At 72.1% G+C, this 114295-nt stretch carries 99 protein-coding genes, 1 pseudogene and 1 riboswitch (2 of these 101 running past the window's edge); of the genes and pseudogenes, 29 read left to right on the top strand and 71 right to left on the bottom strand.

The window, feature by feature from the left end; all coding sequences use genetic code 11:
• Both mycP and eccB read right to left on the bottom strand, forming a co-directional pair.
• Positions 1-81, bottom strand: partial view of a type VII secretion-associated serine protease mycosin gene (gene mycP / locus ACIP4Y_RS30615; RefSeq protein WP_401398905.1) — the start only. Its footprint begins 1197 nt before the window's first position; only the first 81 of its 1278 coding nucleotides appear in the window; the start codon lies at positions 79-81; its stop codon lies off the left edge, out of view.
• A 21-nt stretch (positions 82-102) separates the two neighbouring features.
• Positions 103-1626 (bottom strand): type VII secretion protein EccB, encoded by a 1524-nt coding sequence (gene eccB, locus ACIP4Y_RS30610; protein ID WP_401398904.1) that lies wholly within the window; start codon positions 1624-1626, stop codon positions 103-105.
• Between the two features lie 206 nt (positions 1627-1832).
• Here eccB and eccE point away from each other — a divergent pair, with 206 nt between their 5' ends.
• The 3 genes from eccE (at position 1833) to ACIP4Y_RS30595 (ending at position 7483) form a co-directional block, all read left to right on the top strand.
• The gene (eccE, locus tag ACIP4Y_RS30605) at positions 1833-3194 is read left to right on the top strand and encodes a type VII secretion protein EccE (RefSeq protein WP_401398903.1); all 1362 of its coding nucleotides are present in this window, start codon (positions 1833-1835) and stop codon (positions 3192-3194) included.
• Complete coding sequence (locus ACIP4Y_RS30600) at positions 3194-3943, top strand: hypothetical protein (RefSeq protein ID WP_401398902.1); 750 nt, start codon at positions 3194-3196, stop codon at positions 3941-3943. Before eccE ends, ACIP4Y_RS30600 begins: the two co-directional genes overlap by 1 nt.
• A gap of 300 nt (positions 3944-4243) precedes the next feature.
• On the top strand, positions 4244-7483 hold the full coding sequence (locus ACIP4Y_RS30595) for an SCO5717 family growth-regulating ATPase (protein ID WP_401398901.1): 3240 nt from the start codon (positions 4244-4246) through the stop codon (positions 7481-7483).
• Between the two features lie 72 nt (positions 7484-7555).
• On the opposite strand, the gene ACIP4Y_RS30590 is transcribed toward ACIP4Y_RS30595, so the two are convergent.
• The 9 genes from ACIP4Y_RS30590 to rimP all read right to left on the bottom strand — a co-directional run bounded on the left by ACIP4Y_RS30590 (position 7556) and on the right by rimP (position 19792).
• Positions 7556-8503 (bottom strand): bifunctional riboflavin kinase/FAD synthetase, encoded by a 948-nt coding sequence (locus ACIP4Y_RS30590; protein ID WP_358645039.1) that lies wholly within the window; start codon positions 8501-8503, stop codon positions 7556-7558.
• A 130-nt stretch (positions 8504-8633) separates the two neighbouring features.
• A complete protein-coding gene (locus ACIP4Y_RS30585; protein ID WP_401398900.1) occupies positions 8634-12473 on the bottom strand; it encodes a hypothetical protein in 3840 nt (1279 codons plus the stop codon).
• Positions 12474-12741: 268 nt separating this feature from the next.
• Entirely contained in the window at positions 12742-13647 is a 906-nt protein-coding gene (truB, locus tag ACIP4Y_RS30580) for a tRNA pseudouridine(55) synthase TruB (RefSeq protein WP_358645041.1), read from the bottom strand.
• Positions 13644-14099: a 30S ribosome-binding factor RbfA gene (rbfA, locus tag ACIP4Y_RS30575; RefSeq protein WP_358645043.1), complete on the bottom strand. Its 456-nt coding sequence runs from the start codon at positions 14097-14099 to the stop codon at positions 13644-13646. Before rbfA ends, truB begins: the two co-directional genes overlap by 4 nt.
• Before the next feature lie 41 nt (positions 14100-14140).
• On the bottom strand, positions 14141-14434 hold the full coding sequence (locus tag ACIP4Y_RS30570) for a DUF503 domain-containing protein (protein ID WP_361483138.1): 294 nt from the start codon (positions 14432-14434) through the stop codon (positions 14141-14143).
• A 212-nt stretch (positions 14435-14646) separates the two neighbouring features.
• Positions 14647-17733, bottom strand: a complete 3087-nt coding sequence (gene infB / locus ACIP4Y_RS30565; RefSeq protein WP_401398899.1) for a translation initiation factor IF-2 — start codon at positions 17731-17733, stop codon at positions 14647-14649.
• Positions 17734-17878: 145 nt separating this feature from the next.
• Positions 17879-18175, bottom strand: a complete 297-nt coding sequence (locus tag ACIP4Y_RS30560; protein ID WP_358645048.1) for a YlxR family protein — start codon at positions 18173-18175, stop codon at positions 17879-17881.
• 109 nt (positions 18176-18284) lie between these two features.
• Complete coding sequence (gene nusA, locus ACIP4Y_RS30555) at positions 18285-19271, bottom strand: transcription termination factor NusA (protein WP_358645050.1); 987 nt, start codon at positions 19269-19271, stop codon at positions 18285-18287.
• 2 nt (positions 19272-19273) lie between these two features.
• Positions 19274-19792: a ribosome maturation factor RimP gene (gene rimP, locus ACIP4Y_RS30550; protein ID WP_358645052.1), complete on the bottom strand. Its 519-nt coding sequence runs from the start codon at positions 19790-19792 to the stop codon at positions 19274-19276.
• Positions 19793-20045: 253 nt separating this feature from the next.
• On the opposite strand from rimP, the gene ACIP4Y_RS30545 reads away from it, so the two are divergent.
• From ACIP4Y_RS30545 to ACIP4Y_RS30535, 3 genes are all read left to right on the top strand, one after another.
• Complete coding sequence (locus ACIP4Y_RS30545) at positions 20046-20570, top strand: hypothetical protein (RefSeq protein ID WP_401398898.1); 525 nt, start codon at positions 20046-20048, stop codon at positions 20568-20570.
• Positions 20567-21049 (top strand): ferritin-like domain-containing protein, encoded by a 483-nt coding sequence (locus ACIP4Y_RS30540; protein ID WP_401398897.1) that lies wholly within the window; start codon positions 20567-20569, stop codon positions 21047-21049. Before ACIP4Y_RS30545 ends, ACIP4Y_RS30540 begins: the two co-directional genes overlap by 4 nt.
• 74 nt (positions 21050-21123) lie before the next feature.
• Complete coding sequence (locus ACIP4Y_RS30535; RefSeq protein WP_358645058.1) at positions 21124-22023, top strand: aminoglycoside phosphotransferase family protein; 900 nt, start codon at positions 21124-21126, stop codon at positions 22021-22023.
• 157 nt (positions 22024-22180) lie between these two features.
• On the opposite strand, the gene ACIP4Y_RS30530 is transcribed toward ACIP4Y_RS30535, so the two are convergent.
• From ACIP4Y_RS30530 to dxr, 6 genes are all read right to left on the bottom strand, one after another.
• A complete protein-coding gene (locus ACIP4Y_RS30530) occupies positions 22181-23884 on the bottom strand; it encodes a proline--tRNA ligase (protein ID WP_401398896.1) in 1704 nt (567 codons plus the stop codon).
• Between the two features lie 73 nt (positions 23885-23957).
• Positions 23958-24488: a GNAT family N-acetyltransferase gene (locus ACIP4Y_RS30525; protein WP_358645062.1), complete on the bottom strand. Its 531-nt coding sequence runs from the start codon at positions 24486-24488 to the stop codon at positions 23958-23960.
• Between the two features lie 21 nt (positions 24489-24509).
• The gene (locus ACIP4Y_RS30520) at positions 24510-25358 is read right to left on the bottom strand and encodes a GNAT family N-acetyltransferase (protein ID WP_358645124.1); all 849 of its coding nucleotides are present in this window, start codon (positions 25356-25358) and stop codon (positions 24510-24512) included.
• A gap of 303 nt (positions 25359-25661) precedes the next feature.
• Positions 25662-26819: a flavodoxin-dependent (E)-4-hydroxy-3-methylbut-2-enyl-diphosphate synthase gene (gene ispG, locus ACIP4Y_RS30515; protein WP_358645066.1), complete on the bottom strand. Its 1158-nt coding sequence runs from the start codon at positions 26817-26819 to the stop codon at positions 25662-25664.
• Positions 26820-26988: 169 nt separating this feature from the next.
• Positions 26989-28293 (bottom strand): M50 family metallopeptidase, encoded by a 1305-nt coding sequence (locus ACIP4Y_RS30510; RefSeq protein ID WP_401398895.1) that lies wholly within the window; start codon positions 28291-28293, stop codon positions 26989-26991.
• Positions 28290-29561, bottom strand: coding sequence for a 1-deoxy-D-xylulose-5-phosphate reductoisomerase (gene dxr, locus ACIP4Y_RS30505; RefSeq protein WP_401398894.1), 1272 nt, complete (start codon positions 29559-29561; stop codon positions 28290-28292). Before dxr ends, ACIP4Y_RS30510 begins: the two co-directional genes overlap by 4 nt.
• 148 nt (positions 29562-29709) lie before the next feature.
• On the opposite strand from dxr, the gene ACIP4Y_RS30500 reads away from it, so the two are divergent.
• Positions 29710-30168: a lamin tail domain-containing protein gene (locus ACIP4Y_RS30500; protein ID WP_401398893.1), complete on the top strand. Its 459-nt coding sequence runs from the start codon at positions 29710-29712 to the stop codon at positions 30166-30168.
• Here the strand turns inward: ACIP4Y_RS30500 and ACIP4Y_RS30495 are convergent.
• Complete coding sequence (locus ACIP4Y_RS30495; RefSeq protein ID WP_401398892.1) at positions 30165-32099, bottom strand: acyl-CoA dehydrogenase family protein; 1935 nt, start codon at positions 32097-32099, stop codon at positions 30165-30167. The genes ACIP4Y_RS30500 and ACIP4Y_RS30495 overlap by 4 nt on opposite strands.
• A 349-nt stretch (positions 32100-32448) precedes the next feature.
• Between ACIP4Y_RS30495 and ACIP4Y_RS30490 the strand changes: the two genes are divergently transcribed.
• Complete coding sequence (locus ACIP4Y_RS30490; protein ID WP_401398891.1) at positions 32449-33462, top strand: LacI family DNA-binding transcriptional regulator; 1014 nt, start codon at positions 32449-32451, stop codon at positions 33460-33462.
• A gap of 353 nt (positions 33463-33815) precedes the next feature.
• On the opposite strand, the gene ACIP4Y_RS30485 is transcribed toward ACIP4Y_RS30490, so the two are convergent.
• Genes ACIP4Y_RS30485 through ACIP4Y_RS30460 form a run of 6 tightly spaced genes read right to left on the bottom strand, consistent with a single transcriptional unit; the run spans position 33816 to position 42421 of the window.
• Positions 33816-34529, bottom strand: a complete 714-nt coding sequence (locus ACIP4Y_RS30485) for a hypothetical protein (protein ID WP_401398890.1) — start codon at positions 34527-34529, stop codon at positions 33816-33818.
• 35 nt (positions 34530-34564) lie between these two features.
• Positions 34565-36757 (bottom strand): glycosyl hydrolase family 95 catalytic domain-containing protein, encoded by a 2193-nt coding sequence (locus ACIP4Y_RS30480; protein ID WP_401398889.1) that lies wholly within the window; start codon positions 36755-36757, stop codon positions 34565-34567.
• Positions 36754-38733, bottom strand: coding sequence for a beta-galactosidase (locus tag ACIP4Y_RS30475; protein ID WP_401398888.1), 1980 nt, complete (start codon positions 38731-38733; stop codon positions 36754-36756). The genes ACIP4Y_RS30480 and ACIP4Y_RS30475 overlap by 4 nt, the downstream gene beginning before the upstream one ends.
• Positions 38730-39665 carry a carbohydrate ABC transporter permease gene (locus ACIP4Y_RS30470; protein ID WP_401398887.1) on the bottom strand — a complete coding sequence of 312 codons (936 nt, stop codon included), beginning with the start codon at positions 39663-39665 and terminating at the stop codon, positions 38730-38732. The genes ACIP4Y_RS30475 and ACIP4Y_RS30470 overlap by 4 nt, the downstream gene beginning before the upstream one ends.
• A complete protein-coding gene (locus tag ACIP4Y_RS30465; RefSeq protein WP_358645086.1) occupies positions 39662-40696 on the bottom strand; it encodes an ABC transporter permease subunit in 1035 nt (344 codons plus the stop codon). Before ACIP4Y_RS30465 ends, ACIP4Y_RS30470 begins: the two co-directional genes overlap by 4 nt.
• A 27-nt stretch (positions 40697-40723) precedes the next feature.
• The gene (locus tag ACIP4Y_RS30460; RefSeq protein ID WP_401398886.1) at positions 40724-42421 is read right to left on the bottom strand and encodes an extracellular solute-binding protein; all 1698 of its coding nucleotides are present in this window, start codon (positions 42419-42421) and stop codon (positions 40724-40726) included.
• A gap of 337 nt (positions 42422-42758) precedes the next feature.
• On the opposite strand from ACIP4Y_RS30460, the gene ACIP4Y_RS30455 reads away from it, so the two are divergent.
• The gene (locus tag ACIP4Y_RS30455; protein WP_401398885.1) at positions 42759-45593 is read left to right on the top strand and encodes a glycoside hydrolase family 3 C-terminal domain-containing protein; all 2835 of its coding nucleotides are present in this window, start codon (positions 42759-42761) and stop codon (positions 45591-45593) included.
• A gap of 133 nt (positions 45594-45726) precedes the next feature.
• Here ACIP4Y_RS30455 and ACIP4Y_RS30450 read toward each other — a convergent pair whose 3' ends face one another.
• From ACIP4Y_RS30450 to ACIP4Y_RS30440, 3 genes are all read right to left on the bottom strand, one after another.
• Positions 45727-47172: an aldehyde dehydrogenase family protein gene (locus ACIP4Y_RS30450; RefSeq protein ID WP_401398884.1), complete on the bottom strand. Its 1446-nt coding sequence runs from the start codon at positions 47170-47172 to the stop codon at positions 45727-45729.
• Positions 47173-47317: 145 nt separating this feature from the next.
• Entirely contained in the window at positions 47318-48895 is a 1578-nt protein-coding gene (locus tag ACIP4Y_RS30445) for a PucR family transcriptional regulator (RefSeq protein ID WP_401398883.1), read from the bottom strand.
• A 107-nt stretch (positions 48896-49002) separates the two neighbouring features.
• Positions 49003-51159, bottom strand: coding sequence for an ATP-binding protein (locus ACIP4Y_RS30440; RefSeq protein ID WP_401398882.1), 2157 nt, complete (start codon positions 51157-51159; stop codon positions 49003-49005).
• 290 nt (positions 51160-51449) lie between these two features.
• Here ACIP4Y_RS30440 and gabT point away from each other — a divergent pair, with 290 nt between their 5' ends.
• Positions 51450-52784, top strand: a complete 1335-nt coding sequence (gene gabT / locus ACIP4Y_RS30435; protein WP_358645098.1) for a 4-aminobutyrate--2-oxoglutarate transaminase — start codon at positions 51450-51452, stop codon at positions 52782-52784.
• A gap of 384 nt (positions 52785-53168) precedes the next feature.
• Positions 53169-53831: pseudogene (locus ACIP4Y_RS30430) on the top strand (phosphatase PAP2 family protein); the annotation flags it as partial.
• On the opposite strand, the gene ACIP4Y_RS30425 reads toward ACIP4Y_RS30430, so the two are convergent.
• The 9 genes from ACIP4Y_RS30425 to ACIP4Y_RS30385 all read right to left on the bottom strand — a co-directional run bounded on the left by ACIP4Y_RS30425 (position 53773) and on the right by ACIP4Y_RS30385 (position 64360).
• Positions 53773-55581, bottom strand: a complete 1809-nt coding sequence (locus ACIP4Y_RS30425) for a chitinase (RefSeq protein ID WP_401398881.1) — start codon at positions 55579-55581, stop codon at positions 53773-53775. The pseudogene ACIP4Y_RS30430 and the gene ACIP4Y_RS30425 sit on opposite strands and share 59 nt — an antisense overlap.
• An 85-nt stretch (positions 55582-55666) precedes the next feature.
• Entirely contained in the window at positions 55667-56125 is a 459-nt protein-coding gene (locus ACIP4Y_RS30420) for a hypothetical protein (RefSeq protein ID WP_401398880.1), read from the bottom strand.
• 104 nt (positions 56126-56229) lie between these two features.
• Positions 56230-57030: a hypothetical protein gene (locus ACIP4Y_RS30415; protein WP_401398879.1), complete on the bottom strand. Its 801-nt coding sequence runs from the start codon at positions 57028-57030 to the stop codon at positions 56230-56232.
• 138 nt (positions 57031-57168) lie between these two features.
• Entirely contained in the window at positions 57169-58599 is a 1431-nt protein-coding gene (locus ACIP4Y_RS30410) for an NAD(P)/FAD-dependent oxidoreductase (protein ID WP_401398878.1), read from the bottom strand.
• Between the two features lie 36 nt (positions 58600-58635).
• Entirely contained in the window at positions 58636-59436 is an 801-nt protein-coding gene (locus tag ACIP4Y_RS30405) for an ABC transporter permease (RefSeq protein ID WP_358645108.1), read from the bottom strand.
• Positions 59437-60366, bottom strand: coding sequence for an ABC transporter permease (locus ACIP4Y_RS30400; protein ID WP_401398877.1), 930 nt, complete (start codon positions 60364-60366; stop codon positions 59437-59439).
• Entirely contained in the window at positions 60366-61526 is a 1161-nt protein-coding gene (locus ACIP4Y_RS30395; protein WP_401398876.1) for an ABC transporter ATP-binding protein, read from the bottom strand. The genes ACIP4Y_RS30400 and ACIP4Y_RS30395 overlap by 1 nt, the downstream gene beginning before the upstream one ends.
• Positions 61523-62770 (bottom strand): spermidine/putrescine ABC transporter substrate-binding protein, encoded by a 1248-nt coding sequence (locus tag ACIP4Y_RS30390; RefSeq protein WP_358645114.1) that lies wholly within the window; start codon positions 62768-62770, stop codon positions 61523-61525. Before ACIP4Y_RS30390 ends, ACIP4Y_RS30395 begins: the two co-directional genes overlap by 4 nt.
• A gap of 54 nt (positions 62771-62824) precedes the next feature.
• Positions 62825-64360: a gamma-aminobutyraldehyde dehydrogenase gene (locus tag ACIP4Y_RS30385; protein ID WP_401398875.1), complete on the bottom strand. Its 1536-nt coding sequence runs from the start codon at positions 64358-64360 to the stop codon at positions 62825-62827.
• A 209-nt stretch (positions 64361-64569) separates the two neighbouring features.
• Here ACIP4Y_RS30385 and ACIP4Y_RS30380 point away from each other — a divergent pair, with 209 nt between their 5' ends.
• Positions 64570-65133, top strand: a complete 564-nt coding sequence (locus tag ACIP4Y_RS30380; RefSeq protein ID WP_401398874.1) for an NADAR family protein — start codon at positions 64570-64572, stop codon at positions 65131-65133.
• 359 nt (positions 65134-65492) lie between these two features.
• On the opposite strand, the gene ACIP4Y_RS30375 is transcribed toward ACIP4Y_RS30380, so the two are convergent.
• Complete coding sequence (locus tag ACIP4Y_RS30375; protein ID WP_401398873.1) at positions 65493-66578, bottom strand: DUF4190 domain-containing protein; 1086 nt, start codon at positions 66576-66578, stop codon at positions 65493-65495.
• A gap of 169 nt (positions 66579-66747) precedes the next feature.
• Here ACIP4Y_RS30375 and ACIP4Y_RS30370 point away from each other — a divergent pair, with 169 nt between their 5' ends.
• The gene (locus ACIP4Y_RS30370) at positions 66748-67815 is read left to right on the top strand and encodes an adenosine deaminase (protein WP_401398872.1); all 1068 of its coding nucleotides are present in this window, start codon (positions 66748-66750) and stop codon (positions 67813-67815) included.
• Between the two features lie 20 nt (positions 67816-67835).
• Positions 67836-68534 (top strand): glycerophosphodiester phosphodiesterase, encoded by a 699-nt coding sequence (locus ACIP4Y_RS30365; RefSeq protein WP_401398871.1) that lies wholly within the window; start codon positions 67836-67838, stop codon positions 68532-68534.
• Between the two features lie 13 nt (positions 68535-68547).
• Here the strand turns inward: ACIP4Y_RS30365 and ACIP4Y_RS30360 are convergent, their stop codons facing one another.
• Positions 68548-69180, bottom strand: a complete 633-nt coding sequence (locus ACIP4Y_RS30360; RefSeq protein WP_401398870.1) for an NADPH-dependent F420 reductase — start codon at positions 69178-69180, stop codon at positions 68548-68550.
• A 71-nt stretch (positions 69181-69251) separates the two neighbouring features.
• Between ACIP4Y_RS30360 and ACIP4Y_RS30355 the strand changes: the two genes are divergently transcribed.
• Both ACIP4Y_RS30355 and ACIP4Y_RS30350 read left to right on the top strand, forming a co-directional pair.
• Positions 69252-69611, top strand: coding sequence for a winged helix-turn-helix transcriptional regulator (locus ACIP4Y_RS30355; RefSeq protein WP_401398869.1), 360 nt, complete (start codon positions 69252-69254; stop codon positions 69609-69611).
• A gap of 193 nt (positions 69612-69804) precedes the next feature.
• A complete protein-coding gene (locus tag ACIP4Y_RS30350; RefSeq protein ID WP_401398868.1) occupies positions 69805-70941 on the top strand; it encodes a serine hydrolase domain-containing protein in 1137 nt (378 codons plus the stop codon).
• Here ACIP4Y_RS30350 and ACIP4Y_RS30345 read toward each other — a convergent pair.
• The gene (locus tag ACIP4Y_RS30345; RefSeq protein ID WP_358647133.1) at positions 70931-71443 is read right to left on the bottom strand and encodes a hypothetical protein; all 513 of its coding nucleotides are present in this window, start codon (positions 71441-71443) and stop codon (positions 70931-70933) included. The genes ACIP4Y_RS30350 and ACIP4Y_RS30345 overlap by 11 nt on opposite strands.
• Positions 71444-71574: 131 nt before the next feature.
• On the opposite strand from ACIP4Y_RS30345, the gene ACIP4Y_RS30340 reads away from it, so the two are divergent.
• Genes ACIP4Y_RS30340 through ACIP4Y_RS30320 form a run of 5 tightly spaced genes read left to right on the top strand, consistent with a single transcriptional unit; the run spans position 71575 to position 76916 of the window.
• The gene (locus ACIP4Y_RS30340) at positions 71575-72759 is read left to right on the top strand and encodes an exo-beta-N-acetylmuramidase NamZ domain-containing protein (protein ID WP_401398867.1); all 1185 of its coding nucleotides are present in this window, start codon (positions 71575-71577) and stop codon (positions 72757-72759) included.
• 23 nt (positions 72760-72782) lie between these two features.
• Positions 72783-73760 (top strand): GNAT family N-acetyltransferase, encoded by a 978-nt coding sequence (locus ACIP4Y_RS30335; RefSeq protein ID WP_401398866.1) that lies wholly within the window; start codon positions 72783-72785, stop codon positions 73758-73760.
• On the top strand, positions 73757-75094 hold the full coding sequence (locus tag ACIP4Y_RS30330; RefSeq protein WP_401398865.1) for an ABC transporter substrate-binding protein: 1338 nt from the start codon (positions 73757-73759) through the stop codon (positions 75092-75094). The genes ACIP4Y_RS30335 and ACIP4Y_RS30330 overlap by 4 nt, the downstream gene beginning before the upstream one ends.
• Entirely contained in the window at positions 75088-76050 is a 963-nt protein-coding gene (locus ACIP4Y_RS30325) for a carbohydrate ABC transporter permease (protein ID WP_401398864.1), read from the top strand. Before ACIP4Y_RS30330 ends, ACIP4Y_RS30325 begins: the two co-directional genes overlap by 7 nt.
• Complete coding sequence (locus ACIP4Y_RS30320) at positions 76047-76916, top strand: carbohydrate ABC transporter permease (RefSeq protein ID WP_401398863.1); 870 nt, start codon at positions 76047-76049, stop codon at positions 76914-76916. Before ACIP4Y_RS30325 ends, ACIP4Y_RS30320 begins: the two co-directional genes overlap by 4 nt.
• Before the next feature lie 4 nt (positions 76917-76920).
• On the opposite strand, the gene ACIP4Y_RS30315 is transcribed toward ACIP4Y_RS30320, so the two are convergent.
• Positions 76921-78114 carry a PotD/PotF family extracellular solute-binding protein gene (locus ACIP4Y_RS30315; protein ID WP_401398862.1) on the bottom strand — a complete coding sequence of 398 codons (1194 nt, stop codon included), beginning with the start codon at positions 78112-78114 and terminating at the stop codon, positions 76921-76923.
• Positions 78115-78280: 166 nt separating this feature from the next.
• Positions 78281-79720: a gamma-aminobutyraldehyde dehydrogenase gene (locus tag ACIP4Y_RS30310; RefSeq protein ID WP_358647119.1), complete on the bottom strand. Its 1440-nt coding sequence runs from the start codon at positions 79718-79720 to the stop codon at positions 78281-78283.
• Between the two features lie 170 nt (positions 79721-79890).
• Between ACIP4Y_RS30310 and ACIP4Y_RS30305 the strand changes: the two genes are divergently transcribed.
• The 6 genes from ACIP4Y_RS30305 (at position 79891) to ACIP4Y_RS30280 (ending at position 85553) form a co-directional block, all read left to right on the top strand.
• Positions 79891-80412: an Lrp/AsnC family transcriptional regulator gene (locus tag ACIP4Y_RS30305; RefSeq protein WP_358647117.1), complete on the top strand. Its 522-nt coding sequence runs from the start codon at positions 79891-79893 to the stop codon at positions 80410-80412.
• Between the two features lie 19 nt (positions 80413-80431).
• Positions 80432-81796, top strand: a complete 1365-nt coding sequence (locus ACIP4Y_RS30300; protein WP_358647115.1) for an aspartate aminotransferase family protein — start codon at positions 80432-80434, stop codon at positions 81794-81796.
• Between the two features lie 189 nt (positions 81797-81985).
• Positions 81986-82726 carry an ATP-binding cassette domain-containing protein gene (locus ACIP4Y_RS30295; protein WP_358647113.1) on the top strand — a complete coding sequence of 247 codons (741 nt, stop codon included), beginning with the start codon at positions 81986-81988 and terminating at the stop codon, positions 82724-82726.
• Positions 82708-84156, top strand: a complete 1449-nt coding sequence (locus ACIP4Y_RS30290; RefSeq protein ID WP_401398861.1) for a hypothetical protein — start codon at positions 82708-82710, stop codon at positions 84154-84156. Before ACIP4Y_RS30295 ends, ACIP4Y_RS30290 begins: the two co-directional genes overlap by 19 nt.
• 98 nt (positions 84157-84254) lie before the next feature.
• Complete coding sequence (locus ACIP4Y_RS30285; RefSeq protein ID WP_401398860.1) at positions 84255-84662, top strand: VOC family protein; 408 nt, start codon at positions 84255-84257, stop codon at positions 84660-84662.
• 198 nt (positions 84663-84860) lie between these two features.
• Positions 84861-85553 carry an LAETG motif-containing sortase-dependent surface protein gene (locus ACIP4Y_RS30280; protein ID WP_401398859.1) on the top strand — a complete coding sequence of 231 codons (693 nt, stop codon included), beginning with the start codon at positions 84861-84863 and terminating at the stop codon, positions 85551-85553.
• Between the two features lie 56 nt (positions 85554-85609).
• Here ACIP4Y_RS30280 and ACIP4Y_RS30275 read toward each other — a convergent pair whose 3' ends face one another.
• From ACIP4Y_RS30275 to rpsB, 12 genes are all read right to left on the bottom strand, one after another.
• Positions 85610-86407, bottom strand: coding sequence for a maleylpyruvate isomerase family mycothiol-dependent enzyme (locus tag ACIP4Y_RS30275; protein WP_401398858.1), 798 nt, complete (start codon positions 86405-86407; stop codon positions 85610-85612).
• A 23-nt stretch (positions 86408-86430) separates the two neighbouring features.
• Complete coding sequence (locus ACIP4Y_RS30270) at positions 86431-87450, bottom strand: ABC transporter ATP-binding protein (RefSeq protein WP_401398857.1); 1020 nt, start codon at positions 87448-87450, stop codon at positions 86431-86433.
• The gene (locus ACIP4Y_RS30265; protein WP_401398856.1) at positions 87451-89052 is read right to left on the bottom strand and encodes an ABC transporter permease; all 1602 of its coding nucleotides are present in this window, start codon (positions 89050-89052) and stop codon (positions 87451-87453) included.
• A gap of 44 nt (positions 89053-89096) precedes the next feature.
• The gene (locus ACIP4Y_RS30260; RefSeq protein WP_401398855.1) at positions 89097-90170 is read right to left on the bottom strand and encodes a thiamine ABC transporter substrate binding subunit; all 1074 of its coding nucleotides are present in this window, start codon (positions 90168-90170) and stop codon (positions 89097-89099) included.
• Positions 90171-90251: 81 nt separating this feature from the next.
• Positions 90252-90360: riboswitch (TPP riboswitch) on the bottom strand.
• 37 nt (positions 90361-90397) lie between these two features.
• Positions 90398-91504 (bottom strand): 23S rRNA (adenine(2503)-C(2))-methyltransferase RlmN, encoded by a 1107-nt coding sequence (gene rlmN, locus ACIP4Y_RS30255; protein WP_401398854.1) that lies wholly within the window; start codon positions 91502-91504, stop codon positions 90398-90400.
• A gap of 73 nt (positions 91505-91577) precedes the next feature.
• A complete protein-coding gene (locus tag ACIP4Y_RS30250) occupies positions 91578-91766 on the bottom strand; it encodes a hypothetical protein (protein WP_401398853.1) in 189 nt (62 codons plus the stop codon).
• Between the two features lie 40 nt (positions 91767-91806).
• The gene (locus ACIP4Y_RS30245) at positions 91807-93066 is read right to left on the bottom strand and encodes a cytochrome P450 (protein WP_401398852.1); all 1260 of its coding nucleotides are present in this window, start codon (positions 93064-93066) and stop codon (positions 91807-91809) included.
• Positions 93067-93255: 189 nt separating this feature from the next.
• Complete coding sequence (locus tag ACIP4Y_RS30240) at positions 93256-94398, bottom strand: phosphatidate cytidylyltransferase (protein ID WP_401398851.1); 1143 nt, start codon at positions 94396-94398, stop codon at positions 93256-93258.
• A complete protein-coding gene (gene frr, locus ACIP4Y_RS30235; protein ID WP_358636390.1) occupies positions 94398-94955 on the bottom strand; it encodes a ribosome recycling factor in 558 nt (185 codons plus the stop codon). Before frr ends, ACIP4Y_RS30240 begins: the two co-directional genes overlap by 1 nt.
• A gap of 175 nt (positions 94956-95130) precedes the next feature.
• Positions 95131-95889, bottom strand: a complete 759-nt coding sequence (pyrH, locus tag ACIP4Y_RS30230; protein WP_358636388.1) for a UMP kinase — start codon at positions 95887-95889, stop codon at positions 95131-95133.
• Between the two features lie 204 nt (positions 95890-96093).
• Positions 96094-96930 (bottom strand): translation elongation factor Ts, encoded by an 837-nt coding sequence (gene tsf / locus ACIP4Y_RS30225; RefSeq protein ID WP_361465639.1) that lies wholly within the window; start codon positions 96928-96930, stop codon positions 96094-96096.
• A gap of 185 nt (positions 96931-97115) precedes the next feature.
• Positions 97116-98018 (bottom strand): 30S ribosomal protein S2, encoded by a 903-nt coding sequence (rpsB, locus tag ACIP4Y_RS30220; protein ID WP_401398850.1) that lies wholly within the window; start codon positions 98016-98018, stop codon positions 97116-97118.
• Between the two features lie 275 nt (positions 98019-98293).
• Between rpsB and ACIP4Y_RS30215 the strand changes: the two genes are divergently transcribed.
• The gene (locus tag ACIP4Y_RS30215) at positions 98294-98842 is read left to right on the top strand and encodes a murein hydrolase activator EnvC family protein (protein ID WP_401398849.1); all 549 of its coding nucleotides are present in this window, start codon (positions 98294-98296) and stop codon (positions 98840-98842) included.
• Between the two features lie 424 nt (positions 98843-99266).
• Here the strand turns inward: ACIP4Y_RS30215 and ACIP4Y_RS30210 are convergent, their stop codons facing one another.
• The 17 genes from ACIP4Y_RS30210 to ACIP4Y_RS30130 form a co-directional block, all read right to left on the bottom strand.
• A complete protein-coding gene (locus ACIP4Y_RS30210; protein ID WP_358636443.1) occupies positions 99267-99824 on the bottom strand; it encodes a helix-turn-helix domain-containing protein in 558 nt (185 codons plus the stop codon).
• Positions 99825-99888: 64 nt separating this feature from the next.
• Positions 99889-100731, bottom strand: a complete 843-nt coding sequence (gene whiG, locus ACIP4Y_RS30205) for an RNA polymerase sigma factor WhiG (protein WP_358636379.1) — start codon at positions 100729-100731, stop codon at positions 99889-99891.
• 323 nt (positions 100732-101054) lie between these two features.
• The gene (dprA, locus tag ACIP4Y_RS30200) at positions 101055-102215 is read right to left on the bottom strand and encodes a DNA-processing protein DprA (RefSeq protein WP_401398848.1); all 1161 of its coding nucleotides are present in this window, start codon (positions 102213-102215) and stop codon (positions 101055-101057) included.
• The gene (locus ACIP4Y_RS30195; RefSeq protein ID WP_401398847.1) at positions 102212-103837 is read right to left on the bottom strand and encodes a YifB family Mg chelatase-like AAA ATPase; all 1626 of its coding nucleotides are present in this window, start codon (positions 103835-103837) and stop codon (positions 102212-102214) included. The genes dprA and ACIP4Y_RS30195 overlap by 4 nt, the downstream gene beginning before the upstream one ends.
• Positions 103838-104200 (bottom strand): YraN family protein, encoded by a 363-nt coding sequence (locus ACIP4Y_RS30190; protein ID WP_358636373.1) that lies wholly within the window; start codon positions 104198-104200, stop codon positions 103838-103840.
• 107 nt (positions 104201-104307) lie between these two features.
• Positions 104308-104616, bottom strand: coding sequence for a DUF2469 domain-containing protein (locus ACIP4Y_RS30185; RefSeq protein WP_014675276.1), 309 nt, complete (start codon positions 104614-104616; stop codon positions 104308-104310).
• 56 nt (positions 104617-104672) lie between these two features.
• Positions 104673-105203 (bottom strand): NUDIX hydrolase, encoded by a 531-nt coding sequence (locus ACIP4Y_RS30180; protein ID WP_401398846.1) that lies wholly within the window; start codon positions 105201-105203, stop codon positions 104673-104675.
• Complete coding sequence (gene lepB, locus ACIP4Y_RS30175) at positions 105193-105975, bottom strand: signal peptidase I (protein WP_401398845.1); 783 nt, start codon at positions 105973-105975, stop codon at positions 105193-105195. Before lepB (ACIP4Y_RS30175) ends, ACIP4Y_RS30180 begins: the two co-directional genes overlap by 11 nt.
• 65 nt (positions 105976-106040) lie before the next feature.
• Positions 106041-107024 carry a signal peptidase I gene (lepB, locus tag ACIP4Y_RS30170; protein WP_401398844.1) on the bottom strand — a complete coding sequence of 328 codons (984 nt, stop codon included), beginning with the start codon at positions 107022-107024 and terminating at the stop codon, positions 106041-106043.
• Positions 106912-108003: a signal peptidase I gene (lepB, locus tag ACIP4Y_RS30165; protein WP_401398843.1), complete on the bottom strand. Its 1092-nt coding sequence runs from the start codon at positions 108001-108003 to the stop codon at positions 106912-106914. Before lepB (ACIP4Y_RS30165) ends, lepB (ACIP4Y_RS30170) begins: the two co-directional genes overlap by 113 nt.
• Positions 107996-108697, bottom strand: coding sequence for a signal peptidase I (gene lepB / locus ACIP4Y_RS30160; protein WP_401398842.1), 702 nt, complete (start codon positions 108695-108697; stop codon positions 107996-107998). The genes lepB (ACIP4Y_RS30165) and lepB (ACIP4Y_RS30160) overlap by 8 nt, the downstream gene beginning before the upstream one ends.
• Positions 108698-108742: 45 nt before the next feature.
• Positions 108743-109093: a 50S ribosomal protein L19 gene (gene rplS, locus ACIP4Y_RS30155; protein WP_128380949.1), complete on the bottom strand. Its 351-nt coding sequence runs from the start codon at positions 109091-109093 to the stop codon at positions 108743-108745.
• Between the two features lie 136 nt (positions 109094-109229).
• On the bottom strand, positions 109230-110063 hold the full coding sequence (gene trmD, locus ACIP4Y_RS30150; protein WP_401398841.1) for a tRNA (guanosine(37)-N1)-methyltransferase TrmD: 834 nt from the start codon (positions 110061-110063) through the stop codon (positions 109230-109232).
• A complete protein-coding gene (gene rimM, locus ACIP4Y_RS30145; RefSeq protein WP_401398840.1) occupies positions 110060-110605 on the bottom strand; it encodes a ribosome maturation factor RimM in 546 nt (181 codons plus the stop codon). Before rimM ends, trmD begins: the two co-directional genes overlap by 4 nt.
• 103 nt (positions 110606-110708) lie before the next feature.
• Complete coding sequence (locus ACIP4Y_RS30140; RefSeq protein ID WP_003973401.1) at positions 110709-110948, bottom strand: RNA-binding protein; 240 nt, start codon at positions 110946-110948, stop codon at positions 110709-110711.
• Between the two features lie 5 nt (positions 110949-110953).
• Positions 110954-111373 carry a 30S ribosomal protein S16 gene (gene rpsP / locus ACIP4Y_RS30135; RefSeq protein WP_358636357.1) on the bottom strand — a complete coding sequence of 140 codons (420 nt, stop codon included), beginning with the start codon at positions 111371-111373 and terminating at the stop codon, positions 110954-110956.
• Positions 111374-111670: 297 nt separating this feature from the next.
• Positions 111671-112267, bottom strand: a complete 597-nt coding sequence (locus ACIP4Y_RS30130; protein WP_358636355.1) for a hypothetical protein — start codon at positions 112265-112267, stop codon at positions 111671-111673.
• A 541-nt stretch (positions 112268-112808) separates the two neighbouring features.
• Between ACIP4Y_RS30130 and ACIP4Y_RS30125 the strand changes: the two genes are divergently transcribed.
• Complete coding sequence (locus tag ACIP4Y_RS30125) at positions 112809-113681, top strand: class I SAM-dependent methyltransferase (RefSeq protein ID WP_401398839.1); 873 nt, start codon at positions 112809-112811, stop codon at positions 113679-113681.
• A gap of 7 nt (positions 113682-113688) precedes the next feature.
• Here ACIP4Y_RS30125 and ftsH read toward each other — a convergent pair whose 3' ends face one another.
• Positions 113689-114295, bottom strand: the 3' portion of a protein-coding gene (ftsH, locus tag ACIP4Y_RS30120; RefSeq protein ID WP_358636351.1) for an ATP-dependent zinc metalloprotease FtsH. The gene runs 1328 nt beyond the window's last position; 607 of the gene's 1935 nt are visible here — the last part of the coding sequence; the start codon falls outside the window, past its right edge; the stop codon is at positions 113689-113691.

Raw genomic sequence — 114295 nt, 5'->3', positions numbered from 1 at the left:
GGTGGTCGTCGCGGTCAGGGCCACCGCGGCGGCCACGACGGCCGTACGCGTCCCGGCCCCCGACGTCCTTGCCTTCAGCATGAGTTCGTTCTCCTCCGACCGCTACGAACCCTGCGGCTGTCGCGCCGCCGCCTCCGACAGGCGCGGGCCCGTCGGCAGGAAGGTCGACCATTCGAGGGGGATGGGCGTGGGCGTCAGCTTCTCGTAACCGAGGCGGGTCTGGGCGATCTTGGCCTCGGCCAGCTCCTGCTTGCGCTTCTTGGCGGAGGTGCCGATGCCCTTGTCCTCGGTGGCGCTGTCGCTGTTGGACTGCAGGGCGTAGCGCAGGCCCGTGTCGGTGACCAGGAAGACGCCGCCGGCCGTGGTCTCCGTGCCCCGGAACTGACGGTAGAGCTGGCCGGAGCCGGGGGTGACGTAGGCGCTGGAGGAACCGGTGGGGAGCTGGGCGGGGAAGTCCTTGCCGACCCAGGTGGACAGGGCGGTCCTCCCCTTGCCGCCGACGGACCGCAGGACGTTGCAGACCGTGTTGCGGCCGTTGGTGGCGCTGGAGCCGTCGTTCACCGTCCTCGGCTGGTACGCCGGCCAGTTCCTGTCCTCGTCGAAGCTCGTGCTGTCGGCAACGGCACCGGGGCTGACCTGCTGGGCCTCACCTGCCTGGCCCACGCCGACCAGTTGGCCGCTGTTCAGCAGGAGCGTGGCCGTGAACTCGGAGACACGGGCCACCTTCCCCTGCAGGACGACGTAGTACCGCAGCACCTGGCCGTCGTACGCCTTGATGACCTCGCCGACCTTGTCGTACTGGGCGGGCATGATCCCGGCGCCTGCCTTGGCACCGGGGGTGCCGTCGATCTTCGGGATGGCGATCGGGTCCCCCTTGTGCAGGGTGGCGAGCCACTGCTGGGAGACGCGCTGCGGGGCGCGGCCCCGGGTGTCGAGGGCCTTGAGGAGTTCCTTGTCACCCGGATCGGCGATCTGGTAGGCGGTGCCTCGCGCGTCGACGACGTACTGGGTCTTGCCGTCCGGTCCGACGACGTACATCAGGTCGCCGCGGGTGAGCTTGTCGGACCCCTCCGTCTTGGACCATTCCTTCTGCGCGAGGACGAACGCCGCCTTCTGGATGGCCCGGCCGCCGTCGCCGGGCCGCTCGCAGACCGCCCAGCGCTTGGCGGCCTCGGCCTCCTCCGGGGAGGGCAGGCGGTCGGGGGCGTACGGGATGCCGATGGTGGCGCCGTGCGGAGGCTTGCCGCTGTCGAGGATCTTCTCGTCCACGGTGATGACGCTGGCCTTGCTGGGGTCCAGGAGCAGCTTGGCCGAGGCCATGTTGAGGACCGGGTGGAGCTGCTTCTGCTTGCCCGTCTTCAGGACGACGTACCGGGTGGTCGACTTGCTGGCGACGATGACGTGTTCCTCGGGTGTGTCCCAGCCCTTGGGTGCCGTGGGGCTGAACATGCCGATCGCGCCGAACACCGCGAGGATCACGACACCGACGACGAGGCCGGGGACCAGTGCGCCCAGCGGCTTGGGGGCGCCTTCCTCCGAACCGGAGGGGGAGGGCTGCAGGAAGGACGCGAGCGTGCGGCGCTTCGCGAAGGTGTAGGCGTTGAGTTCGTCCCGCCGTGATGCCATCTGTGTCCGCTCTCTCCCCGTTGCGGAGCCGTGGGGGACCTGTGAAGATCCGTCCCCCGCCCTCGGTTGCCTCTGGTGCCTCGACTGTCAGACCCGGCCCCTACTATGCCTGTTGCGTGGACGTGCTGGTGGCACGGGTAGGGTGCTCAGGGCTTGAAGGGACCGGAGCGCAGGGGTTTTCGGGAGAGTTCGGGGGTTTTGAAGTGATGGCTTCCGCAACGCGGACCCGGTCGCGATCGCAATCGGGGTCGCGACCGGGTGGCGCGCGCCGGTCGGGTGCCCGCGGCTCTTCCTCCCGGCGGGGCGACGCCCAGCAGGCGCCCGCGCCCCACCAGGGCGCTTTCGCGCCGCGGCTGGAGTCCCGTTCGGGCCGCGGCGGTTCGTTCGCGGTGCAGCGGCTGGTGCTGCTGGAGCTAGCCGGCGCGCTCGTCCTGTGCGGGTGGCTGCTCGGCACGGTCGGGCTGATCGCCACCGCCCCCTTCGCCGTGGTGCTCCTGGTGCTCGCCGTCGTACGGCGCCGCGGGCGCTCCCTGCCGGAGTGGCTCGGCACCCTGCTGGCCATGCGGGCCCGCATACGGCGGGCCGCGAGCACACCCGTGCCGCCGGGGACCGACTCCGGTCTCGCGCCCGCGGTGGAGTGCGATCCGACCCTGCGCACCTTCAGCCACAACCGCGGCGACGACCGCGACCAGCGGCCGATCGGCATGGTGGGCGACGGCGGCTTCCTGACCGCGGTGCTCCAGGTCGAGTCGGACGTCGACGCTCTGCGCGCGGAGCGCGGCCGGCGACCGCTGCCCATCGCCCTCGTCCGGGACGTCCTCGAAGTCGACGGCATCCGGCTGGAGTCGGCGCAGATCGTGGTGCACACGCAGCCCGCGCCCGCGCTGCACCTGCCCCAGCAGTCGGTCGTGGTCAGCAACTACGCACCGCTGCAGGCCCAGACCGGCTCCCCCGCGGTCCGCATCACCTGGATCGCGCTGAAGCTCGACCCCGAGCTGTGCCCGGAGGCGGTGGCCGCGCGCGGCGGCGGGCTGCTCGGGGCGCAGAAGTGCCTGGCGCGCTCCGCCGAGCACCTGTCGAGCCGGCTGACCGGCGCCGGGTTCCGGGCGAGTGTGCTCACCGAGGAGGAGCTGACGGCCGCGATCGCCACGTCCGCGTGCGCCAACCCGATGGTGACGGCCCAGGCCGGGCGGGGCGAGGCGCCGCAGCGCCGGACCGAGGAGTCCAGCCGCAGCTGGCGCTGTGACAACCGCCGGCACACCACCTACTGGGTACGCCGCTGGCCCCAGCTCGGCGGATCCGGCGGCTCGCTGGCCCAGCTGGTGGCCCAGCTGACCGCGGTTCCCGCGCTGGCGACGACGTTCAGCCTGACCCTGGCCAAGGGCGCTCAGCAGGAAGTGACGATCACCGGTCATGTGCGGATCACCGGTCGCAGCAAGCAGGAACTGACCGACGCACGGCGCGATCTGGAGCGTGCGGCGCAGCAGGCACGGACCGGGCTGGCGCGCCTGGACCGGGAACAACTGCCCGGCGTTCTGGCCACCCTGCCGCTCGGAGGTGCCCGCTGATGACCACGACGACAACGCCCACCCCGTCGGCACCGGGCCTCGGTGAGCGGCTGCGCACCGGCTTCGGCCTGCTGGGTCCCCGCCATCCGCGGCACGCGCTGCCCGTGGAACAGGCGGACACGCTCACCCTGCCCATCGGCGACGACGGTGTGGTGGTCGGCGTCAACAGCGAGGGCCAGCCCGCGGTGCTCGGCGTCAACCGCCCCACGGCGTACGACATGGTGCTCATCGGCGGCCTGTGGACCGCGCAGGTCATGGCACTGCGCTCCGCAGCCACCGGCGCGCGGGTTGCCGTGGAGACCGGGCGGCCGCAGGCGTGGATGCAGATGGTGCATGCCATGGGTGGTGGGCAGAACGGGTTGTCCGTGTACGACGTGGGGCGGGTGCCGCCGCAGGGCGCTTCCGCGGGGACGCCGGTGCTGGTGGTGCGGGACTGCGGTATGCGGCCGCCGCGCGGGCGGGTGGTGTCCGGGCCCTGGCAGTCGGTGCTGACCCTGCTGCCGTATCTCAGCCCGGTCGCGCCCCGGCTGCTGCGGCAGGCGCGGCTCGCCGGTATCCAGCGGGTCTCACCCGACGAGGCGGCCGAACTGGGGCGCACCATGGGGCTGTCGCGGACCGAGGTGGAGTCGCTGCCGGCGCTGCCCGACGGTGTCACCCTGTGGTGCACCGACCGTGACCGGCAGTATGTGCTGACCCAACCCACCGACGCCGAGATCGGATTGTTGGGCACGCCCCGACGGATGGACTGAACTGCCCTTTCCTGTCCCTTTTGTTCACGCTGTCGTGGCGGCTGTGCGGGACGGGCGGGGCGTTTCCGGGCCCGCGGTGACCTGGTGGGCGGGCGCGGAGAGGCGGACGGGCCTGCCGAGGTGTGGCTCTTGGTGATTAGGCTGGGAGCGGGCGCGATGGCAGGACCCGTGAGCCGGGCGTCGGTGTCCCTGGGGGAGGGCCGGCGCATCGGACCGCCCGACGACTACGGACGACTCGGTACGACACGACATGGTCGCCCCGGCACGGCATGAGGGTGCTCGACCACACCAGGAGGAACTGTGAGCAGCGATCGGGACGGGATGCGCGGGGGCTGGGACACACCCGGCGATGACCAGCCCGACGCGGAGGCCGTCGAGACCACCGGCGAGTTCACCATCGACTACGCGCCCCCCGCCTGGTACACGCAGAACGCGTCCGGTACGGCCGGGGGCTCGGGCGGTGCCGTCGGTGCCGGCGGTTTCGCCGGGGCCCCGGGTGATTCGGGTGCTCCGGCCGCTCCGGCCGCTCCGGGGGTGCCCTTCCCCGCGGGCCCGCCCGTTGCGGGGGCGACGCCGCCGCCGGCCGCCCCGCCGGCGGGTACCCCGCCGCAGGGGACTCCGTACGGTCCGGCGCAGGGTGCGTCGTTCACTCCGCCGCACGGGGCCTCGTACGCTCCCCCGGCCGCGCAGCCCGCGCCGCCGGCCGGTGAGCCCGTTGCTGTGCCGCGGCTGCCCGAGGGCTTCGAGCCGCAGCAGCCCCAGCCTGCCTCGCAGGAGGCGCCGGCCGCGCCCTCCGGGGTCGAGCCGGAGACGGACAACGGGGACCTGGAGAGCGGGGCGACCATGCGGTTCTCCGCCGTCGCCCTGAAGCGCCAGATGGCCGAGATCGCCGAGCGCACGGCATCCGCCGGGGCGCCGGCCCCGTCCGAGGGCGACGGCTCCGGAGAGGGCGCGGCCACGGCGGGCGACGAGGGCACGGGGGATGCCTCGGGGGCCTCGTCCGTGGCGGAGGGCTCCGCCGGTGCGTCGGATGCGTCCGGTGCGGTGCGGTCCGTCGACGCGGGGAGTGCCGAGCAGCGCGTCGATGAGTCCGGCGGCGCGGCTGCCTCGCCGGAGGGCGCGGTGGCGGAGGCCGCCGGATCGGACGGTTCCGCGTCCGACGGGGACGAGGCGGCCGCCGAGGAGTCGGTCACGCCCGGTGCCACCGACGCCGACACCGAGAAGGGTGCCGCGGAAGAGGGTGTCGCCGACGCCGTGCGTCCCGAGGCGCCGGAGGGCACCGCCGAGGCCGTGCAGGTCTCCGGCGCACCGGAGCCGTCGGATGCCGTGGCCCGGAGCAGCGCGCCGCAGCCCGGCACGCAGGAGAGCAGCGTCCCGGCCGACAGCGCCTCCGACAACGCGGCCCAGCCCGCCGCCGCACAGCCCGGCGGCTACGGCTTCCCGCCGCCCGGCGCCCCCGAGTCCGGCGCGCCCCAGCCCGAGCCCGCCGCACCCCCCGCACCCCAGCCCGGCGGCTACGGCTTCCCGCCGCCCGGCGCCCCCGAGTCCGGCGCGCCCCAGCCCGGGCCCGCCGCACCCCCCGCTCCCCCGGCCCCCCAGCCCGGCTGGACCCCGCCGCCCGCGCCGCAGAACGGGCTGCCCCCGCTGCCGCCGTCGTACCAGCCCGCCGCCCCGGCTCCCGCGGCCCAGTGGCCCGTACAGCCCGGGCCGCAGCCGGCCGCCCCGCAGCAGCCCGGGCCGATGCCCGGCGAGCAGCCGCAGCCGGCGGCCGCCCAGGGCCCGGCCGGCGTGCCCGGCCAGCAGCCGCCGTTCCAGCCGCAGGCTCCGCAGCCCGCACCGGCCGCATGGCACCAGCCCGACCAGGCGCCCCACCAGCCCGGCGCGCCCGCACCGCAGCCGGCCCCCAACGCGCCCGCTCCGCCGAGCGGTTACGGCTTCCCCCAGCCCGGCGCCCCCAACCCTCCGGTGCAGCCCGGCGGCTACGGCTTCCCGCAGCCCCCGGCCCCGCAGCCGGCCCCCCACGCGCCCACCCCGCCGAGCGGTTACGGCTTCCCCCAGCCGGGGACGCCCAACGCGCCGGTGCAGCCCGGCGGTTACGGCTTCCCCCAGCCCCCGCAGACCCCCGGCTCCGCTGCCCCGGGCGCCCCGCAGGCCCCCCAGCCCCCCGTCGACCCCCGCTCCGGTGCCGCCTGGCCGCAGCCCGTGCAGCACGATCAGCGGCAGCCGACCAATCCCGGTGCCGCGCCGCTCGGTTACACCGCTGCCGTCGAGCTGTCCTCGGACCGGCTGCTCAACAACAAGAAGCAGAAGGCGAAGAGCGGTCGGCCCGCGGCGGCGGGCGGCCGGTTCAAGCTCGGCGGCAAGAAGGAGGAGGCCGAGCGGCAGCGCAAGCTGGAGCTGATCCGTACGCCGGTGCTGTCCTGCTACCGGATCGCGGTCATCAGCCTCAAGGGCGGTGTCGGGAAGACGACGACCACCACCGCGCTCGGCTCGACCCTCGCCACCGAGCGGCAGGACAAGATCCTCGCCATCGACGCCAACCCGGACGCCGGCACGCTCGGGCGGCGGGTGCGCCGGGAGACCGGGGCCACCATCCGTGACCTCGTCCAGGCCATCCCGTACCTCAACTCGTACATGGACATCCGGCGGTTCACCTCCCAGGCGCCCTCCGGTCTGGAGATCATCGCCAACGACGTGGACCCGGCCGTCTCGACCACGTTCAACGACGAGGACTACCGGCGCGCGATCGACGTGCTCGGCCGGCAGTACCCGGTCATCCTGACCGACTCCGGCACCGGTCTGCTGTACAGCGCCATGCGCGGGGTGCTGGACCTCGCCGACCAGCTCATCATCATCTCCACGCCGTCCGTGGACGGCGCGAGCAGCGCCAGTACGACGCTGGACTGGCTGTCCGCGCACGGGTACGCGGACCTGGTGTCGCGGTCGCTGACCGTGATCTCCGGGGTTCGCGAGACCGGCAAGATGATCAAGGTCGAGGACATCGTGGCGCACTTCGAGACCCGGACCCGCGGGGTCGTCGTCGTGCCCTTCGACGAGCATCTGGCCGCCGGTGCCGAGGTCGACCTCGACATGATGCGGCCGAAGACGCGCGAGGCGTACTTCAACCTCGCCGCGCTGATCGCCGAGGACTTCACCCGCCACCAGCAGGCGCACGGCCTGTGGACGAGTGACGGCAACCCGCCGCCGGTGGCCGCCCCGCCGATGCCGGGCCAGGCGACACCGGGTCAGGTGTACGGCTCCGGTCAGCCGCACCCGCAGGCGCCCGGTCAGCCGCACCCGCAGGCGCCCGGTCAGCCGTATCCTCAGGCGCCCGGTCAGCCGTACCCGCAGGCTCCGGGGCAGCCGTACCCGCAGGCCCCTGGTCAGCCGTACGCCCCGGCGCAGCAGCCGTACCCGCCGCAGCAGCCGTATCCGGGCGCGCAGCAGCCGGGCTACCCGCAGCCCGGACAGCCCCAGCCCCAGCCGCAGCCCCAGCCCCAGCCGGGCCAGCAGCCCCCGCAGGCGCCGCCCCAGCAGTAGGACGGCGGAACAACGCAGAAGGGCGGCCGGTGCTCACCGCACCGGCCGCCCTTTCCTTCCGCAGCGAAGGGCTTACTCCTCCGCCGCCACGATCTCCCGGCACCGCTTCACATCCGCGGCCATCTGCTCCAGCAGGTCCTCCAGCGTGTCGAACCTCGCCTGGCCGCGCACGTACGCGAGGAAGTCGACGGCGACGTGCAGGCCGTACAGGTCGAGGCCGACGCGGTCGATGGCGTAGGCCTCCACCGTGCGCTCCGTGCCGTCGAACTGCGGGTTCGTGCCGACGGAGATGGCGGCCGGCATGGCCTCGCCCTGGGCGTGCAGATAGCCGGCGTACACGCCGTCGGCGGGGATGGCGGTGTGCGGGAGCGTCTCGACGTTGGCGGTCGGGAAGCCCAGCTCGCGGCCGCGCTGGGCGCCGCGGACGACGACGCCCTCCACCCGGTGCGGGCGGCCCAGGATCTCGCGGGCGCCGGCGACATCGCCCTCGGCGACCAGGCGGCGGGTCAGCGTGGAGGAGAACGGCTCGCCGCCGCCCGCCTCACCGGTGACGTACAGGTCGACGACCTCGACCTCGAAGTCGTACACCTTGCCCTGCTCGGTGAGGAACTCGACGTTCCCGGCGGCCTTGTGGCCGAAGCGGAAGTTCGGGCCCTCCACGACCGCCTTGGCGTGCAGCTTGTCCACCAGGACCTTCACCACGAAGTCGGCGGGCGACAGCTTCGAGAACTCGGTGGTGAAGGGGAGGATGAGGACCGCGTCGACACCCAGCTCGGCCATCAGTTCGGCACGGCGGTGGTGCGCGGCGAGCAGCGGCGGGTGGCTGCCCGGGCGGACGACCTCGCTGGGGTGCGGGTCGAAGGTGACCACGACGGCCGGGACGCCCAGTTCGCGGGCGCGGTCGACGGCGTGCTTGATGATCAGCTGGTGGCCGCGGTGGACGCCGTCGTAGGAACCGATGGTGACGACGCTGCGCCCCCAGTCCTCGGGGATGTCCTCCAAGCCACGCCAGCGCTGCACTGTGACCGCTCCTCGAACCCTTGTCCGTGTCTGTCCTGACCTCGTTGTGCAGGTCTAAGGGTGCCATGCCGGGTGCCCCGCGCCAGCATCGGCATGGGGGCTGTGACGGGGCGCACGTTCCCGGTGCAGCTCAGGCCGGTACGCGTACGCCCGCCAGGTTCTCGATCATGCGGCGGGTGCTGGGTCCGACGACGGCGGCCCAGTCGTCCGGGGCGTCGGTCAGCCAGCGGGCCATGCGGGCGGCGAAGCCGGGCACGTGCCGGCCCAGTTCGACCAGGCCGCGGTCGAAGCGGGTGGCGCCCTCGGGTGTGCGGACGAGGAGCAGGCCGGTGCGGTGGACGAGACCCCGGATTTCGTCCTCGCAGCCGCACCCGGGTTCCACCGCCGCGTGCAGGACGGCGTCCAGGACGGCCGGGTCCTGCTCCCGCGCCAGCAGGAATTCCAGCAGCTCACGGCGGAGCGGGCGGGAGGCGGGCGTACCGGGGGCGGCGAGGACGGTGGCGAGGGCGGCGCGGAGCTGTTCCGGACCGTCGTCGAGCAGGCCGGTGACGAGGGGCAGCAGGACCGGGCGGGCGATGGGGCCCTGTTCGAGGCGGCGGTCGAGGTGACCGGCGACGTGCCCGGCGGTCTCCGGGCGCAGCCGCACCGCCCCCCGCAGGAGGGCGGCGATCCGGGGGGCGAGGGCCGGGGTGGTGACCTCGACGAGGCCGCGCAGCACCGCCCTGGTCTGCGGGCCGCCGGCGTCCGGGGCGCTCAGCCGGGCGCGGAAGGCCTCCAGGACCGGTTCCGGGTGCGTGGTCAGGGCCGGGGCCAGGGCGCCCGGCGGGAACTGCGGGTCGCCGTCGGCGAAGTGGCGCAGGGCGGCGGGCAGATACCGGTCGCGGGTGTCCGGGTCGCGGACCAGCAGGGCCAGGGCGCCGCCGTGCAGAGTGCAGTCGGCGGGGCGGGCGAGCAGGGCGAGGGCGGCGTAGCGCAGCAGCTCGCGGTCCGCGTCCGAGCGGACGTGCGGGGCGGCGCGCAGCCCGTACGCCACCGCCGCCACCCGGCGGGCGGGGCGCTCGTCGTGCGCCCAGCGGTCGACCGCCCGGCAGACGGCCGGCGGCTCGTCCTCGGCGAGGACGGCGAGCAGCTCGTCGGCGCGCCGGTGCGCGCAGGCCACCAGCACCTCGGTGAGATCGTCCAGGGCGCCGTGCCGGTGGGTGTGCAGCAGCGCCTGCGCGGCGGTGGCCACGGTGGCGTGCGGGGTGGCGGGCAGCGGCCGCTCGTCGGTGAACCAGCGGGTGAGCAGGGGCTGTACGACGGCGGGGGCGGCGGCGAGCAGCCCCGCCACGGCGTCCAGGTAGCGGTCCCCGGTCGTGGGCGGCGTCGGGTCGGCCAGCACGAGCCGGCGCAGCAGGTCCAGGCGCTCGGCGTCGGGGACGGGCAGGGCGGTCCAGAAGGCGGGGCGGAAGTCGGCCGGTACGGTCCGCCGGGCGCGGCGCCAGACGACGACACGGTCGGCGAGCAGGCGCAGCACCTCGGTGTACGGCGTGGGGTCCGGGACCTGCTGCAGGGTCCGGGCGAGCAGCCGGGCGGCCCACCAGGAGCCGGTGTCGCGGTCCAGCGCCTCGACCAACTCCCGCAGCCGCTCCGCCAGTTGCCGGGGGCCCTGCTGGCGGGCGAGGAGCAGCAGGGCCTGGACGACCGGGCCCACGCGGTGGTGCGGCACCGGGACCGGGCGGTGGCTGTCGGGCGGCTCGCCGGGGTGGTGCACCAGGGCCCGCAGGGCCTCGTCGAGGTCCAGGTGCATGCCCTGGATCCAGTCGGCCAGCTCCTCGTGGGCGAAGCGGTAGCCGCCGCCGGCCGGTACGAGGAGTCCCTCGGTGAGGACGGCGGAGGCCCAGCCGGTGCCGCCGCCGAGCCGGGCCGGGGCGGGTCCCCACGGGAACACCGCCTCGAACGACTCCCGGTCCAGCTCGCCCTGGCCCGCGCCGAGGCTGCGCCGGGCGGCCTCGTGCACCTGCCCGGCCACCCGCGCCGCCAGCCGGCGCACGGCCGTACCGCGCTGGCCGGCGGCTGCGGCGAGGCGGACCGCGACGCGCAGGCACATCAGGTCGAGGTAGGCCGCGAACACGTCGTCCCGGTCGACGGGTCCGGCCACGGGGGCGTCGGGTACGGCCGCCCGGACCTCGGCCAGCAGCCGCAGCGCCAGCGGATGCCGCTCGTCCCGCTCGACCAGCACCCCGTCCGGAATCCCGTACCGCGCTCGCGCCCGCCGCCCCTCGTCGACGGTGAAGTCACCGAGCCGCACGCAGGGGGGAAGCGGGTCCGCGGGGGTGCGGGGCGCGTCTCCAGGGACCCCGGGCAAGTGGTGGGGTGCTGTGGAGGGGCCGGTGGGCGGTTCGCCGTCGGCCGGGGCAGTACGGCCGCCCGGCCGGCGCACCTCTGCCGGGGAGCCGGGGCCGCCCGACACGTGAGGCGACTCGGCGCCCTCGCCCAGAGCCCCGGGCCCGGCCGCCTCGCGCCCGGCACCGTCGGCCGGGTCCCCGTGGCCGAACGGCGTCCGCACCGGCTCGCCACCGTCCGCCGAAGCCCCGTCGGCGGCGCTGGTCGCCGGGGGCCCCGGGGTGTGGAGGAGGTCCGCGGCGAACGCGTTGCCGGTGTGTTCCCAGTGTTCCTCGCGGCAGGCCACCACCAGGCGTGCCCCGGTCTCGCGCAGCCAGTCGGCCGTGCCCCGGGTCCAGGCGGGCAGGCGGTGGGCGAGGACGGGGGGCATCTCCTCGGGGCCGTCGAGGAGGAGCAGGAGCGGGCGGCCGGCCCGGGCGGCGCGGTGGGCCAGGTGTTCGGGGCTGATGTCGCCGAGGTCCTCGGGCTGCACGCGGCGCGACGCGGCGACGATGCGGGCGGCGCGCTCCAGGGTGCGCCGGGCGGCGTCGGCCACCGAGTCGTCGGTGTCCCTCAGGTCGGCGCCGCGCAGCCACAGCGTGGGTGCGGGCCGCTCGCCCCGGGCGCGGCGGGCGGCGAGCGCCGCGAGTTCCGTCGTACGGCCGCTGCCGGGGGTGCCGACGAGTCCGAGCACGGGCCGGTCGCCGGCGGTGAAGGCGGCCAGCTCGCGGGCGGTGTCGGCGCGTTCGAGCGGTTCGACGGCGCACGGGTGGCCGGTGAGGGTGTCCGGGGGGCCGTCCTGGGCGACGGAGGTGGTGGTCAGCTGGAGGATGCCGGCGAGGTTGAGGTCGGCGCCGTAGGCGGGCACGGTGGCCGCGTTGCGGGCGAGCACGTCGGCGAGGGCGCCGTCGGCGGGCCGCAGCGGCACCGCGAAGCCGGCGTCGCGCGCGGCGGTGTGCAGGGCGGTGCCGAGGACGCCGACGACCGCGCCGGTACCGGCGTCCAGCACCGGTCCCCCGGCCGCGCCGCCGCCGAGCCGGAGCGCGTCCCGGCCGGCCGTGCCGATGGCCAGCTCGAGCACGTCGTCCAGCAGGCGGAAGCCGTCGGTGGCGGTGTACGTCACCTCGGTGGCGGCCAGCACCCGCGCCTCCCGCCAGCAGCCGGCGGCGACCTTGACGTAGGTGCCGGCGGCGATCCGCTCCCGCACGGTCAGCGGCAGCGGGTCCACGCCGAGGCCCTCGGTGCGCACCAGGGCGAGGTCCAGGGCGGGCAGCGGGGTGACCGCGTCGGCAGAGACCACACAGGTGCGGTCCCCGGGGGCGTGGAGCACCAGCCGGGGCAGGCCGTCGACGGTCTCGTGGCTGGTGATCAGGGTGCCCTGGTGGTCGGCGAGGAAGCCGTACCCGCGCGGGCGCCCGGCCAGGTCCCGGATCCGTACGAGGGCGGCATCGGCCTCGGCACCGCCGGCCCGGGCTCCGTCGTCCACGCCCAGTCCGCCGGCGGCACCGTCGCCGTACCCGTGCGTGCACTGCCCGTACGGCTGCTCCCCGTACGCCCGTTCCTGCTCCCGGCGCCCGCCTCCGGTGCGCGGGCCCCGTCCCGCCATCGCCGTACCTCCCCGCCCGCTTTCCCCGTGCCCTGACCTCGACGGTAGGCGCGCGATGATCGGCGGGACAGATCGCGCGGTGAACGCGCCCCCTTCCGCTCCCCCGGTTCACTCCGAGCGCCTGCCCGGTCGGGTGAATAGGCGGGGGCTGCTGGATAACCCTAGGGGTGGGGGAACCGAGGGGGGACCGTGGAGCGGCGGCAGGGGCACGACCCCGTGGCCGGCCGCCGCTCCACGGCAGACGGCCCGGGCAGGGCCCGGCCGGGGCTCAGCCGAAGACGGCCAGGCTCTTGGCCTTGCCCCGGTGCTCCTCGACGAGCGCGAGGAAACGGCCCTCGGGGTCGAACACGGCCACGGGACCCGCGCCCGCGTACTCGTCGGGGATCTCCAGCCGGACGCCGTTCAGCAGCAGCCGGGACCGCTTGCCGTCGACCTCCCAGCGCGGGAACGCGGCGGCCGCGGCCTCGGCGATCGGCATCACGGTCAGCTCCTGCTGAAGCTGGTCCAGCGTCTTGGCCGCGTCCAGCTTGTACGGCCCGACGCGGGTCCGGCGCAGCGCGGTGAGGTGGCCGCCGACGCCGAGGCCGGCGCCCAGATCCCGGGCGAGGGCGCGGATGTAGGTGCCGGAGGAGCAGACCACCGAGACGATCAGGTCGAGCACGGGCGTGCCGTCCTCGGCGACCGCGTCCCGGACGTCGTACACCGTGAAGGAGGAGATGGTCACCGGGCGGGCGGGGATCTCGAAGTCCTCGCCGTCGCGGGCCCGCTTGTACGACCGTACGCCGTCGATCTTGATGGCGCTGACCTTGGACGGCACCTGCATGATGTCGCCGGTGAGCTTGGCGATGCCGGCGTCGATGGCGTCCCGGGTCACCTTGGAGGCGTCGGTGGACGAGGTGATCTCGCCCTCGGCGTCGTCGGTGAGGGTGTTCTGGCCCAGGCGGACGGTGCCCAGGTACTCCTTCTCGGTGAGCGCGAGGTGCCCGAGGAGCTTGGTGGCGCGTTCGACCCCGAGGACCAGGACCCCGGTCGCCATGGGGTCGAGTGTGCCGGCGTGGCCGACGCGGCGGGTCCTCGCGATCCCGCGCATCTTGGCGACCACGTCGTGCGAAGTGAAGCCCGACGGCTTGTCGACGATGACGAGGCCGTCGGGCGGGGTGGGCTTGCTGGTCATTCGGCGGCGTCGTCCGTCTCGTCGTCTTCCTCGCCCGGCTTGCGGTACGGGTCCGCGTCACCGGCGTACCTGGCGCCCGCGGACACCTCACGCACCTTCTCGTCGGACTGGCGCGCCTTGTCGAGGAGGTCCTCGATGGTCCGGGCGGTGTCCGGCAGGGCGTCCGCCACGAAGGTGAGGGTCGGCGTGAACTTCACACCGGCGGCCGCTCCCACGGCCGAGCGGAGGACGCCCTTGGCGCTCTCCAGGCCCGCGGCGGCGGCCTGCCGCTCCTCCTCGTCGCCGTAGACCGTGTAGAAGACGGTCGCCTCCCGCAGGTCACCCGTGACCCGGGTGTCCGTGATGGTGACGTGTGAGCCGAGCCGCGGGTCCTTGATCCCGCGCTGCAGCTTCTGGGCCACCACCTCCCGGATGAGGTCCGCCAGCCTTTTAGCCCGCGCGTTGTCGGCCACTGGTCCGTCTCCCGTTCTTTCTTCTTGCTTGCGTTTCGTGGTCAGTCGTCGTCGCCGTGGAAGCGCCGTCGCACGGACAGCAGTTCCACCTCGGGACGGCCGGCGACCAGCCGTTCGCACCGGTCCAGTACGTCGGTGAGGTGCGCCGCGTCGCCGGAGACCACGGCGAGGCCGATGATCGCTCGCCGGTGGAGGTCCGCGTGGTCCACCTCGGCCGCGCTCACGGCGTACTTCCGCTGGAGTTCGGCGACGATCGGGCGGACGACGGAGCGCTTCTCCTTCAGCGAGTGGACGTCGCCGAGGAGGAGGTCGAAGGACAGAGTCCCCACGTACATGTGTGTGACCGGTTCACCCGCCGGTACGGGATCGATGGCCCCGGGTCCGTGTGGCCGGGGACATCAAGAACGGTACCGCGTACCTGCCGGTGGCTCGACAGGGTTTCGGCACCGTGGGCTGCCGTTCCCCGGGGGCTCCGCCCCCCGGGAACGGCCGGGCTGGCCGGCGGCACGTGTGTGCCGTCGGCCAGCCCCAGAGACCGTCGGTCGTGTTACGACCGCGGCTTCTCCCGCATCTCGTACGTCGCGATGACGTCGTCGACCTTGATGTCGTTGAAGTTTCCGAGGTTGATACCACCCTCGAAGCCTTCGCGGATCTCGGTGACGTCGTCCTTGAAGCGGCGCAGACCGGAGATCGTGAGGTTCTCCGCGACCACCTTGCCGTCGCGGATGAGGCGCGCCTTGGTGTTGCGCTTGACCTCGCCCGAGCGGACCAGGACACCGGCGATGTTGCCCAGCTTGGACGACTTGAAGACCTCGCGGATCTCCGCCGTACCGAGCTCGACCTCTTCGTACTCCGGCTTGAGCATGCCCTTGAGGGCCGCCTCGATCTCCTCGATCGCCTGGTAGATGACCGAGTAGTACCGGACGTCCACACCCTCGCGCTCGGCCATCTGCGCCGCGCGGCCGGCCGCACGGACGTTGAAGCCGATCACGATGGCGTCGGAGCCCATCGCCAGGTCGATGTCCGACTCCGTGACCGCACCGACGCCGCGGTGCAGGACGCGGATGTCGACCTCTTCGCCGACGTCCAGCTGGAGCAGGGAGGACTCCAGGGCCTCGACGGAACCAGAAGCGTCACCCTTGATGATCAGGTTCAGCTGCTGGACCTCGCCGGCCTTGAGCACCTTGTCCAGGTCCTCCAGCGAGACACGGCGCGTGCGCTTGGCGAAGGCCGCGTTGCGCTCGCGGGCGGCGCGCTTCTCGGCGATCTGACGGGCCGTACGGTCCTCGTCGACCACCAGGAAGTTGTCGCCCGCACCCGGGACGTTGGTGAGGCCCAGGACCTGCACCGGCGTCGACGGGCCGGCCTCGGCGACGTTGTTGCCGTTGTCGTCGAGCATGGCGCGCACGCGGCCGTAGGCGTCGCCCACCACCATCGTGTCGCCGACCCGCAGGGTGCCTCGCTGGACGAGGACCGTCGCCACGGCACCACGGCCGCGGTCGAGGCGGGACTCGATCGAGATGCCCTGCGCGTCCTGGTGCGGGTTGGCCCGCAGGTCGAGCGAGGCGTCGGCCGTGAGGATCACGGCCTCCAGCAGCGAGTCGATGTGCAGACCCTGCTTGGCGGAGATGTCGACGAACATGGTGTCGCCGCCGTACTCCTCGGCCACCAGGCCGTACTCGGTCAGCTGACCGCGCACCTTGGTCGGGTCGGCACCCTCGACATCGATCTTGTTGACCGCGACCACGATCGGGACGTCGGCCGCCTTGGCGTGGTTGAGCGCCTCGACCGTCTGCGGCATGACGCCGTCGTTGGCAGCGACGACCAGGATCGCGATGTCGGTCGACTTCGCACCACGGGCACGCATGGCGGTGAACGCCTCGTGACCCGGGGTGTCGATGAAGGTGATCTTGCGCTCTTCGTCGTTGACCTCGGTCGCGACCTGGTAGGCACCGATGTGCTGGGTGATGCCGCCGGCCTCGCCCGCGATGACGTTCGTCTTGCGGATCGCGTCGAGCAGTCGGGTCTTACCGTGGTCGACGTGACCCATGACGGTCACCACCGGCGGACGGACGACCAGGTCCTCCTCGGAGCCCTCGTCCTCGCCGAACTCGATGTCGAAGGACTCGAGCAGCTCGCGGTCCTCCTCCTCGGGGCTGACGATCTGAACCGTGTAGTTCATCTCGCCGGCGAGGAGCTGCAGGGTCTCGTCGGAGACGGACTGCGTGGCCGTGACCATCTCGCCGAGGTTCATCATGACCGCGACGAGGGACGCCGGGTTGGCGTTGATCTTCTCAGCGAAGTCGGTGAGCGACGCGCCGCGGGAGAGACGGATGGTCTCGCCGTTGCCGCGCGGCAGCATCACGCCGCCGACGCTCGGGGCCTGCATGGCCTCGTACTCCTGGCGCCTCTGCCGCTTCGACTTGCGGCCACGACGCGCGGGACCACCGGGACGGCCGAAGGCGCCCTGCGTGCCACCACGGCCACCGGGACCACCCGGACGACCACCGAAGCCGGGACGGCCACCGCCGCCGGCGCCGGGACCACCCGGACGGCCGGCGAAACCGCCGCCACCGCCACCGGGACCGGCAGGACGGCCGGCGAAGCCGCCGCCACCGCCACCCGGACGGCCGGCGAAGCCGCCGCCGCCACCCGGACGACCGCCGCCGCCACCGGGACGACCGCCGCCGCCGGGGCCACGGCCGCCGGGGCCACCGCCCGGACGCGGACCCGCAGCGGGACGCTGCGGCATCATGCCGGGGTTCGGACGCGGGCCGCCGGGGCCGCCGCCGGGACGGGGACCGCCCTGCGGACGCGGCATCGAGCCCGGGGTCGGACGGGGACCGCCCGGAGCCTGCGGACGCGGACCGCCGCCCTGGGCGCCGGGCGCCTGCGGACGGGGACCGGCGCCGGGGGCACCGGCGGGGCCGGGACGCGGGCCGCCCTGCGGGCGCGGGGCCTGCGGGCGGGCCATGCCGGCGTTGCCGCCGGAGGTGAAGGGGTTGTTGCCCGGGCGCGGACCGGCCGGACGGGCGCCCGGACGGGCGGCCTGGCCACCGGAGCGCGGAGCACCCTGGCCCGGACGGGCCGACTGCTGACCCTGACCGCCGGCGGCCGGACGGCCACCGGGCTTCGGGGCACCGGGACGGGCGCCGGGACGCGGACCCTGGGCGGCCGGAGCCTGCGGGGTCTGCGCGGCCGGGGCGGCCGGCGGAGCGGTGAACTCCGGGGCGGCCGGGGCCGGGCGCGGCGCGGGCTTGGGACCCGGCACCGGACGCGGGCCGGAAGCGGCCGGCGCGGGCGCCGAGGGGGCCGACGGGGCGGCCGGCTGCTGGGCAGCGGGCGCCGTCGGAGGCTTGGGGGCAGCCGGCCTCGGGGCCGGGGCAGCCGGACGTGCCGCCTGCGCCGGAGAGGGCGCGGCGGGCTTGGGGGCAGCCTTGCGCGGGGCGGGCTTGCCGGCGGACTTGCCGTTGCCACCGCCCTGGAAGGCGTCGGTCAGCTTACGTACAACCGGCGCTTCGATGGTCGAAGACGCCGAACGGACGAATTCACCGAGTTCCTGGAGCTTGGCCATGACGACCTTGCTCTCGACACCGAACTCCTTGGCGAGTTCGTAGACCCGGACCTTAGCCACTTCGCTCCTTTGAGGTCCGGGTTGAAGCCGGACCGTCGTTAGTTCATGGGCGTACTCATCGCGTACTCATCGAGTGCTCATCGCAATCTCGACCTGCTTTCGACTCGCGAGGTACCAGGCCGCACGGGGTTCCGTACGGCTCGTCTTACGGCGTTGCCTGCTCGGCAACTGTTGTCTGCTCGACGTATCGGCGCAACGCCTTTGTGTCGAGCGGTCCCGGGACGCGCAGTGCCCGCGGGAACGCCCGGCGGCGTACCGCCTGGTCGAGACAGACCAGGGCGGGGTGCACATACGCACCCCGGCCGGGCAGCGTACCGCGAGGATCGGGGGCGCATGCGTCCTCGATCCTCACGATCCGCAGGAGATCGTTCTTGGCCGCCCGCTCCCGGCACCCCACACAGGTGCGTTCAGGGCATACTCCGGTGTGCGTCCGGCCAGACACAGTTAAGTCTACCTCCCCGTACCGACCTCACCCCTTTGGGGCAAAAATCGAACGGCTGTTGTCGTGATATCAGCGACGGGCGGCTTGGATCTATTCCCCGCCCCCGGGCCTACTCCCCGGCCTGCTCGGTGTCGGGCCGGATGTCGATCCGCCAGCCGGTGAGGCGGGCGGCGAGGCGGGCGTTCTGGCCCTCCTTGCCGATCGCCAGCGACAGCTGGTAGTCCGGCACGGTCACCCGTGCGGAGCGGGCGGCCATGTCCACGACCTCCACTTTGCTCACCCGAGCGGGTGACAAGGCGTTCGCCACCATCTCGGCCGGGTCGTCCGACCAGTCGACGATGTCGATCTTCTCGCCGTTCAGCTCGCCCATCACGTTGCGGACCCGGCCGCCCATGGGGCCGATGCAGGCGCCCTTGGCGTTCAGGCCCGAACGGGTGGACCGTACGGCGATCTTGGTGCGGTGACCGGCCTCACGGGCGATCGCGGCGATCTCCACCGAGCCGTCGGCGATCTCCGGCACCTCCAGGGCGAAGAGCTTCTTCACCAGGTTGGGGTGGGTCCGCGAGAGGGTCACGGACGGGCCGCGGACGCCCTTGGCCACCCGGACGACGTACGACCTCAGGCGCATGCCGTGCGGGTAGGTCTCGCCGGGCACCTGCTCCTGCACCGGCAGGATGGCCTCCAGCTTGCCGATGTCCACGAGCACGTTCTTCGGGTCGCGGCCCTGCTGGACCACTCCGGTGACGATGTCGCCCTCGCGGCCGGCGTACTCGCCGAGCGTCGCGTCGTCCTCGGCGTCGCGCAGCCGCTGCAGGATCACCTGCTTGGCGGTGGTCGCGGCGATACGGCCGAAGCCGGACGGGGTGTCGTCGAACTCGCGGGGCTCCTGCCCCTCCGTGAGGTCGTCGGGGTCCTCCTTCGCCCACACGGTCACATGCCCGGTCTCCCGGTTGAGCTCCACGCGCGCGTGTCGGCGGCTTCCCTCGGTGCGGTGGTAGGCGATGAGGAGGGCCGACTCGATCGCCTCGACCAGCAGGTCGAAGGAGATCTCCTTCTCCCGAACCAAGCCCCGCAGGGCGCTCATGTCGATGTCCACGGCTACGCCTCCTCCTCTTCCTTCATGTCCTTCTTGACCTTGTCGTCCTTGCGGTTGAACTCGACCTGCACGCGCGCCCTGGCGATCTCGGGGAAGCCGAGCCTGCGGCTCGTGGCCTTGCGGCCCTTGACCCCGGGCACCTCGACGTCGATGCCCTCGTCGTCGACCTCCAGGATCCGGGCGACCAGCTCGCCGCCCTCGGCGAGCTGGAACTTCACGAGCCGGTCGGTCGCGCGCACGAAGTGCCGGTGCTCGGTGAGGAGGCGCTCCGCGCCGGGGGTTCCGACCTCCAGGTCGTACGCGGCGTCACCCATCGCGTTGGTCTCGTCGAGCTTCGCCGAGAGCGCACGGCTCACATCGGCGATGGCGTCCAGGTCGGCTCCGGTGTCGGAGTCGACGACCACGCGCAGCACCCGCTTGCGTCCGACGGAGTCCACGGCGATCTCTTCGAGATCCAGCCCCTGGGAGGTGACGAGCGGTTCCAGCAGCTCTCGCAGCCTCTCGCTCTGGGTGGTGCTCATCCGGGTGACTCCTCGGCCGCGTGTGCTGTTGTGGGATGGGTCGCGTGTCTGGTCAAAGGGTATCCGGTCGCGGAGGGTGTTGCTGTCCCCTCCATGGGTGGGCGCGCGGCGGAGCCGCATGTCATCACAGCACGTGACCCTGAGGCGGGCTGTGTGAGCCGGTGACATGAAGCGAGGGGGTGCGCGGGTACCGTGATCACCGGCGGGCCGGGTCCCGCCCGTGTGTTCGTACGAGCCCCCGAGGACGTCAGCCGTGCCGTACCCCCCTTCGTCGCGCATCCCCTCGGGGCCGCGCAGAAGATCCCTGCTCGCCTCGGCCGCCGGGGCCGCCCTCCTCGTGGGCTGCTCGGCCGAGCCCGACGACGGCGGCACGGGTCCGTCGGCCACCGCCCGGGCCCGCGCGCGTGCGGCCCGGGACAGCCGGGGACTGCTGGGGCACTACGACGCGGTACTCGCCGCGCATCCCGGGCTTGCGGAGCGGCTGCGTCCGCTGCGGGCCCAGGTCGCGGCGCACGCGGTGGCCTTCGAGGAGGGCTCGACGGCCACCCCGACCGCCACCGCCACCGCTTCGGCCACGGTGTCGGCATCGCCGTCCGCCGTGGCCGTGCCGGCCGGCGAGAAGGACGCCGTCGCGGGGCTGGCCGCCGCCGAGCGGGCCCTCGCCGACCGGCGCGGCACGGAGCTGCTGGAGGTGCCGGGCGAGCTGGCGCGGCTGCTGGCGTCGGTCGCGGCCGCCGGGGCCGCGCACGCGTACCTGCTGACGGAGGGGGCCAGGTGAGCGACGGGACCGAGCTGACCGCGCTGCAGGCGGCGCTGGCGGCGGAGCACGCGGCGGTGTACGGGTACGGCGTCGTCGGCGGACGGATCGACGAGCGGCGGCGGACCCAGGCACGGGCGGCGTACGACGCGCACCGTGCGCGCCGGGACGCGCTGGTGCGCGCCGTGCGTGACCTGGGCGGCACTCCGGTCGCCGCGAGTGCCGGGTACGCGCTGCCGTTCCCGGTCCAGGACGGGGCGGCGGCGGTACGGCTGGCCGCGCAGCTGGAGGAACGGCTGGCCGGGGTGTACTCGGACCTGGTGCGGGCGGCCGCCGGCGCACGGCGGGCCGACGCGGCCGGGGCGCTGCGCGAGGCCGCGGTCCGGGCGGTGCGCTGGAGTGGGGAGAGCGTAGCCTTCCCTGGGCTCGCCGAGCGGTCCGGCGGGCAGACGGGCGCGGCCGGCACGACCCCCTCGCCCTCCACGCCGGCGACACGCTAGCCACCGGCGGGGCGGGCCGTACGACAGCCCGGAGCAGGGCCCGACAGCACGCGACAGGAAGGGACGACTCGCGCATGGCTTTCGAAGCACCGCAGCGCCTGGTGCGGGCGCTCGGTGAGACGGCACCGGCCGGGGACGACTGGCTGGCGCGGCTGCCCGCGGCAGCCGAGCGGGCCGTCGCCCGGCGCGAGTTGACCGTGGAGCGGGTGCAGGTGCCCGGCGGGCGCAGCAGCCTGGTGGTGCTGGTGCGGCGGGCGGACGGCACCCCGGCCGTACTGAAGCTGGCGCCGCCGCGGGCGCGCCCGGAGAGCGAGCGGGCGGCGCTGGCGCACTGGGGCGGGCTGGGCGCCGTACAGCTGCTGGAGTCCGAGGCGGAGGACGGGGTGCTGCTGCTGGAGCGGCTGCACCCCGATGTGTCGGTCCGGTCGCTGCCGGAGGCGAAGGCGCTGCTGGAGGCGGCGGGGACGCTGCGCCGGCTGTGGGTGGAGCCGCCGGCCGGGCATGCCCTCGAGACCGTCGCCGAGCGCACCGGACGGCAGGCGGCGGCGATGCGGGCGAGCGCCGGGACCGACCCGGAGGCGGCGCCCCTGGTGGAGTCGGCGCTCGCGGCCCGGGAGGAGCTGCTGGCCGCGCCGCCGGAGCAGTTGCTGCTGCACGGCACGTTCCGGCAGAGCAAGGTGCTCGCCGGGGAGCGGATGCCCTGGCTCGCGGTGGGCCCGGACCCGGTGGTCGGCGAGAGCGCCTTCGACCTGGCCCGCCTGGTGCGGGACCGGGTGGAGGACCTGATCGCGACGCCGAGCGGCCCGGCGACCACCCGGCGCCGGATCAAGCGGCTCGCGGAGTCGCTGGAGGTGGACCAGGAACGGCTGCGCGGCTGGACGCTGTTCCGGGCGGTGGAGTCCGGGGTGCGGGCCCGCCGGGTCGGCCGGGAGAAGGACGCGGAGCTGCTGCTGGAGTTCGCGGCCTGGCTGTAGGCACGCGTAGTCGGGAGGGGGACGACCCGTGGTATCCCGGCGAGCGGATCCGGGTTACGGCACGGTCTTCTCCGTCGCCTTCAAGGCCCGGGAGTACCGGACCGTTTCCCGGGGGGAGTGGCGGCGCGCACGGTCGTGAGCGCCGCCCGTCGCGTCGTCAGGCCGTGAGGCGGGCGATCGCGTCCTCGACCGAGAGTTCCTCCCGCTCGCCGGTCTTGCGGTCCTTCAGCTCCAGGACGCCCTCGCCGGAGCGGCGGCCGGCCACCAGGATCTGGGGCACGCCGATCAGCTCGGCGTCGGTGAACTTCACGCCCGGGGAGACCCCGGCCCGGTCGTCCACCAGGACGCGGACGCCCGCGGCGGCGAGCTTCTCGGCGACGTCGAGGGCCAGCTCGGTCTGCAGGGCCTTGCCGGCGGCGACGACGTGCACGTCAGCCGGGGCGATCTCCTTGGGCCAGACCAGGCCGTGCTCGTCGGCGGTCTGCTCGGCGAGCGCGGCGACGGCGCGGGAGACGCCGATGCCGTAGGAGCCCATGGTGACGCGGACGGGCTTGCCGTTCTGGCCGAGGACGTCCAGCTTGAGGGCGTCGGTGTACTTGCGGCCCAGCTGGAAGATGTGGCCGATCTCGATGGCGCGGTCCAGCTTCAGGCCGGTGCCGCACTTGGGGCAGGGGTCGCCCTCCTGCACGACCACGACGTCCACGTACTCGTCGACCTCGAAGTCCCGGCCGGCGACGACGTTCTTGGCGTGCGTGTGCTCCTTGTTGGCACCGGTGATCCAGGAGGTGCCGGGGGCCACGCGCGGGTCGGCGATGTACTTCACCTTCTCGCCCAGGCCCTGCGGTCCGACGTAGCCGCGGACCAGGTCGGAGCGCTCGGCGAAGTCGGCCTCGGTGACCATCTCGACGGCGGCCGGGGCGAAGTGCTCCTCGACCTTGCCCATGTCCACCTCGCGGTCCCCGGGCACGCCCACGGCGACGATCTCGCCGTCCACCTTGACCAGCAGGTTCTTCAGCGTGGCGGAGGCCGGGACGCCGAGCGAGGCGGCCAGCGTCTCGATGGTCGGGGTGTCCGGGGTCGGGATCTCCTCCAGCGCGGGCACGGCCGAGCCGTCGACCGGCTTCAGCTCGTACGTGATCGCCTCCGTGTTGGCGGCGAAGTCGCAGTTCGGGCAGTCCGCGAAGGTGTCCTCGCCGGCCTCGGCCGGGGCGAGGAACTCCTCGGACTTGGAGCCGCCCATGGCGCCGGCGGTGGCCGCGACGATGCGGTAGTCGAGGCCGAGGCGCGCGAAGACGCGCTGGTAGGCCTCGCGGTGCAGGGCGTAGGACCGGGCGAGGCCCTCGTCCTCCAGGTCGAAGGAGTACGAGTCCTTCATCAGGAACTCACGGCCGCGCAGGATGCCGGCGCGGGGGCGGGCCTCGTCGCGGAACTTGGTCTGGATCTGGTAGAGGATCACCGGCAGGTCCTTGTAGGACGTGCACTGGTCCTTGACCAGGAGGGTGAAGATCTCCTCGTGGGTGGGGCCGAGGAGGTAGTCGCCGCCCTTGCGGTCCTTGAGCCGGAACAGCTCCTGGCCGTACTCGTCCCAGCGGCCGGTGGCCTCGTAGGGCTCGCGCGGCAGCAGGGCGGGCAGCGAGACCTCCTGGGCGCCGATGGCGTCCATCTCCTCGCGGACGATGCGCTCGACGTTGGCGAGGACCTTCTTGCCGAGGGGCAGCCAGCTCCAGATGCCGGCGGCCGTGCGGCGGACGTAGCCGGCGCGGACGAGGAGCTTGTGGCTGAGGACCTCGGCGTCCGCCGGGTCGTCGCGCAGCGTCTTCGCCATCAACTGGGACATGCGCTGGACCGGTGCGTTGGCCATGGTTCTCGTACTCCTGCCGGGTAAAGGTGATGGCATGGAGGTTAGCCGGGCCGCCCGTGCCGGTGGAAATCGGTTAGCGCCTGCGCAGCGGGAGCGGGGCGCCCATCACGGCGTACGGCCGCGGTGCGCTCGGGAAGTGCACCCGGCGGGCGAGGTCGACGTAGCCGAGGGAGTGGTAGAGGCCGCGGGCGGGGCTGTCGGTGTCGATCGCGGAGAGGATCGAGCGGGGTTCGGCGGCGGTGTCGGTGATGGTGGTGATCAGCCGCCGGCCGATGCCGCGGTTCTGGTGGTCGGGGTGGACGTGCAGTTCGGTGATGACGAAGGAGTCGTCCAGCCAGAAGTCGTTGCCGTTGGCCCGGAGGTAGGGCTCGACGACGGTGGACCACCAGTGGGTACGGCTGTTGGGCATGCCGTAGACGAATCCGATCAGCTGTCCGCGGCTGGTGGCGCCGAGGGCCCGTGCGCCGTTGTACTGCATGTGGCGCTGCACGATCTGCCGGCGTACGGCGACTTCGTCCGGTCCGAGCCCGAAGGCGACGGCCTGGACGGCCAGGGCCTCGTCCACGTGGGCAGCGAGGTCCAGGGGGCCGATCACGAGGTCCATGCCCGGGAGCGTACAGGGCGGTCAGAACAGAACGCTCATGAAGGCTCCCACCTCTTGGAAGCCCACCCTGCGGTATGTCCTGCGCGCCGCCGTGTTGAAGTCGTTCACGTACAGGCTGACCACGGGGGCGAAGTCCGCCAGGGCGTAGCGCAGGACCGCCGCCATGCCGGGGGCCGCGAGGCCCCGCCCCCGGTACTCGGGGGCCACCCAGACGCCCTGGATCTGGCAGGCGTGCCGGGTCGCGGCGCCGATCTCCGCCTTGAACACGACCCGGCCCTGGTCGTCGACGCGGGCGAAGGAGCGGCCGGAGCCGACGAGTTCGGCGACCCGGGCCTGGTACAGCAGTCCGCCGTCGCCCGCGAGCGGCGATACGCCGACCTCCTCGGTGAACATCGCGACGCACGCCGGCATGATCGTTTCCATCTCGTCCTTGCGGACGCGGCGGACGTACGGGTCCGGGGCGATGCCGGCCGGCATCCGGTCGGTGACCATCAGCGGCTGGCGGGCGCGGACCTCGCGGGCCGGGCCCCAGTGCGGTTCCAGCAGCCGCCACAGCTGGGCGGTGGCTTCGGCGGGGCCGACGATGGAGGAGCAGCGGCGGCCGGCCCGCCGGGCGCGGTCGGCGAAGGCGCGGACCGCGCGCGGGGTGGCGCAGATGGGGACGAGGTTGGCGCCCGCGTAGCACAGGGACGTGAGCATGCCGTCCTCGTACCAGCCCCACATCTCGCCGCCGAGCCGCCAGGGGTCGAGGCCCGCGACCTGGACCCGGGAGGTCACGAAGGCGTTGGCGACCGGCTCGCGGTCGAGGACGGCGAGCGCGGCGTCCAGGTCACTCGGTTCCAGGACCCGGGAGGTGGTCTGGGTCAGCACGTGCGGGGCCTCACGGTCGGACATTGCCTGATCCCCGCACTGTACCTGCCGGAATTCTCCCGTGCCGCCCCCGGTCCGACGGCAAGGGATCACTCCGGATCCTCACCGCCGAGCCGGGGCGGCAGCCCGCGGACCGCGCCCCGGAGGTCCAGCACCAGACGGTGCAGGGCCTTGACCGTGACGACGGCGGCACCATTGACGTCCACGGGGAGGCGGCGCGGGTGTCGTTGTCCGGCATCGTTCGGCGCCGCGCGCCCCCGGTCCGACGGGTGCGGGGCCTGCGGGCGATCTCCTCGCCGGGTGTCAGCCCGTCACCGACACCGACGGCTCGCCGGAGGTGACGCCGTCCTTCTCCATCTGCTCGGCCAGCTTCATGGCCTCCTCGATCAGGGTCTCCACGATCTTCGACTCGGGGACGGTCTTGATGACCTCGCCCTTGACGAAGATCTGGCCCTTGCCGTTGCCGGAGGCGACGCCGAGGTCGGCCTCGCGGGCCTCGCCGGGGCCGTTGACGACGCAGCCCATGACGGCGACGCGGAGGGGGACCTCCATGCCGGTGAGGCCGGCGGTGACCTCTTCGGCGAGCTTGTAGACGTCGACCTGGGCACGGCCGCAGGAGGGGCAGGAGACGATCTCCAGGCCGCGCTGGCGCAGGCCGAGCGACTGGAGGATCTGGAGGCCGACCTTGACCTCCTCGACGGGCGGGGCCGACAGGGAGACGCGGATGGTGTCGCCGATGCCCTGGGAGAGCAGGGCGCCGAAGGCGACGGCCGACTTGATCGTGCCCTGGAAGGCGGGGCCTGCCTCGGTGACGCCGAGGTGGAGGGGGTAGTCGCACTGCTCGGCGAGCTGGCGGTAGGCCTCGATCATCACGACCGGGTCGTTGTGCTTGACCGAGATCTTGATGTCGCGGAAGTCGTGCTCCTCGAAGAGGGAGGCCTCCCAGAGGGCCGATTCGACCAGGGCCTCGGGGGTGGCCTTGCCGTACTTCTGGAGCAGGCGCCGGTCCAGGGAGCCCGCGTTGACGCCGATGCGGATCGGGGTGCCGTGCTCCTTGGCGGCCCGCGCGATCTCCTTGACCTTGTCGTCGAACTGCTTGATGTTGCCCGGGTTGACGCGGACCGCGGCGCAGCCGGCCTCGATGGCGGCGAAGACGTACTTGGGCTGGAAGTGGATGTCCGCGATCACCGGGATCTGGGACTTCTTCGCGATGGTGGCGAGGGCGTCGGCGTCGTCCTGGGTGGGGCAGGCCACCCGGACGATCTGGCAGCCGGAGGCGGTCAGCTCGGCGATCTGCTGGAGGGTGGCGCCGATGTCGGACGTACGGGTCGTGGTCATCGACTGGACCGAGACCGGCGCGTCCCCGCCGACCGCCACGCTTCCGACCTGGATCTGCCGGCTCTTGCGGCGCTCGGCGAGCTTGGTCGGAACGGACGGCATGCCGAGAGAAATCGCAGTCATCTGCTGTGCAACCCCAAGTCGTGGATCAAGGTCCGGTCCCGTGAACGGCGGGCCCCAGGCTTCGAGATTACGGCACCGGCCCGGCCGTCAGCACACCCCTCCCGCAAAGCCACCCGATGGGAGGCGGCCCGGAACCACCGGGTTCCGGGCCGCCGTGAACGAGGGGTGGCTAGGAGATTTTCACCGGGTTGACCACGTCGGCGATCAGCACCAGGACGGTGAAGCAGACGAAGATCCCGGCCACCACGTACGCCACCGGCATCAGCTTGGCGACGTCGAACGGACCGGGGTCGGGCCGGCGCAGCACCCGGGCCACGTTCCGCCGCAGCGACTCCCACAGGGCGCCCGCGATGTGCCCGCCGTCGAGCGGGAGCAGCGGAAGCATGTTGAACAGGAACAGGGAGAGGTTGAAGCCGGCGACCACGAACACGGCCATGGCCAGCTGCTGCGAGGCGGGGATGTCCAGGGTGGCGATCTCGCCGGTGACCCGGGCCGCGCCGACGATGCCCATCGGGGAGTCCGGTTCGCGCGGGCCGTCGCCGAAGGCGGCGTCCCACAGGGCCGGGATCTTGCCGGGCAGGGCGACGAGGGAGTCGACGGCGTCGCCGACCCGGTCGGTCATCCAGGTCACGGACTCGCCGAAGTCCTGCTTGACGACACCGGTGGCGGAGCTGAAGCCGAGGAAGCCGGCCTTGACGTACTGGCCCTCGACGTACCCGCCGCCGGAGTCCTTCTTGGCGACCATGTTGGTGGCGATCTTCGCGTGCAGGGTGAGCTGCTTGCCGTCCCGCTCGACGACGATCGGCACGGTCTTGCCCGCGCTGACCCGGATGAGGTCCGACAGGGTGCTCCAGTCCTCGGTGGGCTTGCCGTCGAAGGAGACGATCTTGTCGCGCTTCTTCATGCCGGCGGCCGCGGCCGGGGAGGCCGGGTCGGACTTCTTGCAGCTGTCGCGGTGCTCGCTCTGCGCGATGACGCAGGGCGAGACGGAGGCGACGGTGGTGGTCTGCTGCTGGATGCCGAAGCCCATCAGCACGGTGAGGAACAGGCCGACCGCGAGCACCAGGTTCATGAAGGGGCCCGCGAACATGACGATGACCCGCTTCCACGGCTTGCGCGTGTAGAACATGCGCGTCTCGTCACCCGGCTCGAGTTCCTCGAAGGCCGCCGAGCGGGCGTCCTCGATCATGCCGCGCCACGGGGAGGTGGAGCGGGCGGTGACCCTGCCGGAGTCGTCGGGCGGGAACATCCCGATCATGCGGATGTAGCCGCCGAGCGGGATCGCCTTGATGCCGTACTCGGTCTCGCCCTTCTTCCGCGACCAGACGGTCGGGCCGAAGCCGACCATGTACTGCGGGACGCGGATGCCGAAGAGCTTGGCCGTGGACAGGTGCCCCAGCTCGTGCCACGCGATCGAGACGAGCAGGCCCACCGCGAAGACCACTATGCCGAGGATGAACATCAAGGTCGTCATGCACGCGCCTCCGCGGTCGCCGTCGTGGCTGTGAGTTCGCGGGCCCGGGCCCGCGCCCAGGTCTCCGCTTCGAGGACGTCCGACACGGTGAGCGAGGTTCCCGTGACCGGGGTGCCGTGCTCCTCGACCACCCGGATGACGGTCTCCATGATCCCGTTGAAGGGCAGAGCGCCGCTCAGGAAGGCCGCGACGCACTCCTCGTTGGCGGCATTGAACACCGCCGGGGCCGTGCCCGCGAGCCGCCCCACGTGCCGGGCGAGGTTCACCGAGGGGAAGGCCTCGTCGTCCAGCGGGAAGAACTCCCAGCTGGAGGCCTTGCTCCAGTCGAAGGCGGGCGCCGCGTCGGGAACGCGTTCGGGCCAGCCCAGACCGATGGCGATGGGCCCGCGCATGTCCGGGGGCGTCGCCTGGGCGATCGTGGATCCGTCGGTGAACTCGACCATCGAGTGGACATACGACTGCGGGTGCACGACCACCTCAATGCGGTCGAAGGGAATGTCGTAGAGCAGGTGTGCCTCGATGACCTCCAGTCCCTTGTTGACCAGGGTCGCGGAGTTGACCGTGATCACCGGGCCCATCGCCCAGGTGGGGTGGGCGAGGGCGTCGGCGACGGTGACGTGGGCCAGCTCGTCCCTGGTCCGGCCGCGGAAGGGGCCGCCGGAGGCGGTGACGACGAGCTTGCGGACGTCGGCCCGGGTGCCGGCGGCGAGCGCCTGGAAAAGGGCCGCGTGCTCGGAGTCGACCGGGATGATCTGGCCGGGCTTGGCGAGGGCCGTGACCAGCGGGCCGCCGACGATCAGCGACTCCTTGTTGGCGAGCGCGAGGGTGCGGCCGGCTTCCAGGGCGGCGAGGGTCGGGGCGAGGCCGATGGAGCCGGTGATGCCGTTGAGCACGGTGTGGCAGGCGGAGGCGGCGACCTGGGTGGCCGCGTCGGGTCCGGCGAGGATCTCGGGCAGCGGTTCCCCGCTGCCGTACTCGGCGGCGAGCGCCTCGCGCAGCGCGGGTACGACGCCCTCGCGGGCGACCGCGACGGTCCGCACCCGCAGCCGGTGCGCCTGCTCGGCGAGGAGGGCCACCCGGCCGCCGTTCGCGGAGAGGGCGGTGACCCGGAAGCGGTCGGGGTGGCGCAGCACGAGGTCGATGGCCTGGGTGCCGATGGATCCGGTGGAGCCGAGGATCACCACGTCCTTGGGGCCGTCCCCGGGGACGGGGTCGTAGACGAGGTGCGGGTCGGCGAGGGGCGCCGGACGGGCGGGACTGTCGGTCATCCCCCCATTGTGGCCGCAAGCGGTGACGGCCCGGACAGCGCGTCCCTCGGCCGAGTGCCTCCCCGGACATTGTGGAGCCGACGTGAAGATCATGTGATAACACTTCGTTCCACATGATTCGCGGACGACATCCTGGGGGGATCTCTCCATGCGTACTGTGCGCATACGCGCGGCCCTGCCCGCTCTCGCCGGCGCGGCCCTGCTCACCGGCACCCTGCTCAGCACCCCGGCCGAGGCCGCCGGGGGCGTGAAGATCCACCACGTGTGGTTCGACAGCCCGGGCAGCGACAACCGCTCCAACAAGAGCCTGAACGCCGAGTGGGTGCAGCTCAAGAACACCAGCGGTGCTGCCGTCTCGCTCAAGGGCTGGGTGCTGAAGGACGCCTCCAACCACAAGTACGTCTTCCCGAACGTCAAGATCGGCGCCGGGAAGTACCTGAAGATCCACACCGGCAGCGGCTCGGACACCGCGTCGGACAAGTACCAGGACCGCCGTGCCTACGTCTGGAACAACGACAAGGACACGGCGACCCTGACCAGGGCGAGCGGCAGCAAGGTCGACACCTGCTCCTGGACGACGCGGGACCCGAGCGACACGTACTGCTAGCTCCCGAACGGACGGCGGGCGTTCTCGCAGGCCGAGGCGCCGGGGGTCGCGTCCGCGATCCACGGCCCCTCGCCCGACGGGTCGAGGACGCCCTCCTCCAGCCAGGTGTAGGCGCCGGCGAGGACGGTCCTGACCACCTTGCGGTCCAAGTCGTCGGTGTTGGTCCACAGCCGGCCGAAGAGTTCGTCCACCCGGATGCGGGCCTGGCGGCAGAAGGCGTCGGCGAGCTGGTAGGCCTCGCGGCCGTGCTCGCCCTCGCGCCACAGCCGTTCGGCGCGGACGCAGGCCGCGCTCATCGCGAACAGCTCGGCGCCGATGTCCACGATCCGGCCGAGGAAGCCCTGCTTGGTCTCCATCCGGCCCTGCCAGCGGGACATGGCGTAGAAGGTGGACCGGGCCAGCTTGCGGGCCGTGCGCTCGACGTAGCGCAGGTGCCCGGAGAGGTCGATGCCGTGCTTGAACTCGCCGTACGCCGTCGGCAGCTGCCCCGGTCCGGCGACCAGCTTCGGCAGCCACTTGGCGTAGAAGACGCCCGCGTTCGCGCCCGCCCTGGCCTTGGCGGACAGCGGCTTGTCGGGGTCGATGAGGTCGCCGGCGACCGACAGGTGGGCGTCGACGGCCTCGCGGGCGATCAGCAGGTGCATGATCTCCGTGGAGCCCTCGAAGATGCGGTTGATGCGCAGGTCGCGCAGGATCTGCTCGGCCGGGACGGGGCGTTCGCCGCGCGCCCGCAGCGACTCGGCCGTCTCGTAGCCGCGCCCGCCGCGGATCTGGACCAGCTCGTCGGCCATCTTCCAGGCCATCTCGGAGCCGTAGAGCTTGGCGAGGGCGGCCTCGATGCGGATGTCGTTGCGGTCCTCGTCGGCCATCTGCGAGGACAGGTCGAGCACGGCCTCCAGCGCGAAGGTGGTGGCCGCGATGAAGCTGATCTTGGAGCCGACGGCCTCGTGCAGCGCGACCGGCTTGCCCCACTGCTCGCGCTCCGCCGACCACTCACGGGCGATCTTCAGGCACCACTTGCCGGCGCCCGCGCACATCGCCGGCAGCGACAGCCGCCCGGTGTTCAGCGTGGTCAGCGCGATCTTCAGGCCCGCGCCCTCGGGGCCGATGCGGTGGGCGGCCGGGACCCGGACCCGGTGGAAGCGGGTGACGCCGTTCTCGATGCCGCGCAGCCCCATGAAGGCGTTGCGGTTCTCCACGGTGACGCCCTGGGCGGTGGCCTCCACCACGAACGCGGTGATGCCGCCCTTGTGGCCCTCGGACTTCGGCACCCGCGCCATGACGACGAGCAGGTCGGCGACCACTCCGTTGGTGGTCCACAGCTTCACGCCGTCGAGGACGTAGTCGTCGCCGTCGGGTACGGCCGTGGTGGCCAGGCGGGCCGGGTCGGAGCCCACGTCCGGCTCGGTGAGCAGGAACGCGGAGATGTCCGTGCGGGCGCAGCGGGGCAGGAAGGCGTCCTTCTGCTCCTGGGTGCCGAACAGCTTCAGCGGCTGCGGGACGCCGATCGACTGGTGGGCGGAGAGCAGCGCGCCGACGGCGGGGCTGACGGAGCCGGCCAGGGCGAGGGCCTTGTTGTAGTAGAGCTGGGTGAGGCCGAGACCGCCGTACTTGGGGTCGATCTTCATGCCGAGGGCGCCGAGTTCCTTCAGGCCCGCCACGACCTCGTCGGGGATGCGGGCCTCGCGCTCGATGCGGGCGGAGTCGATCTCCGTCTCGCAGAAGGCGCGCAGTTTCGCCAGGAACTCCTCGCCGCGCCGGACGGATTCCTCGTCGGGGAGCGGGTGGGGGTGGATGAGGTCGAGCCGGAAGCGCCCGAGGAACAGTTCCTTGGCGAAGCTGGGCTTGCGCCAGTCCTGTTCCCGGGCGGCCTCCGCCACCCTGCGGGCCTCGCGCTCGGTGACGGTGGTGCGTGGGGTGGTGGCGGTCATTGAGGCTCACCTCGCCGCAAAGAGGGACGACTGGGACCGTTCGTTACCGACCAGTGCTACTGGATCGTTGGTACCCCAAACGGGCCGACCCCACCACCCCTCGCGCGCCGAACGGGTGTCCGGGCGAAGTCGCCTTCCTCGGCAGGCGTGGTCCGGGGTGTTGCATCGAGGATCCTGGAGGGGGACGGTTCCGGTACCGGACGGCCGTGGCCGTCGCATCATTCGCTGTCGAAGCGCTTCGATAGCCTATGGACACCCCGGCCTCGCTGGGGTTAGTGTCACTCACACCCTCACTCACTGTGTCGGATAAGCGCAGCGTCGAAGCGCTTCACAAAGCTTGGAGAGCTGGATGGTCACCCTTGCCGAGGTCGCCCAGCACGCCGGAGTCTCGGCGAGCACGGTGAGTTATGTCCTCAGCGGCAAGCGGTCCATCTCCGCCACCACCCGGCAGCGGGTCGAGCAGAGCATCCGGGAGCTCGGCTACCACCCGAACGCGGGCGCCCGCGCCCTGGCCGGCAAACGGTCGAACATCATCGCGCTGATGATCCCGCTGCGCACCGACATGTACGTGCCGGTGATGATGGAGATCGCCATCGCCGTGGCCACCACGGCCCGCACGCACGGCTACGACGTCCTGCTCCTCACCGGCGAGGAGGGCCCCGACGCGGTGCGCCGGGTCACCGGCAGCGGGCTGGCCGACGCGATGATCCTGATGGACGTCGAGCTGGAGGACGAGCGGCTGCCGCTGCTGCGGGAGACCGACCAGCCCTCCGTGCTCATCGGTCTGCCCGCCGACACCACCGGTCTGACCTGCGTGGACCTGGACTGGAACGCGACCGGCGCGCTGTGCGTGGAGCACCTCGCCGAGCTGGGCCACCGCGACATCGCTGTCATCGGCGAGGCCCCGGCGGTCTACGAGCGGCACACCGGCTTCGCCGAGCGCACCCTCGACGGACTGCGCTCCCGGGCCCGCGAAAGAGGCCTCCGGCTGCTGCACCGGCCGTGCGAGGGCGGGTACGACGCGATGGCCCTCACCCTGGCCCGGGTCTTCGACGAGCGCCCGGGCACCACCGGGTTCGTCGTGCAGAACGAGTCGGCCGTGGAGCCGCTGCTCGCCCTGCTGCGCCAGCAGGGCCGGGCCGTGCCGGAGGACGTGTCCGTGGTCGCGATCTGCCCGGACCAGGTCGCCGTCCAGGCCTCGGTGCGGCTGACCTCGGCCGCCATCCCCGCCCAGGAGATGGGCCGGCACGCCGTGGAGCACCTGGTGGCCAAGCTGGACGGGCGCGGCAGCGACGAGGTCGTGCTGCTCGCGCCCGAGCTGACGGAGCGGGCGAGTTCGGGGCCGGCGCCGGCCGCGTCCTGACACCCCGCCGCTCCCGCCCCCTCCGGGGCGCACCTGCCCAAGGTCGGTCTCGCGCAGTGGTCCGGGTGCGGGCCCGGCTCGGCGGCCCGCCCTGACCGTCCACGTCGACGCCGAGGGTCTGTTCCGCTTCCAGCGGTTCGCCGCGTACGGGGAGGAGGAGCTGTACGCCCTCGGCCGGCACCAGCACGGCCGCTTCGTCGGCGTCATGCGGCCGGCGCACCAGGAGGGCCTGTGACGGTCGACGCCCCGCTGGAGCGCATCCCGCTGTTCCTGCCCGACGGGGCCGGGCTGCCGGTCGCAGGCTAGCCGGGAGGGGCCGGCCCCGTGCCGGGGCCGGCCCCTCCTCACTCAACTCAACTGCTGCTGACGGTCAGGTTGTTGGTGGTGAAGTTCAGGCCGCCGGAGGAGGACGTGATCTCGTAGCCGAACTGGACGTCGCCGATGGTGACGTTGCCGAACCAGCCCTTGGTGTCCTTGATCCACTTCAGGATCGGCAGGATGTTCACCGTGCCCGAGCCGGAGTTGGAGCTGCGGATGAACGAGAAGACTTCGTTGGAGCCGTTGTTGCCCTTGTAGACGGTCCAGGTGGCGCCGCCGAGGGTGACCGTGCCCTGCGAGGTGCCGAGCGGGCCGACGGCCCCGGTCTTGTTGACCCAGAGCATGACCTCGTACTTGTAGCCGGTGTCCCAGATGTCGTACGACGTGTTGTACGCGCCGGACGACGGGACGGTGACGTTGTAGTTGCTGGTGAGCGAGGTCAGCGAGGTGATCGGCTTGTTGACCACCTTCTTGGCGTTGGGGTAGGACTTGATCCCGCCGGTGTTCGGGTGGTTCGCCCAGACGCCCCAGTTGGTGCCGGAGTTGGCCCAGACGCACTGGCTGCCGGCGCCGGAGCCCCAGATGTTGTTGTAGAGGGTGTAGCCGTTCAGGCTGGTGTTGCCCCACTGGTCGCAGGAGTTCCAGACGGCGGCGGAGGCGGGCGCCGAGGCGAGACCGACGGTGGCGCCGAGGGCGAGGGCGGGGGCGAGCAGGGCCTGGGCGACCCTGCCGAGCGTGCTTGTTGCCATGGTGTCCCTTCCATGGGTGGGGGGAGTTGCTCCGGTCACCGCGCCCCCAGGGTGAGGACGCGGTCTTCTCCGGCGACGAGGTCGAGCGGCTCGGCGCCGGAGGAAGTCCGCAGTTCGACGCGGAGGGTGCGGCCCGGTCGTACGACGGCCCGGGCGCCGCCCGGGTCCCAGGCGAGGTCGACCTCCGCGCCGAACCGGGTGCGCACGCCGCGCAGTTCGCCGCGCGGGCAGCTGTCCGGGACGGCCGGCAGCAGGACGAGCCGGTCCGGGGTGGACTGCACGAGCAGTTCGATCAGCACGCCGGGCAGGGTGTGCGCGGCGTCCGCGTTGTAGACGTCCCGGTGCGGGTAGTGGGCACTCATCAGGGAGGCGTGGAAGAAGTCGCCGCCGAGGACCCGGCGCAGGGCCCGGCCGGCGTGTTCCCGGTCCCGGAGGCGGGCGGCGATCAGGGCCTGGTGCAGATGGCCGTGGGCGGAGTCGTTCTCGGCGCCGCGCAGGGCGAGCGCCCGGTGGGCGGCGGCGGCCAGGCGCGGGGTGTCGTACGGGGTGATCTCCTCCAGCGGCCAGACGCCGTAGAGGTGGCTGAGGTGGCGGTGGTCGTAGCTGTCCTCCAGGCCGGGCCACGCCCATTCGGCGAGGGCGCCGTCGGCGTTGATCCGGTGCGGGGGTATGCGGTCGGCCAGCGTGCGCCAGCGGTCGGCGTGTTCGGGGTGGTAGCGGGCGGCGGTGCGCAGGGTGTGGCGGGCGGCGGAGAGGTCCATGGCCGCGTTGAGCGCGCCCCAGCTGCCGCCCGCGGGGCGGTTCTCGGGCGAATAGGAGGGGACGACGACCAGGTGTCCGCCGGCGTCCGTGCGGGTGAGGAAGTCCTCGTAGAAGAGCGCCGCCTCGGCGAGGGCGGCGGCGGTGCGCGGGTCCCGCTCGCCGCGGATCTCGTCGTGGTCGACCAGTGGTTTGAGCAGCCAGTCGGCGCCGGCGGTCCACAGCTGGAGCGGATAGGCGCGGTCGAAGTGGTAGGTGTACCCCGACTCGCCGTCGGTGTGGGCGGGTGCGACCACGCCCCGGGTGCCGAAGATCGCGCGGGCGTTGGCCCGCCAGTCCGGGAGCTGCCGCTCGACCAGCGCGGCCAGCGCCTCGGTGACCTCGGGCAGGGCGGCGGCGGGCGCGGCGGCGGTCTGGAGATTGAGGTTGGCGTTCGTGGTGAACGCACCCGACCAGGCGGTGTCCCAGTCGCCGGTCCACAGTCCGGTGAGCCGGGGCGGGTTGAATCCGCTGCTGGAGAGCAGGTGGTAGCGGCCGGCGGCGAACAGCCGTTCCAGCAGGGCCGGGCTGTCCGGGCGGTTCAGCAGCTCGGAGCCGGGCAGGGCACGCTCGGCCGGGTCGGCGCCGAGGTCGAGGCCGACCCGCAGGTAGGCGGGGCGGTGCCGGTCCAGGTGGCGGGCGAGGAGACCGTCGTAGGGCCGGTCGGTGCCGTCGAGCAGGGCCTGGAGCAGCCGGGTCTCGGCGACCACGTCGGTCTCGCCGGTGTGCCGGCGCACCCGGGTGAGCAGCAGCACCGAACGGGCACCGGTAACGCGGACGCCCGGCGGGGCGAGTTCGGTCCGGCCGCCGGAGACGGCGACCAGGGTCACTCCGGTGTAGGCGCGGTCGCTGTCCGGGTAGCGGGCGCGCAGGCTCAGCAGGGCGCCCTCGGGGGTGAGCAGCGTGCCGTGGCCGACGCGCAGCCTGGCCGGGGCGCCGGGCAGCCGGTGGTCCAGGCGGATGTCGAGGTCGCCGCCGGTGACCTCGTGCACGAGCACGTCGTCCGCGCGGGAGACGAAGACACGGCTGCGGGCGTCGCCGCGGACCGCCGTGGCCTCGCCGGTGGTGAAGTCGACGGCACGGCGGACGTACCGGCCGCCGTCCGTGCTCCGGCGCACGCGGACCTGGAAGGCGGGGTGGAAGGGCTGCACCCACTGGAGCGGCCGGCCGTCGGTGAGGCGCTCGGCGGCGGTGAGGTCGCCGGCGAGCAGCCGGTCCTGCACCGCGGGGAGCGCGGCGGCCAGCCGGGGCGGCCGGGCGTGCTCGCCGCCGTTGGGCCGCACCAGGGTGTGATGGGTGACGACCACCCGCTCATCGTTCGGGTCTCCGAACACAAGGGCGCCGTGGTGGCCGTTCCCGCTCAGGAAGGCGTCCTCCCAGCGGGCGGCCGGGGCCGGCTCCCAGGTGCCGTGGACCGGCGTACCGCTCATGAGCGCAGCACCGCCACACCGTAGCGGCCGAGGGTGACCGTGTCCGTGACGTCCGTGCCGCCGAGCAGCTCGCGGTGGGTGCCCGGCACCGGCACGGTGACCGGCTCCCGCCCGTGGTTGAGCAGGAACAGCAGCTCGCCGCGGCGCACCGCCTCGACGCCGACCGGGAGCCCGTCCAGCACCGGCCGCACCCCCGCCTCGGCGGCGATGCCGGCCAGCAGGGAGCGCAGCGCCGCGGGTTCGGGCAGCGTGGACAGGTACCAGGCGCGGCCCCGGTGCAGCACGGCGGGCAGCCCGTCCAGTTCACCGCCTCGGTAGGGCACGGTCTCGGCGGCGCCGGGCTCTGGCTCGATCTCCTCCGACCACAGCGTGCCGCGGAAGCCCTCGCACGCCACGGTTTCCCCCGCCTCCAGCGGCCACCACTCGTGCAGCGTGCGGATGCCGAACAGTTCGCGCAGCCGGGCGTCCATGCCGCCGGCCCGGACCCGGTCGTCCTCGTCGGCGACACCGGTGTGGAAGCCGCAGACGAGGGTGCCGCCGCCGCGGACGTACGCGAGGAGGCTGGCGATGGCGGCGTCGGTGAGCAGGTACAGCTGGGGGGCGACGACGAGCCGGTAGCCGGACAGGTCGTGTTCCGGGTGGGCGAAGTCGGTGGTGAGGTGGGCCTCCCACAGGGCCCGGTGCCAGGCGGTGAGCACCTCGGGCAGGTCGACCAGCGTCGACAGCCTGCCCTCGTGGTCGCCGGCCCACCAGGAGTGCCAGTCGTGCAGGACGGCGACATCGGCGGTGATCCGCGCACCCGCGGCGTCGGCCGAGATGTCCGCGAGTTCGGCGCCGAGCTGCTTGACCTCCTGGAAGGTGCGCCCCTCCTCCCCCGCGTGGCCGACCATCCCGGAGTGGAACTTCTCCGCGCCCTGCCGGGACTGGCGCCACTGGAAGTAGCAGACGGCGTCGGCGCCGCGGGCGACGGCCTGGAAGGACCACAGGCGGTTGAGGCCGCGCGGCTTGGGGTGGTTCACGCCCCGCCAGTTGACCGGCCCGGCGGCCTGTTCCATCAGCATCCACGGCCCGCGCGCCTGCGAACGGGTGAGGTCCTGCACGAGCGCCCCGCGCTGCGCGCCCAGCGGATCGCGCGGGTCGGGATAGAGGTCGACGGAGACGACGTCCTCCTCCTCGGCCCACCGCCAGGCGTCCTGCCCCGTCCACAGCGGCATGAAGTTGGTGGTGACCGGGATGTGCGGGGTGTGCCGGCGGACGATGTCCCGCTCGGCGGTGTAGCACTCCAGGAGCATGTCGGAGGTGAACCGCCGGAAGTCCAGCACCTGGCCGGGGTTCTTCAGGTAGTGGGCGTGGCGCGGGGGCAGGATGCCGTCCCAGGTGTCGTAGCCCTGGCTCCAGAAGGCGGTGCCCCAGGCGGTGTTGAGGGCGTCCAGGGTGCCGTACTTCGCGCGCAGCCAGCGGCGGAAGGCGGCGGCGGCCTCGTCGCCGTAGTCGAAGGTGCAGTACTCGTTGTTGATGTGCCACAGGGTGAGGGCCGGGTGGCCGGCGTAGCGGGCGGCCAGGTCCTCGGTGATGGCGGCGGCGTACCGGCGGTAGGTGGCGCTGGAGTGCGAGAAGTGCTGCCGGCCGCCCCACCACTCGGTGCGGCCGTCGGCGTCCCGGGGCAGGGTGTCCGGGTGCAGCCGGCCCATCCAGGGCGGCGGGGAGCAGGTGGGCGTGGCCAGGACGACGCCGATGCCGTGGGCGTGCATGAGGTCCATCAGCCGGTCCAGCCAGCCGAACTCGCGCGCTCCCGGCTCGGGTTCGAGCCTGGCCCAGGAGAAGACGCCGAGCGTGACGGAGTTGACGCCGGCGTCCTTCATCAGCCGGACGTCGTCCTGCCAGGTTTCCTCCGGCCACTGCTCGGGGTTGTAGTCGCCGCCGAAGAGGATGCGGCCCCGGGTGGCGTCGGCGAGGGCCGGCTTCCTGTGCGTCACCCCTTCACCGCCCCCGTCAGCATCCCCTTCTTGAAGTGCTTCTGGACGAACGGCGACAGCACGGCGACCGGCAGCAGCGCCATCACCATGACCGCCATCTGGACGGCAAGGCCCGACAGCTGACCGGTCCTGATGGCCTGGCTCAGACCGACCGGCGCCTCCTGCTTCTGCACGAGCTGGATCATGACGTTCTGCAGCGGCATCATGTCCTGGTCGTTCAGGTAGAGCGAGGCGTTGAACCAGGCGCTCCAGTACCCGACGGCGTAGAACAGCGTGATCACCGCGAGGACCGCCCGCGACAGCGGCATGACGATCTGCCAGAGGATCCGCAGGTCCCCGGCGCCGTCGATGCGCGCGCTGTCGACGAGTTCCTGCGAGATGCCCATGAAGAAGCCGCGCAGCACCAGGATGTTGAAGACGCTCACCGCGCTCGGCAGGATCAGCGCGAGATAGGTGTCCGTCAGCCCGAGGGACTGCACCAGCAGGTAGGTGGGGATGAGGCCGGCACTGAAGAACATGGTCGCCAGCAGCACCATCAGGATCCAGCGGTGGCCGAGGGACCCGGTGCGGGACAGGCCGTAGGCGCACAGGACGGACACCGTCATCGAGAACAGCGTGCCGACCAGGGTGACGAGGATGCTGACGACCGCGGCGCGGGTGACCTGGCCGCCGCTCAGCAGCTCCTTGTAGGCGATGAAGGTGATGCCCTTGGGCACGATCACCAGGCCGCCCGCCTCGTCGATGGTCTTGCGCGAGGAGACGCTGGTGACGATCACGATCCACAGCGGGAAGAGGATCGCCAGGCAGGCGAACGACAGGGCGATGCCCTTGCCCGCGAGGCCGGCCTTCGAGGGCTCTTCCTCCCATGCCGGGCGGGGCGGCGCGGCCCACCGGTGGGGTTTGGCCACCGGTTCGTCGATGACGGCGGTCACTTCTTGTACACCCCCTGCTCGCCCATGAGATGGGCCACCTTGTTCGCGGCGAGGACGAGGCCGATGCTGACCACGCCCTTGATCAGGCCGGCGGCGGCCGCGTAGCCGAAGTCCTGGTTGCGCACGCCGTTCCACCACACGAAGGTGTCGAGGACCTCGCCCGCGTCCGTTCCGACGCCGTCGCGTTGCAGCAGGATCTGTTCGAACCCGACGGTCAGGGCGTCACCGACGCGCAGCACGAGGAGGAGCGCGATCACCGGACGCAGTGCGGGCAGCGTGACGTGCCACATACGGCGCCAGCGTCCGGCGCCGTCCATCGCGGCGGCCTCGTACAGGTCCGTGGGCACCGAGGCCAGCGCGGCGAGGAAGACGATGATCCCCCACCCGGCGTCCTTCCACACGCTCTGGGCGGTGATCAGGAACGGGAAGGTGTTCGGGTCGGTCATGATGTCGAGGCCGTCGTACCCGTGCTGCCGCAGCAGCTGGGAGAGCATCCCGGCGCCGCCGAACATCTGCTGGAAGACGGCGATGACCAGCACCCAGGAGAAGAAGTGCGGCAGGTAGAGCACGGCCTGCGCGACCGCCCGCACCCGGGGCCGGACCACGCTGTTGATGAGCAGCGCGAGCAGGATCGGGATCGGGAAGAACAGCAGGAGCTGGACGAAGAACAGCACCAGCGTGTTCTGGACGGCGTTCCAGAACGCCGAGTCCTCGAACATCCGCTGGAAGTTCTCCATGCCCACGAAGGGGCTGTGCAGGATGGAGACGATGCCGTTGTCGCTGATGTAGGGGTCGTAGTCCTGGAAGGCGACGACGTTGCCGAGGATCGGCAGGTAGTTGAAGACCAGGACCAGCACGATGGCCGGCACCGTCATGAGGATCAGGGCGCGGTCGCGTCTGAACCTGAGCCGGAGGCTCAGCTTCCCCGAGCCTCGTTCCTCTCGCGCGCCGGTGGCGTCGGCGGACGCCGCCGGGGTCTTCACCGGCGTGCCGGCCTCGGCGCCGCTCCGAGGCACCGTGCTGTGGGACACGGCTGTTCTCCTTGCCTCGGAGCCGGGTCAGCTCGCCGCCGGACCGTTCTCGTCGAGAAGCTTCTTGTACCAGTCGCGCAGCTTGTCGCCGCCCTTGCTCTTCCAGTCGGAGACGGCCTGCTGCATGTCGCTGATCTTCTTGTGCCCGCGGATGATGTCGTCCTCGAGCTGCTCGAAGTCGTTGGCGAGGTTGGTGTAGCGGGACGGCTCGGTGATCTGCAGGCCCCAGAAGGACGACTTCTTGGTGTGGGAGCCCGTCCGCTGCTCCCACTCGACCATGGCCCTGGTGTAGTCGGGCATGTCGGGGTGGGCGGTGGTCGCGGCGGGGCTCGCCACCATGACGTAGGCGTTGAGGACCTCGTTGTTGCCCTTGTCGTTCTTGACGGGGACCCCGTTCTTGATCGTGTAGTGGGTGCCCTCGACGCCGTAGTTGGTCATCATCCACTCCTTGGTGCCGTACGGCGCCGCGGTGACGTTGGCGATCGCCAGCACGTCGTGGACGACGGACTCGGAGGCCCTCTTGTTGACGAAGGCGAAGATCCCGGCCGGGTTCTGGGCGTACAGCACCGGGTCACCGCCGTCGTGACCCCAGATGTCCATGCCCCAGACCTTGAAGTCGGGGTTCTGCGTGGCCTGGACGGCCTGCTGGCCGTACCAGTTGACGATGTTGTTGTTCCAGATCAGGAACTCGCCGGCGGCGAACTTGGGGGCGGGGTCGACGGCCTGGCTCTTGCCCAGCTTGAAGTCCGGGTGGACGACTCCGGCAGCGAACAGCTTGCGCGTCCACTCGATGGCTTCCAGGTACTCCGGGGTCTCGATGCGGTTGACCAGCTTGCCGTCGACCAGGTTCCACCAGAGCGGCTTCTCCCCGCCTGAGAGCACCCCGAAGGTGTTCATCGCGGTCCACTTCATGTCACCGCACGCCCACCGCTTGGCCCGGGCGTTGGTGATGTCCTTGCACAGCGCCATGAACTCGTCGGCGGAGCGCGGGATCTCGTAGCCCTCCTTGTCGAAGACGTCCTGGCGGTAGAGGGGCACGATGGTCTGGACGGAGGGGGCGGGCTGCGGCAGGCCCATCAGCTTGCCGCCGAAGATGGAGCGCTGCCAGGCGTCGGACGGGATGGCCGCGAGGTTGGGGTACTCCTTGGCCTTGTCCCCGGACAGGTACGGGCCGAGGTCGGCGAACTTGCTGATGATGGCGCTGGGTATCTTGCCCATCATGTTCCAGCTGGGGACGACGACCACGTCCGGGACGTCGCTGGAGGCGAGGACCGCGCCGAGCTTCTGGTCGTAGGTGTTGCCGTCCTGGTTGCGCCACTCGACGTCGACGCCGATCAGGTCGTTCATCGACGTGTAGTACGGGTTGTTCTGCTTCGGCGGCGAGCCCCAGAACGGCGACATGACGGTGACCTTGCCGCCCTTGCCGAGCTTCTTGGGGACCGAGGTCTTGAGGGTGCCGACGTCGAGCTTGGCCGTGAAGCCCATCGACGAGCCGTTCTTGGACGGGATGTCCGGCTTCACCACGCTGCTGGCCACGTAGGCGGGCAGGATCTTCTTGGCGTTCTTGCCCGAGGTGGTGCCTTCCCGCGAGCCGTTGTCCGCACTCCCGCAGGCGGAGAGCAGCGGCATCCCGCCCGCGACCGCCGCGGCGGCGACCGCCGTGGAGGCGAGGAAGCTTCTCCGGCTGGTGCCGGTGGAGGCGGAGGAGGCGGCGTTCGGCGTCATTGCGTCAACCCTTCATGGCGCACCAGGACACCCGGCGGTGGGCCGTCGGCTGCGGTGTCTTCAGTGGATCCGGCTGAGCAGAAGCGTGTCTGCGTGGCGAGCAGTCGAAGCGCTTCGATGTTGCTGCGAGGTTAAGTGAACACCTTGGGGCGCACAAGGGTCGTTCCCAAGATTCCTCAGAGGTCCGACGGTTCGGTGAGTCGTCGGTCGCTCCTGGCACCGGGGGCGGCGACATCGGCTCTGTTCGGGCACGGCACCTTGACACCGGGCTGCGGTCGAATGAGCATCGAAGCGCTTCGAAAGCGTCGCGCCGCTCCATTCGCAAGGGGAACCACTCGTGACCGTTGACTCGCCGTCCACCCCGCCGTTCCGTGATCCGCACCTGCCGTTCGCGAAACGCATCGACGACCTGCTGGCGCGACTGACCGTGGACGAGAAGATCTCCTTCCTGCACCAGTACGCACCGGCCGTGGAGCGGCTCGGCATCGCCGCCTGGCGGACCGGCCAGGAGGCCCTGCACGGCGTGGCCTGGATGGGCCCGGCGACCGTGTTCCCGCAGGCGGTCGGGCTCGGCGCGACCTGGAACCCGGACCTGGTACGGCGGATCGGGGAGGCGGTGTCCAAGGAGGCCCGGGCGATGCGCACCCGCGACGACCGGGTCGGCCTCAACATCTGGTCGCCGACGGTCAACCTGCTGCGGCACCCGCTGTGGGGCCGCAACGAGGAGGGCTACGCGGAGGACCCGAAGCTGACCTCGGCCATCGCCACGGCCTACACACACGGCCTGCGCGGCGACCATCCCCGGTACTGGCGCACCGCGCCCGTGCTGAAGCACTGGCTGGCGCACAACAACGAGACGGACCGGGCCACCTCGTCGGCCTCCGTACGCCCCCGGGTGCTGCACGAGTACGACCTGCGCGCCTTCCGGGACACGGTCGAGGCGGGCGCGGTGGCCGGGGTGATGCCCGCCTACAACCTGGTCAACGGCCGCCCCAACCACGTCTCCCCGTACCTGCGCGAGCAGTTGCGCACCTGGACCGACGAGGAGCTGCTGGTCTGCTCGGACGCGGGCGCGCCGTCCAACCTGGTCGACGCCGAGCACTACTACGACACCCACGAGGAGGCCACCGCGGCGGCCCTGCTGGCAGGCGTGGACAGCTTCACCGACCACGGCACGGACTCCTCGCTGATCACCGCGCGGGTCGAGGGGGCCGTGCAGCAGGGCCTGCTGACGGAGGCCGACCTCGACGCCGCGGTCCGCCGCCAGCTCTCCGTCCGCTTCCGGCTCGGCGAGTTCGACCCGCACTACGACCCGCACGCGGCCACCGGCGAGTTCGACACCCCCGCCCACCGGGCGCTCGCGCGGGAGGCCGCCGAGCAGGCGATCGTGCTGCTGAAGAACGACGACGGCCTGCTGCCGCTCGCCGCGGACACCCGGATCGCGGTCGTCGGTCTGCTCGCCGACGAGTGCAAACTCGACTGGTACAGCGGCACCCTCCTGCACCGCTCCACTCCCCTGGAGGGCGTGTACGAGCGGTTCGGCGCGCAGCACGTGGAGTTCGCGGAGGGCGTGGACCGGGTCCGGCTGCGGACGGCGGCGGGCGCCTTCCTGTCCGTTCCGGCGGCGGACGCCCCCGACCGGGCGCGCGGCGCCGAGGGCGCGCTGGACCCCGCGCTGCTGGCGGGCCGTACCGATCTGCCGCCGCTCACCGCCGACGCGACCGGCACCGAGTTCGCGCTGGCCGACTGGGGCGAGGGGGTGCTGACCCTGCGCGCCCCCGACGGCCGCTACCTCTCGGTCGCCGAGGACGGCTACCTGCGCGCCTCCGCCGACCAGCCCGGTGGCTGGGTCGTCCAGGAGACCTTCCGCCTCGAACCGCACCGCGGCGGTCACCTCCTCCGGCATCTGGGCACGGGCCGCCATGTCCGGGTCGCCGCCGACGGGGTGAAGGTTGCCGACACGGGCGACGTCTTCGAGGTGGTCACGGTCGAGCGGGGCGAGGACGCCGTGGCCCGGGCGGCGGCCGGGGCGGACGTCGTCCTGGTGGTGGCGGGCAACGACCCGCACATCAACGGCCGGGAGACCGAGGACCGTACGACCCTGCTGCTGCCGGAGCACCAGCAGCGGCTGCTGCGCGCGGCCCGCGCCGCCAACCCGCGCACCGTCCTGGTGCTGGTGTCGGCCTACCCGTACGCGGTGGACACGGCCCGGCTGCCGGCCGCGCTGTGGACGGCGCACGGCGGCCAGGCCGCGGGCACGGCCCTGGCCCGGGTGCTGGCCGGCGACGTCTCCCCGGCCGGCCGCCTGCCCCAGACCTGGTACGCCTCCGACGCCGACCTGCCCGACCTGCTCGACTACGACGTGATCGGCAGCCGTCAGACCTACCTCTACTTCGAGGGCACCCCGCTCTTCCCCTTCGGCCACGGCCTGTCGTACGCGTCCTTCGGGTACGCCGGCCTGGCGGTCCGGGTGGAGGCCGACTCGGTGCTGGTGAGCTGCACGGTCACCCACACCGGGGAGCGGACGGCGGACGAGGTGGTCCAGCTCTACGGCCGGGCGGTGGACCCGTCGGTGCCCCGGCCGCGCCGCGAGCTGCTGGACCACCGCCGGATCACGCTCACCCCCGGCGAGACGGCCGCCGTCTCCTTCGAGGTCCCGCTCTCCGCGCTGGAGTTCTGGGACGTACGACAGGACGGATGGTGCCTGGAACGGGGCCCGTACGAGCTGCTGGTGGGCGCCTCCAGCGAGGATGTGCGCCTGCGGACGACCGTGCACCTCGACGGGGCGGCCCCGGCTCCCCGCGCGGTGCCGGGACGCGGCCTGTCCGGCGCCGGCTTCGACGAGCAGTCCGGCATCGCGATCGTGGACCGGACGCGGACGGCGGGCGACGCGGTGACCCCGGCCCACGGCGGAACGGCCGAACTGGTCTACCGCGCCTGCGACTTCGGAACGGGCGTGCGCGAGGTGACCGCGCGGGTGGCGGGCGAGGGCACCGTGGAACTCGCCCTGGACGGCGGCCCGGTGCTGGCGGCGCTCACCCTGGACACGCCCACGGACGGCCCGTACGCCTACACGGACCTGACCGCCGGGCTGGTCGCCGACGGCGTCCACGACGTCCGCCTCAGACTGCGCGGCCCGCTGCGGCTCGCGCACGTCGGCTTCTCCGGTTGAGGGTCCGGAGGAGACCGGCACCCGGTAGGGGCCCGGCACCGGAAGGTGCCGGGCCCCTACCGGGCGACGAGAACGGCCGCAGCCCCCGCACAGTGGGCTGCGGCCGTTCCGTTTCCGACCTGTCCGTGGCAGGTCAGAGCGCGAGACCGGTCAGCACCAGCACGCGCTCGTAGGTGTAGTCCTCCATCGCGTACCGCACACCTTCGCGGCCCACGCCGGACTGCTTGGCGCCGCCGTACGGCATCTGGTCGGCGCGGTAGGACGGGACGTCGCCGATCACCACACCGCCGACCTCGAGGGCGCGGTGGGCACGGAAGGCGACCTGCAGGTCGTGGGTGAACACGCCCGCCTGGAGGCCGTACTTGGAGTCGTTGACCGCTGCGAACGCCTCGGCCTCGCCGTTCACCTTCTGCACGGTGAGGACGGGTCCGAAGACCTCCTCGCAGGCGAGGGTGACGCCCGCCGGTACGTCGGTGAGCACGGTCGGCGCGTACGAGGCACCGTCGCGGTCGCCACCGGTGAGCAGCGTGGCGCCGGCCTCGACCGCCTCCTTGACCCAGGACTCGACGCGCTGGGCGGCGTCCTCGCTGACCAGCGGGCCGACGTCGGTCTTGTCGTCGGCGGGGTCACCGGTGACCTGGGCCTCGACGGCGGCGACGATGCGGGGCAGCAGGCGGTCGTAGACGGAGGCGTCCGCGATGACGCGCTGCACCGAGATGCAGGACTGGCCGCCCTGGTAGTTGGAGAAGGTCGCGATACGGGTCGCGGCCCAGTCCAGGTCGGCGTCGGAGGCGTAGTCGCCGAGGACGACCGCGGCGCCGTTGCCGCCCAGCTCCAGCGTGCAGTGCTTGCGCGGCACCGAGTCCATGATCGCGTAGCCGACCTTCTCGGAACCCGTGAAGGAGATGACCGGCAGCCGCTCGTCCTGGACGAGGGCGGGCATCTTGTCGTTCGGCACCGGGAGGATGCTCCACGACCCGGCCGGCAGGTCGGTCTCGGCGAGCAGGTCGCCGAGGATCAGCCCGGACAGCGGGGTGGCCGGGGCCGGCTTCAGGATGATCGGGGCGCCGGCGGCGATCGCCGGGGCGACCTTGTGGGCGCACAGGTTCAGCGGGAAGTTGAACGGCGCGATGCCGAGCACGACACCCTTCGGGAAGCGGCGGGTGAGCGCGAGCCGGCCCTGGCCGCCGGCGTCCGTGTCGAGCCGCTGGGCCTCGCCGCCGTTGAACCGGCGGGCCTCCTCTGCGGCGAACCGGAACACCGAGACGGCGCGGCCGACCTCACCGCGGGCCCACTTGATCGGCTTGCCGTTCTCGGCGGAGATCAGCTGGGCGATCTCCTCGGTGCGCTCGGCCAGCCGCTTGCTGACGTGGTCGAGCGCGGCGGCGCGGACGTGCGCCGGGGTGGCGGCGAAGTCCTCGCGGACGGCGTACGCGGCGGCCACGGCCTCCTCGACCTGGGCGTCGGTCGGCACGCCGACCCTTCCGACGAGCCGGCCGTCCCACGGGGAGGTGACGTCGAAGGTGTCCTCGCCGGTGACCTGGCGGCCGGCGAGCCAGAAGGCATGGGTGGAAGTCATGTACGAGTCCCGGCCCTTCCGCGTTGGGGGTGTGCTGCTTGGCTTGCGTGGTCCACGGTAGGGCGGGGGCGCCCGGGGGTCGTTTGTCCGAGTCGTAGCAGTACACGGAACCGGCACTACTGTTTGGACTACTCGGCGCTCCGCACTACTCCGTGGAGGTCGCCTTCAGGGCGAGCCACAGCTCCATCCGCACGTCCGGGTCGTCCAGGCTGCGCCCCAGGATCTCCTCGACGCGCCGCATCCGGTAGCGCAGGGTGTGCCGGTGGACCCCCAGGTCGGCCGCGGCGGCATCCCACTGCCCGTGCCGCGACAGCCACGCCCGCAGCGAGGCGACCAGGTCACCGCGGCCCGTCGCGTCGTGCTCGTGCAGCGCCCGCAGCAGGCCGTCGGCGAACGCCTTCACCGCATCGTCGGCCAGCAGCGGCAGGACGGACCCGGCGGCCAGCCGCTCGTGCTCCACGAACACCCGGCCCCGCCGCCGCGCCACCGACAGCGCCTGCTCGGCCTGCTTGTACGCCGCGGCCGCCGCGATCGGCCCGGCGGGCGCCGACAGCCCGACGACCAGCGCGTCCTCTTCCACCCGGCCCTGCTCGGGCACCGCCCGCTCGGCCTCCCGCGCCGCCGCGTACGCGGCGCACGCGGCCACCGCCGCGCCCTCGTCCGCGGCCAGCACCACCAGCCGCTCCCCCTCCGGCACCACCAGCACGGCCTCCCCGGCGCGCGCCGCCGCGGACTCCACGGCCTCCGCGAGTTCGCTCAGCGGTTCGCCCGCCGTACCCGACCCCGACTCGGCGACGATCATCCGGAACGGGGCGTCCAGCAGCCCGCCGTACAGGTCCCCGGCGACGGCCCGGGCGTGGTCGGGTTCCCCGGCGAGGAGCATGCGCAGCACCGCCGAGCCGACGCGCTGTTCGGCCGCGTGCAGGGAGCGGGAGCGTTCGGTGGTGAGGGTGAGCAGTGCGATGGCGGAGTGGACGGCGTACCGCTCGGCGGTGCCGAGCGCGGCGGCCGTCCCCACGGCGAGCGCGGCGCGCGGGCGCCGGCCGGTGCCGAGGCTGTGCAGTTCCACCCGGTCCTCGTGCTCGGGGCCGCCGACGACGGAGGACGCGGGAGCGGGCCGCTCCCGCAGCCGTTCCACCTCGGTGATGAGCCGGGCGGCACGGCGGCCGGCCCACTCGGGTGCGGCGGCGACGACGGCGCCCGAGGCGTCGTACAGCGCGGCCCAGCCGTCGACCTGGGCGGCGAGCACGGTGAGCACGCCCTCGGGGCCGGTGTTCAGCGCCTGCCTGGTCAGCTCGCGCTGGGCGGCGAAGCCTGCCGTGACCGCCCGGTACTGGTCGGCGGCGATCGCCGCGGAGACGGCCTTGCTGATGGCGAGGAAGGGGGTGCGGCGGGGGACCTCCAGCAGCGGCAGCCCCTCCTGCGCGCAGGCGTCGACGAGGGCCTCGGGGATCTCCTCGTAGTTGACCCCGACGGCGAACCCGAGCCCGACCACGCCCGCGCCGACGAGCCGCCGCACGTACCGCCGCATGACCTCCGGATCCTCCGCGTCCAGCTTGAGCGCGGTGATCAGGAGCAGCTCGCCGCCCTCCATGTAGGGCACGGGGTCGGCCAGCTCGCTGACGTGCGCCCAGCGGACGGGCACGTCCAGGCGGTCCTCGCCCGCGCGCACGGTCAGCTTGAGCGCGGAGTGGTGGACGAGCGAGGCGAGAGTCGGGGGCATGGGGCCTTCACGATGAGGGAGATCCGTCGATCCCGGTGATCTTTTGGCCGCGGTGTATGAACGGCCCACCCCGATTCTGCCTCACCGTACGAGCCCCCGCCCGCGTCTCACCCCCGCAGATCCACCAGCAACGGCGGCGCGTGCTCCCCCTGCACGGTGGTCAACGACAACACGGCATGGCCCGGCGGCACCCCATGAGCCAACTCGGAAGCCGACCACCGCTCCCGCTCGACCTGCCGCACGGTGACGGCGCGCGCGGTGGGCGCCTGACCGGTGATGACCCGGCGCAGCATGTGCACGGCCTTGCCGGCCGGGGTCTCGGCGATGATCTGCCGGTCGGTGACGTCCCGGGCCTCGGTCCACTCCTTGCCCCACACCTCGGCGAAGTCCTGTCCGTCCCAGGGGGTGAGCCCGGACAGCGCCATCCGGCAGCCCGTGGCGCCGAGCAGCGGGCCGCGCAGCGGCCGGGGTACGTCGTCCAGGGTGCGCAGCGTGAGCACCGTGCCGGCGTTGGCGCTGCGCAGCCGCTGGATGCCGCGCACGGCCTCCGGTGTGACGACTCCGGTGGCGTCGTCGAGCAGCAGGCAGGCGAAGAGCGACCGGTCCTCGCGTGCCGTCACGGAGGCCGTGAACTGGGCGAGCACCAGCCGGGCCAGGATCCGGGAGGCGTCGGCGTGGCCGCGCTGGGGCAGGTCGATGCGGACGCGTACCGGGTGGTCGAGGGCGCGCAGCGAGAACGGCCGGCTCTGCCCGGAGGTGTCGAAGAAGGTGGCGAAGGCGGGCCGGTCGAGGAGGGCGATCCGGTCGGCGAGGACTGTGCCGACGTCGCCCGGGTGGGCCATCTGCCGCTCCCGGGCATCGAGTTCCCTGAGCAGGGAGGCGTGCCCGGAGTCGGTCAGGCCCTTGCGCAGGGCGGCCAGCGGGCCGGGGGCGCCGTCGAGCAGCTGCCGCAGCTCCGGTACGGACGGGAAGCGGTCGTGGACGGCGCGGAAAGGGCCGAGCAGCTGGGCGAGGACGGTGGTGGAGCGGCGGCTGTCGCTGCCCGGGTGCGGGTCGGCGAGGTCGCCGACGAGGGCCTCGGCGAGTATGGCGGCGGCCTCGTCGGGGTCGGTGGTGCCGCCGTAGAGGTCGAGGTCGTACACGGAGTCGGGGTGGCCGACGCGGACGACGACGTCGTAGGCCTCCGCCGGGCCGAGGGCGGCGCCCGCCGCGCCGACCACCACGACCGATGCGCGGCCGGCCAGGGCGTGCAGGCACAGGGACTCGGCGAGCGGCCGGACCAGGGCGCCGGTCTTCCCGGAGCCGGCCGGGCCGACGGCGAGCAGGGAGGTACCGAGCAGGTCGGGGCCGAGGGCGAGGCCGGCGCCGCGGTAGTGGTAGGGGTTGCGGGGGTCGTCGGCCGTGGTGCCGAGCCGGACCTGGCCGGTGAGCAGGTCGTGCCGGGCGTGCCGGGCGGGCAGGTCGCGGTCGCCGGAGGGGTGCGGGCAGGCGGCGGCGCCGTCCTGCAGTACGGCGCCGGTGAAGCCGGCGACAGTGTGCCGGCCGGACCGCACGCCCTGCCAGGCCCGGCTGATCCGCGCGTGATCCACATCCCGCATGAGCCCGGCCTTCGCCTCGGCAGCCAGCCGCTCAGCAGCCTCGTACGCCCCCGCCTGCCGCAGCTGCGGCCATTCGGCGGGGTCTTGGTCGGGTGCGGGCGGGGCATCGGCGGCGGGGACGGTGCCGCGGCTGGCCGGCACAGCCGAGCGCAGCGCGGGCATGGCACCGCGCACGAGGGGGGCACCGTAGCGGCGCCAGCACTCACCCCAGTGGCCGATCTTTCCGAACACCGCCAAGATCGCACCGAACACCAGCCACGTGTACAGCCACGATGCGGCCCCGCCCACCTGACCGGCTTCGCCCCTCACCCAGGAATCCGGCGCCAGCACGTACCACGGCCACTGCCAGAAGTCACCGAGATAGCCGTTCCACAGGAGAGAACAGAGCAGCCACCCGCACAGGAGCGCGATCACGGCTCCACCGAGCAGTTGCCGCGTGGGGGTGACCGTGGGTTCGACCTCGGGCCGTGGCCGGTAGTGGAATCGCCAGATTCCGGGTGCCGCCTGCGGCCTGGGCGCGCGTAGCCACGTCAGGAAAGCGGACCCGTCGGGCATCGGCGGCACCGAGGGCATGGGCGGCACCCCCGCCCCCCCAGGTGGCGGCGTCGGGCGTGGTACAGGGTTCGTGTGCGTGCCGCGTGGGATTCGCGTGCTGTCGCTGTCCATCGACCTTGCCCCCTGACCAGCGCGTCCGTCCGCCGTTCCGTCCGTCATCAGCGAGCCAATCTAACGCCCCGGCAAGGGGAGTTCACCGCTTACGTGGCCGTGAGGGGCCGGGCCCGCCCGGGTGGGCTATGTCCACGGCGGACAACGGGAGCCGCCGACAACGCCCACATGGAGCATGCCCACCCCCCGGAACCGGTCTTAGCCTGCGAGAAAAGAAGGTATGCGTCCGAAAACGCACCGCCCGGAACCGCCCGGGACCGCCCGGTACGCAAGATCATCAGGGAGCCCCCATGACCGCACTTCCGCAGGAGCGCCGCGTCGTCACCGCCATCCCCGGCCCGAAGTCGCAGGAGCTTCAGGCCCGCCGTACCGCCGTGGTCGCGCAGGGCGTGGGCTCCGTGCTGCCCGTGTTCACCGCGCGCGCGGGCGGCGGCATCATCGAGGACGTCGACGGCAACCGGCTCATCGACTTCGGTTCCGGTATCGCGGTGACGAGCGTCGGCGCCTCCGCAGAGGCCGTCGTGCGCCGGGCCTCCGCCCAGCTCGCCGACTTCACCCACACCTGTTTCATGGTCACCCCGTACGAGGGCTACGTGGAGGTCGCGGAGGCGCTGGCCGAGCTGACCCCGGGTGACCACGCCAAGAAGTCCGCGCTGTTCAACTCCGGCGCCGAGGCCGTCGAGAACGCCGTCAAGATCGCGCGTGCGTACACCAAGCGGCAGGCCGTGGTCGTGTTCGACCACGGCTACCACGGCCGGACCAACCTCACCATGGCGCTGACGGCGAAGAACATGCCGTACAAGCACGGCTTCGGCCCGTTCGCCCCCGAGGTGTACCGCGTGCCGGTCGCCTACGCGTACCGCTGGCCCACCGGCCCGGAGAACGCCGGCCCCGAGGCCGCCAAGCAGGCCATCGACCAGATCACCAAGCAGGTCGGCCCGGACAACGTCGCCGCGATCATCATCGAGCCGGTGCTGGGTGAGGGTGGCTTCATCGAGCCCGCGAAGGGCTTCCTGCCGGCCATCCGCCAGTTCGCCGCCGACAACGGGATCGTCTTCGTCGCCGACGAGATCCAGAGCGGCTTCTGCCGGACCGGGCAGTGGTTCGCCTGCGAGGACGAGGGCATCGTCCCCGACCTGATCACCACCGCCAAGGGCATCGCGGGCGGTCTGCCGCTCGCCGCCGTGACCGGCCGCGCCGAGATCATGGACGCCGCGCACGCCGGCGGCCTCGGTGGTACGTACGGCGGCAACCCCGTCGCCTGCGCCGGTGCGCTCGGCGCCATCGAGACGATGAAGGAGCTGGACCTCAACGGCAAGGCCAAGCGCATCGAGGAGATCATGAAGGATCGCCTCACCGCCATGGCCGAGAAGTTCGACATCATCGGCGACGTGCGCGGACGCGGTGCCATGATCGCGATCGAGCTGGTCAAGGACCGCGCCACCAAGGAGCCGAACCCGGAGGCCACCGCCGCGCTCGCCAAGGCCTGCCACGCCGAGGGCCTGCTGGTCCTCACCTGCGGCACCTACGGCAACGTGCTCCGCTTCCTGCCCCCGCTGGTCATCGGCGAGGACCTCCTGGGCGAGGGCCTCGACATCATCGAGCAGGCCTTCGCGCGCATCTGAGCAGCGGGTCCGCACTGATGAAGGGCGCCTGCGGCAGGCCGTGTGAAGAACGTGTGCGGGGTGGATGACGGGAGCCGATTCCGTCTGCCCAACCGCCCCGGCCTGCCGTAGGTTCTCTCCAGATGAGAGATACACCCGTCCCCAGGGGACTGTGGACGGACGCCGGGCCGAGGCCTCCCCAGCTTCGACCTGGTCGTGCCCTCGCGCACACAACCGGCGCCTGACGGCGCCGGGATCTCCTCACCGATCGGACGGTCGCCGCCCCAAACCCCCCGGGGCGAGCGACGTTCCGATCCGGACGGCCGCCTCGGAACCACCCCCCCTGTTCCGGGGCGGCCGACCTCCTTCCCCGTGTCCGCGGGTACGTCTGCCAAGCTGGGCGCCGTGTCGACCGTAGTCCGCCGTGCCCCGCTCCTCGGCCTTCCGGCCGTCCTCTTCGCGCTGATCACCTGGCAGGTCGTGGCGCACGGCCCGCTGCTGCGCCTGGACGCCCGCCTGAGCCGGGCCCTGGTCCGTCCGGACCGGTTCGCCGAGATCCTGTCCGACCTGGGGAACGTCCAGGTCGCCGTCCCGGTCCTCGTGCTCGCGCTCGGCCACGTGCTGTGGCGGGGCCGGGCCGCCGGTGCCGGGCGGTGGTGGCTGCCGCCGCTCGCCGCGGCCGTGCTGATGGCACTGGTCCCGGCGATCGTCGTACCGCTGAAGGACTGGACCGCCCGGCCGGGGACACCGGTGATGCCCCCGGCCGTCGGCTACTTCCCGTCCGGTCACACGGCCACGGCGGCGGTCGCCTACGGCTCCGCTGCCCTGCTCCTGCTCCCCTGGCTCCGCTCCCCCGCCGCCCGGCGCTCGCTGGTGACCGGCTGTGCGGTGCTGGTCCTCGGGGTGTCGTACGGACTGGTCCGGCACGGCTATCACTGGCCGCTGGACGTGGTGGCCAGCTGGTGCCTGTGCACCGTGCTGCTGACCGCCCTGTCCCTCGTGCCGGGCGTCAGCCGAAGTAGCCGTCGAAGGTCTTCTGGAACTCCCCGTTCGCGTAGCGGTCCCAGTTCACCGACCACGTCATCAGACCCCGCAGCGCGGGCCACGTCCCGTGGGTGGCGTACGAGCCGCAGTTCGTCTTCTTCGTCAGGCAGTCCAGGGTCCTGGTGACCTCGGACGGGGAGACGTAGCCGTTGCCCGCGTTCGTCGACGCCGGCATGCCGATCGCGACCTGGTCGGGGCGCAGCGGCGGGAAGACGTTGCCCGGGTCGCCGGCGACCGGGAAGCCGGTGAGCAGCATGTCGGTCATGGCGATGTGGAAGTCGGCGCCGCCCATGGAGTGGTACTGGTTGTCCAGGCCCATGATCGGGCCCGAGTTGTAGTCCTGGACGTGCAGCAGCGTCAGGTCGTCGCGCAGGGCGTGGATGACCGGGAGGTACGCGCCGCAGCGGGGGTCCTGCCCGCCCCACTTGCCGGTGCCGTAGTACTGGTAGCCGTTTTGTACGAAGAAGGTCTCCGGGGCCATGGTCAGCACGAACTGGGCACCGTACTTGGCCTTCAGGGTCTTCAGAGCGGAGATCAGGTTCACGATCACGGGCGTGGTGGGGTTCTTGAAGTCCGTGTCGTTCGCGTTCAGGGACAGGGAGTGGCCCTCGAAGTCGATGTCCAGGCCGTCGAGGCCCCAGGTGTCGATGATCTTCGAGACGGAGGAGACGAAGGCGTCCCTGGCGGCCGTGGTCGTCAGCTGGACCTGGCCGTTCTGGCCGCCGATCGAGATCAGCACCTTCTTGCCGGCCGCCTGCTTGGCCTTGACGGCCGCCTTGAACTCGGCGTCGCTCTCCACGCCGGGGCACTCGGTGACCGGGCAGCGGTCGAAGCGGATGTCCCCGGAGGTGACCGAGGTGGGCTCGCCGAAGGCCAGGTCGATGACGTCCCAGCTGTCGGGGACGTCGGCGAGGCGGGTGTAGCCGGCACCGTTGGCGAAGCTCGCGTGGAGGTAGCCGACGAGGGCGTGGGCGGGCAGGTCGGACGGGCCGCCGCCGGTGCCGGCGCTGGTGGTGGCGGTGACGACCGCGGACTTCGCGGACTCGCCGGCGGCGTTGACCGCGGCGACCTGGAAGCCGTACGCCGTCGAGGCCGCGAGACCGGACACCGTCGCCGACGTGCCGGTCACCGTCTGGACCCTGGCCCCGTCGCGGTAGACCGCGTAGCTCGTCGCGCCGGTCACCGCCGACCAGGACAGCCCGACGGAGGACGAGGTCACGGAGGTGGTCTTGAGGCCGGTCGGGGCGGCGGGCGGCTGTCCGGTGCCGCTGCCGCCGGGGCCGACCAGGGTGATGTCGTCGGCCTGGTAGGCGCCGGTGCCGTACCAGCCGTGGGTGTAGATCGTGACCTTGGTGGTGGAGGCTCCGGTGCGGAAGGTGGTGCTCAGTTTCTGCCAGTCGGGGGCGGACTGGGTCCAGGCGGAGACGTCGGTGGTGCCGGTGCCGTTGGCGCCGAGGTAGACGTAGGACCCGCGGACGTATCCGGACAGCGTGTACTGCGCGTCGGGCTGGACGGTCACCGTCTGGGAGCACTGGGCGTTGTCGCTGCCCGCCGGGGTGGCCTGCAGCGCGGCACGTCCGCTGTGCACCGGTGAGCCGACCGTCGTACCGGCCGTGCAGGTCCAGCCGGTCAGGCCGGACTCGAAGCCGCCGTTGACCGCGACGTCCGCGTCGGCCGCACGGGCGGCCGACGAGAGCGCGGTGACTCCGGGCACGGCCAGCAGCGCGGCCGTGAGCGCGGCGAGGACGGATCTGGGACGTCGGGCGCGGTCCACAAGGGCCTCCGGGATCGGGGGAGTTGGAGGGGCGGAGCGCACACAACTTGGTCCAGACCAATCCTCTTGTCAAGACGTCCGGGCGCTACCCGTCCTCGTCCCTCCCCCTGGCCGGCCCGGCAGCCGCCTCGTGCATCGCCACTTCCAGCAGCGCCGGGTCGGTCAGCGTGCCCGAGCCGTCCGGCGGCACCAGCCAGCGCACACCGCGGGTCACCCGGCCCGGGTACGGTACGACGATCCAGGTGCCGGTCCCGGCGGTACGGATGCCGGTGCCGAGCCAGCGGGCCGCGGTGCCCGGGGGCACGAAGAACCCGACCCGGTTGTCGCCGGAGTCGACGAGCACCGGGCCGGGTCGGTCCAGGACGCGGGTGAGCACGTCCAGGGTCGGGTAGCCGAGGTCACCCGGCAGGATCAGGACGTCCCACGCCTTGCCGGCGGGCAGCAGGGCGACCCCGAGGGGGTTGCGTTCCCACTCCCAGCGGCAGGCCTCGGGGTCCGGTGCGACGGATGCCAGCCATTCGACCGCCGTCTTCGCCCCAGTCATGAAGAAGCCTCCCTCTCGCTCGTGGACGCGGTTGCGTCACAAGGGAGAGAGAGGCTTGCGGCCGGCATTACGCGGGTTCCGGGCACCCTTTCGGGTGACCTGCGTCAGCCGACGTCGGCGGGGGGATCCTGCACCGGCTGCTCCTGAGGCGTCTCGGGCTGCGGAGTCGCCTGCGACTCCTGAGGGGGCTGCTGGGCGTCCTGGGACTGCTGGTCGTCCTGCGTCGCCGCGGACCCCTGCTGATTCTCATGAGTCAACTGGTCCTGCTGCTGGTCCTGCTGGGGGTCCTGCTGGTCCTGCTGGTCCTGCTGCTGGGTCTGCTGGTTCTGCTGATTCTCCTGAGTCTGCTGAGTCTGTTCCTCCTGCGTCTGCTGATCCTGCTGGGTCTCCTGGGTGTGCTGGTCGTTAGTGTCGGCGTCCGCAGGGTCAGGCGTCGCGGGATTCGGCTTGCCCGGGTCCGGCTTGCCCGGGTCCGGCCTGTTCGGTGTCTGCTTCCAGTGGTCCGTATCGCCGTGGTCCCGTTCCTTCCAGCGGTCCTTGTGCTCGTGGTGCCAGAAGTAGTGGAAGTCGCGGTGGGAGTCCCAGAAGTAGTACCGGTACTGCTTGATCACGATGTAGAAGCACTGGTGATCGTCGTCCCAGTAGTACTTCCGCTTCTCCACCCAGCAGGAGAACTTCTTGTGCTTCTTCCAGTGGGACGACTTGTGCTTCTCCCAGCAGTAGAGCTTGACGTGCCGGAGGTGCTGCGCAGCCGTACCCGCCCCCTGCGGCATCGGCGCCGCCGTCGCGGTCGCGGCCGGCAGGATGACACCGCCGGTGACGAAGGCGGCCGAGGCCGCCGCGGCGGCCAGGCCCAGCCGGCGCCTGGGACGGGCTACGTCGTGCTTGCGAGTCGCGCGGGTCATGAGGTCTCCTGCTGATCCGGTACGGAAGTCGGTGCCTCGCGGTGAGGTCGTGCTTCCAGTACGCCGGAACCGGGCGGCAGGGTCACGCTCCGGGATCTCGTGGCTTGACGGCACCGTGGACAGCGCGTACAAGCCCCCTCAGCTGTCGAAGCCCAGCCCCAGCCGGTCCATCGTCCGCAGCCACAGGTTCCGCCGGCCCCCGTGGGCGTCCGCGCGGGCCAGGGACCACTTGGTGAGGGCGATACCGGTCCAGGCGAACGGCTCCGGCGGGAACGGCAGCGGTTTCTTGCGGACCATCTCCAGCTCGGTCCGCTCGGTGCGCTCCCCGTCCAGCAGGTCCAGCATCACGTCCGCGCCGAACCGGCTCGCACCGACGCCGAGGCCCGTGTAGCCCGCCGCGTAGGCCACCCGGCCCTGGTGGGCGGTGCCGAAGAACGCCGAGAAGCGGGAGCAGGTGTCGATCGCGCCGCCCCAGGCGTGGGTGAAGCGGACGCCCTCCAGCTGTGGGAAGCAGGTGAAGAAGTGGCCCGCGAGCTTGGCGTAGGTCTCGGGCCGGTCGTCGTACTCGGCGCGGACCCGGCCGCCGTAGGGGTAGATCGCGTCGTAGCCGCCCCACAGGATGCGGTTGTCGGCGGACAGCCGGAAGTAGTGGAACTGGTTCGCCGAATCCCCGAGGCCCTGTCTGTTCTTCCAGCCGATCGCGGCGAGCTGGTCGGCGGTGAGCGGCTCGGTCATCAGCGCGTAGTCGTAGACCGGGACGGTGTACGAGCGCACGCGGCGCAGCAGGCTCGGGAAGATGTTGGTGCCGAGGGCGACCCTGCGGGCGCGGACGGCGCCGTACGGGGTGCGTACGGCCATCCCGGCGCCGTAACTCTTCAGGGTCAGGGCGGGTGTGTGCTCGTACACCCGCACCCCGAGCTTCAGGCAGGCCCTCTTCAGGCCCCAGGCCAGCTTGGCCGGGTGCAGCATGGCCACGCCCCGGCGGTCCCACAGGCCCGCCTCGAAGGTGGGCGAGTTCACCTGCTCGCGCACGGCGTCGGTGTCCAGGAACTCGATGCCGTCCGCGAGCCCCTTGTCCTCCAACTCCCGGTGCCAGTCGCGCAGTTCCCAGGCCTGGTAGGTCTCGGTGGCGACGTCGATCTCGCCGGTGCGTTCGAAGTCGCAGTCGATGCCGTGCCGGGTGATCGCGGCCTCGATCTCGTCGAGGTTGCGCCGGCCCAGCTCCTCCAGTGTGTGGATCTCGTCGGGCCAGCGGGCCAGGCCGTTGGGCAGGCCGTGCGTGAGGGAGGCGGCGCAGAAGCCGCCGTTGCGGCCCGAGGCGGCCCAGCCCACCTCGCGGCCTTCCAGCAGCACCACATCGCGCTGCGGGTCGCGCTCCTTGGCGTTGAGCGCGGTCCACAGTCCGCTGTAGCCACCGCCGACGACCAGCAGGTCGCAGGTCTCGGTGCCGGTGAGGGCGGGCTCGGCGTGCGGCTTTCCGGGGTCTTCCAGCCAGTACGGGACCGGCTGGGCTTCGGAGAGAGAGGCGATCCAGTTGTCTTTGCCACGGCTCATGGCGCTTGGGGCCATGATTTCAACTCCCTACAGAGGACGTTCCGAAAAGGGCTATGCCTTTTGCTTGTTCCGGCGATTGCCGATGACCATCGACGTCAGGACGAACAGCACGGCGACCAGGAACATGGCCGTACCGATCACATTGATCTGCACGGGCGTTCCGCGCTGCGCCGACCCCCAGACGAACATCGGGAAGGTGACGGTCGAACCGGCGTTGAAGTTGGTGATGATGAAATCGTCGAAGGAGAGCGCGAAGGAGAGCAGCGCGCCCGCGGCGATTCCGGGTGCCGCGATCGGCAGGGTGACCCGCAGGAAGGTCTGCACGGGACCGGCGTACAGGTCCCGGGCGGCCTCCTCCAGGCGCGGGTCCATCGACATCACGCGCGCCTTGACGGCGGTGACGACGAAGCTCAGGCAGAACATGATGTGGGCGATCAGGATCGTCCAGAAGCCCAGCTGGGCGCCCATGTTGAGGAACAGGGTGAGCAGCGAGGCGGCCATGACGACCTCGGGCATCGCCATCGGCAGGAAGATCAGCGAGTTCACGGCGCCGCGCGCGCGGAAGCGGTAGCGGACCAGCGCGAAGGAGATCATCGTGCCGAGGATCGTGGCGCCTACCGTGGCCCATACGGCGATCTGGAGGCTGAGGGACAGCGAGCCGCACATGTCGGCCACACCGCACGGATCCCTCCAGGCGTCCGTGGAGAACTGCTGCCATTCGTAGTTGAAGCGCCCCTTCGGTCGGTTGAAGGAGAACACCGTGACGATGACGTTGGGCAGCAGGAGATAGGCGAGCGTCAGCAGTCCGGCGATGACGACGAGACGGCGCTTGAGCCAGTTGACGAAGGGCATTTAGACGAGATCCTCCGTCCCGGACCGGCGGATGTAGAGCGTGACCATGGCCAGGATCGCGGCCATGAGGATGAAGGACAGGGCCGCGGCCGTCGGATAGTCCAGAATGCGCAGGAACTGCGTCTGGATGACATTGCCGATCATGCGGGTGTCGGTGGAGCCGAGGAGTTCGGCGTTGACGTAGTCACCGGCCGCCGGGATGAAGGTCAGCAGCGTCCCGGAGACCACGCCCGGCATGGACAGCGGGAAGGTGACCTTGCGGAAGGTGGTCCACGGCCTGGCGTACAGGTCGCCGGCCGCCTCGTGCAGCCGCCCGTCGATCCGCTCCAGCGAGGTGTACAACGGCAGGATCATGAACGGCAGGAAGTTGTACGTCAGGCCGCACACCACCGCGAGCGGGGTGGCGAGGACACGGTCGCCGGCCGTCCAGCCGAGCCAGTTGGTGAGGTCCAGGATGTGCAGCGAGTTCAGCGTGTGCACGACCACGCCGTTGTCGGCGAGGATCGTCTTCCAGGCCAGGGTGCGGATCAGGAAACTGGTGAAGAACGGCGCGATCACCAGGATCATGATCAGGTTGCGCCAGCGGCCGGCCCGGAAGGCGATGAGGTAGGCCAGCGGATAGCCGAGCAGCAGGCACAGCAGCGTCGCGGCGGCGGCGTAGGACACGGACCGCAGGAACTGCGGCCAGTACCCGGACAGCGCGTCCCAGTAGGTCGCGAAGTGCCAGGTGACCTTGTACCCCTCCTCCAGGGAGCCCTGCTGCACGGAGGTGGAGGCCTGGTAGAGCATCGGCAGCGCGAAGAAGACGATCAGCCAGAGCATGCCGGGCAGCAGCAGCCAGTACGGCGTGAACCGGCCGCGCCTGCGCGGTGGCTTCTGCGCGGGTTCCGCGGGGGCGAGGGGCGGGGGCGCCTCGGAGAGCGTGGACATCAGGCGGCGACCTCTTCCTCGGTGCCCGCGTCGATGTCCTGGGCCGCGTCCAGCCCGAAGGTGTGGGCCGGGCTCCAGTGCAGGACGACGTCGGCGCCGGGGACGAGCCGGCCGTCCCGCTCGACGTTCTGGACGTACACCGCGAGTTCGTCGCAGACGGGGCTGTCGATGACGTACTGCGTGGAGACGCCGATGAAGCTGGCGTCGGCGATCTTGCCGGTGAGGCGGTTGCGGCCCGCCGGGATGTCCCCCGCGTCGTCGGCGTGCGTGAGGGAGATCTTCTCGGGCCGGATGCCGACCAGCACCTTGCCGCCGGCCGTCGTCGGGGCGGAACATCGCGCCTCGGGCAGCACCAGCTTGCCGCCGCCCGCCTTGAGCACGATGTCGTCGCCGTTCTTCGTGTCGACCTCGGCCTCGATGAGGTTGGAGGTGCCGAGGAAGTTCGCGACGAAGGTGCTCTGCGGGTTCTCGTACAGGTCGGCCGGCGAGCCGAGCTGCTCGACGCGGCCCGCGTTCATCACCGCGACCGTGTCGGCCATGGTCATGGCCTCCTCCTGGTCGTGCGTGACGTGCACGAAGGTGATGCCGACCTCGGTCTGGATGCGCTTGAGCTCCAGCTGCATCTGGCGGCGCAGCTTGAGGTCGAGGGCGCCGAGCGGCTCGTCGAGGAGGAGCACCTTCGGGTGGTTGATCAGCGCGCGGGCCACCGCGACCCGCTGCTGCTGGCCGCCGGAGAGCTGGTGGGGTTTCTTGCGTGCCTGCTCGCCCAGCTGGACCAGCTCCAGCATCTCCTCGACCTGCTTCTTGACGCTCTTGATGCCGCGCCGGCGCAGGCCGAAGGCGACGTTCTCGAAGATGTCGAGGTGCGGGAAGAGGGCGTAGGACTGGAAGACCGTGTTGACCGGCCGTTTGTACGGCGGCAGGTGGGTGACGTCCTGGTCGCCGAGGCGCACGGTCCCGGAGGAAGGTTCCTCCAGGCCGGCGATCATGCGCAGGGTGGTGGTCTTGCCGCAGCCGGAGGCGCCGAGCAGGGCGAAGAAGGAGCCCTGGGGCACGGTCAGGTCCAGCGGGTGTACGGCGGTGAAGGAGCCGTAGGTCTTGGAGATGCCGGCGAGGCGGACGTCGCCGCTGTTGTCCGGTGTCGTCTTCATCGTCGTCACGCCCCTGTGAGCTTCGCGAATTTTTCTTCGTAGGCCGTCTCTTCCTTCTGGCTCAGGGAGCGGAAGGCATGGGACTTCGCCTGCATGGCCTTGTCGGGGACGATCAGCGGGTTCTCCGCCGCGTCCTTGTCGATCTTCGCAAGGTAGGGCTTCACGCCGTCGACCGGCGTCACGTAGTTGATGTACGCGGCGAGCGCGGCGGCCTGCTCGGGTTCGTAGAAGAAGTCCATGAGCCGCTCGGCGTTCGTCTTGTGCCGCGCCTTGTTGGGGACGCACATGTTGTCGGTCGACGTCATGTAGCCGCTGTCCGGGATGACGAAGTCGACGTCCGGGCTGTCCGCCTTGAGCTGGACCACGTCGCCGGCCCAGGCGATACAGGCCGCGAAGTCGCCCTTGGTCAGGTCGGAGGTGTAGTCGTTGCCGGTGAAGCGGCGGATCTGGCCCTTGTCGACGGCCTTCTGGAGGCGGGCGATCGCGGCGTCGTAGTCGTCGTCGGTGAACTTCGCCGGGTCCTTGCCCATGTCGAGCAGGGTCATGCCGATGGAGTCCCGCATCTCCGACAGGAAGCCGACGCGCCCCTTGAGCCTGGGATTGTCGAGCAGGTCGGAGACCGACTTCACCTCGATGCCGTCGAGCGCCTTCTTGTTGTAGGCGATGACGGTGGAGATGCCCTGCCAGGGGTACGAGTACGCCCGCCCGGGGTCCCAGTCGGGGTTGCGGAACTGGGCCGAGAGGTTGGTGTACGCGTGCGGAAGGTTCGACGGATCGAGCTTCTGCACCCAGCCGAGGCGGATCAGCCGGGCGGCCAGCCAGTCGGTGAGGACGATGATGTCGCGGCCGGTGTCCTGGCCCGCGGCGAGCTGCGGCTTGATCTTGCCGAAGAACTCGTTGTTGTCGTTGATGTCCTCGGTGTAGGTGACCGTGATCCCGGTCCGCCGGCGGAAGGTGTCGAGCGTCGGGTGGTGCTTGCCGCTGTCGTCGACGTCGATGTACTCGGTCCAGTTGGAGAAGTTCACCGTCTTCTCCCGGGCCGAGTGGTCCTGGGCGGAGGTGCCGCCCTGGCTCTTGCCCGCCGCGGGGATCCCGCAGCCGCTCAGCGCCCCGAGGCCGCCGGCCGCGAGCGCGCCGCTCGCGGAGGCCCGCAGCAGTGACCGGCGGGTCAGGGCGGCCCTGCCGCCCAGCAGACTGCGCCGCATGGCGGCCACTTGGGGCGGGGTCAGACGGTCGGGCTCGTACTGCTCCATGCGCGTGGTGCCCTTTCGGGAGGGATCGGCCTGGGTCGGTGGCCTGGTCGGTCTCTAGCGGTCCCCGAAGACGGTGCGGTGCCAGTCCTTCTCGGCCACCGCGGTGTTGTCGAACATTACGTGTTTGACCTGCGTGTACTCCTCGAAGGAGTACGCCGACATGTCCTTGCCGAAGCCCGAGGCCTTGTAGCCGCCGTGCGGCATCTCGCTGATGATCGGGATGTGGTCGTTGACCCAGACGCAGCCCGCCTTGATCTCGCGGGTGGCCCGGTTCGCGCGGTAGACGTTCGTGCTCCACGCGGAGGCGGCGAGGCCGTAGGGGGTGTCGTTGGCCAGCCGGATTCCCTCATCATCGCCGTCGAACGGCAGTACGACCAGTACCGGGCCGAAGATCTCCGACTGGACGATCTCGCTGTCCTGGGCCGCGTCGGCGATCAGCGTGGGCCGGTAGTAGGCGCCGTCCTTCAGGTCCCCCTGCGGGGCCTCGCCGCCGGTGACCACGCGCGCGTAGCCGCGCGCCCGGTCCACGAAGGCGGCGACCCGGTCGCGCTGGACGTGCGAGATCAGCGGACCGAGGTCGGTGCCGGGCGCGAACGGGTCGCCGAGCCGGACGGTCTCCATCAGGGCGGCCGTCCGCTCCACGAACGCCTCGTACAGCGGACGCTGCACGTACGCGCGCGTGGCGGCCGTGCAGTCCTGCCCGGTGTTGATGAGCGCGCCCGCGACCGCGCCGTGCACGGCGGCCGCCAGGTCGGCGTCGTCGAAGACGACGAAGGGCGCCTTGCCGCCCAGCTCCAGGTGCAGCCGCTTGACGGTGGCGGTGGCGATCTCGGCGACGCGCCTGCCGACCGCGGTGGACCCGGTGAAGGAGGTCATGGCGACGTCGGGGTGCCCGACGAGGTGCTCGCCGGCCTCCCTCCCGGTGCCGGTGACGACGTTGATCACCCCGTCCGGGATGCCCGCGTCCGTGGCGGCCTGCGCGAACAGCAGCGAGGTCAGCGGGGTCAGCTCGGCGGGCTTCAGCACGATGGTGTTGCCGGCGGCGACCGCCGGGAGGATCTTCCAGGCGGCCATCTGGAGGGGGTAGTTCCAGGGCGCGATGGAGCCGACGACGCCGATGGGCTCGCGCCGGATGTAGGAGGTGTGGTCGCCCGAGTACTCACCGGCCGACTGCCCCTGCAGATGCCGGGCGGCGCCCGCGAAGTAGGCGGTGTTGTCGATGGTGCCCGGCACGTCGAACTCGCGGGTCAGCTTCAGCGGCTTGCCGCACTGGAGGGACTCCGCGCGGGCGAACTCCTCGGCGCGGTCGGCGAGCACGGCGGCGAACCTGTGCAGGGCGTCCGAACGCTCGCCCGGGGTGGTGGCGGCCCAGTCCGGGAAGGCCGCGCGCGCGGCGGCGACGGCCGCGTCGACGTCGTCGGTGCCGGCCAGCTCGTAGGTGTACACCTCGGCGCCGGTGGCGGGGTCGATCACGGCGTGATGGGCTCCCGAGGTGCCCTTGGCCGGCCGGCCGGCGATGAACTGCGCGCCGTCCGCGAAACGGTCCTGCGCGGGAAATCGTTCCGGGGTGGCGGTGCCCGGGTTGTGCATGTCGCTCTCCTCCGCCGTGCACCCCGTCCTGGGGGGCGGGTGGCGTAGCTCCAGCTCGATTTGAGTGCCGATCCTGACAGAGCCATAGCACCCGAACAAGTGATTCCGTTGTTGCCTTTTGGTTACGCGACGGAATCTGTCGACCAGGTGTCGAGTCGGGGCGGAAAAGGGCGGACGGAGTGTCAGTGGTGCGTGCCACACTCGCGTGCATGGGAAAGATCGACGGGGTGGCATCCCTGATCAGGGAGGTCCGGGCGGGGTCCCGGATCAAGTACCTCTACTTCTGGGGGCACCGGCCGCGGCCGGACGGGCGGGTCGGCGCGAGCTGTCTCAGCCAGTGGTGGCCCGCACCGTTCGTGGTGGACGGGGTGGAGTACGCGACGGCCGAGCACTGGATGATGGCCGGCAAGGCCCGGCTCTTCGGGGACGCGGAGGCGGAGCGCAAGGTGCTGGCCGCGGAGCATCCCGCCGAGGCGAAGAAGGCGGGGCGGCTGGTGCGGGGCTTCGACGAGGAGACCTGGGAGCGGGAGCGGTTCCGGCTGGTGGTCGAGGGCAGCCTGCACAAGTTCGCCGCGCATGACGACCTCGCGCTGTTCCTGCTGGGCACCGGGGACCGGGTGCTGGTGGAGGCGAGCCCCGTGGACCGGATATGGGGCATCGGCCTGGCGGCGGACGACGAGGCGGCCGCGGACCCGGAGCGGTGGCGGGGGCAGAACCTGCTGGGCTTCGCACTGATGGAGACGCGAGAGCGACTGGCGGGGGCCGGCGCGTAGCCCTGCGGGGCTGGGCGGGGGTTCGATGCAGTCGGGGTTGCGCGACGATCGGTGCGTCGCCCTGCCGGGCTGGGCGGGGGGCGGTTCGACGCCGTCCGCGGTGCGCGGCGATCAGTGCGTCGCCCTGCGGGGCAAGCAGTTCGACACCGTCGCGGTTGCGCCACCATCGGTGCGTCGCCCTGCGGGGCCGGGCGGGGGGCGGTTCGACGCCGCCCGCGGTGCGCGGCGATCAGTGCGTCGCCCCTGCGGGGCCGGGACGGGGGCGGTTCGACGCCGTCGGGGTTGCGCGGCGGTCAGCGGTACTCCCCCCCGGGGGGGCCTCGCCGAACGGCCGGGATCGGTCCAGGTCGGTCGCGGGGTCAGCCGTCCACCGCGATGACCAGGGCGAACAGGCCCAGCACCAGGACGATCCCCGCGGCTCCGCAGATGATGCCGGCCAGGGCCACGCCCGGGTTCGTCGCCTCGCCGCGGCGGGCCTTGCCCCGGCCGATCCCGCCGAAGATCAGGGCCAGGATGCCCAGCACGAGGGCGACCGGCCACATGATGAAGCCGACCGCCGAGATGATGCCCAGCACCAGCGAGGCGGTCCCCATGCCGTTGCTCGGGGGCGGCTGCATGCCGGGCCAGGCGTAGCCGGTGCCGGCGGGGTAGGGCGCGTACGGGGTCTGCTGCGGGCCCGGGTAGCCGTACGCCGGCGTGGTGCCCGGGTAGCCGTACGGCACCTGGCCGGGACCGTCCGGCGCGATGGGCGGCGGGGGCACCGGTTCCGTGCCCGCGTGCGGGTGAAAAGGGTTCGCAGGGGGTGCGAAGGGGTTCGGCTGCGGTGCGGCCGGCCCGGGAGCCGAGGGTGCGAATCCGCCGGCCGGGCTGGCCCAGGCCGCACGACCGGCATCGGCAGGCGCGGCCGCCGGCAACGAGGTCAGCGTCTGCTGGTCGTGGACGGAGCCGGGGGCCGGGACGGCTGCCTGGTGCTGACCGTGGACGGGGCTGGAGCCCGGAGCGGCGTCGCGGACGGCTGCCTGGTCCTGGCCGTGGGCAAAGCTGGACCCCGGAACGGCGCCGTGGACGGAACCGAGGACGGGTGCCTGGTGCTGCCCGTGGGCGGGGCTGGAGGCCGGGACGGCGTCGTTGACGGCTGCCTGGTCCTGACCGGGGCCGGAGCCGGGGGCCGGCACGACTGCCTGGTGCTGACCGTGGACGGGGCCAGGGCCCGGGACGGCGTCATGGACGGCTGCCTGGTGACCGGAGCCGGAGCTGGAGCCGGGGACGGCGTCCTGGACGGCTGCCCGATCCGCTGCCGGCACCGCCCGGCCCGTCTCCGCTGCCGGTGCCCCCTTGCCCGCCCCCGTCGGTTCCTGTTCCTTCGCCAGGGACAGGCGGGGTGGCTGCTGGCGGGGGTCCGTCGGCTGTTGGTCGGATATGGGCTGCCGCGCCTCGTCGGACATGGTGGAAGGCCCCCCTCGCTGTACGTCCCGTCATGCTACGGGCAGGGCAGGGCGCGGTGGCCCGGGGCCTACGATGATCCCGCGTCACCGATCAGCCGATCACCGCGCCCGCACCACGGACGACGGGGCACCGTCTCCGCCGCGGGCGCCCGTCCCCGGGGAGGCCCCCTTGACCGACAGCTCCGTACCCGCCACCGGCACCGCCGACCGCGATCTGCGCACGTTCATCGCCGGGCTGCCCAAGGCCGAACTGCACGTCCACCACGTCGGCTCCGCCTCCCCCCGCATCGTCTCGGAACTGGCCGCCCGCCACCCCGACTCCAAGGTCCCCACCGACCCCGAGGCCCTGGTCGACTACTTCACGTTCACCGACTTCGCGCACTTCATCGAGGTGTACCTGTCGGTCGTGGACCTCATCCGCACCCCGGAGGACGTCCGGCTGCTCACCTACGAGGTGGCCCGTGACATGGCCCGGCAGCAGGTGCGGTACGCCGAGCTGACCATCACCCCCTTCTCCTCGACCCGGCGCGGGATCGACGAGCGGGCGTTCATGGACGCGATCGAGGACGCCCGGAAGGCGGCCGAGGCCGAGTTCGGGACCGTGCTGCGCTGGTGCTTCGACATCCCCGGCGAGGCGGGTCTGGAGGCGGCCGAGGAGACCACGCGGCTGGCCACCGAGGACCGGGTCCGACCGGAGGGGCTGGTCTCGTTCGGGCTCGGCGGGCCGGAGATAGGCGTACCGAGGCCGCAGTTCAAGCCGTACTTCGACCGGGCCATCGCCGCCGGTCTGCGCTCCGTCCCGCACGCCGGGGAGACGACCGGTCCGCAGACGGTGTGGGACGCGCTGACCGACCTGCGCGCCGAGCGCATCGGGCACGGCACGAGCTCCGCCCGGGACGAAAAGCTCCTCGCCCACCTCGCCGAGCACCGCATCCCGCTGGAGGTGTGCCCGACCTCCAACATCGCCACCCGCGCGGTCCGCACCCTGGAGGAGCACCCGATCAAGGAGTTCACGCGGGCCGGGGTGCTGGTCACGATCAACTCCGACGACCCGCCGATGTTCGGCACCGACCTGAACAACGAGTACGCGGTGGCCGCCCGGCTGCTGGACCTGGACGAGCGGGGCCTGGCGGACCTCGCCAGGAACGCCGTCGAGGCCTCCTTCCTGGACGCGGCGGGCAAGGCGCGGATCACGGCGGAGATCGACACCTACACCACCGCCTGGCTGGCCTCCTGACACCCACCACAATGGGGACCATGCAGACCGTGACCGCCGTGGCCCACCGCGGCGACCCCTACCGTTTCCGCGAGAACACCCTCGACTCCCTGCGGTCCGCGCTCGACCGGGGCGCGGACGCCGTCGAGGTCGACGTCCGGCTCACCCGCGACGGCGTGCCCGTGCTGCTGCACGACGACACGCTGCGGCGGCTGTGGGAGGTCGACCGGCCGCTGGGCGCGCTGTCCGCCGACGAGCTGCGCGGGCTCACGGCGGGCGGGGTGCCGACGCTGGCGGAGGCGCTGGCCGCGACCGGGGACAGCAGGGTGATGGTGGACCTGTGCGGGCCGGTCGGCCGCCGTACGGTGGAGCGGACCCTGGACGCGGTCCGGCAGAGCGGGGCCCGGGACCGCGTCTACTACTGCGCGCACGCCGAGGCGATGCTGGCCGTCCGCGCCGCCGACCCGGCCGCCGAGATCGCCCTGACCTGGACGACCCTGGCCCCGCCCCGGCCCGCGCTGCTGGCCGCGATCCGCCCGCGCTGGCTCAACTACCGCTTCTCCCTGGTGAGCCGGGAGCTGGCGGCCCGCGTGCACCACGACGGCCTGCTGCTGTCGGTGTGGACCCCGGACACCCGCCGCTCGATGAGCCGCCTGCTGGACCTGGGCGTCGACTCGATCACGACGAACCGGGTGGACGTCCTGCACGCCCTGCGCACCGCGGACCGCAGCCCCGCCTAGCCTGTCGTCCGGATCAGGCCGGAGCCCGGCCTGATCCGGACGACAGGCCCTGGACCCCGGAGTGCTCCAGCGGGGGCGCGATCGCCTGGGCGTCCGCGCCCTCGCCCACCCACAGCCGGATCAGCAGCGCGGCCGTCGCCTCCAGCAGCCCGGCCCGGTCCAGTCCGCCGGCGGGCAGCGGCACACAGCCCAGGTCGCGGACGAGCCGTCGTACGACCGTGAGCGCCTCCTCGTCGTCCCCGCACAGCGGGACGGCGAGCGGGCGGCCGGCGAAGACGGGCGGGGTGAGCCGCCAGACGCTCTCGTGGCACAGGTTGAACGCCTTGACCACGCGGGTGGTGGGCGCGGCGGCGGCGATGCGCTCGGCCATCGCCGGGCCCCCGGCCGTGCGCAGGGCGAAGCCCGGGCCGACCGCGTTGGTGCAGTCGATCAGCACCCGGCCGCGCAGGGCGTCGCCGAGTCCGGTGACCAGGTCCACGGCCGCCGTGTGGGGCACGGCCAGCAGCACCGCGTCGGTGCCGTGCTGCGCCGCGGCGCGCACGTCGCCCCGCGTGCGGCTGCCCGCGACCACGGTGTGCCCGGCCCGTTCCCACTGCTCGCCCAGCGCCTGTGCCATCGCCCCGGTGCCGAGAATGCCTATGTGCACAACGTCCTCCCTCTGCGGGTCTGTTGGATACGCACACGACAGTAGGAAGCCGCTCGGGCACCATTCGGTGTGTGACCGACGACCACGCCTTCCTCGCCGACTGCCGGGCCCGGCTCGCCTTCGACCTGCTCGCCAACACCTGGAACTCGGTGGTGCTCTGGGCCCTGAAGGACGGCCCGCTGCGGCCGGGGGTGCTGCGGGAGCGGATCGGCGGGATCAGCCAGAAGGTGCTGACCGAGACCCTGCGCCGGCTGGAGTTCAACGGCCTGGTGGAGCGGCGGTCCTACGGCGGCTCGCCGCCCCGCGTGGAGTACGGGCTCACCCCGCTGGGCCGTACGCTGCTCGCGCCGATCGACGCCTTCGGGGCCTGGGCGTTCGAGCACGGCGACGAGGTGATGGCCGCTCAGGAGCACTACGGCCGCGACCGCTGAGCCACGGCCGACGGGCCCGGGCTGCCCCGTCCCGTAGGGGCTGTCCCGGACACATCCCGCAGGACAGGGACCGGTTGATCGGGGCCGGGCAAGGGTCGTACGCCCTCCTCGGTGAGGATCCGCACCCGCTCCCGGCCCCGGAAGATGATCACGAAGCGTCTTCCGGCGCCGAAGCGTCCTCAAGGAGCCCTGTATGCGTCCCAGCCGCCGTTCCGTCCTCCTGACCACCGCCGTCGTCGCCGCACTGGCCGCCGGCCCGCTGGCCGCGCCCGCGTTCGCCGCGCCCGCGCACCCGGTGTCCGCCCGGGCCACGGCGGGCCCGGACGCCGAGGCCCTCGCCGCCGCGATCGCCGGGCTGCCCGACCACGACGCCACCGCGGCGCTGCTCCGCGTCGGCGGCGACGGTTCCTGGCGCGGGACGGCCGGTGTACGCGACGTCCGGACCGGGGCGCGGGCCCTGGAGAACGCGCGGTTCCGGGCCGGTTCGGTGACGAAGGTGGTGACCGCTTCGGTCGTGCTGCAACTGGCCGCGGAGGGCCGGATCGACCTGGACGGCACCGTGCAGCAGTACCTGCCGGGCCTGCTCACCAAGGACTTCGCCCCGATCACCGTGCGGCAGTTGCTGAACTACACCAGCGGCCTGCGCTCGGGCCCGTCCCTCGGCGACACCGTGGAGGACGGCTATCCGCACCGCTTCGAGACGCTGACGCCCCGGCAGGTCGTGGCGGCCTCCGTGGCGGAGGGTCCGGCGTACGCGCCGGGCACGCAGCAGAGCTACGACAACATCCACTACACCGTGCTGGGCATGCTCATCGAGAAGGTCACCGGCGACTCGTACGCGCACCAGGCCGCGGTGCGCGTCTTCCGGCCGCTCGGTATGCGGCACAGCTCCTTCCCGGTCGGCACGGACCCCCGGATCCACGGGCCGCACAACCGGGGGTACGACTGGATCGACGGCAAGCTGGTCGACGTGACCGACTGGAACATGTCCGACCGCTGGGCGGCCGGTGACCTGATCTCGACCACCGCCGATCTGGAGCGGCTGCTGGTGGGGCTGTTCGGCGGCCGGGTGGTGCCCGAGCCGCAGTTGCAGGAGATGTTCACGCTGCCGGACGTGGCCGGGGCGCGGTACGGCGCGGCGCTGGAGCGGTTCGAGGCGAACGGCAAGGTGATCTGGGGCAAGACCGGTTCACGGCCGGGGTACGCGACGGTGATCGCCGCGACCCGGGACCTGTCCCGCACCCTGGTCTACTCGGTCAACTCCACGGACGCGAAGGGCGACGGCCTCGCCATCGCCCAGCGCTTCGCGTACCCCGCGTTCAACCGCTGACGTACGCCGCGCCGAGCGCCTCCAGCCGTTTGATCCTCTTCCGCACGACGTACAGCGGAACGATCCCGAAGATCCCGAAGGACATGTCGATCAGGCTCCACCAGAAGGGGATCCCGCGGACGGGTCCGCAGGCGAGGGCGAGCGGGATGATCCCGGCGCAGGCGATCATCCCGAACTCGACCACCCAGATGTTGCGGACGGGGTCGCGGTACGGGCCGTAGAACGCGACCGCGATGACGAGGTGTGCGAAGGCCAGCCAGTCGGTGCCGTACAGCACGAAGGGGTACTCGGCGTCGACGGTGTCCAGCCCCTGCCGCACCCGCGAGATCCAGTCCGTCAGCCCCGGCAGATGCTCGGGCACGGACAGGGACCGCAGCACGTCCTCGGTCCAGCGCAGTTCGTGGACCAGCGGGAAGGCGGTGGCCCCGCTCAGGACGAGGCACACGACGAAGAGGGCCAGCCAGACACGGATGCCCTTGAGCAGGGCGGCTCTGTCGCTCATGCCCGGAGCCTACGCCGGGAATTGAACATGTTCAAAACCGCGGAACGGCCCGTCATGATTGCGGAATTACCGGACATGCCGGTAAATTCCCCCCACCGCTTCGAGAGGTCACCGGCAGACGGGGGCAGGGCATGGGCACGGACGGCCGCGTCGCGGTGACGCCCGGGATCGCACGGCTGCACGCGGCGCCCCGGCTCGCCGGGCCCGGCCGGCTCGGGCTGGTGACCAACCACACCGGCGTCCTGCCCGACCTGCGCCCGGCCGCGCCCGCACTGCTGGAGGCCGGCGCGCGGCTGGTCGCCCTGTTCGGTCCCGAGCACGGGCTGCACGGCACCGGCCAGGCCGGCGAGAGCGAGGCCGCCCGGACGGACCCCGCCACCGGGCTGCCGGTCCACGACACCTACCGGTGCGACGGCGAACGGCTCGACAAGCTGCTGATCGACAGCGGCGTCGACGCCCTCGTGTACGACCTGCAGGACATCGGGGCGAGGTTCTACACCTACGTGTGGACGATGTTCGACCTGATGGTGTCGGCGGCCCGTACGGGCGTGCGGTTCGTGGTCGCCGACCGGCCCAACCCGCTGGGCGGGCTGGTCAGCGAGGGCCCACTGCTCGACCCGGCGTGGGCGAGCTTCGTCGGGCGGGCGCCGATCCCCGTCCGGCACGGCCTCACCTGCGGTGAACTCGCCCGTTGGCTCAACGCCTCGGTCGTGCCCCACGTGGCGCGCCGGGCAGCCGACCTGACGGTGATCGGGACGGCCGGCTGGCGGCGCGCCATGACCGCGGAGGCCACCGGGCTGCCGTGGGTCGCACCCTCGCCGAACATGCCGACGCCCGCCACGGCCGCCGTCTACCCCGGCACCTGTCTGTTCGAGGGGACGAACCTCTCCGAGGGCCGGGGCACCACGCAGCCCTTCGAGATCGTCGGGGCCCCGTACGTCGACGCCCGGTTCGGACCCGCGCTCGCCGAACTGGCCCTGCCCGGAGTGCGCTTCCGTGAGCTGCGGTTCGTACCGGCCTTCCACCGGCACGCCGGACGGCCGCTGCGCGGGGTCCAGCTCCACCTCACCGACCGCGCGGCCTTCACCCCCGTACGCACCACCGTCGCGATGCTCGCCACGCTGCGCCGGCTGTACCCGGACGACTTCGCCTGGCAGCCCCCCGCGGAGGCCGGCGAGCGGCACTTCATCGACCTGCTGTGGGGGTCCGACCGGCTGCGGCGCGCGATCGACGCGGGCGAGGACCCGCTGCCGCTGTGCGGTCCACCGGCACCGCCGGGCCGGTGGGCCGGCGACGACGCGCTGCTCTACCCCTGAGACCGGGAAGGACACCCCCGTCGATGACCGCTCGCACGACATCCCGGGCCGGGATCCGTGGCTTTCGCGTGGGCGACGGCCCGCGGCTGGTGGAGGCGTGGCGCCGCAGCGCGCCGGCCGACCCCGTCACCGCGGACCGCTTCCGCTCCCTGGTGCTGCTCGACGCCAACTTCGATCCGCAGGGGCTGCGGGTCGCCGTCGCCGGAGACCGCGTCGTCGGCGCCGCCTACGCGGTGCGCCGGCTGACCCCGATGGCCGGCACCGACCTGGAGCCGGAGCAGGGCTGGATCCCGTTCTTCTTCGTGGACCCGGCCGCCCGCGGGCGCGGCCTCGGCCGCCGGCTGCTGACCGAGGCCCTCGACTGGCTGCACGGCCACGGCCGCACCCGGGTGGACTTCTCCGCGTACACCCCGAACTACGTCCTGCCCGGCCTGGACGCGGAGACCTACCCCGAAGCGGCCGGGCTCCTCGCGTCCCTGGGCTTCCGCACGCTGTACGAGGCGGCGGCGATGGACCGCTCCCTGGTCGGCTACCGCCTCCCGGACGACGCAGTACGCCGCCTGGACGAACTGACGGCGCAGGGCCACCGGTTCGCGACCCCCTCCGACGACGACCTGGTGGATCTCGTCGCGCTCGCCGGGAACCACTTCAACGCCGACTGGGCGCGGGCGATCCGGGAGTGTCTGGCCGCGGGCACACCGCTCGACCGGATCGTGGTCGTCCGGGACCCCTCGGGCCGGCTGGCCGGGTGGGCGATGCACGGCGCGTACGAGTCGGCGGACGAGCGGTTCGGCCCGTTCGGCGTGCTGGAGGAGATGCGCGGCACCGGGCTCGGCAGGGTCCTGCTCCACCTGGTCCTGGAGCGGATGCGGGCACGCGGCGCGCACTCCGCGTGGTTCCTGTGGACCGGCGAGCGCTCTCCCGCGGCCCACCTGTACCGCACGGCCGGTTTCCGCACGACCCGGGTGTTCCGCGTGCTGCGCCGGGAGGCCGCCCGGTGAGTCCGCCACCTCGCGGTGGCGGCCTGAGCCGCCGTCACTTCGCGCTGGCGCTCCCCTCGGCGCTGCTCGCCTCCGGATGCGCCGCACCGCACCGGGGCACCGGGCGGCCCGGGGATCCGATCGTCCTCACCCTGCTCTCCCACTACGCGAGCGGGGAGCTGAAGGAGGCGCTGCGGGGCCCGGTCGACGAGTGGAACGCCACGCACGACCGGGTCAAGGTGGAGACGACGGCCGTCGAGTTCTCCGACCTGCTGACCACGTTCATGGTCCGGCAGGCCGCCGGGCAGGGCGCCGACATCCTCCACCCGTACTGCCTGTGGAACGGCCAGCTGGTGCAGGCCGGCGTCCTGCGGCCCGCCCCGCCCGAGCACGCCGAGGAGGTCCGGCGCGGCTACGGCGAGGCGGCGGTCGGCGCCGCATCGGTGGGCGGCACGGTCTACGGCTACCCGACCGAGGTGCAGACGTACGCCCTGTACTACAACAAGCGGCTGCTGCGCGCGGCCGGCGTCGACGGCCCGCCGCGCACCTGGCGGGAGCTGGAGGACACGGCGTACCGCACCACCCGGCGGGACCGGTACGGCAACACGCTGGTCCAGGGGTTCGGGCTGTCGACGTACGACGACTCCACCACCGTCGGCCAGACCCTCGCCCTGCTCAACGCGGCCGGCGGAACGTTCGTCTCCGAGGACGGCCGGAGCACCGCCATCGACTCGCCGGCCGGCCGGGCCGTGTTCGGTCTGGAGCACCGCCTGGTGGCCGAGGGGGCGAGCGATCCCGGCGTCAACGTCTACCGGGCGTTCGCGTCCGGGCAGGTGGCCATGGTGGTGAGCGCCGGCTGGTGGTCGGGCAGCCTGAGGACCCTGATGGGCCGGGACTACCGGGACGTCGGGGTCGCGCCCGTACCGGTCCCCCGGGCCGGCGACCGACGCGCCACGCTCTGCACCGGCTTCATGCTCGGGGTCAACACGGCCAGCCGGCACCCGCGCGAGGCCTGGGAGTTCCTGCGCTGGCTGAACACCGGGAGAGTGACGGTGAAGGGCGTGACGGCGACCCGGATGAGCGCCCTGCAGGTGTCGGTCGGCTCGCTGACCGGCCGCGCCGACGACATGCGGACGCTGCTGGGCGCGGGCGGCACCGGCCGGGATCCGAATCTGCGCCCGTTCCTGGACGCGCTGGGGTACGCGGTCCCGGAGCCGAACGTGCCGGGCGCGCAGCAGGCCAAGTCGCTGCTGCGCAAGAACATCGAGGCGATGTGGACGGGGCAGCAGTCGGTCGACCAGGCCCTGCGCACCATCCGCCGCCAGGTCGACCAGGAGGTGTCGCGCGCGTGGTGAACATCCTGGCGCCGGAGCCGACCGGGCGGGCGGAGCACGGCGCGCGGCCGGCGGCCCCCGGCACCGGCGGCCGTACCCGGCGCGGGCGCCGCCAGAGCGTCGTCGCCTACCTGTTCCTGGCGCCGGCACTGCTGTTCTTCGCGGTCTTCCTCGTCCTGCCGCTCGGCTTCGCGCTGCTGCTGTCGATGTCCCGCTGGACCGGTTTCGACCTGGGCGGCATCGACCCGGTCGGCCCGGACAACTTCACCGCCCTGTTCGCGGCCGGATCGACGTTCCTGACCCCGGTCCTCACCAACACGCTGCTGTTCGCCCTCGGCACCGTGGCGCTCGCGCTCGCCGGCTCCCTGCTCGTCGCCACCTGTATCGACCGGCTGCGGTTCCAGGGGCTGTGGCGCACGCTGTACTTCCTGCCGATCGTCACGACCGTCGTCGCCGTCGGCAACGTGTGGAAGTACATGTACGAGCCGGGCGGCCTGGTCAACGGCGTCCTCAACGCCCTCGGTGCCGGCTCGGTGGCGTTCCTCGCGGATCCCGGCACCGCGCTGCCCTCGGTCGTGGTCGTCCAGGCCTGGGCCTCGCTGGGCTCGGCGATCCTCGTCCTGACCGCCGGGCTGAAGGCCGTCCCCGAGTCGTACTACGAGGCCGCCGCGCTCGACGGCGCCGGCCCCGTCACCGTCTTCCTCCGGATCACCCTGCCGCTGCTGCGCCCGTCCCTGCTGTTCGTGTGCATCACCCAGTTCCTCACCGGTCTGCAGTCGTTCGCGCTGATCATCGTGATGACCAAGGGCGGTCCGGGCGACGCGACCGACGTGGCCGCGCTGGAGATGTACCGGCAGGCCTTCTCCCACGGCGACTGGGGCACCGCGAGCGCCGCCGCCTTCGTGCTGTTCCTGGTGGTCCTCGCGGTCACCCTGGCCCAGTTGTGGATCTTCCGGCGCAAGGGGGAGGACGTATGACCCGCCGCCGTTTCCCGTGGCTGTCGTACCTGGTGGTCGTGACCGGCGCCGTGCTCACGGTGGTGCCGTTCCTCGACATGGTGATGACGTCCTTCAAGGGCCCCGGTGAGGCCGGGACGCTGCCGTACCGGTTCCTGCCGAAGGCCTTCGACCTGTCCAACTACCGGTCGGCGGTCGACCAGTTGGACCTGCCGGTGCTCTTCCGCAACAGCGTCGTCGCCACCGCCGTGATCACCGGCTCGGTCCTGCTCACGTCGTCGCTGGCCGGCTACGCGCTGGCCAAACTCCGCTTCCCGGGCCGGGACTTGCTCTTCCGCCTCGTCCTGGCCACGATGATGTTCCCGCCGTTCCTCTTCTTCATCCCGCGCTTCCTGATCCTGGTGCACTGGCCGCTGGCGGGCGGAAACGACCTGCTCGGGCGCGGCGGCGCGGGCCTGACGGTCAGCATCGTGGCGCTCGCCGTGCCGTTCCTCGTCAACGGCTTCGGGATCTTCCTGATGCGCCAGTTCATGGTGGCGATCCCGGACGAGGTCCTGGAGGCCGCGCGCATCGACGGGGCCGGGGAGTTCACCGTGTGGTGGCGGATCGTGGTCCCGCAGACCAAGCCGGTCATGGTGACGCTCGGGCTGCTGACCTTCGTCGACGCCTGGAACGAGTACATCTGGGCGCTGCTCGTCTCGACCGCGAACCCGGACGTGATGACGCTGCCGGTCGGCATCCAGCTCCTGCAGGACCACGTCGACCCGGCCCGCACCATGCCCATCGTCATGGCCGGTCTCGTCCTGAGCATCCTGCCGGTCCTGCTGCTCTTCCTGCTGCTGCAGAAGCACTACATCCGGGGTGTCATGCTCAGCGGCCTCAAGTGAGCGACTAAAGCCCCACGATCTTGTTCCAGCGCCCGGCGAACTCGGCGCGCTCCGCGGACGTGATGTCCCGGGCGACGGCGAGTCGCTCGCGCACAGTGCCGTCCGGGAAGATCAGCGGGTTGTCGGCGAGGGCCGCGGTGTCCCTGTCCTCGGCGGCGGCCAGGATCGCGCGGGCGGCCGGCACCGGGCAGACGTAGGTGACCCAGGCGGCCAGCTCCGCGGCGACCTCGGGGTCGTAGTAGAAGTCGATCAGGCGCTCGGCGTTGGCCTTGTGGCGGGCCCGGTTCGGGATCATCAGGGAGTCCGACCACAGCTCGGCGCCCTCCTCGGGGACGACGAAGCGGATGTCGGGGTTGTCCGCCTGGAGCTGGATGACGTCGCCGGAGTACGCCTGGCAGGCGAGGACGTCCCCGCTGACCAGGTCCTTGGTGTAGTCGTTGCCGGTGAACCGGCGGATCTGGCCGCGCCGGACCTCGCGCTCCACCTGATCGCAGACCCGGTGGAAGTCGTCCGTCGTCCAGCGGGTGACGTCCACGCCGTTGCCCTGCATGAGCAGCGCGAACGCCTCGTCCAGACCGGACAGCAGGGTCACCCGGCCCTTGAGGTCCGGCGCCCACAGCTCGGCGACACTGCGTATCTCGCGGCCGAGCTCGCGGCGGTTGTAGGCGATGCCGGTGATGCCGGACTGCCACGGCACGGTGAAGCGGCGGCCCTTGTCGAAGGCGGGCGAGCGGAGCAGCGGGTCGAGGTGGCGGGCCACGTTCGGCTGGCGGGCGCGGCCCATCTCCTGCACCCAGCCCAGCCGGACGTACCGGGCGCACATCCAGTCGCTGATGACGATCAGGTCGCGGCCGGTGGACCGGTGGTTCATCAGTGCGGGGCTGATCTTGCCGAAGAACTCGTCGTTGTCGTTGATCTCTTCGACGTAGTCGACGGAGATGCCGGTGCGCTTCCCGAAGGCCTCCAGCGTGGGCCGCCGGCCGGGATCGTCGTCATCGGTGTCGATGTAGAGCGGCCAGTTCGCCCAGGTCAGCTTCTTGTCGCTCGCGGACCGGTCGACGACGGCCCGGTCACCGGGCGCCACATAGGCGGCGGGCACCCCGCAGCCGGCCAGGGCACCGAGCGCGGCGGTGCCCCCGAGGGCGGCGAGGAGGGAACGGCGGGACGGCATGGGCGTACGGGAGGGAGTCGGAGGCATCCCGGCAGGATGCCGCCCCGCAGGGCGAGGCGGCAATCGACGCTGCGTCGAGCAGGCCGTCGCCGGTCCGGCACCTTGTCGGTCGGCCGCCCGAAGGGGCGCGGGAACTGTGCGGCCAGTCCCCACGCTCCCTCAGCCGGACAACGGCCGGACCCGGCGGGGACCGTCAGCCGTCCAGCGACGTCATCACGTGCTTGATCCGCGTGTAGTCCTCGAAGCCGTACGCCGACAGGTCCTTGCCGTAGCCGGACTTCTTGAAGCCGCCGTGGGGCATTTCGGCGACCAGCGGGATGTGGGTGTTGATCCACACGCAGCCGAAGTCGAGCTTCTTGGACATGCGCATCGCGCGGGCGTGGTCCTTGGTCCACACCGAGGACGCCAGGGCGTACTCGACGCCGTTGGCCCACGCGACGGCCTGCTCCTCGTCGGAGAAGGACTGGACGGTGATGACAGGTCCGAAGACCTCGTTCTGGACGATCTCGTCGTCCTGCTTCAGGCCGGAGACGACGGTCGGGGCGTAGAAGTAGCCCTTGTCGCCGACCTGGTGGCCGCCCGCCTCGACCTTGGCGTGGGCCGGCAGCCGGTCGATGAAGCCGGAGACCTGCTTGAGCTGGTTGGGGTTGTTCAGCGGGCCGAAGAGGACGTCCTCGTCGTCCGGCTGCCCGGTCTTGGTCTCGGAGGCGGCCTTGGCGAGCGCGGCCACGAACTCGTCGTGGATGGACTCCTGGACGAGGACGCGGGTCGCGGCCGTACAGTCCTGGCCGGCGTTGAAGAAGCCGGCGACCGAGATGTCCTCGACGGCCTTGGCGATGTCGGTGTCCTCGAAGACGACGACGGGGGCCTTGCCGCCCAGCTCCAGGTGGACCCGCTTGAGGTCCTTGGAGGCGGACTCGGCGACGGACATGCCGGCGCGTACGGAGCCGGTGATGGAGGCCATCGCCGGGATCTCGTGCTCGACCATCATGCGGCCGGTCTCGCGGTCGCCGCAGATGACGTTGAAGACGCCCTTGGGCAGGATCGAGCCGATGATGTCGGCGATGAGGACGGTCGAGGCCGGAGTGGTGTCCGACGGCTTCAGGACGACCGTGTTGCCCGCGGCGATGGCCGGGGCGAACTTCCACACGGCCATCATCATCGGGTAGTTCCACGGCGCGACCTGGGCGCAGACGCCGACCGGCTCGCGGCGGATGATCGAGGTCATCCCGTCCATGTACTCGCCGGCCGAGCGGCCCTCCAGCATCCGGGCCGCACCCGCGAAGAAGCGGATCTGGTCGACCATCGGCGGGATCTCCTCGGAGCGGGTGAGCCCGACCGGCTTGCCGGTGTTCTCCACCTCGGCCGCGATCAGCTCCTCGGCGCGCTCCTCGAACGCGTCCGCGATCTTCAGGAGGGCCTTCTGACGCTCGGCCGGCGTGGTGTCGCGCCAGCCCGGGAAGGCGCGGGCGGCAGCCTCCATGGCGGCGTCCACGTCCGCCTGCCCGGACAGCGGCGCGGTCGCGTACGCCTCGCCCGTCGCGGGGTTGACCACCTCGGTGGTCCGTCCGTCGGCGGCGTCCCGGAACTCACCGTCGATGTAGTTGCGCAGACGACGCAGCTCGGTGCTCACTGCCGGCCTCCTGATCTGGTTCAAGCTGTCCAATCGGTGAGACACCCACCCTAGTCGCCATACCCACGTTTTCAACACCCCCACCGCCATCACATCTGCGAAATCCGCAAGGTCGGGTCTCTGAAACAACGAATTTCATCGCGCAGACCTTGCGAAACTGTCGAGACGTCGTGCACAGTGTCGTCGTGGCCAGTCGAAGCGCAGACCAGAGGGACTCGTCCCGCGAGTCAAGGAACGGCGGCAGTCCCCAGCTGGACGCCGTCTCCCTCGCCATCATCCAGCAGCTCCAGGAGGACGGCCGCCGGCCGTACGCCGCGATCGGCAAGGCCGTCGGCCTGTCCGAGGCGGCCGTGCGCCAGCGCGTGCAGAAGCTGCTGGACCAGGGCGTGATGCAGATCGTCGCCGTCACGGACCCGCTCACCGTGGGCTTCCGCCGGCAGGCGATGGTCGGGATCAACGCGGAGGGCGATGTCGAGAAGATCGCTGACGCGCTGACTGACATGTCGGAAGTCGAGTACGTGGTGATGACCGCGGGCTCGTTCGACATCCTCGCCGAGATCGTCTGCGAGGACGACGACCACCTGCTGGACGTCATCAACAAACGCATCCGGTCGCTGCCCGGAGTGCGCTCCACCGAGAGCTTCGTCTACCTGAAGCTCAAGAAGCAGACCTACATGTGGGGAACCCGATAACCGTGAGGACCCGATAACCGTGAGCACCAAGGACCTCAGCCGCACCGCGTACGACCACCTGTGGATGCACTTCACCCGCATGTCCTCGTACGAGAACTCCCCCGTCCCGACCATCGTCCGGGGTGAGGGCACCTACATCTACGACGACAAGGGCAAGCGCTACCTCGACGGTCTCGCGGGTCTGTTCGTGGTCCAGGCCGGTCACGGCCGTACGGAACTCGCCGAGACCGCGTTCAAGCAGGCCCAGGAGCTGGCCTTCTTCCCGGTGTGGTCCTACGCCCACCCGAAGGCCGTCGAGCTGGCCGAGCGGCTCGCCGACCACGCCCCGGGCGACCTGAACAAGGTCTTCTTCACCACCGGCGGCGGCGAGGCCGTCGAGACCGCCTGGAAGCTCGCCAAGCAGTACTTCAAGCTCCAGGGCAAGCCGACCAAGTACAAGGTCATCTCCCGCGCGGTCGCCTACCACGGCACCCCGCAGGGCGCCCTGTCGATCACCGGCCTGCCGGCGCTGAAGGCCCCCTTCGAGCCGCTGGTGCCGGGCGCGCACAAGGTCCCCAACACCAACATCTACCGCGCCCCGATCCACGGCGACGACCCGGAGGCCTTCGGCCGCTGGGCCGCCGACCAGATCGAGCAGCAGATCCTCTTCGAGGGCCCGGAGACCGTCGCGGCGGTCTTCCTGGAGCCGGTGCAGAACGCCGGCGGCTGCTTCCCGCCGCCCCCCGGCTACTTCCGGCGCGTGCGAGAGATCTGCGACCAGTACGACGTCCTGCTCGTGTCGGACGAGGTCATCTGCGCCTTCGGCCGCCTCGGCACGATGTTCGCCTGCGACAAGTTCGGCTACGTCCCGGACATGATCACCTGCGCCAAGGGCATGACCTCGGGCTACTCCCCGATCGGCGCGTGCATCGTCTCCGACCGGATCGCCGAGCCCTTCTACCACGGCGACAACACCTTCCTGCACGGCTACACCTTCGGCGGCCACCCGGTGTCGGCTGCGGTGGGACTCGCCAACCTCGACCTGTTCGAGCGCGAGAACCTCACCCAGCACGTGCTCGACAACGAGGGCGCCTTCCTGCAGACCCTGCAGAAGCTGCACGACCTGCCGATCGTCGGCGACGTCCGCGGCAACGGCTTCTTCTACGGCATCGAGCTGGTGAAGGACAAGGCCACCAAGGAGTCCTTCAACGACGAGGAGACCGAGCGCGTCCTGTACGGCTTCCTCTCCAAGGCGCTGTTCGACAACGGCCTGTACTGCCGTGCCGACGACCGCGGCGACCCGGTGATCCAGCTCGCCCCGCCGCTGATCTCCAACCAGGAGACGTTCGACGAGATCGAGCAGATCCTGCGCGCCACCCTCACGGAGGCGTGGACGAAGCTCTGATCATCCGACGGGATGACCGACCCGGCCCCGGCGCCCTCCGTTCGAGTGAGAACGGCGGCCCGGGGCCGTGTGCTGTCCGGCCTCCCCGCAGCGGCTGCCTAGCGTTCCAGTGACCGATCGGCGCAGCTCTCGTTCCCCCGGACGGGGGATCGGACAGAGGGAAAACGGATCAGAACCGAGGTGTACGCCATGGAGGCCCCGCCGGACAACGACGTGCTCTGGGCACGCTCCCTGCACTTCACGCACCGCGACGGCTCCCCCGGGCTCACCGGGATCTCGCTCGGCGTACGGGAGGGCGAGATCCTCGCCGTCAGCGGCCCGCGCGGCAGCGGCAAGACCACCCTGCTGCGCTGTCTGTCCGGCGTGGTACCCGTGCGCTCCGGCGAGGTCTGGTTCAACAGCTCCCCCGTGCACACGCTCGGCCCGATGGCCCGCGAGCGGCTGCGCCGGGACCGCTTCGGCTGGATCGACCCCGAACCGGTCCTGATCCCCGAGCTGAACGTCTGGGAGAACGCCGCGCTCCCGCTCATGCTGCGCGGCGCCGGCCGCCGCCGGGCCAAGCTGGCCGCGCTGGAGTGGCTGGAGCGCCTGGACGTCGGCGACAAGGCCCGCAGCCGCCCGCACGCCCTGCAGCACGCCGAACGCCAGCGGGTCGCCATCGCCCGCGCGCTCGCCCCCGGACCCTCGGTCCTCTTCGCCGACGAGCCCACCGCCCCGCTGCACCGCGCGGACCGCGCCCACGTCCTGCGCACCCTCACCGCGGCGGCCCGCTCGCACGGCATCACGGTCGTGCTCGCCACGCACGACCCCGACACCGCCGCCCTCGCCGACCGGACGGTGAACCTGCTGGACGGGCGGCGCGTACACACCGTGCACCTGCCGGACAGTCCCGACGCGGAAGGCCGGGCCGCGTGCTCGCTCTCCGTCTGACCCGCGCCGCCCGGCCCGCCGTCCAGCTGCGCCGCCTGCTGGTGGCCGCGGCCTCGGCGGGCACCGGCTTCCTCCTGCTGTCCTGCCTCGGCCACGCCCTCGACCACCCCGAGACCGCGGACGCCGCCGCGCTGCGCCTGGCCTGGTGCGCGCTGCCGCTCGCCGCCACGGTGCACCTCGCGGTCGCGGTCGCCCGCACCGACCCCGGAACCCGGCCGCGGCCCGGCCTGTCCGCCGTGGGCCTGGGCCCGGCCCGCCTCATGGCGGTCTCCGCGCTGACGACGGCCCTGTCCTGCACGCTGGGCTCGATGCTCGCCCTGCTGGTCTTCCTGCACCTGCGCGGCGACCTCACCGGCCTGCCGTTCGACGGCGCGGCAGCCGGCTTCCTGGCCGCCGGCCACTCCCTCCCCGTCCCGGCCACCCTGACCCTCCTCTCCCTGCTCCCCGCCACGGCCACGGCCACGGTCGCCCTGGCCCTGCGTCCCAGAGACCCCCGCCCCCCGCAGCGCACCACCCGCAGCTTCGGCCGCTCCGGCGCCTGCGGCGACCCGACGAGCCGGGAGACGTTCGGTGCGTACGGAAGGTTCGGCGCACGCTTCGGCCGCCGGCCGGCGGGCGCCGGAGTGGCGAAAGCGGCGGAGGCGGCGGGCGGCGGAGTGGCCGAGGCCGCGGGTGGCGCAACGGCAACGGGCGATCCGCATCCGGCGGGCGGTCGTGCCGTCGAGGTGATGGGGCTGCCCGTGCGCGAGCGAAGCCGGGCGTGGGGGCACGTGGGCGCGGACGGCACCCTCGCAGCGCCGGGCACCGCGGCCGACCCCGAGCCCGCCGCCCCGGATGCCGTGGGGACACCCCCCGCCGACACCCCCGTAGGCCTCCCCTGGGGCGTCGCGCTCGTCGCCGCCGGACTGGCCGTGCAGGCCTACGCCGGCCGTTCCACCCCCGCTCCCTTCCTCGCCGTACTCCTCGGCTGGCTGCTCACCGCCACCGGACTCGTCGTGGCCGCCCCCGGCCTGACCCACCTGTGCGGCCGGCTGCTGCAGTGCAGCCGGCCCGGTGCGCTGCGGCTGCTCGCCGGCCGGGTCCTGATGACGGAGGCAGCCCGGATCGGCCGCCCCCTCGGCGTGGTCTGCGCGGTGGCGTCCGCCGGCTACGCCCTGACCGCCCTGCACGACGGCCCGGCCGCCGGATTCGGCCCGCTGTCCGCCCTCGGCGTGCTCGTCGTCGCCGGCTCCACGGTCGCCACCCTGCTCACCGCGGCCGTGGAGGCCCGCCAGTGCCGCGCCGGCACCACCGCCGCCCTGCTCCGCCTCGGCGCCCCCGCCACCCTGCTGCGCGGGGCCGCCATCCTGCGCGCGGCCGCCCTGCTGGCCCTGTTCGGCCCGCTCACCCTGGTGATCGCCACGCTGTCGGACCTGCCCCTGAGCCGCTGACCGAAAAAACGTGGGCGACCGCCGATGAGTTCGGCGCGGGCCGCCGGTCTGTCCACCGAGCGCGACGAACCGCGCACCACCCGGACGGGAGAGACCGCATGTACCAGCAGATGATCTTCGTGAACCTGCCCGTGAACGACCTCGACGCCTCGAAGAAGTTCTTCACCGAACTCGGCTACTCGATCAACCCCCGGTTCAGCAACGACGACGCGGCGTCGGTGGTGATCAGCGACACCATCGTCGCGATGCTGCTGACCAAGCCGTTCTACGCGACCTTCACCAAGAAGGAGATCGCCGACGCGACGACGACCAGCGAGGTGCTGATCTGTCTGAGCGCCGAGAGCCGCGAGAAGGTGGACGAGCTGGTCGACAGGGCGGTCGCGGCCGGCGGCACGGCGAGCGGCCGGACCCAGGACCACGGCTTCATGTACGGCCGGGCCTTCGACGACCTCGACGGCCACACCTGGGAGGTCGTGTGGATGGACCCGGCGGCCGTCCAGGGCTGACGCGCAAGGCGGTCAAACGTCGGGGTGGTTAATAAGACGGCAAAGTCAACAGCCGTTGACGGTGGACGCGTTGACACTGCTTACGAGACGCTTATAAACCTGTGAGCCTCCCGGGGATCCTGGGGCGTCGCCTCATCCGTCGCCCCAAATCCCCCACCACCCCCCGCAATTGCTCTCTGTAAAGGACAAACGTTGTCCATGACTCGCCGTAGCGTACGCCGTTCCGTGCGCGTGCTGAGTGTCGCCTCCGGGTCGGCGGCGCTGGTGCTGGGCCTGTCCGGCTCCGCCCTCGCATGCAACATCAAGGACTTCTCCGCCGAAGCCAGGTGCGACGGCGACAAGGGTGTCATCGTCGTCACCGACACCGACCCCTCCGCCGCCGAAGGCACCGTCAGCGTCTTCCTCCAGGGGGACGGCGGTGTCGAGACGAAGGTCGGCGAGCAGCCGGTCAAGGGGGCGAAGGAGGGCGTCGAGGTCACCTTCCCCGAGGACTGGAAGCCGAGCGCCACCTACCGGGTCCACATCAAGGCCGCCAACGTCGACCGGGACATCAAGCCCGACCTGGTGACCCCGTCCACCGCCTGCAAGAAGGAGGAGAGCGAGAGCGCGAAGCCGACGGCCAGCACGTCGCCGACCCCCTCCTCGTCCCCGTCCAAGTCCGCCCCGGCGCAGCCCGCGTCCCCGGCCCCGTCGGCCTCCGCATCCAGCTCCGCCCCGGCCGGCACCTCCGAGAACGCGCCGTCCCCGGCCGCCGGTGACTCCAACCTCGCCGAGACCGGTGCCAACTCCAACACCGGCCTGATCGCCGGCATCGCGGCGGCCCTGGTCGCCGTCGGCGGTGGCGCGGTCTGGTTCGGCATGCGCCGGCGCGGCGCGAGCCGCCACGGCTGACCCGCACCGCCGTACCCCGGCCCGCCCCGATGTCCCCAGGGGGCGGGCCGGTTGCGTCAGCCGAAGGTGGCCCGCTCCAGCCAGAACTCCAGCAACTCCCGCTCGCCGAGCACTTCGAGACCGGACGCGTCCAGCGGCAGCCGACGGTAGAAGGCGAGCAGCACCGAGGTGAGCGGGCCGCGCAGGGCGACCGTGGCCTTCTCGTGCCCGCGCCGCCAGCTCACCCCGTCCGCGCCCAGCTCGACCAGCCACTCGGCGTTCAGCTCCGGGCCTGCGTCGGTGGCGTGCAGATGGATACGGGAGCCCGGCCGGCGCAGGTCCTTCGCCGGGTCCCGCGGCATGTTCCGCTGCACCCACTCGACGATCTGCAGCCACTCGTCCAGCGCGTCGGCGGCGATGTCCGGCGCCACCTCGTAGGGCAGCCCGGCGGCGAGCGTGGCGTCGGCCCGGTGCACGGTGATCTCGTGGGCCATACGGCGGGCCCAGAAGCCGGAGTTCGGCGTCCCGGCCCACGCCCACACCCGCGCGTCGGGACCGGCCTCGCGCAGCGCGCCGACGACCAGCTCACCGCTCTGCGCGAGCCACTTGTCCAGGGCCGCCGCGTCACCGCGCTCCCGCGGCCCGCCGCCCAGCGGCACCTGCTCCTCCGGGATGTTCTCCTGCGCCCGGGTGCGCACCAGGGCGTCCACCCAGCGCAGGGCGCCCCCCATGTGCCGTACGAGGTCCTCCAGCGACCAGTCCGGGCAGGTCGGCACGGTCGCGGACAGATCGGCGCCGGAGGTCACCACGGCTCTCAACCGGTCGACCTGATGGGCGATTTCGTCACAGTAGCGGTCATGTGCGAGCACAGGCATGACCTCACCCTACGGTCGGTGGATCAGTCCAGCACGAGGGTTTCGGCCTCGTCGAACTCCACGCCGACCGAGGCGCCGGGCTCGGGCGCGTCCCGCAGCGCGCAGGCCGCCTCCAGCCGCGGGCCGTCCGCCGGCTGGAGGTGGACGGCCACATGGGTGCCCTTGAAGGTGCGGGCGGTCACGGTGCAGGCCAGGCCCTGGTCGGCCGGCACCAGCCGGACCCCGGCCGGCCGGACGAGGACCGTGCGGCTGCCCTGCGCGGAGCCGTCCGGCACCGGCAGCTTGCCCCACGGGCTGTCGGCGGCCGTACCGGCGACGGTCGCCGGGACCACGTTCTGGAAACCGAGGAAGCGGGCCACGAACGCGTCGGCGGGCCGCTGCCACACCTCGAGCGGCGTCCCGGTCTGCGCGATCCGCCCGTCCCGCATCACCACCACCCGGTCGGCCAGCGCGAACGCCTCGCCCTGGTCGTGCGTCACGGCGAGCACGGTGGTGCCCAACCGGTCGAACAGCTCGCGCAGTTCGACCACCAGCCGCTCCCGCAGCGAGCGGTCGAGCTGGCCGAGCGGCTCGTCCAGCATGAGCAGCCGGGGCCGGGGCGCGAGCGCCCGGGCGAGGGCCACCCGCTGCTGCTCACCGCCGGACAGGGAGGCCACGGCCCGCCGGGCGGCCCCCGGCAGCCCGACCAGCTCCAGCAACTGGCCGACCTCGGCGTCCCGTTCGCCCTTGGCGACGCCGTGCATGCGCAGCCCGAACGCCACGTTCGCGCCGACGTCCCGCTGCGGGAACAGCTGGTGGTCCTGGAACATCAGCCCGACCCCGCGCCGGTGCGCGGGTACGCCGGCCTGGTCCCGGCCGTCCAGCAACACCCGCCCGGAATGCAGGGGTTGCAGCCCCGCCACCACTCGCAGCAGGGTCGACTTCCCGCTGCCGCTGGGCCCGAGGACGCACACCACCTCGTGCTCGGCGACCTCCAGGCCGACGGTGTCGAGCACCGCCCGCCCGCCGAAGCGCACGGTCGCGGCATCCAGGCTCAGCAGCATCTAGAACTCCCCCGTCCGGTCGGTGCGCAGCCGCTCCAGGATCAGCAGCGCGACGGCGCACACCACCATCAGAATCGTCGAAAGGGCCATCGCCTGGCCGTAGTTGAGGTCACCGGGGCGGCTCAGCAGCCGGGCCACGGCGACCGGGAGCGTGGGGTTGTCGGGGCGGGCGATGAACACGGTCGCCCCGAACTCGCCCAGCGACACGGCGAACGCGAACCCGGCCGCGACCAGCAGCGCCCGCCGCACCAGCGGCAGGTCGACCTCCCGCCACACCCGCCAGGGCGAGGCCCCCAGCACGGCCGCCGCCTCCCGGAGCCGTACGTCCACCGCGCGCAGCACCGGCAGCATGGTCCGTACGACGAAGGGGGCGCCCACCAGCGCCTGCGCGAGCGGCACCAGGATCCAGGACTGACGCAGGTCCAGCGGCGGCTTGTCGAGCGCGATGAGGAAGCCGAAGCCGACGGTCACGGCGGACACCCCGAGCGGCAGCATCAGCAGCGCGTCGAAGCCCCGCACCAGCCGGCCGGCGTCCCGGCGGGCCAGCGCGGCGGCGGCGAGAGCTCCGATCACCACGGCGATGGCGGTGGCGGCGACGGCGTACTCCAGCGAGGTCCACACCGCGTGCACGGGCGCCACCAGGAACGTACCGCCGCCGGCTTCGGTCAGCGCCCGGTAGTAGCCGAGGCCGGGCGCGTCGAGGGAGCGGCGGACGAGGACGGCGAGCGGCAGGACCAGCAGCAGGGCGATGGTGGCGAGGACGCCGGCGAGCAGCGCCCACTGGCCGGCGCCGCGCGGGCGCCGGACGGTCGTGCCGGGGTCCACGAGCCGGAGGGCGGTCTCCCGGCGCCGTACCGTCCAGGCGTGCACGGCGAGGATCGCGCCGACGGCCGCGAACTGGACCAGGGTGAGGACGGCGGCCGTGGACAGGTCGAAGACGTCGGACGTCTGCCGGTAGATCTCCACTTCAACGGTGGAGAAGGTGGGGCCGCCGAGGATTTGCACCACGCCGAAGGAGGTGAAGGTGAACAGGAAGACCATCAGGGCGGCGGCGGCCACGGCGGGCGCGAGCGCGGGCAGGGTGACCTTCCGCCAGGCCGTCAGCGGGGAGGCGCCCAGCATCCGGGCGGCCTCCTCCTGCCGGGGGTCGAGCTGGGCCCACAGCCCGCCGACCGTGCGGACGACGACCGCGTAGTTGAAGAAGACGTGGGCCAGCAGGATCGCCCAGACCGTGGTGTCCAGCCGTACCCCCCACAGCTGGTCGAGCAGACCGTGGCGGCCGACCAGCGCCAGGAAGGCGCTGCCGGCGACGACGGTCGGCAACACGAACGGGACGGTGACGACGGCCCGCAGCAGCTGCTTGCCGGGGAAGTCCAGGCGGGCGAGGACGTAGGCGGCGGGCAGTGCCAGCAGCAGGGTGAGCGCGGTGGAGGCGAGCGCCTGCCAGGTGGTGAACCACAGCACGTGCCGGATGTCCGGCTGGGTGACGACGTCCGCGATCCGCCCGAACCGCCAGGTGCCGTCGGCCTTCAGGCCGCGCGCCACGATCGCGGCGACGGGCCAGGCGAAGAACAGGGCGAAGAACGCGACGGGCAGGGCCATGAGGCCGAGCCGCGCCGCGTTCCCCCTGCGACGCCTGCGGGTCGCTACTTCAGTACGAGCGAGGTCCACGACTTGACCCACTGATCACGGTTGGCGGCGATCGTGCCGGGAGCCATGGTCTCGGGGTCCTTGGCGGCCGGCCCGTACTCGGTGAACTCGGCGGGGACCTTGGCGCCCTGCAGCACCGGGTAGACGAACATGTTCAGCGGCATGTCCTCCTGGAACTCCTTGGAGACCAGGAAGTCGATGAAGGCCTTGGCGCCCTTGGGGTTCTTCGCGTTGCTCAGCAGCCCGGCGAACTCGATCTGCCGGAAGCAGGTGCCGGTCGCCACGCCGGTCGGGGCGGTGTCGGGCCGCTTCTTGGCGTAGATCACCTCGGCGGGCGGCGAGGAGGCGTACGACACGACGAGCGGCCGGTCGCCGCCGGCCTTCTTCCCCTGCGACGATCCCGAGAACTCCTGGTAGTAGGCCTGGTCCCAGCCGTCGACGACCTTCACGCCGTTGGCCTTGAGCTTCTTCCAGTAGTCCTGCCAGCCCTGGTCGCCGAACTGCGCGGCGCTGCCGAGCAGGAAGCCGAGGCCGGGCGAGGAGGTGGCGGCGTTCTCCGTGACGAGGAGGTTCCTGTACTGCGGCTTGGCCAGGTCGGCGAAGGACTGCGGCGGAGTCAGCTTGTGCTCGCTGAAGTACGCCTTGTCGTAGTTGACACAGATGTCGCCGTGGTCGACGGGCGTGACCCGGTGCTTGTCCTTGTCGAGCTGGTAGGCGGCGCCGACCTTGTCCAGGCCCTTGGCGGTGTACGGCTGGAAGAGACCGTTGTCGAGGGCGCGGGAGAGCAGGGTGTTGTCGACACCGAAGAAGACGTCGCCCTGCGGGTTGTCCTTGGTCAGGATCGCCTTGTTGACGGCCTGCCCGGCGTCGCCGTCCTCGAGGACCCTGACCTTGTACCCGGACTGCTTCTCGAAGTCCTTGAGGACGTTCTTCGAGACGGACCACGAGTTGTGGCTGACCAGGGTGACGGTCTTGGAGTCGGTGCCGCTCTCGGTGTCCGTCGAGCCGCACGCGGACAGCGTGATCAGGCCGAGCCCGACCGCCACGGCCACGAGGGTCTTGTTGTGCACTGGATGTCCTCCTGGGGTTGGCCAGGAAGAGACGCGGCCCTGCCCGGGCTCCGCGAGGGAGGCCCGGGCAGGGCGCAACAGCTTGAGTGATGACCGAACTTCCTACCCAGAATGACCTGGGCGAGGTTCAGAGGGTCTGCGGCCCTGTCCGCCGCACTCTCAGCGCTGTGGCGCTCCCCTGTCGGAATATGAAGATATGTGGACTGAGATTGTAGGACGTGGCCAGATTACCGCTCGGTGGCCGCGAGCTGACCACAGGCTCCGTCGATCTCCTGACCACGGGTGTCCCGGATGGTGACGGGCACACCATGGGCCGCGATGGCCTCCACGAACGCCTTCTCGTCCTCCGGCCGGGAGGCGGTCCACTTGGACCCCGGCGTCGGGTTGAGCGGAATGAGATTGACGTGCACGGGCCTGCCCTTGAGCAGCCGCCCGAGCCGGTCACCGCGCCACGCCTGGTCGTTGATGTCCCGGATGAGGGCGTACTCGATGGACAGCCGGCGCCCGCTCTTCTCGACGTACTCGAACCCGGCGTCCAGCACCTCGCGCACCTTCCACCGCGTGTTCACGGGGACGAGGGTGTCGCGCAGCTCGTCGTCGGGGGCGTGCAGGGAGATCGCCAGCCGGCACTTGAAGCCCTCGTCGGCGAACCGGTGGATGGCCGGCACGAGCCCGACCGTGGACACCGTGATCCCGCGCTGCGACAGCCCCAGCCCGTCCGGAGCGGGATCGGTGAGCGCGCGAATCGCACCGACGACCCGCTTGTAGTTGGCGAGCGGCTCGCCCATGCCCATGAAGACGATGTTCGACAGCCGCGCGGGACCGCCGGGCACTTCCCCGTCCCGCAGCGCCCGCATCCCGTCGACGATCTGGTGAACGATCTCGGCGGTGGACAGGTTCCGGTCCAGACCCGCCTGCCCGGTCGCGCAGAACGGGCAGTTCATCCCGCACCCCGCCTGCGAGCTGATGCACATGGTGACCCGGTCCGGGTACCGCATCAGCACGGACTCGACCAGCGTCCCGTCGAACAGCCGCCACAGCGTCTTGCGCGTGGTCCCCTCGTCGGTGGACAGATGCCGGACGACCGTCATCAGCTCCGGGAACAGCGCTTCCTGGAGCTTGGCACGCGAACCGGCGGGGATGTCGGTCCACTGCTCCGGGTCGTGCGCGTACCGCGCGAAGTAGTGCTGCGAGAGCTGCTTGGCACGGAACGGCTTCTCACCGATCCCGGCCACCGCGTCCTTGCGCTCGGCGGGCGTGAGGTCGGCGAGATGCCGCGGCGGCTTCTTGGCTCCGCGCGGCGCGACGAATGTGAGTTCTCCGGGCTTAGGCATGGCTGTACCAGTGTCGCAGATCCAATCGGGTGACCTGTCGGGATGGCCTGCCGGGATTGTGGCGGGGTCGGCTCTAGTCGCCGTCGTCGGCGGTGTTCGACCCGCGGCCTCGGCTCTTCTGCCCGCTGCTCAGCAGCTCGCCCGCCGTGCGGGTGATGAACGCGACGACGCGGACCCAGCGTGGGCCGCCGCGTTCCGCCCAGACCACGCAGACGCATCCGCCGACGGCGAGGGCCAGGAAGCCGAGCAGTAGAAAGATCATGTTCCCCCCTTGGTTCACGCGTACCTTGCCACGAACCGCCTCACCACGTCACGGGCAGGGTCCTCGGTCCGCGGATCAGGCCCCGGCGCTGGAACTCGACCTCCTCGGGGGGCACGGCCAGCCGGATGCCGGGGAAGCGGGTGAGGACGGAGCCGATCATGACCTCGGCCTCCATGCGGGCCATGACGGCGGCCAGGCAGTGGTGCGGGCCGTGGCCGAAGGCCACATGGGCGGGGCTCTCGCGGTCGAAGTCCAGGGCGTCGGGGTCGGGGAACACCGCGGGGTCGCGGTTGGCGGCGACGTAGGCGTTGTAGACCACGTCACCGGCCCGGATCAGCCGGCCGCCGACCTCGACGTCCTCGGTGGCGATCCGTGGGATGCCGACGCCGTTGCGGTGCGGGACGTAGCGGAACAGCTCCTCCACCGCCCGGGGCAGCAGCTCCGGCTCCCGGCGCAGCCGGTCCAGCTGCTCGGGGTGGGTGAGCAGCGCGTACATCATCGAACCGCTGTTGTTGCGGACCGCGTGGCCGCCGCTGACCTGCACGGCGATGGCGAGCGAGAGGGCCTCGTCGTCGGTGATCTCGCCCGTCGCCGCGGCCTGGGCCAGCACTCCGGCCAGGTCATCGCGGGGTTCCGTCCGGCGGCGCCGGAGCAGTTCGGTGATCCGGGTCCGGGTGACCCGGGCGGCCTCCCGGGCCCGCTCCTCGGCCTCGGCGCCCGCGGACAGCAGGGCCTCGCCCGTCTCCGCCCAGAGGTGCCAGTCCTTCTCCTCGACCCCGAGGAAGTCGCGGAGCACGGCGAGCGGGAAGGGGCCGTGCAGGTGCTCCATGAGGTCGGCCGGCGGGCCGGTGCGCCGCATCCCGTCGAGCAGTTCGGCGGCCCGGCGCTCGGCGAGCGGCCGCATCCGCTGCATGCTCCTGCCGGTGAACGCGCGGGCCACGACCCGGCGCAGCCGCGTGTGCCGGGGCGGGTCGATGTACTGCAGGCCCGCCGTCTGGGAAGCCACCGGCACCGGGCGCATGGTGGTCACGTCGCGGCCGACGACCCGCTCCCGGGAGAAGCGCGGGTCGGAGGTGACGAAGCGGACGTCCTCGTACCGGGTGACCAGCCAGGCGTGCCCCTCGCCGTACGGCAGCCTGATCCGGGTGACCGGCTCCTCCCGCAGCAGCTCGTCCAGGAACGGGTCGGGGTCGAGCGCGGGCCGGTCCTCGACGGCCCAGAAACGCACCGGCGGGTCGGCGGCCCGGCCGAGCGGGGCGGGGGTGGGGTCGAGCGGGGCGGGGGCGGGGTCGAGGGGCATGGGCAGACTCCCTGCTGCGTCGCCGGGGCGGCGGAACCGCCGTCCTTGTGAGGGAGTCTGCCGCGCGCGGGTCCCGCCCGCCGATTCACGCTGCGGCATCCGGGTGCGGGGGTCTCCGGGTACGACGACGGCCCCCGCCCTGCGTTCAGGACGGGGGCCCGCAAGCCGTACGCGTGGAGCCGTACCCGCTCACGCCGAGCCGACGAAGACCACCATGAGCAGCCACACCACCGGAGCCGTCGGCAGCAGCGAGTCGAGCCGGTCCATGATGCCGCCGTGCCCGGGGAGCAGGGTGCCCATGTCCTTGATGCCCAGGTCCCGCTTGATCATGGACTCGCCGAGGTCGCCCAGCGTGGCGCTGGCCGCGACCGCGAGGCCCAGCAGCAGGCCCTGCCACCAGCTGCCGTCGTCGATGAGGAACTGCATGCACAGCGCGCCCGCGACCATCGCGAACAGCACCGCGCCCAGCAGGCCCTCGCGGGTCTTGCCGGGGCTGATGCGCGGGGCGAGCTTGTGCTTGCCGAAGCGCCAGCCGACCGCGTAGGCACCGGTGTCGCTGACGACCGTCAGCAGCAGGAAGGTGAGGACCCGCCAGGGGCCGTCGTCGGCGGTGAGCATCAGCGCGACGAACGTGGCCAGGAAGGGCACGTAGAACGCCGCGAAGACGCCGGCCGTGACGTCCTTGAGGTAGCCCTCCGGTGGTTCCGTCATGCGCCACACCAGCGTGGCCAGGGCCGTCAGCGCCATGGCGACCCACGCCCCCTCGGCGCCGCGCACGTAGCCGGCGACGACCATCGCCGCACCGCCCAGCGCGAGCGGCACCAGGGGCGCCTTGATGCCCTTGCGCTCCTGGAGCCTGCTGGTCAGCTCCCACAGGCCGACGACGACGGCGACCGCGATCACGCCGACGAACACGGCCTTGACGATGAACAGGGACGCGACGATCACCACACCGAGCCCGACGCCGACGCCTATGGCCGCGCTCAGGTCACGGCCCGCGCTCTTCTTCTGCGGCGCAGGCGCCGGCTGCGGGGCGTCGGACATGGGCTCCGGGTTCTGGTTCTCGGCCGGGAGTTCCCGGGCCTGCAACGTCTCGTCTCGGAACAAGGGGCCGCTCAGCCGAGCGGCCCCCCGGTCGTCGTCCTGGTCTCCGCCGTACGCGGCTACGTCGGGCACGAAGGGCATGGGGCGAGTCTGCTGCGCCTCAGGCGCATCGTACGCGGGACCCGCCGGGACGGCCCCCGGGACAGGCTGGGCGGGGCCGCCCCCGGTGGGCCCCCAGTACCCGGCCTGGCCCGCCGCTGGCGGCGCTCCCCAGGAAGAGTCGCTCATCAGACTTCGAGCAGCTCCGCTTCCTTGTGCTTGAGGAGCTCGTCCACCTGGGCGACGTACTTCGCCGTGGTGTCGTCGAGCTCCTTCTCCGCACGGCGGCCCTCGTCCTCGCCGACCTCGCCGTCCTTGATCATCTTGTCGATGGCGTCCTTGGCCTTGCGGCGCACCGAGCGGATCGAGACCTTGGCGTCCTCGCCCTTGCTCTTGGCCACCTTGATGTACTCGCGGCGGCGCTCCTCGGTCAGCTCGGGGAACACCACCCGGATGATGTTGCCGTCGTTGCTGGGGTTGACGCCCAGGTCGGAGTCGCGGATCGCCTGCTCGATGTTGCGCAGCGCGCTCTTGTCGAACGGGGTCACGACCGCCATGCGCGGCTCCGGCACGGAGAACGAGGCCAGCTGGTTGATCGGCGTCAGGGCACCGTAGTAGTCGGCCACGATCTTGTTGAACATCGCCGGGTGCGCACGCCCGGTGCGGATCGCGGCGAAGTCCTCCTTGGCGACCACGACGGCCTTCTCCATCTTCTCCTCGGCCTCGAGGAGGGTCTCTTCGATCACCACTTGCTCCTGCGTGTCTTGAGTAAGGCCCGGCTGCGGTTCCTGAGTCGGTCGGCGGCCGGCTGCGTCGCGTCTTCTTCCTGCACGGTTCCCGACCGGCAGGACATTGTCCATCCCCCGGCCGGGGTCCGGTCCCCTCACAGGGCCGCACGTGACCGGCGGGGTTGATCCCGGGTCAGCCCCGGCTGCCCTCGTCACCCACCAGGGTGCCGATCTTCTCACCCTTGACGGCGCGGGCGATATTGCCCTCCGCGAGAAGCTCGAAGACCAGGATCGGGAGCTTGTTGTCGCGGCACAGCGTGATGGCGGTGGCGTCGGCGACCTTGAGGTCACGGGTGATGACCTCGCCGTAGCCGAGGGCGTCGAACTTGACGGCGTCGGGGTTGGTCTTGGGGTCGGAGTCGTAGACCCCGTCCACGCCGTTCTTGCCCATGAGCAGCGCCTCGGCGTCGATCTCCAGGGCGCGCTGGGCGGCGGTGGTGTCGGTGGAGAAGTAGGGCATGCCCATACCGGCGCCGAAGATGACCACGCGCCCCTTCTCCAGGTGGCGCACGGCGCGCAGCGGGATGTACGGCTCGGCGACCTGGCCCATGGTGATGGCGGTCTGCACGCGGGACTGGATGCCCTCCTTCTCCAGGAAGTCCTGGAGGGCGAGGCAGTTCATCACGGTGCCGAGCATGCCCATGTAGTCGGAGCGGGCGCGGTCCATGCCGCGCTGCTGGAGTTCGGCGCCGCGGAAGAAGTTGCCGCCGCCGATGACGACCGCGATCTGGGCGCCGTCACGCACGACGGCCGCGATCTCACGGGCGATCTTGTGCACCACGTCCGGGTCGACGCCCAGGCCCCCGCCACCGGAGAAGGCCTCTCCGGACAGCTTCAGCAGAAACCGGCCGCGCACTTTGCCGTCGTCGCTCTTCTGGGCCTTGGTGGTCATGGGGGATCCCGCCTCTTTCACGTGTTGCACATACGAAGAAGGCCATTGCCGGTGGGGTTGCTTTTCGCTCCCATGCGCGGCAATGGCCTCCTCGTCAGATCTGCTGCCGTCCGCCTCACGCCGGGGTGTGGCGGTGTGCGCGGACGACTGCTCTCGACCCTATCGAGAATCTCTCGCGGGGTCGCGGTCGATCGCGGTACGGACTCAGATGCCGACCTTGATGCGCGAGAAGCGCTTCAGGGTGACACCGGCCTCGTCCAGGACCTTCTGGACCGACTTCTTGTTGTCGAGGGCGTACGGCTGGCCGAGCAGCGTGGCGTCCTTGAAGAAGCCGTTCAGACGACCCTCGACGATCTTGGCGATCGCGGCCTCGGGCTTGCCCTCGGCGCGGGTGGTCTCCTCGGCGATGCGGCGCTCGGACTCGACGACCTCGGCCGGGATGTCCTCCTTGGAGAGGTACTTCGGCGCGAAGGCGGCGATGTGCTGGGCGACGCCCTTGGCGACCTCGGCGTTCGGCTTGTCCAGCTCGACCAGGACACCGATCTGCGGGGGCAGGTCGGGCATGGTGCGGTGCATGTAGGCGGTGACGTAGCCGTCGGCGAACTGCGCGAAGCGGTCCAGGACGATCTTCTCGCCGAGGTTGGCGTTGGCCTCGTCCACGAACGCCTGGACGGTCTTGCCGGACTCGATCTCGGAGGCGAGCAGGGCCTCGAGGTCGGCCGGGTTCGTCTTGGCGACGTGCTCGGCGATGGCGTTGGCCACGGCCTGGAACTTCTCGCCCTTGGCGACGAAGTCCGTCTCGCACTTCAGCTCGACGAGGACGCCCGAGGAGTTGTCGTCGGCGATGATGGAGACCACGGCGCCGTTCTCGGCGGAGCGGCCCTCGCGCTTGGCGACGCCCTTCTGGCCCTTGATGCGCAGCGCCTCGACGGCCTTCTCGACGTTGCCCTCGGCCTCGTCCAGCGCCTTCTTGCAGTCCATCATGCCGGCGCCGGTCAGCTCACGGAGCTTCTTGACGTCGGCGGCGGTGTAGTTCGCCATGAGTCTGTGAGTCTTTCTCGAAGTCTGGGAGATCTTCTGGATCCGCACGTCTGCGTTCCCCATGGAAACGGGGAACGCGTACGTCGTGCCGACCTACGGGTGAACAGCGGGGGCGGACTTCACCGCGCCGGAAGGCACTGGTGAATGCGGTACCGCCCCCGCCGTCGATCGCTGACGGACCTGCGTCAGGCCTGCTCGCCCTCGGCGGCAGCGGCCTCGGCCGGAGCAGCCTCGGCGGCAGCGGCCTCGGCGGCCGGAGCCTCGGCGGCAGCGGCCTCGGCCGGGGCGGCCTCGGCGGCCGGAGCCTCGTCCTTCTTCTCACCCTCGAGCAGGTCGCGCTCCCACTCGGCGAGCGGCTCGCCCGCGGCCTTCTCGCCCTTGTCGCCGGTGGCGACGCCGGAGCGGGCGATGAGGCCCTCGGCGACGGCGTCGGCGATCACGCGGGTGAGCAGGGTGACGGAGCGGATCGCGTCGTCGTTGCCCGGGATCTTGTAGTCGACCTCGTCGGGGTCGCAGTTGGTGTCGAGGATCGCGACGACCGGAATGTTCAGCTTCCGGGCCTCACCAACGGCGATGTGCTCCTTCTTGGTGTCCACGATCCAGACGGCGCTGGGCACCTTCTGCATCTCGCGGATACCACCGAGGGTCTTCTCCAGCTTGGCCTTCTCGCGCGAGAGCACGAGAAGCTCCTTCTTGGTCAGACCGGACGCGGCGACGTCCTCGAAGTCGATCTGCTCGAGCTCCTTGAGGCGCTGCAGACGCTTGTAGACGGTCGAGAAGTTGGTGAGCATGCCGCCCAGCCAGCGCTGGTTGACGTAGGGCATGCCGACGCGGGTGGCCTGCTCGGCGATGGCCTCCTGCGCCTGCTTCTTCGTGCCGACGAACATGACCGTGCCGCCGTGGGCGACGGTCTCCTTGACGAACTCGTAGGCGCGGTCGATGTACGACAGCGACTGGAGCAGGTCGATGATGTAGATGCCGTTGCGCTCGGTGAAGATGAAGCGCTTCATCTTCGGGTTCCAGCGACGGGTCTGGTGACCGAAGTGGACGCCGCTCTCCAGCAGCTCCCGCATCGTGACGACGGCCATGGCCGTTTCTCCTTGGTGTTCTCGGTTGTGCCGCGTCCGCCGGACGGCGGCCGCGCCTGACGCCCGCGATGCGCCGTGCCGCGAGGGACCGAGGGGCGCTTGGTACGAACCGTTGCCGGCTGCCGTACCGGGGCGTGCGAAGTCGACCCGGTGACCCGGATCGCCAGAAGAAGTGTACGGGACCGCCGGGGTACCGGGTGACGCCACTGTCCACAACCGGCGAGTGGTCCACAGGGTCCGGCGGTGATCGGCGGGGATGCGGGACGGTGTGCGGTATGCGATACGTGACGTTGTGGACGGCTCTGCTGCTGGCGTCGGCGGCGGCCCTGCTCACCCCGCCGGCCTGGGCGGAGCCGCCGCCGCCGTCCGTGGAGGCGCCGGTCCCAGCCCTCGGCCGCGCCTGGCCGGTGGGCGTACGGCCGCCGGTCCTGCGCGGCTGGGAGCCGCCGGCGACGGTGTACGGCCCCGGGCACCGGGGTGTCGACCTCGCCGCCCCGCCCGGGGCGCCGGTGCGGGCGGTCGCGGCCGGCCGGGTGCTGTTCGCGGGGCGGGTGGCCGGGCGGGGCGTGGTCTCGGTGGCCCTGACCGGCACGGACCTGCGCACCACGTACGAGCCGGTGCGCCCGTCGGTGGGAAAGGGCGACGAGGTGGCGGCGGGCGAGGTGGTGGGGTCGGTGGAGGCCCCGGGCTCCCACTGCGGGCCGACACCGTGCGTCCACTGGGGCTTGCTCCGCGGCGAGACCTACCTGAACCCCTTGTCCCTGCTCCCCCCGTGGCTGCTGACGAGGGGACCGTCGCGACTGCTACCGGTCACGCCTCGATGACCGGCCGTGATATCCGGGAACGCCGACGGGCAGGCCCTGCCGTGCCGCCGTAACAGCCGACGCGCGACGCCGGTGGCGCCCCCGCCCGAGCAAAGCCGAGCCGCGCGCGAAGCCGTGCCTGGGCAGGGTGGGCCCGGCCGCACACGGCCGGCGTCGGCGCCTACCTGAACCCCTTGTCCCTGCCCCACCGTGGCTGCTGACGAGGGGACCGTCGCGACTGCTACCGGTCACGCCCTAGCGGCGGGCCGCGCAGCTCTCCGCGTCCCTCCGGGGAACGCTCATGACCGCGGGCAGGCCCGGGCCCGGCCGCCGTAGCAGCCGACGCGCGACGCCGGTGGCGCCCCCGCCCGAGCAAAGCCGAGCCGCGCGCGAAGCCGTGCCTGGGCCGCCGGGCGCCGGCGCACGACGCTCGCCCCCGCAGGGCTCAGCCCTTCACACCCCGCAGCGCCATGGACACAGCCGCGTCCGTCACCGACTCGGGATCCTCCGCGGCGCCCAGTTCGATCCTGCGGACCGCCGCGTCCACCACCCCTTGCAGCAGCATCGCCGCCAGCCGGGGCTGCCCGTGACCCAGCTCCTCCAGAGCCTCGACGATCATCGCGACCAGTCCCCCGTGGGCCGCGCGGATCTTCTCCCGGGCCCCGGCGTCCAGCTCACTCGCCGAGATCGCCACGACCGCCCGGTGCCGCCGGTCCCCCACCAGCGCCAGCTGCTGCCGCACATACGCCTCGACCTTGCCCTCGGCCGACCCGGCACGCTCCATCGCCGCCGCCACTTCCGCGGCCCACACCGGGAAGTCGACCTCGCACAGCTCCTCGACCACGGCGGCCCGGGAGCGGAAGTACTCGTACACGGACGACCGCGCCAGTCCCGTCCGCTCGGCCAGCGCGGGAAAGGTCAGCGCGTCCGTCCCGCCCTCGGACAGCAGGGAACGAGCCGCGTCCAGCAGGGCGGCTCGCTGCATCGACCGGTGTTCGGCCACGGAGGCCGCTCGAATCCTTGGCACGTCGACCACTGTACGGACGAGCCCTGCCGGAGGGGAGGACTCAGCGCCCGAAGCTCGCCAGCTTGGCCCGCAGCTGCAGCACCGACTTGGTGTGGATCTGGCTGACCCGGCTCTCGGTGACGCCGAGCACGTTGCCGATCTCGGCGAGGGTCAGCCCCTCGTAGTAGTACAGGGTGACCACGGTCTTCTCCCGCTCGGGCAGCGTGTTGATCGCCCGCGCCAGGAAGCGCCGCAGTTCCCGGTCCTCGGCCACCTCCACCGGATTGTCGGCGGCGGTGTCCTCCAGCGTGTCCATCAGGCTGAGCCGGTCCCCGCCCTCGCCGCCGACGTGCAGCAGCTCCTCGAGGGCGACCACGTTGGCCAGCGACAACTGACTGAACACGGCATGCAGTTCGTCGACCTCCATGCCCAGCTCGCCGGCGACCTCCCCCTCGGTCGGCGTCCGCCGCAGCCGCGCCTCCAGCGTGGCGTAGGCCCGCTCGACGTTCCGCGCCTTCTGCCGGACCGAGCGGGGGATCCAGTCCAGCGCCCGCAGCTCGTCGATCATCGCGCCACGGATCCGGGTGATCGCGTACGTCTCGAACTTGATCTCCCGGTCGATGTCGAACTTCTCGATCGCGTCGATCAGCCCGAACACTCCGGAGGAGACGAAGTCGGCCTGCTCCACGTTGGGCGGCAACCCGACGCTCACCCGGCCCGCCACGTACTTGACCAGCGGCGAGTAGTGCAGGATCAGCTGCTCACGCAGCCGCTCGTCCCCTGTCGCCTTGTACGACCGCCACAGCTCGTCGAGCGTCGAGGGTGCGGGCGGTCGCACGCTGCCACCGTCGCGGGCGGCTGGGGGGATCGCCGCCCTGTCGGACCCGGAGGTGTGCTGGGGCATTCGTCGCCTTGTGCCGTTCTGCCGTGAAGTGCTGTGAAGTGCTGCCGAGTGGGTGGGAGTGGGGGATCGTGCGGGGAAGTGGGCTGCCTGGGTGAGGTGACTGTCTGATGCCGGGTTGGCGCGATCTGCGCCCCTACCTTTGTGAGCGTAGCGTGACTGAGGAGTCGCGGTGTGCGAACAATGCGGCACCACCCGTGCGCGGGGCTCTCGCGTCGGGAGGGTGACCGCGGGCCACGGCTCGCTCTGCGTGACCGGCCGCGGGCACCAACTCCGGGAAACGCCAAGGGCGTCGGGGGTTCCCCCGGACGGCCGAACACCGTGGGTCAGCGTGGCGGTCGGCCGCCCCTGACCGAGATCATCGCTTGGCGTGTCAACTTCCAGCCATCGCCGTGTCGTTCGACGTAACCAAGTGCTCGGAGTTCGTACAGTCTCGCGATCGCCTCGTCGCGTGTGGTGCGCGCGCCGAGCGCGATGTCGTCGGCGGGTGCGGGGCGGTTGCCGGGCAGGGCGGCGAGGACGGTTCGTGCGGCCGGTTCCAGCAGGTCACGCGGGAGGACGGGGCCCCGCCGGGGCGGCGCCAGATCACCCATCTCGCCCACGAGTTCGATGACCTCCGTGGCGTCGGTGACCAGGGTGGCCTCCCCGCGCAGCAGTTCGTGCACGCCGGCGGAGAGGGCGCTGGTGACCGGGCCGGGCACGCCCATGGTGAACCGGCCGAGGCGCTGGGCGGCCCGCGCGGTGGACAGCGAGCCGCTGCGGCAGGCCGCCTCCACGACGACGGTGCCCCTGGTCAGCGCGGCGATGACCCGGTTGCGGAGGATGAACCGGCTGGGGGTGGGGTGGTCGCCCGGCGGCAGCTCGCCCACCACCAGCCCCTGGTCGGCGATCCGGCCGATCAGGGCGGCGTGGCCGCGGGGGTAGGGCTGGTCGACGCCGCAGGCCAGGACGGCGACGGTGGCGCCGCGGGCGGCGAGGGCACCGCGGTGGGCGGCCCCGTCGATCCCGTAGGCGCCGCCCGACACGACGACCCAGCCGCGTTCGGCGAGGCCGGAAGCGAGGGTGGCCGCCGCGTGGGTGCCGTACTCGGTGCAGGCGCGGGCGCCCACGACGGCCACGGAGTGCAGCGCCCACATCCGCAGGTGCGGCCGGCCGCGCACCCACAGTCCGAGGGGCCGCCCGTCCCCCAGGTCGTCCAGCTGTCCGGGCCACTCTCCGTCCCCCGGACACACGAACCGCGCCCCGGCGGCCCGGGCCACCTCCAGGTCCCGCTCCGGCTCGGCCCGCCGGGCCCGCGCGACCAGTCCCGCCCACCGGGTTGCGCTCACCCCCGGCAACGCGTCCCCACCGCACCGCAGCCGCCGCACCACCTCCCGCACCCCGAACTGCCGCACCCAGCGCCCCCCGGCCTCGTCCCCCGGCTCGATCACCCGCCCGAGAAACACCCGCCCGAGCCGCTCGGCGCCGGGATCCGCCGCACTCGTCATGTCAGGGCTCCGATGGCCATCGGCACCCCCCGGGGGACACCGGTGCGCAGGTGCAGGGCCAGGGCGACGTCGGTCGCGTCCGGGCGGTCGTGTCCGACGAGGTCGGCGACCGTCCAGGCGACGCGCAGGACGCGGTCGATGCCGCGGGCGGTGAGCACGCCCCGTTCCAGGTTGCGTTCGGCCTCGTCCATCGCCCCGGCGACGGCGTGGTACCGGCTGCGCAGTTCACGGCCCGGCACCTCGCTGTTGGTGCGCCACGGGGTGCCGGCGAGACGGGCCGCCGCCCGCTCACGGGCCTGCCGTACCCGGTCGGCCACGGTCGCCGTGGACTCTCCGCGGGCACCGGGCTCGGTGAGCTGGGCGCGGGTGACCGGATCGACCTCGACGCGCAGGTCGACCCGGTCCAGCAGCGGTCCGGACAGCCGGGACTGGTACCGGCGGATCGCCGACGGAGGACACTCGCACAGGGAGTCGCGCAGGGAGAACCGTCCGCAGGGACAGGGGTTGGCGGCCAGGACCATCAGGAACCGGGCCGGGAACCGGACCACGCCGGCGCTGCGCGCGATGACGACGTGCCCCGACTCCAGCGGCTGCCGCAGCGCGTCCAGGGTCTGGCCGTGGAACTCGGGTGCCTCGTCCAGGAACAGCACACCGCGGTGGGCGAGGGACACCGCCCCGGGCCGGGCGATGCCCGGGCCGCCGCCGACGAGTGACTGCATCGTGGCCGAGTGGTGCGGGGCGCAGTAGGGCGCGATATCGATGAGCGGCTTGCCCGGGGGCAGCAGTCCGGCGACCGAGTGCACGGCCGTGACTTCCAGCGAGTCCTCCCGGGTGAGCCGCGGGAGGACGGCGGGCAGGCGCTCGGCGAGCATGGTCTTGCCCGCGCCGGGCGGTCCCTCCAGGAACAGGTGGTGCCCGCCGGCCGCGGCCACCTCCACAGCCGTACGGGCGGAGGTCTGTCCCACGACGTCCGCCAGGTCGTGATCGTGGTCGTGCTGTGCGGCGCCGATGCTGTGCATGCCGGTGGCGGCGCCCGTGCCCGGTACCCGCAGCCCGGCCAGGAGGGGATCGGGCCGTCCCTGCTCGTCCGGTGCCTCCTCGGGGACGGGCTCCTCGGTCAGGACCGCGATGAGCTGCCGGAGACTGCGCACACCGAGCACGGACACACCGGGGACCAGCGCGGCCTCGGCGGCGGCGCACTCGGGCACGACCACCTGCTCGTATCCCGCGTCGGCCGCCGCGAGGACGGCCGGCAGGATGCCCCGGACGGGGCGCACCCGGCCGTCCAGGCCCAGCTCCCCGATCATGACGATGTCGGCGAGGACCCGGGGGTCGATCCGCTCGGCGGCACCGAGCACCGCGCAGGCGACGGCGAGGTCGAAGCCCGAGCCGGCCTTGGGGACCGAGGCCGGGCTGAGTCCGACGGTGAGCTTCTTCTGCGGCCACTCGCCGCCCGAGTTCACCACCGCCGCCCGCACCCGGTCGCGGCTTTCCGTCAGGCTCTTGTCCGGGAGGCCCACCAGGGTGAACGCGGCGACGCCGGGTTCGAGGTCGGCCTGGACCTCGACGACCACGCCCTCGACGCCGACCAGGGCCACGGAGCACGTACGGGCGAATGCCATTCAGGCCACCCCCCGCGCGTGCTCGACGGACGGGGCACCGCGGCGGGGCAGGAGGACGCCGACGAGGTCGATGCGGACGCCGCCCGGCGGGGCTCCTCCGTGGGCCTGGATCCAGTGCGCGGCCAGTTCGCGGAGCCGGGCCGCCTTCTCGGGGGTCACCGCGGCCATCGGGTGCTCGTAGTCCCCGCCCGTGCGGGTCTTCACCTCGCAGACGACGAGCGCGTCCCCGTCCCGTGCCACGATGTCGATCTCGCCGGACCGTCCGCAGCGCCAGTTGCGCTCCAGGATCGTCATGCCGGCCTCGGCGAGCCGCCGGGCGGCCAGATCCTCGCCGTACTTGCCGATTGCTTCTCGTGCGTTCATGTCGGCACCTCCTCAGGCGCCAACCGTCACGCATCCCGTCCCCAGATGTTGATCTTGGTGGACTACTCGGCGGTTGTGGAAAACTCCCTCACCCGGGGGAGCGGGCATCACCCGCCCGGCAGCTCCAGGTCACTCTTGTTCAGCTCTTCGATGTTCACGTCCTTGAACGTGAGTACTCGGACCTGCTTGACGAAGCGAGCCGGCCGGTACATGTCCCAGACCCAGGCATCGGCCATGGTGACCTCGAAGAACACCTCTCCTTGCACCGAGTGCACCTGCATCTCGTAGTCGTTGGTGAGGTAGAACCGTCGCTCGGTCTCGATCACGTATTTGAACAGACCGACGACATCTCGGTACTCCCGGTAGAGCTTCAGCTCCATCTCGGTCTCGTACTTTTCGAGGTCCTCGGCGCTCATGGCATGTTCCCCTTCAGCCGTGCGATCCCCCCATTGTGCGCCAGTCCCGGGAACCCTCAGACGATTTCCGTGTCGAGGGTCACGGGCGTGGCCGGGGGACCTTCGACGAGCAGCGTGCGCAGCAGCTCGGCGAGTCTGGTCGGATACACCGTCTCATGTGCCCGGGTCAGTTCCTGACACGTCCACCAGCGCGCTCCGGCGACGCTGCGCCGCTCCAGCTCCGTCAGCCCCGTCGCCGCGGTCACCGTCTGGGTCGTACGGGCCAGGTAGTACCACTCGTCCTGGTCCCAGCGGCGGCCCGCGAACGGGAACGAGCACCGCCGCCGCCAGAGCACGGGGCCCAGTTCGACGCCGGTGATGCCGGTCTCCTCGGCGAGTTCCCGCAGTGCGGCCTCCTCGCGCGTCTCGGCGCCCTCCAGGCCGCCGCCGGGCGTGAACCACCAGTCGTCGGCCGGATCGCCCGGCTCGTGGCCGTGCAGGAGCAGGATGCGGTCCCCGGGGTCGAGAAGCACCACCCGGGCCACCTTGCGCAGCCCGCCCTCGGCGTCGTACGCCTCCCCCGCCGGCCGCGTGGTGTCAGCGGGCACCGGCCGTCTCCGGGCGGGCGGTGCGGGAGCGGGAGCGGCGCAGGCGCCCGGCGATCGGGCCGTAGGCGCCGCCGCCGAGGACCAGGACCGCGCCGGCCACGACCAGCAGCTCGATCGTGCGCAGCGGACCGGGCCGGGAGAGGGCGCCGAGCGTCTCGAAGCCGGTGGGGCGCTCGAGCATGCCCTTCCAGGGCCAGACGACGGCGTCCACGCGGGCGGACACGGCGGTGCGCGCGACGGTGCCCCGGGCCGCGTCGGTGAGGTGGGCGGTGGAGTCCAGGGAGCCCTGGCGTTCGTCGCCGAGCAGGAAGAGCCGGCCCTCGGGCACGGTCACCTTGGCGAAGTTCTTGATCTCGGCCAGGCTGCCCTCGGGCAGGTACGGCTCGTCGATCTGCTTGCCGTTGACGGTCAGCTTGCCGTTCGTGCAGCAGGAGACGGTGTCACCGCCCACGGCGACCACCCGCTTGACCACCTTGGCGCCGGTGACCCAGCTCTTGTCCTCGAAGACGACCACGTCACCGCGGCGCACCTCGTTGCCGTCGACGCGCTGGGCGAGCACCCGGTCACCGGCGTCGATGGTGGGCGTCATGGAGCTGGTGGGCACGGTGTACGGCCGGTAGACCAGCGCTCCCCACGCGAAACCGCCGAGGAACAGCACCAGACCCAGCGCCACCGCCAGTCCGGACAGCCGCTGCCCGAGCCGGCCGCCGACCTGTGTCGTGCCGGTGCCGCCGCCTTGCGGGGCCGTACGCGTTGTGCTCTCGCCACCCATGGACCCGCACCCTACCCGGCGGTACCGAACAGGGGCAGCCCCTCTTTTTCGCGGCCCGGGGGCTGTCAGCGGTTGTCGGCCTCCGGCCGGTCGGTGCGCCGGCGCCGCCACAGCGCCACCGGGAGGACCGCCGCGACGGCGATGCCCTGCGGGGCCACCGTCAGGGACGCGGCGGCGGAGGACTGCCGGCCGAGGCCGGGCTGGTCGAAGGTGTCGGGGACCGGCAGGGTGCCCCAGCGGTTGATCGGCCAGGCCTTGACGATGGCGCGGCCGACGACCTTGTCGACGGGGACCATGCCGTGGTTCTTGTCGGACTGGTTGTACCGGGAGTCACGGGAGTTCTGGCGGTGGTCGCCCATCACCCAGATGTAGCCCTTGGGGACCTTCACCTTGAACTGGCCACCCTGGTCGTCCACGCTGCACGGCGTGTTGCCGGGGTAGACGTACGGCTCGTTCAGCGCCTTTCCGTTGACCTTCAGCGGGCCGCTGCCCTTGCACTCGATCGTGTCGCCGCCGACTCCGACCACCCGCTTGATCAGGTCCTTCTCCTCCGCCGACGGCATCAGGCCGATCCAGCTGAGGACCTTCTGCGCCGGGTTCGGGGTCGGCGTCGGCTCGCCCGCCAGCCAGTTGTCCGGGTCGTGGAAGACGACGACCTCGCCGCGCTCGGGCTTGGAGCCGAACCACGGGGTGAGCTTGTCGACCAGCACCCGGTCACCCTGCTGGAGGGTGTTCTGCATCGAGTCGGACGGGATCGAGAACGCCTGGACCAGGAACGTCTTGATCAGCAGCGCCAGGACCAGCGCGATGCCGATCAGGATCGGCAGCTCCTTCCAGAAGGAGCGCGGCTTCCTGGGCCGGCGTGCCGCCTCGTCCGCGCCCGCTGTGCGCGGCCGCTGCTCGTCGTCCGGCGTGCCGTCGTCGCCCGCGGACTGCTCATTCCCGGAGGTCATGGCGCTGCCCGGTACGGGAACGTCGGATTCCACGGGGTGCCCGCGGTGCTCCTCGCCGTCGTGTCCCGACCGTGCGCCAACCGCCACATCCCCCACGCCAACTCCTCACTCTGTGCCGCCGCCTGCCCCGCACGCGGTGCAGGCCCACCACTCCCATAACGAGCGGGAGTTCCGCAGGGGTCGGGAGCCGGGTCATTCCGTTCGGATTCTCGTAGGCAACCCTATGCGACGGCTGGGGAGCAGCGGTCGTTCCCGACACCGAGTCGGTGACGCTTGCAAAGGTTTTAGGTTCTTCCAGGCGCGTCCAGTGCCCGACGGGCCAGCCGATGACCATGGCCCGGCCGACCACCGAGTCCTCGGAGACCGTGCCGCCGTAGGCCGTGTTCTGGTGCGAGCGGGAGTCCGCGGAGTTGCCCCGGTGGTCGCCCATCACCCACAGCCGGCCCTTGGGGACGGTGATGTCGAAGGGCATGGTCGACGGCACGTCCCCCGGGTACAGGTAGTCGCCCTCGGTGAGCGGTACGCCGTTGACGGTGACGCGGCCTTGGGCGTCGCAGCATTTGACGTGGTCGCCGCCGACCCCGATGACCCGCTTGATCAGGTCTTTCTCGTTGTCGGACGGCAGCAGGCCGATGAAGGTGAGGCCTTCCTTGAGCTGCTTGACGACGACGGGGTCCTTCTTCTTGGTGGTCTGCTCGTCCTGCAGCCAGCCGCCCGGGTCGTGGAAGACGACGACGTCCCCGCGCTGCGGCTTGGAGCCGAACCACGGGGTGAACTTGTCGACGAGGACCCGGTCGCCGATCCGGATGGTCTGTTCCATGGACCCGGAGGGGATCACGAACGCCTGGACGAGGAACGTCTTCAGGACGAGCGCGATGAGGACGGCGACACCGACCAGCAGGGGGATCTCCCGGACGGCCGACCGTCTGCGCTTGCGCTTGACCTTGCGCTGCAGTTTGCGGCGCTCCGCGCGCGTGCGGCCACCGCCGGGCGCGGAGGTGCGGCGGGACCCGGTGGGCAGCAGGTTGTCGGCGGGCGTGCTGGGCACGCCGCGCGGTTTGCCGCGGTTACCCATGCCCGCCCCCCGCGGGGGCGGCGGGCACGCGCGCGTAGGCGGACGGCCGGGTCAGATGCGTCCAGTGGCGGTACGGCCACACGATCCAGTCGGCCCGGCCGATGACGTCATCGACGGGGACCATGCCGCCGCCGGGCGAGCCGAGATGGTCGCGGGAGTCGCTGGAGTCGCTGCGGTGGTCGCCGAGGACGAACAGGCGGCCCGAGGGCACGACGACGTCGAAGGGCACGCCGGAGGCGCTGTCCCCGGGATAGAGGAACGCCGTCTCGTCGACCGGCCGGCCGTTCACCTCGATCCTCCCGTTCCTGTCGCAGCACACCACATGGTCGCCCCCCACACCGACCACGCGCTTGATGTAGTCGGCGTCCCCGAAATACCCGGTGCCGTCGAACACAATCACGTCGCCACGACGTGGCTGGGCACCGAAACGGTACGCGACCTTGTTTACGAGAACGCGGTCCCCGATCCTCAAACCCCGCTCCATGGATCCGCTCGGAATCTCGAACGGCTGCGCCACGAAGGCGTTGAGGAGCAGCAGGAACGCCAGGCAGGCGAAGACGGTGAGGGTGATCCTTCCGCCCGGGAGCCAGTCGGCGGCCCGCGACAGCAACGCGAAACGCGACCGGCCCTCCGGCCCCGGAGTACCGGGAGGGGAGGAGCGGTCGCGTTCCGTCTGCTGTGCTTCGGTGTCCATCGGAGCCAGATGCTATCCGGCCCCGCTGTGACCCCGGGAAAGCGCTCAGTTCTCGCGCTTCTCCTTGATCTTCGCGGCCTTGCCGCGCAGGTCACGGAGGTAGTACAGCTTGGCGCGGCGCACGTCACCACGGGTGACCAGCTCGATCTTCTCGACGATCGGGGTGTGCACCGGGAAGGTGCGCTCGACGCCGACGGAGAACGAGACCTTGCGGACCGTGAAGGTCTCGCGGACACCGGAGCCCTGGCGGCGGATCACTACGCCCTTGAACTGCTGCACACGGGAGCGGTTGCCCTCGATGACGCGGACGTGGACGTTGACGGTGTCACCCGGACGGAAGGCCGGGACGTCGCTGCGCAGCGACGCGGAGTCGACGGAGTCGAGCAGGTGAGACATTTCGTCTGCTTTCCTCGCTGATGCCACAGGTCATCAACGGAAACTAGGGGTTCCAAGAGGTCTGCCGTGCGGGTCGGGGCGGGCGTCGTGTCCCCCTGTGGCAGGGGCGCACGCCGGACGGGCGCACAACAGCGGTCTATTCTTCCATGCCCTTGGCCCGCCGCCAAAATCGGCCGTTCTGCTCCCCGTCCGGGTCCGGTTCCCAGCCCAGGATGGACAGCATCTCGCGGTCCTTCTTGTCGAAGGCCTTGGGGTCGCAGCGCTCGATCAGGTCGGGGCGGTTGAGGGTCGTACGCTTCAGCGCCTCGTCGCGGCGCCAGCGGGCGATCTTGCCGTGGTGGCCGCTCAACAGCACCTCGGGGATGTCCCGGCCGCGCCAGACGGGCGGCTTGGTGTAGACGGGGCCTTCGAGGAGGTTGGCCATCGCGCCCGGCGCGAAGGAGTCGTCGCGGTGGGACTCGGCGTTGCCGAGGACCCCGGGCAGCAGCCGGGCGACGGCCTCCGTGATCACGAGTACCGCCGCCTCGCCGCCGGCGAGCACGTAGTCGCCGATGGAGACCTCGTAGACCGGCATCCGGGTCGCGTACTCGTCCGTCACGCGCCGGTCGATGCCCTCGTAGCGGGCCGGCGTGAAGATCAGCCAGGGCCGCTCGGACATCTCGACGGCCAGTTCCTGGGTGAAGGGCCGGCCGCTCGGGGTGGGGACGACGAGCGCGGGGGCCTGGGCGCCGGTCTCGTAGCCGTCGGCGAGGACCCTGTCCAGGGCGTCGCCCCAGGGGTCGGTCTTCATGACCATGCCGGGGCCGCCGCCGTAGGGCGTGTCGTCGACCGTGTTGTGCCGGTCGTACGTCCAGTTCCGCAGGTCGTGCACATGGACGTTCAACTGCCCGCGCGCGCGTGCCTTGCCGACGAGGGAGACGTTCAGGGGCTCCAGGTACTCCGGGAAGATCGTGACGACGTCGAGCCTCATGCGCTGTCGTCCCCCGGCGAGGCGATCTCCGCGCGGTCGTCGATCAGACCCGGCGGCGGGGCGATGACCGCCTTCTGTTCCTCGAGGTCGATCTCGGTGACGATCTCCTCCACGAAGGGGATCATCACCTCGCTGCCGTCCGGGCGCTCCACGATGAACAGGTCCTGCGTGGGCAGGTGCGAGATCTCGGTGATCCGGCCGACCTCCGTGCCGTCCTCGGTGACCACGTCGAGGTCGATCAGCTGGTGGTCGTAGAACTCGTCCTCGCCCTCCGGCAGCTCCTCCGGGTCCACCTCGGCGATCAGCAGGGTGTTGCGCAGCGCCTCGGCGGCGTTGCGGTCGGTGACGCCCTCGAAGCGCAGCAGGAGGCGACCGCTGTGGACGCGTCCCGTCTCGATGGTCAGCGGTCCCGCGGAGGCGGGGTCCGTGGCGAGTACGGCGCCGGGCGCGAGCCGGAGCTCCGGCTCGTCGGTACGTACCTCGACGGTGACCTCGCCCTTGATGCCATGGGCACGGCCGATCCGTGCGACTACCAACTGCACGTGTCCAATTCTCCTGTCATCTGCTGCTCGCGTCCTGCTCATACGACTGCGGGCCGGGGACGGCCAGTGGCCCTCCCCGGCCCGAGCCGGTTGCGATGAAGCGTCAGCGGACGTGGTCCACGTCGACCAGGTCGACGCGGACACCGCGACCGCCGATGGCGCCCACGACGGTGCGCAGGGCGCGCGCGGTGCGGCCGTTGCGGCCGATCACCTTGCCGAGGTCGTCCGGATGCACCCGGACCTCGAGCACGCGCCCGCGGCGCAGGTTGCGCGAGGCGACCTGCACATCGTCAGGGTTGTCGACGATGCCCTTCACGAGGTGCTCAAGCGCCTCTTCGAGCATGCTGCTCAGGCCTCGGTCGACTCGGACTCGGCAGCCGCCTCGTCCTTCTTCTCAGCCTTCTTCTTCTGGGTGATCGCCTCACCCTTGCCCTCGTCCTCACCGGTGAACGCCTCGAACGACGGACGGGCCGGCTTCGGCTCGGCGACGAGGAGCGGCGCGGGAGCCGGCTCGCCCTTGAACTTCTGCCAGTCGCCGGTCTTCTTCAGGATGGCGAGCACGGGCTCGGTCGGCTGGGCGCCGACACCGAGCCAGTACGCCACACGCTCGGCGTCCACCTCGATGACCGACGGGTTGTAGGTCGGGTGGTACTTGCCGATCTCCTCGATGGCCCGGCCGTCACGGCGGGTACGGGAGTCGGCGACGACGATGCGGTAGTGAGGCGAACGGATCTTGCCCAGACGCTTCAGCTTGATCTTGACTGCCACGGGAGTGGGTTCTCCTGGATTTGACGTGGTTGGGCACGGCGAGATTGCCGCGTGGGGTTGCGGTACCCGAGTGCCCGATGGACGCGTCAGCCGGAGGAGAGAGGGGTCCTGTGCGGCTGTCGAGTACAGCTAGCCATTCTGCCACACCCCGCGGGCCGCTTCGGGCCGAGGGTGGGTGAGCCGGATTCGGGCAGGCCGGAGCGGCACCCGGCGTGGAGGTGAGGGCACGTCGGGTGCGCCGCCCGGTGCGGTAGGGGTACCGGCCGCGGCTCACGGCTGCCACGAGCAGCCGTGGGCCTATGCCGCTCCCACGACCTCCGGGATCCGGAACGGCTTGCCGCAGCCGCCGCAGACGATGGGGGCCTGGGCCAGGACCGAGGGCACCACCCGGACGTTGCGCCCGCAGTCGCACACCGCCTTGACCCGGACACCGCCGCCGGACGAGCCGTGCCGGGCGGCCGGGCCGCGGAAGGTGCGGGTGGTGTCGGCCGAGGTGGCCGCGGTGTGGGCCTTCAGCGCGCGCTGCAGCCGGTCGATGGTCGGGCGGTAGCGCCGCTTCGCCTCGGCGTTGAGCGTGACCAGCGAGAAACCGCTGCTGGGGTGCGGCTCCTCGGGGTGGTCCAGGCCCAGCTCCTCGGCGATCGCGAGGAAACGACGGTTGTGGTAGCGGCCCGCCCGGGAGGTGTCACGGATACCGCGGGCGGCGGCGATGCCGTGGACTGCCTCGTGAAGGAGCCGCTCGAAGGAGAGTTCGTGACCGCACGCGGACGACGACTCCCCGATCAGGGATTCTGGCGCGGCAAGGTCCGGCAGCTCGGGGTGGTACCGCTGAATGTCGGCCCACGCCTGCGCCAGCTCTGCGGCGAGAACAGGTGGTGTCTGTGTCGTGCTCACGTAATGACAACGAGCGGGGGTGCCGCTGTGTTCCTATTCCGGGGCATCCCAAATAATTTGCACGTACCCGTCAGTTGCCGCTGATGCGTCGTGACGAGGGCGGGTGCGCTGATCTGCGGAGAAGCGTCACAGCTCATACCAAGCTGGTGCGTAGTCCGCGCTACGCACCGCCCGGGAGCCCCCGTGCGACGACGGCCGGCTGCTGCGCAAGAGGTGTTTCGGCCGCTTCCTGCACCGGTCCTCATCCTGGACAGCGTCCGCGGCGCCCGTGACGTTACCCGGTGTGCCCCCACTCCCGGTCACCGGCCCGTCCCCGGCCCCTCCCCGGCCCCTGCTGCGGAGCGGACGCCGCGGGGCCGTCCAGGTTGCCGGGATGTGAAATCTCGCCACACCCGCGTCCGCACCCCAAGCCGGGCCCCACGACCCCTGGACGGCACCGCGAGCCGGGAGTTACCTGGCATACGTGGGAAGTGCGCGCACGGCACGGGGGCCACGCAACCGGGCGCAGCGGCGAACTGTCGGCGGATTGGGGCGCATACCTATGACACCTACGCTCGTGCGGCAGCACCTGTCTCACGCGGACTCCGCACCCCGCGTGGACCGGAGCGCACGCGCGCGTGACTGGTCCGAGATCCAGGAGCGGATGCTCGTACCGCTCTACGAAGCCGTGTACGACCGACTCGACGTGGGCCCGGCCACCCGGCTGCTGGGCCTGCGCTGCGGCTCCGGGCTCGCCCTGCTGATGGCGGCCTCCAGAGGCGCCGCCGTCACAGGCGTCGACTCGGCCTCTCCCGAACGGCTCGCCCTGGCACGCGAACGCCTGCTGCCGGACCCGCCACCCGGCGGCGGCAGCGGCACACGCGCGCGTACGGCGGCGGAACTCGTCGACGGCCCGCCCGCGGACGCGGCCGGCGCGGACCCGGCCGGATACACGCTCGTGACCGCCTTCGAGCCGATCGGCAGCCTCGCGGGCGACTCCGAGGGACTCGGCGACCTGCTCGCCGGCGCGCTGCCGCTGGCCGGCCGCGGGGCCGCCGTGGTGCTGGCCGGCTGGGGACCACCGGAGCGCTGCGCCACCTCCTCGGTGTTGCGCGTAGCCACCAAACTGGCCGATCCGGTGGGCGGCGCGCGCACCTGGCGGACCGCCCGGCGGGACGACCTGGAGGAGGTCGCCGGACGGGCCGGGCTGAAGCCGGACGGCTCGGGGCGGGTCGCCTGCCCGTTCGGGTACGCCGACCTCGACAGCGCGGTCCGCGGCCTGCTGTCCACCGGTCTGTTCGACGCCGCGATCGCCGCGACCGACGCCAAGCAGGTCGACAAGGAGCTCACGGAGGCCCTGCACCCGCACCGGCGCCCGGACGGCACCGTGTGGATGCCGAACGTCTTCCGCTACCTGATCGCCCGCCTGCCCTAGACCGGGTTCACTCCTCGCCGTCCTTGGTGAGGCGGGTGATGCCGGCGATCCGGTACGCGTCGGCCTCCTCCAGCGTCTCCGTCTCCAGCAGCGCAAGCGCCAGCGCGTCCAGCCGGCCCCGGTGGTCGCGGAGCTTGCGGCACGCCTCCTCGTAGCACTCGTCCACGATCCGCCGCATCTCGGAGTCGATGACGTCCAGGGTCTGCGGGGCGGCGGACAGCCCGTAGGCCTGCTGGGCGTCGCTCGGCAGGGCGGACAGCCGGCCGACGCGCTCGCTCATGCCCCAGCGGCCCACCATCCCGCGCGCGATGTTGGTGACCTGTTCGAGGTCGTTCTCCGCACCCGTCGTGACGACCCCGTAGACGACCTCCTCCGCCGCCATGCCGCCCAGCGCGCCGATGATGCGCCCGCGCAGGTACTCCTCGGAGTGCGCGTACCGCTCCACCTCGGGCGTGGACATGGTCACGCCGAGCGCCCGGCCGCGCGGCACGATGGTGATCTTGCGGACGGGGTCGGCGCCCGGCTGCAGCATGCCGAGCAGGGCATGGCCGCTCTCGTGGTACGCGGTACGGCGGCGGTCGTCCTCCGGCATGATCAGGGTGCGTTCGGCGCCC

It is taken from the genome of Streptomyces sp. NPDC088810, assembly GCF_044750305.1.
Classification (GTDB): domain Bacteria; phylum Actinomycetota; class Actinomycetes; order Streptomycetales; family Streptomycetaceae; genus Streptomyces.
Note: the sequence above shows the minus strand (reverse complement) of the source record. Positions and strands in the feature narration are given on the sequence as shown.

Bases quoted from the DNA above. Each gene is read 5' to 3' on its own strand.
- eccB (WP_401398904.1), bottom strand. From the start codon at position 1,626: ATGGCATCACGGCGGGACGAACTCAACGCCTACACCTTCGCGAAGCGC.
- eccE (WP_401398903.1), top strand. From the start codon at position 1,833: ATGGCTTCCGCAACGCGGACCCGGTCGCGATCGCAATCGGGGTCGCGA.
- ACIP4Y_RS30600 (WP_401398902.1), top strand. From the start codon at position 3,194: ATGACCACGACGACAACGCCCACCCCGTCGGCACCGGGCCTCGGTGAG.
- ACIP4Y_RS30585 (WP_401398900.1), bottom strand. From the start codon at position 12,473: ATGGCGGGACGGGGCCCGCGCACCGGAGGCGGGCGCCGGGAGCAGGAA.
- truB (WP_358645041.1), bottom strand. From the start codon at position 13,647: ATGACCAGCAAGCCCACCCCGCCCGACGGCCTCGTCATCGTCGACAAG.
- ACIP4Y_RS30570 (WP_361483138.1), bottom strand. From the start codon at position 14,434: ATGTACGTGGGGACTCTGTCCTTCGACCTCCTCCTCGGCGACGTCCAC.
- rimP (WP_358645052.1), bottom strand. From the start codon at position 19,792: ATGAGCACCACCCAGAGCGAGAGGCTGCGAGAGCTGCTGGAACCGCTC.
- ACIP4Y_RS30535 (WP_358645058.1), top strand. From the start codon at position 21,124: ATGGCTTTCGAAGCACCGCAGCGCCTGGTGCGGGCGCTCGGTGAGACG.
- ACIP4Y_RS30530 (WP_401398896.1), bottom strand. From the start codon at position 23,884: ATGGCCAACGCACCGGTCCAGCGCATGTCCCAGTTGATGGCGAAGACG.
- ACIP4Y_RS30525 (WP_358645062.1), bottom strand. From the start codon at position 24,488: ATGGACCTCGTGATCGGCCCCCTGGACCTCGCTGCCCACGTGGACGAG.
- ispG (WP_358645066.1), bottom strand. From the start codon at position 26,819: ATGACTGCGATTTCTCTCGGCATGCCGTCCGTTCCGACCAAGCTCGCC.
- ACIP4Y_RS30510 (WP_401398895.1), bottom strand. From the start codon at position 28,293: ATGACGACCTTGATGTTCATCCTCGGCATAGTGGTCTTCGCGGTGGGC.
- dxr (WP_401398894.1), bottom strand. From the start codon at position 29,561: ATGACCGACAGTCCCGCCCGTCCGGCGCCCCTCGCCGACCCGCACCTC.
- ACIP4Y_RS30500 (WP_401398893.1), top strand. From the start codon at position 29,710: ATGCGTACTGTGCGCATACGCGCGGCCCTGCCCGCTCTCGCCGGCGCG.
- ACIP4Y_RS30495 (WP_401398892.1), bottom strand. From the start codon at position 32,099: ATGACCGCCACCACCCCACGCACCACCGTCACCGAGCGCGAGGCCCGC.
- ACIP4Y_RS30490 (WP_401398891.1), top strand. From the start codon at position 32,449: ATGGTCACCCTTGCCGAGGTCGCCCAGCACGCCGGAGTCTCGGCGAGC.
- ACIP4Y_RS30485 (WP_401398890.1), bottom strand. From the start codon at position 34,529: ATGGCAACAAGCACGCTCGGCAGGGTCGCCCAGGCCCTGCTCGCCCCC.
- ACIP4Y_RS30480 (WP_401398889.1), bottom strand. From the start codon at position 36,757: ATGAGCGGTACGCCGGTCCACGGCACCTGGGAGCCGGCCCCGGCCGCC.
- ACIP4Y_RS30460 (WP_401398886.1), bottom strand. From the start codon at position 42,421: ATGACGCCGAACGCCGCCTCCTCCGCCTCCACCGGCACCAGCCGGAGA.
- ACIP4Y_RS30450 (WP_401398884.1), bottom strand. From the start codon at position 47,172: ATGACTTCCACCCATGCCTTCTGGCTCGCCGGCCGCCAGGTCACCGGC.
- ACIP4Y_RS30445 (WP_401398883.1), bottom strand. From the start codon at position 48,895: ATGCCCCCGACTCTCGCCTCGCTCGTCCACCACTCCGCGCTCAAGCTG.
- ACIP4Y_RS30440 (WP_401398882.1), bottom strand. From the start codon at position 51,159: ATGGACAGCGACAGCACGCGAATCCCACGCGGCACGCACACGAACCCT.
- gabT (WP_358645098.1), top strand. From the start codon at position 51,450: ATGACCGCACTTCCGCAGGAGCGCCGCGTCGTCACCGCCATCCCCGGC.
- ACIP4Y_RS30420 (WP_401398880.1), bottom strand. From the start codon at position 56,125: ATGACTGGGGCGAAGACGGCGGTCGAATGGCTGGCATCCGTCGCACCG.
- ACIP4Y_RS30415 (WP_401398879.1), bottom strand. From the start codon at position 57,030: ATGACCCGCGCGACTCGCAAGCACGACGTAGCCCGTCCCAGGCGCCGG.
- ACIP4Y_RS30410 (WP_401398878.1), bottom strand. From the start codon at position 58,599: ATGGCCCCAAGCGCCATGAGCCGTGGCAAAGACAACTGGATCGCCTCT.
- ACIP4Y_RS30405 (WP_358645108.1), bottom strand. From the start codon at position 59,436: ATGCCCTTCGTCAACTGGCTCAAGCGCCGTCTCGTCGTCATCGCCGGA.
- ACIP4Y_RS30400 (WP_401398877.1), bottom strand. From the start codon at position 60,366: ATGTCCACGCTCTCCGAGGCGCCCCCGCCCCTCGCCCCCGCGGAACCC.
- ACIP4Y_RS30390 (WP_358645114.1), bottom strand. From the start codon at position 62,770: ATGGAGCAGTACGAGCCCGACCGTCTGACCCCGCCCCAAGTGGCCGCC.
- ACIP4Y_RS30385 (WP_401398875.1), bottom strand. From the start codon at position 64,360: ATGCACAACCCGGGCACCGCCACCCCGGAACGATTTCCCGCGCAGGAC.
- ACIP4Y_RS30380 (WP_401398874.1), top strand. From the start codon at position 64,570: ATGGGAAAGATCGACGGGGTGGCATCCCTGATCAGGGAGGTCCGGGCG.
- ACIP4Y_RS30375 (WP_401398873.1), bottom strand. From the start codon at position 66,578: ATGTCCGACGAGGCGCGGCAGCCCATATCCGACCAACAGCCGACGGAC.
- ACIP4Y_RS30365 (WP_401398871.1), top strand. From the start codon at position 67,836: ATGCAGACCGTGACCGCCGTGGCCCACCGCGGCGACCCCTACCGTTTC.
- ACIP4Y_RS30350 (WP_401398868.1), top strand. From the start codon at position 69,805: ATGCGTCCCAGCCGCCGTTCCGTCCTCCTGACCACCGCCGTCGTCGCC.
- ACIP4Y_RS30345 (WP_358647133.1), bottom strand. From the start codon at position 71,443: ATGAGCGACAGAGCCGCCCTGCTCAAGGGCATCCGTGTCTGGCTGGCC.
- ACIP4Y_RS30340 (WP_401398867.1), top strand. From the start codon at position 71,575: ATGGGCACGGACGGCCGCGTCGCGGTGACGCCCGGGATCGCACGGCTG.
- ACIP4Y_RS30335 (WP_401398866.1), top strand. From the start codon at position 72,783: ATGACCGCTCGCACGACATCCCGGGCCGGGATCCGTGGCTTTCGCGTG.
- ACIP4Y_RS30320 (WP_401398863.1), top strand. From the start codon at position 76,047: ATGACCCGCCGCCGTTTCCCGTGGCTGTCGTACCTGGTGGTCGTGACC.
- ACIP4Y_RS30315 (WP_401398862.1), bottom strand. From the start codon at position 78,114: ATGCCTCCGACTCCCTCCCGTACGCCCATGCCGTCCCGCCGTTCCCTC.
- ACIP4Y_RS30295 (WP_358647113.1), top strand. From the start codon at position 81,986: ATGGAGGCCCCGCCGGACAACGACGTGCTCTGGGCACGCTCCCTGCAC.
- ACIP4Y_RS30285 (WP_401398860.1), top strand. From the start codon at position 84,255: ATGTACCAGCAGATGATCTTCGTGAACCTGCCCGTGAACGACCTCGAC.
- ACIP4Y_RS30280 (WP_401398859.1), top strand. From the start codon at position 84,861: ATGACTCGCCGTAGCGTACGCCGTTCCGTGCGCGTGCTGAGTGTCGCC.
- ACIP4Y_RS30275 (WP_401398858.1), bottom strand. From the start codon at position 86,407: ATGCCTGTGCTCGCACATGACCGCTACTGTGACGAAATCGCCCATCAG.
- ACIP4Y_RS30270 (WP_401398857.1), bottom strand. From the start codon at position 87,450: ATGCTGCTGAGCCTGGATGCCGCGACCGTGCGCTTCGGCGGGCGGGCG.
- ACIP4Y_RS30265 (WP_401398856.1), bottom strand. From the start codon at position 89,052: ATGGCCCTGCCCGTCGCGTTCTTCGCCCTGTTCTTCGCCTGGCCCGTC.
- rlmN (WP_401398854.1), bottom strand. From the start codon at position 91,504: ATGCCTAAGCCCGGAGAACTCACATTCGTCGCGCCGCGCGGAGCCAAG.
- ACIP4Y_RS30250 (WP_401398853.1), bottom strand. From the start codon at position 91,766: ATGATCTTTCTACTGCTCGGCTTCCTGGCCCTCGCCGTCGGCGGATGC.
- ACIP4Y_RS30245 (WP_401398852.1), bottom strand. From the start codon at position 93,066: ATGCCCCTCGACCCCGCCCCCGCCCCGCTCGACCCCACCCCCGCCCCG.
- ACIP4Y_RS30240 (WP_401398851.1), bottom strand. From the start codon at position 94,398: ATGAGCGACTCTTCCTGGGGAGCGCCGCCAGCGGCGGGCCAGGCCGGG.
- pyrH (WP_358636388.1), bottom strand. From the start codon at position 95,889: ATGACCACCAAGGCCCAGAAGAGCGACGACGGCAAAGTGCGCGGCCGG.
- tsf (WP_361465639.1), bottom strand. From the start codon at position 96,930: ATGGCGAACTACACCGCCGCCGACGTCAAGAAGCTCCGTGAGCTGACC.
- rpsB (WP_401398850.1), bottom strand. From the start codon at position 98,018: ATGGCCGTCGTCACGATGCGGGAGCTGCTGGAGAGCGGCGTCCACTTC.
- ACIP4Y_RS30215 (WP_401398849.1), top strand. From the start codon at position 98,294: ATGCGATACGTGACGTTGTGGACGGCTCTGCTGCTGGCGTCGGCGGCG.
- whiG (WP_358636379.1), bottom strand. From the start codon at position 100,731: ATGCCCCAGCACACCTCCGGGTCCGACAGGGCGGCGATCCCCCCAGCC.
- dprA (WP_401398848.1), bottom strand. From the start codon at position 102,215: ATGACGAGTGCGGCGGATCCCGGCGCCGAGCGGCTCGGGCGGGTGTTT.
- ACIP4Y_RS30195 (WP_401398847.1), bottom strand. From the start codon at position 103,837: ATGGCATTCGCCCGTACGTGCTCCGTGGCCCTGGTCGGCGTCGAGGGC.
- ACIP4Y_RS30190 (WP_358636373.1), bottom strand. From the start codon at position 104,200: ATGAACGCACGAGAAGCAATCGGCAAGTACGGCGAGGATCTGGCCGCC.
- ACIP4Y_RS30185 (WP_014675276.1), bottom strand. From the start codon at position 104,616: ATGAGCGCCGAGGACCTCGAAAAGTACGAGACCGAGATGGAGCTGAAG.
- lepB (WP_401398845.1), bottom strand. From the start codon at position 105,975: ATGGGTGGCGAGAGCACAACGCGTACGGCCCCGCAAGGCGGCGGCACC.
- lepB (WP_401398843.1), bottom strand. From the start codon at position 108,003: ATGGGTAACCGCGGCAAACCGCGCGGCGTGCCCAGCACGCCCGCCGAC.
- lepB (WP_401398842.1), bottom strand. From the start codon at position 108,697: ATGGACACCGAAGCACAGCAGACGGAACGCGACCGCTCCTCCCCTCCC.
- rplS (WP_128380949.1), bottom strand. From the start codon at position 109,093: ATGTCTCACCTGCTCGACTCCGTCGACTCCGCGTCGCTGCGCAGCGAC.
- trmD (WP_401398841.1), bottom strand. From the start codon at position 110,063: ATGAGGCTCGACGTCGTCACGATCTTCCCGGAGTACCTGGAGCCCCTG.
- ACIP4Y_RS30140 (WP_003973401.1), bottom strand. From the start codon at position 110,948: ATGCTCGAAGAGGCGCTTGAGCACCTCGTGAAGGGCATCGTCGACAAC.
- ACIP4Y_RS30125 (WP_401398839.1), top strand. From the start codon at position 112,809: ATGACACCTACGCTCGTGCGGCAGCACCTGTCTCACGCGGACTCCGCA.